The 109,356-nt window shown below is 73.3% G+C and carries 113 protein-coding genes and 1 pseudogene (1 of these 114 cut by a window edge); 48 read left to right on the top strand and 66 right to left on the bottom strand.

What is annotated here, in order from left to right:
* The 5 genes from ACIA6C_RS18190 to ACIA6C_RS18170 form a co-directional block, all read right to left on the bottom strand.
* On the bottom strand, positions 1-1,511 hold the 5' portion of the coding sequence (locus ACIA6C_RS18190; RefSeq protein ID WP_399276957.1) for an Orn/Lys/Arg decarboxylase N-terminal domain-containing protein. 826 nt of this gene lie to the left of the window's left edge; the window shows 1,511 of its 2,337 coding nt (coding positions 1-1,511); it begins with the start codon at positions 1,509-1,511; the stop codon falls past the left edge of the window.
* A gap of 160 nt (positions 1,512-1,671) precedes the next feature.
* Positions 1,672-3,222 carry a glycine betaine/L-proline transporter ProP gene (gene proP, locus ACIA6C_RS18185; protein WP_399276955.1) on the bottom strand — a complete coding sequence of 517 codons (1,551 nt, stop codon included), beginning with the start codon at positions 3,220-3,222 and terminating at the stop codon, positions 1,672-1,674.
* Positions 3,223-3,429: 207 nt separating this feature from the next.
* The gene (locus ACIA6C_RS18180; RefSeq protein ID WP_399276953.1) at positions 3,430-3,876 is read right to left on the bottom strand and encodes a peptidase inhibitor family I36 protein; all 447 of its coding nucleotides are present in this window, start codon (positions 3,874-3,876) and stop codon (positions 3,430-3,432) included.
* A 129-nt stretch (positions 3,877-4,005) separates the two neighbouring features.
* Positions 4,006-5,028 (bottom strand): ArsR/SmtB family transcription factor, encoded by a 1,023-nt coding sequence (locus ACIA6C_RS18175; RefSeq protein WP_399276951.1) that lies wholly within the window; start codon positions 5,026-5,028, stop codon positions 4,006-4,008.
* Between the two features lie 168 nt (positions 5,029-5,196).
* Positions 5,197-6,429 (bottom strand): serine hydrolase domain-containing protein, encoded by a 1,233-nt coding sequence (locus ACIA6C_RS18170; protein WP_399276949.1) that lies wholly within the window; start codon positions 6,427-6,429, stop codon positions 5,197-5,199.
* Positions 6,430-6,575: 146 nt separating this feature from the next.
* Here ACIA6C_RS18170 and ACIA6C_RS18165 point away from each other — a divergent pair, with 146 nt between their 5' ends.
* On the top strand, positions 6,576-6,767 hold the full coding sequence (locus ACIA6C_RS18165; RefSeq protein WP_361126655.1) for an antitoxin: 192 nt from the start codon (positions 6,576-6,578) through the stop codon (positions 6,765-6,767).
* A gap of 89 nt (positions 6,768-6,856) precedes the next feature.
* A complete protein-coding gene (locus ACIA6C_RS18160; RefSeq protein ID WP_399276947.1) occupies positions 6,857-8,056 on the top strand; it encodes a glycosyltransferase 87 family protein in 1,200 nt (399 codons plus the stop codon).
* A 22-nt stretch (positions 8,057-8,078) separates the two neighbouring features.
* On the opposite strand, the gene ACIA6C_RS18155 is transcribed toward ACIA6C_RS18160, so the two are convergent.
* Entirely contained in the window at positions 8,079-8,402 is a 324-nt protein-coding gene (locus ACIA6C_RS18155; protein WP_361126649.1) for a nuclear transport factor 2 family protein, read from the bottom strand.
* A 115-nt stretch (positions 8,403-8,517) separates the two neighbouring features.
* Between ACIA6C_RS18155 and ACIA6C_RS18150 the strand changes: the two genes are divergently transcribed.
* Entirely contained in the window at positions 8,518-9,498 is a 981-nt protein-coding gene (locus tag ACIA6C_RS18150) for a TAXI family TRAP transporter solute-binding subunit (RefSeq protein ID WP_399276945.1), read from the top strand.
* On the opposite strand, the gene ACIA6C_RS18145 is transcribed toward ACIA6C_RS18150, so the two are convergent.
* The 3 genes from ACIA6C_RS18145 to ACIA6C_RS18135 all read right to left on the bottom strand — a co-directional run bounded on the left by ACIA6C_RS18145 (position 9,477) and on the right by ACIA6C_RS18135 (position 13,045).
* Entirely contained in the window at positions 9,477-10,892 is a 1,416-nt protein-coding gene (locus ACIA6C_RS18145; protein ID WP_399276943.1) for an ATP-binding protein, read from the bottom strand. The two genes, ACIA6C_RS18150 and ACIA6C_RS18145, sit on opposite strands and share 22 nt — an antisense overlap.
* The gene (locus tag ACIA6C_RS18140) at positions 10,889-11,602 is read right to left on the bottom strand and encodes a response regulator transcription factor (protein WP_399276941.1); all 714 of its coding nucleotides are present in this window, start codon (positions 11,600-11,602) and stop codon (positions 10,889-10,891) included. The genes ACIA6C_RS18145 and ACIA6C_RS18140 overlap by 4 nt, the downstream gene beginning before the upstream one ends.
* 72 nt (positions 11,603-11,674) lie before the next feature.
* On the bottom strand, positions 11,675-13,045 hold the full coding sequence (locus ACIA6C_RS18135; RefSeq protein ID WP_399276939.1) for an MFS transporter: 1,371 nt from the start codon (positions 13,043-13,045) through the stop codon (positions 11,675-11,677).
* A gap of 223 nt (positions 13,046-13,268) precedes the next feature.
* Here ACIA6C_RS18135 and ACIA6C_RS18130 point away from each other — a divergent pair, with 223 nt between their 5' ends.
* Complete coding sequence (locus tag ACIA6C_RS18130) at positions 13,269-13,493, top strand: hypothetical protein (RefSeq protein WP_361126634.1); 225 nt, start codon at positions 13,269-13,271, stop codon at positions 13,491-13,493.
* 4 nt (positions 13,494-13,497) lie between these two features.
* Here ACIA6C_RS18130 and ACIA6C_RS18125 read toward each other — a convergent pair whose 3' ends face one another.
* Positions 13,498-14,739, bottom strand: coding sequence for an MFS transporter (locus tag ACIA6C_RS18125; RefSeq protein ID WP_399276937.1), 1,242 nt, complete (start codon positions 14,737-14,739; stop codon positions 13,498-13,500).
* A gap of 23 nt (positions 14,740-14,762) precedes the next feature.
* Positions 14,763-15,278, bottom strand: coding sequence for a GNAT family N-acetyltransferase (locus ACIA6C_RS18120; protein WP_399276935.1), 516 nt, complete (start codon positions 15,276-15,278; stop codon positions 14,763-14,765).
* Positions 15,279-15,441: 163 nt separating this feature from the next.
* Here ACIA6C_RS18120 and ACIA6C_RS18115 point away from each other — a divergent pair, with 163 nt between their 5' ends.
* The 3 genes from ACIA6C_RS18115 to ACIA6C_RS18105 all read left to right on the top strand — a co-directional run bounded on the left by ACIA6C_RS18115 (position 15,442) and on the right by ACIA6C_RS18105 (position 17,248).
* Entirely contained in the window at positions 15,442-15,852 is a 411-nt protein-coding gene (locus ACIA6C_RS18115) for a rodlin (protein ID WP_399276933.1), read from the top strand.
* Positions 15,853-16,058: 206 nt separating this feature from the next.
* A complete protein-coding gene (locus ACIA6C_RS18110) occupies positions 16,059-16,664 on the top strand; it encodes a GNAT family N-acetyltransferase (RefSeq protein ID WP_399276931.1) in 606 nt (201 codons plus the stop codon).
* 17 nt (positions 16,665-16,681) lie between these two features.
* Complete coding sequence (locus tag ACIA6C_RS18105) at positions 16,682-17,248, top strand: DUF6817 domain-containing protein (RefSeq protein ID WP_399276929.1); 567 nt, start codon at positions 16,682-16,684, stop codon at positions 17,246-17,248.
* A 12-nt stretch (positions 17,249-17,260) separates the two neighbouring features.
* Here ACIA6C_RS18105 and ACIA6C_RS18100 read toward each other — a convergent pair whose 3' ends face one another.
* Positions 17,261-17,752, bottom strand: a complete 492-nt coding sequence (locus ACIA6C_RS18100) for a flavin reductase family protein (RefSeq protein ID WP_399276927.1) — start codon at positions 17,750-17,752, stop codon at positions 17,261-17,263.
* 383 nt (positions 17,753-18,135) lie between these two features.
* On the opposite strand from ACIA6C_RS18100, the gene ACIA6C_RS18095 reads away from it, so the two are divergent.
* Complete coding sequence (locus ACIA6C_RS18095) at positions 18,136-18,339, top strand: hypothetical protein (protein ID WP_399276925.1); 204 nt, start codon at positions 18,136-18,138, stop codon at positions 18,337-18,339.
* 106 nt (positions 18,340-18,445) lie between these two features.
* Here the strand turns inward: ACIA6C_RS18095 and ACIA6C_RS18090 are convergent, their stop codons facing one another.
* Both ACIA6C_RS18090 and ACIA6C_RS18085 read right to left on the bottom strand, forming a co-directional pair.
* The gene (locus ACIA6C_RS18090) at positions 18,446-19,195 is read right to left on the bottom strand and encodes a ZIP family metal transporter (RefSeq protein WP_399276923.1); all 750 of its coding nucleotides are present in this window, start codon (positions 19,193-19,195) and stop codon (positions 18,446-18,448) included.
* 86 nt (positions 19,196-19,281) lie between these two features.
* Positions 19,282-19,965 carry a DUF4230 domain-containing protein gene (locus tag ACIA6C_RS18085; protein WP_399276921.1) on the bottom strand — a complete coding sequence of 228 codons (684 nt, stop codon included), beginning with the start codon at positions 19,963-19,965 and terminating at the stop codon, positions 19,282-19,284.
* Between the two features lie 176 nt (positions 19,966-20,141).
* Between ACIA6C_RS18085 and ACIA6C_RS18080 the strand changes: the two genes are divergently transcribed.
* Positions 20,142-21,299: an aromatic acid exporter family protein gene (locus ACIA6C_RS18080; RefSeq protein WP_399276919.1), complete on the top strand. Its 1,158-nt coding sequence runs from the start codon at positions 20,142-20,144 to the stop codon at positions 21,297-21,299.
* Between the two features lie 53 nt (positions 21,300-21,352).
* A complete protein-coding gene (locus ACIA6C_RS18075) occupies positions 21,353-22,561 on the top strand; it encodes an MFS transporter (protein ID WP_399276917.1) in 1,209 nt (402 codons plus the stop codon).
* Between the two features lie 4 nt (positions 22,562-22,565).
* On the opposite strand, the gene ACIA6C_RS18070 is transcribed toward ACIA6C_RS18075, so the two are convergent.
* Positions 22,566-23,294: a CatB-related O-acetyltransferase gene (locus ACIA6C_RS18070; protein WP_399276915.1), complete on the bottom strand. Its 729-nt coding sequence runs from the start codon at positions 23,292-23,294 to the stop codon at positions 22,566-22,568.
* Between ACIA6C_RS18070 and ACIA6C_RS18065 the strand changes: the two genes are divergently transcribed.
* Both ACIA6C_RS18065 and ACIA6C_RS18060 read left to right on the top strand, forming a co-directional pair.
* Positions 23,293-23,643, top strand: coding sequence for a PRC-barrel domain-containing protein (locus ACIA6C_RS18065; RefSeq protein ID WP_399276913.1), 351 nt, complete (start codon positions 23,293-23,295; stop codon positions 23,641-23,643). The genes ACIA6C_RS18070 and ACIA6C_RS18065 overlap by 2 nt on opposite strands.
* A gap of 81 nt (positions 23,644-23,724) precedes the next feature.
* Complete coding sequence (locus ACIA6C_RS18060; RefSeq protein ID WP_399276911.1) at positions 23,725-25,947, top strand: FUSC family protein; 2,223 nt, start codon at positions 23,725-23,727, stop codon at positions 25,945-25,947.
* Here ACIA6C_RS18060 and ACIA6C_RS18055 read toward each other — a convergent pair.
* Together ACIA6C_RS18055 and ACIA6C_RS18050 are read right to left on the bottom strand one after the other, a co-directional pair.
* On the bottom strand, positions 25,883-27,247 hold the full coding sequence (locus tag ACIA6C_RS18055; RefSeq protein ID WP_399276909.1) for an RNA polymerase sigma factor: 1,365 nt from the start codon (positions 27,245-27,247) through the stop codon (positions 25,883-25,885). The genes ACIA6C_RS18060 and ACIA6C_RS18055 overlap by 65 nt on opposite strands.
* Positions 27,244-27,645, bottom strand: coding sequence for a YciI family protein (locus tag ACIA6C_RS18050; protein ID WP_399276907.1), 402 nt, complete (start codon positions 27,643-27,645; stop codon positions 27,244-27,246). The genes ACIA6C_RS18055 and ACIA6C_RS18050 overlap by 4 nt, the downstream gene beginning before the upstream one ends.
* A gap of 245 nt (positions 27,646-27,890) precedes the next feature.
* Here ACIA6C_RS18050 and ACIA6C_RS18045 point away from each other — a divergent pair, with 245 nt between their 5' ends.
* Positions 27,891-29,498, top strand: coding sequence for a PHB depolymerase family esterase (locus ACIA6C_RS18045; RefSeq protein ID WP_399276905.1), 1,608 nt, complete (start codon positions 27,891-27,893; stop codon positions 29,496-29,498).
* A 95-nt stretch (positions 29,499-29,593) separates the two neighbouring features.
* Entirely contained in the window at positions 29,594-29,833 is a 240-nt protein-coding gene (locus ACIA6C_RS18040; protein ID WP_361126583.1) for a hypothetical protein, read from the top strand.
* Positions 29,834-29,984: 151 nt separating this feature from the next.
* Here ACIA6C_RS18040 and ACIA6C_RS18035 read toward each other — a convergent pair whose 3' ends face one another.
* On the bottom strand, positions 29,985-30,968 hold the full coding sequence (locus tag ACIA6C_RS18035) for an aldo/keto reductase (RefSeq protein ID WP_399276903.1): 984 nt from the start codon (positions 30,966-30,968) through the stop codon (positions 29,985-29,987).
* A gap of 119 nt (positions 30,969-31,087) precedes the next feature.
* Between ACIA6C_RS18035 and ACIA6C_RS18030 the strand changes: the two genes are divergently transcribed.
* The 6 genes and pseudogenes from ACIA6C_RS18030 to ACIA6C_RS18005 all read left to right on the top strand — a co-directional run bounded on the left by ACIA6C_RS18030 (position 31,088) and on the right by ACIA6C_RS18005 (position 36,812).
* Positions 31,088-31,678: a TetR family transcriptional regulator gene (locus tag ACIA6C_RS18030; RefSeq protein WP_399276901.1), complete on the top strand. Its 591-nt coding sequence runs from the start codon at positions 31,088-31,090 to the stop codon at positions 31,676-31,678.
* Between the two features lie 23 nt (positions 31,679-31,701).
* Positions 31,702-32,328, top strand: coding sequence for a nucleoside/nucleotide kinase family protein (locus ACIA6C_RS18025; RefSeq protein WP_399276899.1), 627 nt, complete (start codon positions 31,702-31,704; stop codon positions 32,326-32,328).
* 184 nt (positions 32,329-32,512) lie between these two features.
* Positions 32,513-33,554 (top strand): annotated as a pseudogene (locus ACIA6C_RS18020) (type III polyketide synthase); the annotation flags it as partial.
* Positions 33,533-34,906: a cytochrome P450 gene (locus tag ACIA6C_RS18015; protein ID WP_399277303.1), complete on the top strand. Its 1,374-nt coding sequence runs from the start codon at positions 33,533-33,535 to the stop codon at positions 34,904-34,906. The pseudogene ACIA6C_RS18020 and the gene ACIA6C_RS18015, both read left to right, overlap by 22 nt.
* A gap of 35 nt (positions 34,907-34,941) precedes the next feature.
* Complete coding sequence (locus ACIA6C_RS18010; protein ID WP_399276897.1) at positions 34,942-35,508, top strand: cupin domain-containing protein; 567 nt, start codon at positions 34,942-34,944, stop codon at positions 35,506-35,508.
* Positions 35,505-36,812 carry a cytochrome P450 gene (locus tag ACIA6C_RS18005; protein ID WP_399276895.1) on the top strand — a complete coding sequence of 436 codons (1,308 nt, stop codon included), beginning with the start codon at positions 35,505-35,507 and terminating at the stop codon, positions 36,810-36,812. Before ACIA6C_RS18010 ends, ACIA6C_RS18005 begins: the two co-directional genes overlap by 4 nt.
* 57 nt (positions 36,813-36,869) lie before the next feature.
* On the opposite strand, the gene ACIA6C_RS18000 is transcribed toward ACIA6C_RS18005, so the two are convergent.
* The 3 genes from ACIA6C_RS18000 to ACIA6C_RS17990 are packed head-to-tail and all read right to left on the bottom strand — an operon-like array spanning position 36,870 to position 39,281.
* Positions 36,870-37,205 (bottom strand): STAS domain-containing protein, encoded by a 336-nt coding sequence (locus ACIA6C_RS18000; protein ID WP_361126565.1) that lies wholly within the window; start codon positions 37,203-37,205, stop codon positions 36,870-36,872.
* Between the two features lies 1 nt (position 37,206).
* The gene (locus tag ACIA6C_RS17995; RefSeq protein ID WP_399276893.1) at positions 37,207-38,478 is read right to left on the bottom strand and encodes a PP2C family protein-serine/threonine phosphatase; all 1,272 of its coding nucleotides are present in this window, start codon (positions 38,476-38,478) and stop codon (positions 37,207-37,209) included.
* Entirely contained in the window at positions 38,478-39,281 is an 804-nt protein-coding gene (locus ACIA6C_RS17990) for an alpha/beta fold hydrolase (RefSeq protein ID WP_399276891.1), read from the bottom strand. Before ACIA6C_RS17990 ends, ACIA6C_RS17995 begins: the two co-directional genes overlap by 1 nt.
* 206 nt (positions 39,282-39,487) lie before the next feature.
* Here ACIA6C_RS17990 and lanKC point away from each other — a divergent pair, with 206 nt between their 5' ends.
* The 4 genes from lanKC (at position 39,488) to ACIA6C_RS17970 (ending at position 46,583) form a co-directional block, all read left to right on the top strand.
* On the top strand, positions 39,488-42,139 hold the full coding sequence (gene lanKC, locus ACIA6C_RS17985; RefSeq protein ID WP_399276889.1) for a class III lanthionine synthetase LanKC: 2,652 nt from the start codon (positions 39,488-39,490) through the stop codon (positions 42,137-42,139).
* Positions 42,136-42,276, top strand: a complete 141-nt coding sequence (locus tag ACIA6C_RS17980) for a SapB/AmfS family lanthipeptide (RefSeq protein ID WP_361126553.1) — start codon at positions 42,136-42,138, stop codon at positions 42,274-42,276. The genes lanKC and ACIA6C_RS17980 overlap by 4 nt, the downstream gene beginning before the upstream one ends.
* Before the next feature lie 126 nt (positions 42,277-42,402).
* Complete coding sequence (locus ACIA6C_RS17975; RefSeq protein WP_399276886.1) at positions 42,403-44,808, top strand: ATP-binding cassette domain-containing protein; 2,406 nt, start codon at positions 42,403-42,405, stop codon at positions 44,806-44,808.
* On the top strand, positions 44,805-46,583 hold the full coding sequence (locus ACIA6C_RS17970; protein WP_399276884.1) for an ATP-binding cassette domain-containing protein: 1,779 nt from the start codon (positions 44,805-44,807) through the stop codon (positions 46,581-46,583). The genes ACIA6C_RS17975 and ACIA6C_RS17970 overlap by 4 nt, the downstream gene beginning before the upstream one ends.
* A 22-nt stretch (positions 46,584-46,605) precedes the next feature.
* On the opposite strand, the gene ACIA6C_RS17965 is transcribed toward ACIA6C_RS17970, so the two are convergent.
* The 3 genes from ACIA6C_RS17965 to ACIA6C_RS17955 all read right to left on the bottom strand — a co-directional run bounded on the left by ACIA6C_RS17965 (position 46,606) and on the right by ACIA6C_RS17955 (position 48,525).
* Positions 46,606-47,214, bottom strand: a complete 609-nt coding sequence (locus ACIA6C_RS17965) for a response regulator transcription factor (protein WP_399276882.1) — start codon at positions 47,212-47,214, stop codon at positions 46,606-46,608.
* 320 nt (positions 47,215-47,534) lie between these two features.
* Positions 47,535-47,885: a PRC-barrel domain-containing protein gene (locus tag ACIA6C_RS17960; protein ID WP_399276880.1), complete on the bottom strand. Its 351-nt coding sequence runs from the start codon at positions 47,883-47,885 to the stop codon at positions 47,535-47,537.
* 190 nt (positions 47,886-48,075) lie between these two features.
* Positions 48,076-48,525 (bottom strand): SRPBCC family protein, encoded by a 450-nt coding sequence (locus ACIA6C_RS17955; protein WP_361126538.1) that lies wholly within the window; start codon positions 48,523-48,525, stop codon positions 48,076-48,078.
* A 239-nt stretch (positions 48,526-48,764) separates the two neighbouring features.
* Here ACIA6C_RS17955 and ACIA6C_RS17950 point away from each other — a divergent pair, with 239 nt between their 5' ends.
* Positions 48,765-48,926 (top strand): hydrophobic protein, encoded by a 162-nt coding sequence (locus ACIA6C_RS17950; protein WP_361126535.1) that lies wholly within the window; start codon positions 48,765-48,767, stop codon positions 48,924-48,926.
* Positions 48,927-49,174: 248 nt separating this feature from the next.
* Positions 49,175-49,804 (top strand): hypothetical protein, encoded by a 630-nt coding sequence (locus ACIA6C_RS17945; RefSeq protein WP_399276878.1) that lies wholly within the window; start codon positions 49,175-49,177, stop codon positions 49,802-49,804.
* A 29-nt stretch (positions 49,805-49,833) separates the two neighbouring features.
* Here ACIA6C_RS17945 and glgX read toward each other — a convergent pair whose 3' ends face one another.
* The gene (glgX, locus tag ACIA6C_RS17940; protein ID WP_399276876.1) at positions 49,834-51,966 is read right to left on the bottom strand and encodes a glycogen debranching protein GlgX; all 2,133 of its coding nucleotides are present in this window, start codon (positions 51,964-51,966) and stop codon (positions 49,834-49,836) included.
* 77 nt (positions 51,967-52,043) lie between these two features.
* Between glgX and ACIA6C_RS17935 the strand changes: the two genes are divergently transcribed.
* The 6 genes from ACIA6C_RS17935 to ACIA6C_RS17910 all read left to right on the top strand — a co-directional run bounded on the left by ACIA6C_RS17935 (position 52,044) and on the right by ACIA6C_RS17910 (position 58,812).
* Positions 52,044-53,804 (top strand): diacylglycerol kinase family protein, encoded by a 1,761-nt coding sequence (locus ACIA6C_RS17935; protein WP_399276874.1) that lies wholly within the window; start codon positions 52,044-52,046, stop codon positions 53,802-53,804.
* A gap of 42 nt (positions 53,805-53,846) precedes the next feature.
* The gene (locus tag ACIA6C_RS17930; RefSeq protein WP_361126523.1) at positions 53,847-54,827 is read left to right on the top strand and encodes a YihY/virulence factor BrkB family protein; all 981 of its coding nucleotides are present in this window, start codon (positions 53,847-53,849) and stop codon (positions 54,825-54,827) included.
* Positions 54,828-54,920: 93 nt separating this feature from the next.
* Entirely contained in the window at positions 54,921-55,718 is a 798-nt protein-coding gene (locus ACIA6C_RS17925; RefSeq protein WP_399276871.1) for a phosphatase PAP2 family protein, read from the top strand.
* A 387-nt stretch (positions 55,719-56,105) separates the two neighbouring features.
* Positions 56,106-57,236, top strand: a complete 1,131-nt coding sequence (locus tag ACIA6C_RS17920; RefSeq protein ID WP_399276869.1) for a globin domain-containing protein — start codon at positions 56,106-56,108, stop codon at positions 57,234-57,236.
* Positions 57,237-57,271: 35 nt separating this feature from the next.
* A complete protein-coding gene (locus ACIA6C_RS17915) occupies positions 57,272-57,889 on the top strand; it encodes a pyridoxamine 5'-phosphate oxidase family protein (RefSeq protein ID WP_399276867.1) in 618 nt (205 codons plus the stop codon).
* Positions 57,890-57,939: 50 nt separating this feature from the next.
* Positions 57,940-58,812, top strand: coding sequence for a YihY/virulence factor BrkB family protein (locus ACIA6C_RS17910; protein ID WP_399276865.1), 873 nt, complete (start codon positions 57,940-57,942; stop codon positions 58,810-58,812).
* A gap of 29 nt (positions 58,813-58,841) precedes the next feature.
* Here the strand turns inward: ACIA6C_RS17910 and ACIA6C_RS17905 are convergent, their stop codons facing one another.
* The 4 genes from ACIA6C_RS17905 to ACIA6C_RS17890 form a co-directional block, all read right to left on the bottom strand.
* The gene (locus ACIA6C_RS17905) at positions 58,842-59,789 is read right to left on the bottom strand and encodes an alpha/beta fold hydrolase (protein WP_399276863.1); all 948 of its coding nucleotides are present in this window, start codon (positions 59,787-59,789) and stop codon (positions 58,842-58,844) included.
* Between the two features lie 32 nt (positions 59,790-59,821).
* Complete coding sequence (locus ACIA6C_RS17900; protein ID WP_399276861.1) at positions 59,822-61,456, bottom strand: FAD-dependent monooxygenase; 1,635 nt, start codon at positions 61,454-61,456, stop codon at positions 59,822-59,824.
* Between the two features lie 102 nt (positions 61,457-61,558).
* Positions 61,559-62,140, bottom strand: coding sequence for a putative glycolipid-binding domain-containing protein (locus ACIA6C_RS17895; protein WP_399276859.1), 582 nt, complete (start codon positions 62,138-62,140; stop codon positions 61,559-61,561).
* A gap of 25 nt (positions 62,141-62,165) precedes the next feature.
* Complete coding sequence (locus ACIA6C_RS17890; RefSeq protein WP_399276858.1) at positions 62,166-63,488, bottom strand: hybrid sensor histidine kinase/response regulator transcription factor; 1,323 nt, start codon at positions 63,486-63,488, stop codon at positions 62,166-62,168.
* 143 nt (positions 63,489-63,631) lie between these two features.
* On the opposite strand from ACIA6C_RS17890, the gene ACIA6C_RS17885 reads away from it, so the two are divergent.
* From ACIA6C_RS17885 to ACIA6C_RS17855, 7 genes are all read left to right on the top strand, one after another.
* Positions 63,632-64,546, top strand: coding sequence for an NADP-dependent oxidoreductase (locus ACIA6C_RS17885; RefSeq protein WP_399276856.1), 915 nt, complete (start codon positions 63,632-63,634; stop codon positions 64,544-64,546).
* Between the two features lie 89 nt (positions 64,547-64,635).
* The gene (locus ACIA6C_RS17880) at positions 64,636-65,349 is read left to right on the top strand and encodes a response regulator transcription factor (RefSeq protein ID WP_399276854.1); all 714 of its coding nucleotides are present in this window, start codon (positions 64,636-64,638) and stop codon (positions 65,347-65,349) included.
* The gene (locus ACIA6C_RS17875) at positions 65,346-66,791 is read left to right on the top strand and encodes a sensor histidine kinase (RefSeq protein ID WP_399276852.1); all 1,446 of its coding nucleotides are present in this window, start codon (positions 65,346-65,348) and stop codon (positions 66,789-66,791) included. Before ACIA6C_RS17880 ends, ACIA6C_RS17875 begins: the two co-directional genes overlap by 4 nt.
* Before the next feature lie 247 nt (positions 66,792-67,038).
* Positions 67,039-67,446, top strand: coding sequence for a hypothetical protein (locus tag ACIA6C_RS17870; protein WP_399276850.1), 408 nt, complete (start codon positions 67,039-67,041; stop codon positions 67,444-67,446).
* Positions 67,443-67,649: a hypothetical protein gene (locus ACIA6C_RS17865; protein ID WP_399276848.1), complete on the top strand. Its 207-nt coding sequence runs from the start codon at positions 67,443-67,445 to the stop codon at positions 67,647-67,649. Before ACIA6C_RS17870 ends, ACIA6C_RS17865 begins: the two co-directional genes overlap by 4 nt.
* A gap of 105 nt (positions 67,650-67,754) precedes the next feature.
* Positions 67,755-68,303: a DoxX family membrane protein gene (locus tag ACIA6C_RS17860; RefSeq protein ID WP_361126484.1), complete on the top strand. Its 549-nt coding sequence runs from the start codon at positions 67,755-67,757 to the stop codon at positions 68,301-68,303.
* A gap of 116 nt (positions 68,304-68,419) precedes the next feature.
* Positions 68,420-69,451, top strand: coding sequence for an AI-2E family transporter (locus ACIA6C_RS17855; RefSeq protein WP_399276846.1), 1,032 nt, complete (start codon positions 68,420-68,422; stop codon positions 69,449-69,451).
* A 2-nt stretch (positions 69,452-69,453) separates the two neighbouring features.
* Here the strand turns inward: ACIA6C_RS17855 and ACIA6C_RS17850 are convergent, their stop codons facing one another.
* The 6 genes from ACIA6C_RS17850 to ACIA6C_RS17825 form a co-directional block, all read right to left on the bottom strand.
* On the bottom strand, positions 69,454-69,756 hold the full coding sequence (locus tag ACIA6C_RS17850; protein ID WP_399276844.1) for an SHOCT domain-containing protein: 303 nt from the start codon (positions 69,754-69,756) through the stop codon (positions 69,454-69,456).
* A 113-nt stretch (positions 69,757-69,869) separates the two neighbouring features.
* Positions 69,870-70,544, bottom strand: a complete 675-nt coding sequence (locus tag ACIA6C_RS17845) for a response regulator (protein WP_399276842.1) — start codon at positions 70,542-70,544, stop codon at positions 69,870-69,872.
* Complete coding sequence (locus ACIA6C_RS17840) at positions 70,541-71,755, bottom strand: sensor histidine kinase (RefSeq protein ID WP_399276840.1); 1,215 nt, start codon at positions 71,753-71,755, stop codon at positions 70,541-70,543. Before ACIA6C_RS17840 ends, ACIA6C_RS17845 begins: the two co-directional genes overlap by 4 nt.
* Positions 71,756-71,850: 95 nt before the next feature.
* Positions 71,851-73,065 (bottom strand): serine hydrolase domain-containing protein, encoded by a 1,215-nt coding sequence (locus ACIA6C_RS17835; protein ID WP_399276838.1) that lies wholly within the window; start codon positions 73,063-73,065, stop codon positions 71,851-71,853.
* Between the two features lie 69 nt (positions 73,066-73,134).
* Positions 73,135-74,529, bottom strand: a complete 1,395-nt coding sequence (locus ACIA6C_RS17830; RefSeq protein ID WP_399276836.1) for a uracil-xanthine permease family protein — start codon at positions 74,527-74,529, stop codon at positions 73,135-73,137.
* The gene (locus ACIA6C_RS17825) at positions 74,502-75,629 is read right to left on the bottom strand and encodes an aryl-sulfate sulfotransferase (RefSeq protein ID WP_399276834.1); all 1,128 of its coding nucleotides are present in this window, start codon (positions 75,627-75,629) and stop codon (positions 74,502-74,504) included. Before ACIA6C_RS17825 ends, ACIA6C_RS17830 begins: the two co-directional genes overlap by 28 nt.
* Positions 75,630-75,775: 146 nt before the next feature.
* Between ACIA6C_RS17825 and ACIA6C_RS17820 the strand changes: the two genes are divergently transcribed.
* Positions 75,776-76,351, top strand: coding sequence for a helix-turn-helix domain-containing protein (locus tag ACIA6C_RS17820; protein WP_399276832.1), 576 nt, complete (start codon positions 75,776-75,778; stop codon positions 76,349-76,351).
* 324 nt (positions 76,352-76,675) lie between these two features.
* Positions 76,676-78,097 carry a nucleobase:cation symporter-2 family protein gene (locus tag ACIA6C_RS17815; protein WP_399276830.1) on the top strand — a complete coding sequence of 474 codons (1,422 nt, stop codon included), beginning with the start codon at positions 76,676-76,678 and terminating at the stop codon, positions 78,095-78,097.
* Between the two features lie 123 nt (positions 78,098-78,220).
* Here ACIA6C_RS17815 and ACIA6C_RS17810 read toward each other — a convergent pair whose 3' ends face one another.
* The 9 genes from ACIA6C_RS17810 to ACIA6C_RS17770 form a co-directional block, all read right to left on the bottom strand.
* Entirely contained in the window at positions 78,221-78,829 is a 609-nt protein-coding gene (locus tag ACIA6C_RS17810; RefSeq protein ID WP_399276828.1) for a GNAT family N-acetyltransferase, read from the bottom strand.
* Positions 78,830-79,032: 203 nt separating this feature from the next.
* Positions 79,033-79,755 carry a helix-turn-helix domain-containing protein gene (locus ACIA6C_RS17805; protein WP_399276826.1) on the bottom strand — a complete coding sequence of 241 codons (723 nt, stop codon included), beginning with the start codon at positions 79,753-79,755 and terminating at the stop codon, positions 79,033-79,035.
* Positions 79,756-79,913: 158 nt separating this feature from the next.
* On the bottom strand, positions 79,914-80,177 hold the full coding sequence (locus ACIA6C_RS17800) for a hypothetical protein (RefSeq protein WP_361126451.1): 264 nt from the start codon (positions 80,175-80,177) through the stop codon (positions 79,914-79,916).
* Positions 80,178-80,295: 118 nt separating this feature from the next.
* Positions 80,296-81,075: a hypothetical protein gene (locus ACIA6C_RS17795; protein ID WP_399276824.1), complete on the bottom strand. Its 780-nt coding sequence runs from the start codon at positions 81,073-81,075 to the stop codon at positions 80,296-80,298.
* Positions 81,075-82,349: a VWA domain-containing protein gene (locus ACIA6C_RS17790; RefSeq protein ID WP_399276822.1), complete on the bottom strand. Its 1,275-nt coding sequence runs from the start codon at positions 82,347-82,349 to the stop codon at positions 81,075-81,077. The genes ACIA6C_RS17795 and ACIA6C_RS17790 overlap by 1 nt, the downstream gene beginning before the upstream one ends.
* A gap of 54 nt (positions 82,350-82,403) precedes the next feature.
* A complete protein-coding gene (locus ACIA6C_RS17785) occupies positions 82,404-82,796 on the bottom strand; it encodes a GntR family transcriptional regulator (RefSeq protein ID WP_399276820.1) in 393 nt (130 codons plus the stop codon).
* A gap of 39 nt (positions 82,797-82,835) precedes the next feature.
* A complete protein-coding gene (locus tag ACIA6C_RS17780) occupies positions 82,836-83,837 on the bottom strand; it encodes an ABC transporter permease (RefSeq protein ID WP_399276818.1) in 1,002 nt (333 codons plus the stop codon).
* Positions 83,834-84,772: an ABC transporter ATP-binding protein gene (locus ACIA6C_RS17775; protein WP_399276816.1), complete on the bottom strand. Its 939-nt coding sequence runs from the start codon at positions 84,770-84,772 to the stop codon at positions 83,834-83,836. The genes ACIA6C_RS17780 and ACIA6C_RS17775 overlap by 4 nt, the downstream gene beginning before the upstream one ends.
* Positions 84,773-84,930: 158 nt before the next feature.
* Positions 84,931-85,170 (bottom strand): chaplin, encoded by a 240-nt coding sequence (locus tag ACIA6C_RS17770; protein WP_399276814.1) that lies wholly within the window; start codon positions 85,168-85,170, stop codon positions 84,931-84,933.
* Positions 85,171-85,439: 269 nt separating this feature from the next.
* On the opposite strand from ACIA6C_RS17770, the gene ACIA6C_RS17765 reads away from it, so the two are divergent.
* Positions 85,440-86,213 (top strand): 3-hydroxybutyrate dehydrogenase, encoded by a 774-nt coding sequence (locus ACIA6C_RS17765; RefSeq protein WP_399276812.1) that lies wholly within the window; start codon positions 85,440-85,442, stop codon positions 86,211-86,213.
* 139 nt (positions 86,214-86,352) lie between these two features.
* Here ACIA6C_RS17765 and hypE read toward each other — a convergent pair whose 3' ends face one another.
* The 15 genes from hypE to ACIA6C_RS17690 form a co-directional block, all read right to left on the bottom strand.
* Entirely contained in the window at positions 86,353-87,468 is a 1,116-nt protein-coding gene (hypE, locus tag ACIA6C_RS17760) for a hydrogenase expression/formation protein HypE (RefSeq protein WP_399276810.1), read from the bottom strand.
* Positions 87,461-88,630 carry a hydrogenase formation protein HypD gene (gene hypD, locus ACIA6C_RS17755; RefSeq protein ID WP_399276808.1) on the bottom strand — a complete coding sequence of 390 codons (1,170 nt, stop codon included), beginning with the start codon at positions 88,628-88,630 and terminating at the stop codon, positions 87,461-87,463. Before hypD ends, hypE begins: the two co-directional genes overlap by 8 nt.
* Positions 88,627-89,007, bottom strand: coding sequence for a HypC/HybG/HupF family hydrogenase formation chaperone (locus tag ACIA6C_RS17750; protein WP_399276806.1), 381 nt, complete (start codon positions 89,005-89,007; stop codon positions 88,627-88,629). The genes hypD and ACIA6C_RS17750 overlap by 4 nt, the downstream gene beginning before the upstream one ends.
* On the bottom strand, positions 88,976-91,363 hold the full coding sequence (gene hypF, locus ACIA6C_RS17745; protein ID WP_399276804.1) for a carbamoyltransferase HypF: 2,388 nt from the start codon (positions 91,361-91,363) through the stop codon (positions 88,976-88,978). Before hypF ends, ACIA6C_RS17750 begins: the two co-directional genes overlap by 32 nt.
* On the bottom strand, positions 91,363-92,178 hold the full coding sequence (hypB, locus tag ACIA6C_RS17740) for a hydrogenase nickel incorporation protein HypB (protein WP_399276802.1): 816 nt from the start codon (positions 92,176-92,178) through the stop codon (positions 91,363-91,365). The genes hypF and hypB overlap by 1 nt, the downstream gene beginning before the upstream one ends.
* 3 nt (positions 92,179-92,181) lie before the next feature.
* Positions 92,182-92,595 carry a hydrogenase maturation nickel metallochaperone HypA gene (locus ACIA6C_RS17735; protein WP_399276801.1) on the bottom strand — a complete coding sequence of 138 codons (414 nt, stop codon included), beginning with the start codon at positions 92,593-92,595 and terminating at the stop codon, positions 92,182-92,184.
* A gap of 164 nt (positions 92,596-92,759) precedes the next feature.
* Positions 92,760-92,864 (bottom strand): DUF6893 family small protein, encoded by a 105-nt coding sequence (locus ACIA6C_RS17730; RefSeq protein ID WP_399276798.1) that lies wholly within the window; start codon positions 92,862-92,864, stop codon positions 92,760-92,762.
* Positions 92,861-93,379, bottom strand: coding sequence for a hydrogenase maturation protease (locus ACIA6C_RS17725; protein WP_399276796.1), 519 nt, complete (start codon positions 93,377-93,379; stop codon positions 92,861-92,863). Before ACIA6C_RS17725 ends, ACIA6C_RS17730 begins: the two co-directional genes overlap by 4 nt.
* Positions 93,376-94,818, bottom strand: a complete 1,443-nt coding sequence (locus tag ACIA6C_RS17720; protein WP_399276794.1) for a hypothetical protein — start codon at positions 94,816-94,818, stop codon at positions 93,376-93,378. Before ACIA6C_RS17720 ends, ACIA6C_RS17725 begins: the two co-directional genes overlap by 4 nt.
* On the bottom strand, positions 94,815-95,534 hold the full coding sequence (locus ACIA6C_RS17715) for a DUF6084 family protein (RefSeq protein ID WP_399276792.1): 720 nt from the start codon (positions 95,532-95,534) through the stop codon (positions 94,815-94,817). The genes ACIA6C_RS17720 and ACIA6C_RS17715 overlap by 4 nt, the downstream gene beginning before the upstream one ends.
* Positions 95,531-96,199 carry a DUF5947 family protein gene (locus ACIA6C_RS17710; protein WP_361126403.1) on the bottom strand — a complete coding sequence of 223 codons (669 nt, stop codon included), beginning with the start codon at positions 96,197-96,199 and terminating at the stop codon, positions 95,531-95,533. The genes ACIA6C_RS17715 and ACIA6C_RS17710 overlap by 4 nt, the downstream gene beginning before the upstream one ends.
* On the bottom strand, positions 96,196-96,717 hold the full coding sequence (locus ACIA6C_RS17705; RefSeq protein WP_399276789.1) for a hypothetical protein: 522 nt from the start codon (positions 96,715-96,717) through the stop codon (positions 96,196-96,198). Before ACIA6C_RS17705 ends, ACIA6C_RS17710 begins: the two co-directional genes overlap by 4 nt.
* Positions 96,714-98,492 (bottom strand): nickel-dependent hydrogenase large subunit, encoded by a 1,779-nt coding sequence (locus ACIA6C_RS17700; RefSeq protein ID WP_399276787.1) that lies wholly within the window; start codon positions 98,490-98,492, stop codon positions 96,714-96,716. Before ACIA6C_RS17700 ends, ACIA6C_RS17705 begins: the two co-directional genes overlap by 4 nt.
* A gap of 74 nt (positions 98,493-98,566) precedes the next feature.
* Entirely contained in the window at positions 98,567-99,622 is a 1,056-nt protein-coding gene (locus ACIA6C_RS17695; RefSeq protein ID WP_329200857.1) for a hydrogenase expression protein HypE, read from the bottom strand.
* Positions 99,623-99,691: 69 nt separating this feature from the next.
* Positions 99,692-101,461, bottom strand: coding sequence for an enoyl-CoA hydratase-related protein (locus ACIA6C_RS17690; protein ID WP_399276785.1), 1,770 nt, complete (start codon positions 101,459-101,461; stop codon positions 99,692-99,694).
* A gap of 294 nt (positions 101,462-101,755) precedes the next feature.
* Between ACIA6C_RS17690 and ACIA6C_RS17685 the strand changes: the two genes are divergently transcribed.
* The 3 genes from ACIA6C_RS17685 to ACIA6C_RS17675 all read left to right on the top strand — a co-directional run bounded on the left by ACIA6C_RS17685 (position 101,756) and on the right by ACIA6C_RS17675 (position 103,679).
* Complete coding sequence (locus ACIA6C_RS17685) at positions 101,756-102,703, top strand: NmrA/HSCARG family protein (RefSeq protein WP_399276783.1); 948 nt, start codon at positions 101,756-101,758, stop codon at positions 102,701-102,703.
* A 176-nt stretch (positions 102,704-102,879) separates the two neighbouring features.
* On the top strand, positions 102,880-103,083 hold the full coding sequence (locus ACIA6C_RS17680; protein WP_136215879.1) for a cold-shock protein: 204 nt from the start codon (positions 102,880-102,882) through the stop codon (positions 103,081-103,083).
* A gap of 281 nt (positions 103,084-103,364) precedes the next feature.
* Positions 103,365-103,679 (top strand): hypothetical protein, encoded by a 315-nt coding sequence (locus ACIA6C_RS17675; RefSeq protein WP_361126385.1) that lies wholly within the window; start codon positions 103,365-103,367, stop codon positions 103,677-103,679.
* Positions 103,680-104,159: 480 nt separating this feature from the next.
* On the opposite strand, the gene ACIA6C_RS17670 is transcribed toward ACIA6C_RS17675, so the two are convergent.
* Positions 104,160-104,453, bottom strand: a complete 294-nt coding sequence (locus ACIA6C_RS17670) for a hypothetical protein (RefSeq protein ID WP_399276780.1) — start codon at positions 104,451-104,453, stop codon at positions 104,160-104,162.
* Between the two features lie 170 nt (positions 104,454-104,623).
* Between ACIA6C_RS17670 and ACIA6C_RS17665 the strand changes: the two genes are divergently transcribed.
* Both ACIA6C_RS17665 and ACIA6C_RS17660 read left to right on the top strand, forming a co-directional pair.
* Positions 104,624-104,833 (top strand): hypothetical protein, encoded by a 210-nt coding sequence (locus tag ACIA6C_RS17665; protein ID WP_399276778.1) that lies wholly within the window; start codon positions 104,624-104,626, stop codon positions 104,831-104,833.
* A 145-nt stretch (positions 104,834-104,978) separates the two neighbouring features.
* Positions 104,979-105,671, top strand: a complete 693-nt coding sequence (locus ACIA6C_RS17660; RefSeq protein ID WP_399276776.1) for a UdgX family uracil-DNA binding protein — start codon at positions 104,979-104,981, stop codon at positions 105,669-105,671.
* Here the strand turns inward: ACIA6C_RS17660 and ACIA6C_RS17655 are convergent.
* Genes ACIA6C_RS17655 through ACIA6C_RS17640 form a run of 4 tightly spaced genes read right to left on the bottom strand, consistent with a single transcriptional unit; the run spans position 105,668 to position 107,936 of the window.
* Entirely contained in the window at positions 105,668-106,018 is a 351-nt protein-coding gene (locus ACIA6C_RS17655; RefSeq protein ID WP_399276774.1) for an STAS domain-containing protein, read from the bottom strand. The two genes, ACIA6C_RS17660 and ACIA6C_RS17655, sit on opposite strands and share 4 nt — an antisense overlap.
* 36 nt (positions 106,019-106,054) lie before the next feature.
* Complete coding sequence (locus ACIA6C_RS17650) at positions 106,055-106,453, bottom strand: hypothetical protein (RefSeq protein WP_399276772.1); 399 nt, start codon at positions 106,451-106,453, stop codon at positions 106,055-106,057.
* A 42-nt stretch (positions 106,454-106,495) separates the two neighbouring features.
* The gene (locus ACIA6C_RS17645; protein ID WP_399276770.1) at positions 106,496-107,416 is read right to left on the bottom strand and encodes a Rieske 2Fe-2S domain-containing protein; all 921 of its coding nucleotides are present in this window, start codon (positions 107,414-107,416) and stop codon (positions 106,496-106,498) included.
* A gap of 28 nt (positions 107,417-107,444) precedes the next feature.
* The gene (locus tag ACIA6C_RS17640; protein WP_399276768.1) at positions 107,445-107,936 is read right to left on the bottom strand and encodes a DUF5709 domain-containing protein; all 492 of its coding nucleotides are present in this window, start codon (positions 107,934-107,936) and stop codon (positions 107,445-107,447) included.
* A 149-nt stretch (positions 107,937-108,085) separates the two neighbouring features.
* On the opposite strand from ACIA6C_RS17640, the gene ACIA6C_RS17635 reads away from it, so the two are divergent.
* On the top strand, positions 108,086-108,298 hold the full coding sequence (locus ACIA6C_RS17635; RefSeq protein ID WP_399276766.1) for a hypothetical protein: 213 nt from the start codon (positions 108,086-108,088) through the stop codon (positions 108,296-108,298).
* A gap of 32 nt (positions 108,299-108,330) precedes the next feature.
* Here the strand turns inward: ACIA6C_RS17635 and ACIA6C_RS17630 are convergent, their stop codons facing one another.
* Both ACIA6C_RS17630 and ACIA6C_RS17625 read right to left on the bottom strand, forming a co-directional pair.
* Positions 108,331-108,705, bottom strand: a complete 375-nt coding sequence (locus ACIA6C_RS17630; RefSeq protein WP_399276764.1) for a hypothetical protein — start codon at positions 108,703-108,705, stop codon at positions 108,331-108,333.
* Positions 108,706-108,796: 91 nt separating this feature from the next.
* Positions 108,797-109,171 (bottom strand): hypothetical protein, encoded by a 375-nt coding sequence (locus tag ACIA6C_RS17625; protein WP_399276762.1) that lies wholly within the window; start codon positions 109,169-109,171, stop codon positions 108,797-108,799.
* Positions 109,172-109,356: the final 185 nt, after the last annotated feature.

Below are 109,356 nucleotides of genomic sequence, written 5' to 3'. Positions count from 1 at the left end.
CCGTCCGGGTCGGTGACGGTGTCGGGCTGCCAGACCCCGAAGAACCACGGGAGCCGGTCGCCCGCCTCCGCGATGCGGCGACCGGTGCGCACGACGGCCTGGCGGAACCTGATCGCTTCGGTGACCGCCTCGTCGACCAGCCACTCGCCCTGCGGGCCGTCCATCATCGCCGCGGCCACGTCGAGCGAGGCGATCGCCGGGTACAGCGCCGAGGTGGTGCCGTGCATCATGAACGCCTCGTTGAACCGGTGGTGCTCGACGGGCGCCCTGGGTGAGGACTTCACGTGCACCATCGCGGCCTGGGACAGGGCGGCCAGCAGTTTGTGCGTGGACTGGGTGGAGAAGACGGTGGGCCGCTCCGCTCCTTCGAAGGTGTCCGGGCCGACCGCCATGCCGTAGCGGCCGGCGTACAGGGGGTGGAACCGGGCGTAGGCGAACCACGCCTCGTCGAAGTGCAGGCGGGGTGTACTGGGCGCCAGGGCGCGGGCGGTCTGCACCGTGTCGTAACACAGGCCGTCGTAGGTGGAGTTGGTGATCACCGCGTACTGGGCCTCGGGTGAGACGGCGCCCGCCGTCAGGGGATGGGCGGCGATCCGGTCGGCCACCGCGGCGGGCGCCGTCTCGCGGGCGGGAAGCGGTCCGGCGAGCCCGTAGCCGTTGCGGGTGGGGACGAGGTAGACCGGGCGGGCGCCGGAGATCACCAGACCGTGCAGGACCGACTTGTGGCAGTTGCGGTCCACCAGGGCGATCTCGTCGGAGGTCACGCAGTAGTGGCCGACCATGCGGTCCGCGGTGGAGTCGCCGTGCAGTACGAAGTAGGTGCGATCGGCGCCGAAGATGCGGGCGGCGTTGCGTTCGGCGTCCCCGATGGGACCGCTGTGCTCGAAGAGGGAACCGAGTTCCTCGACGGAGATCGACAGGTCGGTGCGGAAGAGGCGCTCGCCGTAGTAGTCGAAGAACGCGCGCCCGACGGGCGATTTCAAGAACGCCACCCCGCCCGAATGGGCCGGGGTGTGCCAGGAGTATTCGTGGGCGTCGTCGAAACGCCGGAGCGCTTTGAAGAACGGCGGAAGGACGGAATCGCCGTAGGCGCGCGCCGCGTTGGAGACGCGGCCGGCGATGAAGGACGGAGTGTCCTCCAGGGGCCAGATGTAGCCGACCGCGGTCTCCGCCACCCACAGGGGCAGCCGGTCCAGGCCGTGGTCGGACTCCTCGGTCATCACGACGAAGACGGGCAGGTCCTTGAACCGGCGGGAGATCTGCCGCAGGACCGCCGCGCCCCCGCCGTCGGCGTCGTCGCCGGACTCGGACGGCAGGTCCCAGGCCACGACAGCGGCCGTCAGGCCCGCCTCGGTGCGCAGGGCCGCGCGTGCCGCCCCGGTGGTACGGGCCCACCGCACCTCCAGTCCGCGGTTCTCCAGTTCCTTTCCGATCCGGCGTAGTTGGTCGCCTCCGACCCCACCGCCCATGGGGTCCTCGCGCAAGGCCAGCAGGACACTACCGTTCGCCATGACACTCTCCATGAGCGCGTTGCCGATCCGCTTGACCTGCCCAAGTCTCAGGCGGAACCGCCCTGCGCAGCGTGGGAAGCGGGCAGCACTCACCCGTACGGGTAGCCCCTGTCACCGGGCCTGGTGCGGGGGTTCCGCGGCGCCGGCGCCGCGCTCGGCTTCAACGGTCGCGGTCGTGGGGTTCGCGGTGGGCCCACGGGTGGCGGAGCCGGATCCAGACGTCCCTGGCATGACGGCCGGCCGCCGAGCGGCTGCCGGCCACCAGGCGGTCCGCCTCGTGCGGTGTTTCGACCATGGGGCCCGAGCCGCGCAGCGGTTTGCCCGCGGTCTCGTGCAGGAAGAGGGTCGAGACGAAGCCGACGGCGCCGGCGACCATGAGGTAGTACGCAGGGACCATGTCGTCGCCGGTCGCCTCCACCAGCGCCGAGGCCACCAGCGGCGTGGTCCCGCCGAACAGCGAGACGGAGATGTTGAAGGCGAGGGACAGCGCTCCGTAGCGCAGTCGGGTGGGGAACAGCGCGGGCAGCGTGGACGCGGCCGTTCCGGCGAAACAGACCAGCAGCAGGCCGAGCACGGCGCAGCCGATGGCGGGCAGCAGGATCCCGCCCTGGCGGATCAGCAGGAAGGCCGGTACGGAGAGCGCGACCAGGGCGACGCTGCCGGCGAGGAACACCGGCCTGCGGCCCCAGCGGTCCGAGGTGTGGCCCACGGTGGTGATGGTCAGGACCACCAGCAGCATGGTCGCGAGGACGAGCACCTGCGCGGTGGTGTCGCTCTGGCCGAGGGTCACGGTCATGTAGGTCGGCAGGTACGAGGTCACCATGTAGTTCGTGACGTTGTACAGCAGGACCAGCCCCATGCAGATGAGGACGGCCTGCCAGTGCCGGGTGAAGATCTCCTTGAGGCGTCCCTTGCCGGACTCTCGGGCGGCCTCGACGGGGTCCACGTCCTCTTCGTCTTCGTCTTCGGAGCGCCGGGAGGCCTGCGACCCCTCCGAGGCCGCGTAGGCGGCCTCCTTCTTGAAGGCGGGGGTCTCCTCCAGTTTCATGCGCATGTAGAGCCCGATCAGGCCGAGGGGGCCCGCCAGGTAGAAGGGGATGCGCCAGCCCCAGTCCTCCAGGCCGCCGGTGCCAAGGACGAGGGTCAGTACGGTGACCAGGCCGGAGCCCAGGGCGTAGCCGACGAAGGTGCCGAAGTCGAGCCAGCTGCCCAGGAAGCCGCGGCGGCGGTCGGGGGCGTACTCGGCGATGTAGGTGGTGGCGCCCGCGTACTCGCCGCCGGTGGAGAAGCCCTGGACCAGACGGCAGACGAGGAGCAGGACCGGGGCGGCGACGCCGATGGAGTCGTACGAGGGCAGGAAGCCCACGGCGAAGGTGCTGGCCGCCATCATGATCATGGTGGCGGCCAGCACCTTCTGCCGTCCCACGCGGTCGCCGAGCGGACCGAAGACCAGGCCGCCCAGGGGGCGGACCAGGAACGCCGCGGCGAAGGTGGCGAAAGCGGAGACGACCTGCACGCCGGGAGAGCTGGCGGGGAAGAAGACCTTGCCCATCGTTCCCGCGAGGTAGGCGTACACGCCGAAGTCGAACCACTCCATCGTGTTGCCCAGGGCCGCGGCCGTCACCGCCCGCCGCACTTGCGGGCGGTCGGAGACGGTCACGTCCTCGCTGCTGATCATCGACTTCCGGCGCCGCAGAAGGATACGGAGCATCCGGTCGGTGGCCGGGTGGCCGCCGCGCGCCGGCCTGTGTCCCCGCCCGCCGCCGGAGCTCCGCCACGGTCCTGCCATGTCGTCGGCCTCCTGGTCGGTTGCCGCTACCTCGCCGGCTTCCGATTCTGTCGCCTCGGCCCGGGCGGGGCGTGTCGGCGCGTCCAGGAGGGTGAACGGCCGCGCGCGGCGGCGAGTGCGGGACAGCCCTCAGGAGCCCTTGTAGGAGCCGATCGGGGTGGCGGTCCCGCAGGACGAGCCGCCCAGCTTCTGTACGGCCGAGATCCGGTCGTGCAGAGCGAACCAGTCGCCGAGGTTCGACACCGAATAGCCCGGCCGGACGCAGTACTTGGCGCCCCCGTAGTAGGCGTCGACGTAGACGTACCAGGACACGCTGTTGCGGTTCCACAGGGAGTCGAACCGGTCGTTGTCGCCGCCCAGGGCGGGCGCGGAGGCCGTGTAGGCGGTGAAGATGCCGCCGTAGTTCGCGTCGGACCAGGCGCACAGGCGGTTGTCGGCGCACTGGCCGGAACTCGCCGACGCGGGCGCCTGGGCGGTGACCGAGGCGATCACCGCGGCGCCCAGGAGCAGCGCGGCGCGCCTGCCCGTGCGGCGCGGGCGGGTTTTCGTGGCCGGTGAACTCGATGAGGCTGTCATATGCGTGCTCCCACGGGTTGTGGTGGTGACGGGCCCGGCGTCGGGCGGTGCCGGTACACATCCTGCTGACGACCGGGCCGCGACGGCCACGCTCTTAAGCCACCGCTTAAAGGGGGCTTCGTCTCCCGCTCAGAGGGGGGCTTCGTCCCCCGCGCCCCGTGGCGCCCCGCCGAGCAGCTCGTGCCCGAGGGCGGTCGCCACGTGCAGCACACGGCCGCCCCGACGGCTCGTAATGATGAGGCCCGCGCCGCGCAGGGCCTTGGCGTGCTGGCTCGCCGCGGCCGGGGTGACGCCGAGCCGCACGGCGAGCTCGGTGGTGCCGCAGCCGTCCGCGATCGCGCGCAGCGCGGCGGCCCTGGTGCGCCCGAGCAGGGTGCCCAGGGCCTCGTCGGTGGCGGTGCCGTCGCCGCTGTGCCACAGGCCGGAGCCGGTCGCCGGGTCGGTCACCGCCGGTACGGTCAGCCGGGGCACCGATTCGTCGTCGTAGGGGTCGTAGAGGAGGCTGAGCTCGCGCCAGGAGAACACCGTCGGGGCGATGAGGAGCCCGCGGCCGCCCAGGTGGACCTCGACCGGGCGGGGGTGGCGGACTTCCAGCACGGGCGGGCACCAGCGCACCAGCGGCGGGCACAGCGAGGCCAGCAGGCCTTCGACGCCGCGATCGAGGAAGGTACGGGCGTACTGGGCGCGTACGGCGTCGAGGCGGGAGCGGGCGGCAACCCGGTACGGCCCTACGGTCACGCGGTGGCAGGCCGCGAGGGCCGCCGCCAGTTGCCGGCGCGCTTCGGCGTCCCCGTCGGCGAGGGCCCGTGCCCAGGAGGCGTGGAGGGGGTCGAAGGCGACCGGCTCCAGCTCCCGTCGTACCCGGGCGCGCGGAGCGCGCAGCAGGGCGTCGACGGCCTGGTCCACCTCCGACGAGTCCCCCGCCAGGGCCAGCAGGTCGAGGCCGGGGCCCCGGAGGGGCAGGAGCACGGTGAGCGGCCTGGCGGCCTGCGGCAATCGGCCGGCCACCCTCGCGCGCCACTGCCGGAAGGGCGCCGCGAGGGAGCGCCTGTTCAGCATCTCCAGGCTGTAGTACGTCTCCGCGGCGGCCCCGATCGTGGTGGCCACCCGGGTGCGGGCCAGATCGTCCGCGGTGAAATGAATACGCAGCACCACTGGCCCCGCTGACCCCGCAGTCGTACGGCGGAGCGGCACTGTCGCGGTGCCGCACGCCGCAGGCCGCTCAGGTGGCGGCGCGACGATTGTCCTGTGCTCCCCTCCGGCGCTTCAACGGCCTTTCCGGACATTCCGCTCTCCGGACTTTCGGGCCGCTCGGGGCGGTCAGCCGCCCTTGGGCGCGGAGGGCTTGTGGCCGGGGTAGACGTGCTGGGGGGTCACGATGCGGGTGACCGCCTCGCCGAAGAGCGTGCTCGGCTCCTGGCCGCCCTGCAGGACGTCGGTGTTGAGGACGATGACCATCGTCGCCCGCGCCTGGGGCAGGTAGACGGACAGGACCTCGTAGCCCGGCAGCGAGCCGTTGTGGCCGATCCAGCCCTGGATGTCGAAGATGCCCAGCCCGTAGGAGTCACCGGGCACGCCGATCGGCTGGGTCTTGAGTCGCTGGGCCTGCGTCGCGGGCGTCAGCAGTGCGCCGGTGGCCAGGGTGTGGGCCCAGCTGCGCAGGTCCTGGAGGTCGGAGATCATCGCTCCGGCGGCCCAGGCCCAGGAGGGGTTCCAGTCGGTGGAGTTCTCGATCCTGCCGGAGGCCGTCTGGTCGGTGTAGCCCTGCGCGTGTGGCTGCGGGAACTCCGCGCCGGTGGGGAAGAGCGTGTGGTGCAGCCCCGCCGGACCGACGACGTCCCGCATGATGACGTCGCGCAGCGGCCGGCCGGTGACCTTCTCGATCACCAGTCCGAGGAGTACCAGGTTGGTGTTGGAGTAGTCGAACTGCGCGTCCGGCGGGAACTGCACCCCGTGCTTGAAGCTGTAGCCGAGCAACTGCTCTGGTGTGAAGGGCTTGTCCGGGTCGGTGGTGAACGCCTTGTCGAAGTCGGCGTCCTCGCTGTAGTTGAACAGCCCGCTGCGCATGCCCGCCAGTTCGCGCAGCGTGATGCGGTTGCCGTTCGGAACGCCCGTGACGTACGTGCCGATCGGGTCGTCCAGACCGACCTTGTGCTGGTCGACCAGTTCGAGGAGGGCGGTGACCGTGAACGTCTTGGTCTCGCTGCCGATGCGTACGCGCAGGCCGCTGGTCATCGGCGCGCCGGTGGCCTTGTCCGCCACACCGAAGGACTTCACGTAGCTTCCCTTGCCGGGCGCCCACAACCCCACGGTCACACCGGGCACGTGTGCCTGGCGCAGCACCTGGCGTATGGCGGCGTCGAGCTTCGCGGCGACGGCCGGGGTCAGCTGTGCGAAGTCCCCGTCCGTGGAGGGGGAAGGGGCGGCGGGGGCGGACCGCGCCGCGTCGGTCGCCCCGTGCGCGGCACCCGCCGCGGCGGCCGGAGCGATGAGCAGACCTGCTGCGGCAGCGGCCACGCAGGCCCGGCGCAACCGAATGCGGTACGGCTTCACGGCCTGGCCTCCCGTCGTACGAGGACCCGAGCACGCCCAGGGTAGGCCCGCCCCCGCCCCACCGCGCGGCGGGCGGTCCCGGATGCGGATCGCGGGGCGCGGGATCATCCTGGGAGCGCTGGACCACGAAGCGAAGGAGATCGGCCATGTCCATGATGGACAAGCTCAAGCAGATGCTCAAGGGACACGAGAAGCAGGCCGGCCAGGGCATCGACAAGGCCGGGGACTACGTGGACGGGAAGACCGAGGGCAAGTACCGCACGCAGACCGACATGGCGCAGGAGCAGCTCAAGCGGCGCCTGGGGCCGGACGAGCCGCCTCCGCCGCCCGCGCGGTAGGCGCGGGCCCGCGGTAGCCGAGCGGCCGCCCGCGCCGGTGTGGTTCACGGTGCGGGTGTGCCGGCGGCGGACGCGGGATGATGGCCGGCATGACGAGTTGGCTGACGCGCCACGCCACGCTGATCGTGGCGTGCTCAGCGGTCGCGCACCTGACGGTCGCCTTCTTCGCGGCCGACATGTTCGATCTCAGGGTCTACCGTGAGGGAGCGCCCGGCGTACTGACCGGCCACCTCTACGACTTCCGGCTGGCCCGCCCCGATCCGGGGGGCCTGCCGCTGCCCTTCACCTACCCGCCCTTCGCGGCCCTGGTGTTCCTGCCCCTGGCCCACGTGCCGTGGTGGCTGGCCCAGGTGCTGTGGCAGGTGCTGTCGCTCGCCGCCACGACGTACCTCGTCCGCGGCTCGTTCGCGCTGCTGCGTCCGGACCGGACGGTCGAGCCGGCCCGTGTCTTCCTGTGGTCGGCGGCCGTGCTGTGGCTGGAGCCCGTATCGCACGGGCTCGCGCTCGGCCAGGTCAGCCTGCCGCTCGCCGCGCTGTCCTTGGCCGCCGCGCTCCGGCCGGGCCCGATCGCGGCCGGTACGGGTATCGGTCTCGCCGCCGGCATCAAACTGACGCCGGCGGGCGGCGTCCTGTACCTGCTGGCGGCGGGACGGCGTCGGGCCGCCGGGTGGGCGGTCGGCGCTTTCGCGGCGACGGTCGTCCTGGCCGCTCTCGTGGCCCCGGCGGAATCCTGGCGGTACTGGTGGCACCTGCTCGGGGACAGCGGGCGCATCGGACCGCTCGCTTCGGTGGAGAACCAGTCGCTGCGCGGCTGCCTGGCCCGCTTCCTCGGGTATGACGGCGGTGTCGGGGGCGTGTGGTGGCCGGCGGTGGTGCTCCTCGCGGCCACCGCGACGGCCTGCGCGCTCCGCGCCGCGGTGCTGCGGGGGGACCGGCTGGCCATACTGCTGGCCGCGCAGTTCTTCGTCCTGCTGGCGAGCCCGGTCTCCTGGAGCCACCACTGGGTGTGGGTGGTTCCGGCGCTGGTCTGGCTGCGGCACGGCCCCCTCCGCCGACGGCGCCTCAGCAGGGCGGCCGCCGCGGCATGGGGGATGACGGCCGGGACCTGGGTGGTCCCGGCCCTGCACGCGGTGGCCCCGGCGGGCAGCGCCGTGCCCTGGCCCGCCGCGGTCGGCGCCTGCGCGTACCCGCTGGCGGCCGCCCTCACCCTGGCGGCCGTCGCCTCTTCGCCCCGGGCCGAACCGGCTCCGGTCCGGGTGGTGGCCGGTGTCGCCTCCGGAAGCCGCTGACCGCGCGCCGTTCCGAGCGCCGTCAGGCCTGTCCGGTCTCGAACCGGGCCACCTTGCCGCCCTCCACGGTGAAGCGCCATGCCGTGCGCATGCTGCCCCAGGTGTCGTTGCGGAACTCCGCCACCAGGCCGAGGCCGTCGTGGGTCTGGGTCTCCACGTCCATGTGGCCTCCGGAGGCGAAGATCTCCCGCTCCGTCCAATCGGCGAGTTCGCGGTCGCTGCCGTCGTCGGACATGGTGGCGCCCGGCACCAGGGTCTCGGCGAACGCCTGCCGGTCCCCGGCGTTCAGCGCGGTGACGAAGGCCCGCACCGCCGGTTCGGTCAACTGGTCGGGATGGAGGGACATGGCTCGCTCCGTGGCTGTCGGGGGTGGACTCCGCATCCGATACTGGACCCCGCGGCGCCGTGTTTCGAGGTCCTCGGCGCGTGTCGGCGTTCCGCGCACTGGCTAGGCTCTTGACGTGAGCAGCGCGAAATTGACCCGTCGACGGGCGTTGGGAGCCGGGCTCGGCGCCCTCGCCTCAGCCATGGCGGGCGCCTGCACGGCGTGCTCGCGCAACTCCGGTCCGGCGCGGCGGCTGCTGCTCGCGACGGGGCCGGAGGGAGGTCCGTACAACGCGTTCGGCACGGCCCTCGCGCAGGCCGTCGGGGCGAGCGGCAGCCGCCTGCGGATCGTTCCCGTGAGCACCTCGGCGAGCGTGGACAACCTGCACGAGCTCGACGCCGGCTCCGTCGATCTGGCGCTGGCCATGGCGGACGTGGCCGAGGACGCGGCGCTGGGGCGCGAGCCGTTCGCCCGCCCCGCCGCGGTGACGGCGCTGGCGCGGGTCTACGTGAACTACACCCACCTGCTCGCCCCGTCGGACGGGCCGGTGCGTTCGGTGGGGGACCTGGCGGGGCGTCCGGTCGCGGCGGGCGCCGCGGGTTCGGGCGTACAGGTGGTGGCGGGGCGCGTCCTGCGCGAAGCGGGGCTGGCCGACGGCCCCTCCCCCGCACGCGTGCGGCAGCTGGGTCTCGCCGAGTCGGCGCGGGCACTGCGCGAGGGCGCGGTCGACGCGCTGTTCTGGTCCGGAGGCGTCCCCACCCCGGCGCTGACGGCGCTGTCGCGCGGACTCGGCCTGCGGTTCGTACCGCTGGACGGGTACGTGGGGCCGCTCCGGGAGCGCTACGGCCCGGTGTACACGGCCGTGACCATCCCGGCCGGGGCGTACGGTCTCGCGGAGCCCGTGGGTACCCTCGGGGTCGCCAACTACCTCCTGGCCCGCACCGACGTACCGCAGGCGGCGGTGCGCGAGCTGCTGACGGTGGTGTTCGCCCAGTGGGGCGACCTGCTGCGGGAGGTGACGGCGGGAGCCCGGCTCGAACCCCGGTTCGCCATCTCGACCGGCCGCGTACCGCTGCACGGGGGTGCGGTCGCCTACTACCGGTCCGTGTACGGCTGAGCGGGTCGGGGCAGGGGCTGCGCGGGCGGGAGCCGCAGCTCGAAGGCCAGGCCGCGTGGTGTGTTGGCGGTGACGTCGAGGCGGCCGCCGCTGATGCGGGCGATCTCGTCGGCGATGGCCAGCCCCAGCCCGGTGCCGGGGACGTTCTGGTGCTCGGACGCGCGGCCGAAGCGCCTCAGCAGCACGCCGAGTTGGTCGGGCGGGACTCCTGGACCGTCGTCCGTGACCCGGACCACGATCTGCCCGTCCGCCGGGTCCCGCGCGGCGCGCACGGCCACGCCGCCGTCGGGGGGAACGAACTTGACGGCGTTGTCGAGGAGGGCGTCCAGGATGCGGCCCGTGGCGTCGGGCAGGGCCGTGGCCCGCAGGCCCTCGGGCATGCCGGACGCGGTCAGCTGTAGTCCGGCGGCGTGGAACACGGGGGTCCAGGCCGTCACCCGTTCCCGTACGGCCCGTGACACGTCCTGCTCGCCCAGCTCGGCGGTGCCCGACTCCACCCGCGCCATCGCCAGCAGGCCGTCGAGCAGCTCCTCCAGCCGTTCCGCCTCGTCCAGTGCGCGGGCGTGCTCGGCGCGGCCCGGGCCGGGGGCGATGTGCGGCTCGACGTTCTCCAGTTGGAGCACCAGGGTGGCGAGCGGATTGCGCAGCTGGTGGGAGGCGTCGGCGACGAAGTCGCGCTGGCGGCCGATGGCGTCGGCCATGGCCTGCGCCATGGTGTTGAAGTGCTGTCGCAGGCGGCGCAGTTCGGGCGGCCCGGTGTAGGAGACGGCCCGCGCCTGGAGGCGTCCGGCGGTCAGCCCTTCCACCGCCCGGTCCAGGTCGAGGACGGGGCGCATCAGCCAGCGTGCGGTTCCCGCCGCGACGAGGGCGGCCGCCGCGAAGGCGGCGAGCGCCCCGGCGGCGATCAGCGACCAGCGGACCGTCACGTCCCGGCGGGCCGCGGCCGTGGGTACGGACAGCAGGACCGCCCCGCTGACCCGCTCGTCGCGGCCCACCGGCTCGGCGACGACGACCTTTGCCGGGCCCCACGGGCGAAGGGTGGGCAGCCGGTCGGTGGAGCGGCCGGTGAGGGCCCGGCGGCGGGCGTCCGCCGTCTCGGTGGAGGCCGGGGAGTCGGGTCCCGACCGTGCGAGCGTCCCTCCCGCCGTGTCCACGACGACCACCCCGGCGCCGTACAGCTGGGCGTAGCGGCTGATCTCGGCGGACAGTTCCGCCCGGTCGGCGCCGGTGCGCATCCGGTCGGCGAGGTCGGCGAACCGCACCGCTTCCGAACGCCGTTGCAGGAGCAGGTGCTCGGTCCGTCCCCGCGCGTAGGCGTCGGCGAGGGGCACGCAGAGCAACAGCGCGGCGGCGCCCATGAGCACCATCAGCACGGCCAGGAGCCGACGCCTCATGGCTCGCCGTCCCCTTCGTCCTCCGCGGCGGGGGAACCGAGTTGGTATCCGAAGCCGCGGACGGTGCGCACGAGTGCGGAGCGGCCCGTCTTGGCGCGGATCCCGGCGACGTGGACGTCCAGTGACCGTGAGGCGCCGAGGAAGGCGTCCCCCCAGATCCGGTCGAGGATCTCCTCGCGGGAGTGCACTTCGTCCGGGCGGGCGGCCAGGAAGGCGAGTACGTCGAACTCCCTTCGGGTCAGCCTGACGTGTCGGCCGGCCACCGTGACCGTGCGGCCCGCGAGGTCGACCTCGACGTCGCCGGTGCGCACCGGCCGGCCGCCGGCGCCGGCCGGGGCCGCCGAACGGCCCGAGGGGGAACCCGTCCTGCGGCGCACGGTGTCGATGCGGGCGATCAGCTCGGCCATCCGGAACGGCTTGACGACGTAGTCGTCGGCGCCGGCCCGCAGCCCCTGCACGACGTCCCGTTCCTCGCAGCGCGCGGTCACGACGATCAGCGGCGCGTCGCAGACGGTACGCAGCCGCCGCAGCAGCTCCAGGCCGTCCAGGTCGGGCAGGTGGAGGTCGAGGAGGACGAAGTCGGCTTCGTGTACGTACCGCAGTGCGTCCAGGGCGCGGGCCGCCCGGCGGACCGTGTGCCCGCGCTGGGCGAGTGCGGTGCCGAGGGCCTGGGCCATGCGGTCGTCGTCCTCGACGAGAAGGGCGTGCACCGGCAGTCCTCCTCGTCGTGCGCGGACCGGGGGGGCGGGCCCCCGCCCGACCGGTCGGCCCGGTGCAGCAGCTTACGTGAACTGCCGCACCGGGCCGTCGGTCTCTGCCTCCGCCTCCGCCTCGGCGCGGCTGAGCGCGGCGTTGCGGGTGTCGGGCATCAGGACGTAGGTGACGAGGGAGACGAGCGCGCAGCCGGAGACGTACCAGAAGAACATCTTCTCGTGGCCGCTGTCCTTGAACCACAGCGCCACGTACTCGGCCGTGCCGCCGAAGAGCGCGTTGGCGATCGCGTAGGGCAGCGCCACGCCCAGGGCGCGCACCCGGGTCGGGAACAGCTCCGCCTTCACGGCCGCGTTGATGGAGGTGTAGCCGGTGACGATGACCAGCGCCAGCAGGGACAGACCCAGCGCGGACCAGTAGGAGGACGCGGACCCGAGGGCGGTCATGATCGGGTACGTGCCGACGGTGCAGCCCACGGCGAACGTGATCAGCAGCGGGCGGCGGCCGATCCGGTCGGACAGCATCCCGGCGAAGGGCTGGAGCACGGCGAAGAGCGCCAGGGCGGTGAAACTGACCAGGGTGGCGGTCGTCTTCTCCATGCCGGCGCTGCCGACCAGGTACTTGGTCAGGTAGGTGGTGTACGTGTAGTAGGCCACGGTTCCGCCGAGCGTGAGGGCCATGACCAGACCGGCCTGCCGCTTGTACTGCCACAGCGCCTTGAGCGTGCCGCGTGCGCTGTCGTCGTGATCCTCGGCGCCCGCCGACTCTTCCCGGAAGGCGTCGGTCTCCTGGAGCCGCCTTCGCAGCCAGAAGACGACCACCGCGAACAGGGCCCCGAAGACGAACGGGACGCGCCAGCCCCAGTCGTGGAGCTGGGCGGTGGTGAGCGTGTGCTGGAGGGTGATGAGGATGCCCAGGCCCAGCAGCTGGCCGCAGGTCATCGACACGTACTGGAAGGAGGAGCCGAGGCCCCGCCGGTCGCGCGCGGAGGCCTCGGTGAGGTACGTGGCGCTGGCCGCGTACTCCCCGCCGATGCTCATCCCCTGCAGCAGGCGGGCGAGGAGCAGGACGAGGGCGCCCGCGTAGCCGGCCTGTCCGTACGTCGGGGCGACGGCGATGAGGAGGGCCGCCCCGGACATCATGGCGACGGTGAGGGTGAGGGCGCTCTTGCGACCGTGCCGGTCGGCGGCCCGGCCGAGGATCCAGCCGCCGACGGGGCGCATCAGGAAGCCGACCGCGAAGATGCCGGCCGTGTTCATCAGCTGGGTGGTCGGGTTGTCGCCGGGGAAGAACGAGTCGGCGAAGTAGATGGCGAAACTGGCGTAGACGAACCAGTCGTACCACTCCACGAGGTTGCCGAGGGACCCGCCGACGAGGGCGAGGCGGCGCTGCTTGCGGGCGTCCCCGGGTGGCGCCGGGGGCAGGACGGCGGACGAAGACATGGCGGCTCCAGACGGAAGTCCCCGAGGGGAGGGGGCGAAGGAGAACGACCCCCGACAGTGGGGAAGTGACCAGAGCATGCGTCGGCCCGCGCACCGGGACAAGCGACGGCGCGCAGATCTAACGTCCCGCTAAGAAAGCCGTGGGGCCGGCGATCCGCCCGGCGGCCGGGGCAGCGGGCGGGGCCGGGGCCGGGGCCGGCAACGCCGTACGTACACTCGCCTGATGACAGACATGCGGTGCACTTTCTGCGGTGCCGGCGACCTGGAACCGGGGTTCGCCGAGGACGCCGGGCAGTCCGCTCCCGGGTACACCCGGTGGATAGCGGGGCCACTGGAACGGGGGCTGTTCGGCGGGGCGAAGCTGATGGGCCGACCCCGCCGCCAGATCGACGCCTGGCGTTGCCGCACGTGCGGCCATCTGGAGCTGTTCGCGACGAACCCCTGCTGAGCCGTCACACCGCGACGGCCTCGGGAACCTCTGCGGCGACCCGCCGCCTCATCGACCGTACGCTCGGGGCGAGGAGGAGGACGAGGGTGGCCAGTGTCATCACGGCGGCGCTGACGAGGAGGACGGACGTCGGCCCCAGGGAGGCCGCCGTGGCGCCCACGGCGAGGTAGCCGAGCGGCACCGCCATGAGTTCGCCGGTCGAGCTGAGCGAACTCACCCGGCCCAGCACCTCGGAGGGCAACTGCTCCTGCATCGCGGTGTGCCAGCAGACGACGGCGACGTCGAGGGCGGCGCCGGCCAGCACCGCGCTGGACGCCAGGACGAGGAGCGGGGCGTCGGCGGCGAGGGCGAGCAGCGGCAGGGCCAGCGGCAGGTTCGCGCAGACGCACACGACCATGATCCGGGACGGCTTCCACTTGAGGGATATGAACCCCCCGCCGAACAGGCCGACGGCGAAGGCTCCCTGAACGGTCCCCCACGTGGCCGCGCCCAGATCCCGGTCGTGGGTCACCACGGGCCCCAGGAGCTGGTAGCCGCCGAGCCACAGGGCGACGACGACGGTTCCGGAGAGGACGTACGACCAGAGCCAGAACCGGCCGGAGAATTCGGCCCATCCTTCCCTGAAATCCCGTAGTACCGAGTATTTCCGCTTTTCCGGCGTCGAAATGGCGAGGCGGCTCACCAGGGCCGCCGCCATGGCGAAGCTGGCGGCGTCCCAGGCCAAGGTCCATTCCGGCCCCACCAGGGCGACCAGCAGGCCACCGAGGGCCGGCGCGGCGATTTTCACCGCATTGACCGGAAGCCGCATGAGGGCGTTCGCTTCCTGGATCTGATCCGCTTCGACGAGGTCGGGGAGGAGGCTGTTCATCGCGGGCTGCGTGAGCGCCGACGCACCGCCGGCGAGGGCGGCGAAGGCGGCGACCCGCGTCACATCGGCCGTTCCCGAGGCCACGAGCAGGGCGATTACGCCCTGGGTGAGGGCCGGTACGAGGTTTCCGAGCACGATGACGCGCCGCTTCGACAGCCGGTCGGCGATCACGCCTCCCACGAGCAGCATGACCAGTTGCGGGACGGTACTGCCGGCCAGGACGATCGCGAGCGAATTCGGCCGGCCGTCGAATCCGAGCACCGCGAAGGCCAGGGCGACGGGCGCCATTGCCGAGCCGCTCATCGAGATGATCCGTGCCAGGACGAATAAACGGAACGGCTTGTGCCGCAGTACGGAGAGGGAAGATCGGGAAGCCACCCGGCGCACAGTACTACCGCGGCTCAGGGCAGCGGACGCCGGTAGCGGAGCTCGGTGAGGCTGACGTCGCCGTAGTCGTCTTCCTGGGCCGCGCCGTCGGCCCGGTAGCCGGCGCGTGCGTAGAAACGCCTGGCCTGCCGGTTGCCGGCGAGGACCCACAGGGCCAGGGCCTCGAACCGCCGCGCCTTCATGCGCGCGTGGACCGTGCCGAGCAGGGCGCGGCCGACCCCGCTGCCGATGCGGTCGGGCCGGACGTAGAGGGCGTAGACCTCCCCGGTCCGGGCCTCGGCGGACCCTCGGTACGGACCGCAGCTGATCCAGCCCACGAGCGCGCCGTCCGCGTCGAGGGCGACGAGTTCCGTCGACTTCCGCAGCGGATCGGTGAGCCACGCCCGGCGCCGTCGCGCGTCGTCCTCGACCGTCATCGCGTCCAGGTACGCCTGGGGGACGATCCCGGCGTACGCGGACTGCCAGCCCCTCACCCGGACCGCCGAGACGGCGTCGACGTCGGCTTCGCACATCTCCCGAACCTCAACCATCACGTCACCCTAGGCACATGCGGACATCGGCCCAACCCCTTTTGCGGGGCAGGTGCACGCGCGATCGGGTGACATGCCGCCACATCGGTGGCCACTGTCGCGTTAGGCAGGGCGACTTCCCCGTCAGGGGGCCTTTTCCGCTCAAACTAAGGAATGCGCGAGAATGCTGAAGAACATGATGATCACCGCAGCAGCCACCGCCGCCGCGATCGGCGCGGGCGCTGCCGTCGCCGCGCCGGCCATGGCCATCGGCAACGACAACGGGGTCAACACCGTCAACGGCAACGGCGCCGCGCAGATCTACGGCAACCAGAAGACCGAGGGCGCCATGAGCCCGCAGCTGAGCCTGGTCCAGGGCACGCTGAACAAGCCCTGCGTCGGCCTGCCGGTCAAGGTCAACGCCCAGTCCCTGGTGGCCCTGGTCAACGTCGGTGTCCAGGACATCAACGTCCTGTCCAACCCGCAGAACCAGCAGTGCACCGAGAACTCCACCCAGGCCAAGGGCGACGAGTCGCTGTCGCACATCCTGGACAACATCCCGGTCCTCTCCGGCAACCTGTCCGCCAACAGCTGACCTGCCGCTCCACCGGGAGCGGGCCGGCCGTGGGCGTCCCGCACGAACACCACGACCGGCCCGGCCGGCCGACTGCTCGGCGTGACCCATGGTCGGCACGCATGAAGAACGGCCCCGGTCTCCGCGAGGAGGCCGGGGCTTCGCCCTGACCGCACGGCGCGAACGCCGGGGTGGTGGCCGCCGCCGCGCTTCGGCATGATGCTCTGATGATCGCTTCGACGGCCCCCGTGGTCCCACCCGGCAGGATGAGCGGCGGGGGGCAGCCGTCCTTCCGCCTCGCGAGTGGCTTCGTGTTGCGTCCGTGGCAGCCCGATGACGCCGACGTACTGGTGGCCTCCTGCCGCGATCCCGCGGTCCGGCAGTGGAACCGGCCCGTGGACCTCACGTTGGACGCAGCGATCGAGAAGATCGCCCGCTGGCAGCAGGTCTGGCAGGCCGAGGAAGCCGCGATCTGGGCGGTATGCCGCTGCGCGCAGGCGCGGCCCGTGGGGCTGATCGGGCTGGCCGATGTGGACCTGCGGGGTGGTGACGCCGAGTTCCTGTACTGGCTGCTGCCGGACGGGCGGGGGCACGGGGTCATGGTCGACGCGACGGTCCGGATCAGCCGGTGGGCCGTGGACGAACTGGGCCTGCACCGCCTGCGGATCACGCATTCCGTTGCCAACCCCGCGTCCTGCAGGGTCGCGACGAGGGCGGGATTCCCGCTGGAGGGAGTGATGCGCAGCGCCCTGCTGCACGCCGACGGGTGGCACGACGAGCACCTCCACGCACGCGTCCAGGGCGACCCCTGGCCGTCCGACGACCCCGCATAGCCTGAGGTGTGGTTCAGATGCCGCCGCTTCCCGCAGACCCCGTATCCGCCGCCCTCCGGCTCCTGGACGACCTCGGGGCCTCGGCCACCCCGCATCCCGGCGGCACCCTCGGCGCGCACCTGCAACGGGTTCAGCAGCAGCTGGAGCACTGGGCGGCCCGGCCGGCACTGCAACTCGCCGGACTGTGCCATGCGTTCTACGGCACGGACGGGTTCGCCACCGCTCCCCTGCCCCTCGCGGAGCGCTCCCGGCTCAGGGAACTGATCGGCGCCGAAGCCGAGGCCATCGTGTACCTCTACGCGAGCTGTGACCGCGGCGCCACCTACCCGGCCCTCGCCGACGCCGACGCGGTGTTCCGGGACCGGTTCACCGGCCGCACCTTCGTCCCCACGCTCCGCTCCCGCGAGGACTTCGCCGAGCTCTCGGCCGCCAACGAGCTGGACATCGCCCGCGTCGACGCGGGCTTCCGCGAGAGGTCGGGAGCACACCTGCTGGCGTTCTTCGCCCGGCTCCGGCCGCTGCTCAGCCCTCAGGCATGGCAGGACTGCGCGGCCGTACTCGGTCCGCCGCGGGCCCACCGCTGAGAGGGGCCCGCGTCAGGCCGGGTGGCCCGGCTCGAAGTCCTTCACGTCGCTGAACCGCAGCAGCGCGGGCGTCCCCTGGACCGGCGGGGACTGCTCGGCCGGGGCCAGGAGGAAACCGACGTGGTCACCGCCCGGCACGCGCTCCTCGATCCGTCCGACGAACCACGCGCAGGCTTCCGTGAGCACCGGGCTGCCGGCTGCGCTCCTGCGCCAGTCGACCCGCTCGAACTTGTCCACGTGGTCGCCGGTCTCGCTGCCGAACCACCTGGCCAGTTCGCGCTGCTCGCGCCGCAGCACGTGCACGGTGAGGTGGGTGGCCCGGCGGGCGACGCCGAAGGTGTGGTTGGCCGTGGACAGCCACACCATGTAGCGCGCGGGGTGGATCGAGCACTGCGAGGCGAAGCCGACGAGACAGCCAGCCTGCTCGTCGTCCGCCGCGGCCGTGACCACGTACATGGGACCGTCGATCACATCGGTGAACGGGTCCAGGTCCAGCTCCGCCATTCGCAGCTCCTCGTGTCGTCCCGCGCCGGCCCGCCCGGCATGCGGCGGCTACCCAGCGCGCGGGCGTCCAACCGCCGGGCGGTCCGCCAACCGCCTCGCGCTCCCTCCAACAGGTGGAGCGACTCGCGCGTCGGTGACATTGGGCCGAACGGCGGCATGTCGCGCCTTTCGCCGCCGTGGACGCGGCGTCCGGTGCGGCCACGGGCACCGGCGGCTCGGGACTGCGGGTGCCGGGTGCGCCAAGGGCAGTTCCCGCTCGCGCAACCGGATCGGCGTCCGCCCCCGCAGGCCGCTCGTCCATCCGACGCAGGGCGTGTTTCCGGGGACGCGGCAGGGGTGATTTCTGATGAGCACACCAACCCCTCGCTACCCAAGGAGTAGCCATGCGCATTCGCGCCGCAGTCACCACCCTCACCCTTGCCGCCACCATGGTCCTCGGAGGCGCCGCCACGGCACTCGCCCACGGCGACGACGACCACAACAGCGGCTCGGCGCATCACGGCGCCTGCAACCTGGCGGGCGGCGTCCACAACGGCAACCCGGGCTTCGCGGGCGGCTGCGAGTGGGCGGGCATCGACTGGCGCTGACGGTCGGAGCTCTCGCGTGGCCCGGAGTCCGCTCCGGGCCACGCCCTCGTTCCGACCGGCGCGACACCGCTGCCGGTTCGCGCCGGGGCGGGTCATCGGTCGCGCGTCAGGCGTGGGAGACGACGAAGGCGACCAGGAACCCGAGCACCGTGGTGAGCCCGGTGAGGAGGTGCGCCTCCTCGAACGCCTCCGGGATCATGGTGTCCGCGATCATGGCGAGGATGGCCCCGGCGGCCACCGCGGTGATCGCCGCCATGACGCCGGGGGAAGCACCGCCGAGGAGGCTGTACCCGGCCAGTGCCGCGAGGGCGGAGACCACCGCGATGACCGCCCACAGCGTGAAGACGTACGTGCGGCTGCGCCCCGCCTGCTTCATCCCGGCCGCGCTGGCCATGCCTTCGGGGACGTTGCTGATGAAGACGGCCGCGACCGTGGCGATCCCCACGCTGCCCCCGCCGAGCAGACTGGTGCCGATGACCACCGACTCCGGGATGCCGTCGAGCAGTGCGCCCAGGGCGATGGCGTTGCCCGAGCCGGGCTGTTCCTCCTCCGACGGCTGGCGCCCGCCCGACCGCTTGCGGTGCCGGGCTCCCCGCCGGGCGAGCAGTACGTTCGCCAGGGAGTACACGGCCGCCCCGGCCACGGCCCCGCAGGCCGTGGGCACGACGCCGCCCTGCTCGTACGCCTCGGCCATCAGGTCGAAGGACACCGCGGAGATCAGTACGCCGCTGCCGAAGGCCATGATCAGCGCGATCCACTGGGCCGGAACCCGGAACAGCGTTCCCACCGCCGCGCCCACCAGCAGTGCGGCACCGGCGAACAGTCCCCACCCTCCTGCGACCAGCGCTCCCACCATGACCCGTCCTTTCGCCCCTGCGTCTCACCGCGCCCCTGCCCCGGCGCGCCCGGTCCCACTCCGCAGGGCAGCGACCGAGATCGCGGTCACCCGTAGCTGACGCTCACCTTGCGGTAGCCGAGCGAGCGCAGCAGGCCCTCCAGCATCGCCGTGGTGTTCTGTTCCGCGCGCGCGGCGAGACCGCTGTCGCGCGCCGCCTCGCTGATGTGCTGGACGGCAAGGCGCTGTACGGCCTGTTCGCCGGCCGGATTGTCGGAGAAGAAGTCACCGAGGCGGTCCAGCAGGCCGCGCTGCTTCGACACGGCGTAGGAGCGATCGGGGTCGAGGGAGGCAGGGCCGAGGGTCGCGTGCGGGAGCCGGATCGAGGCCTCGGTCCGGTCGTCGTTCACGGTGACGCTCTTCTCGCCCAAGCCGCCCAGTTCGACGTATCCGCTGACCGCACCCGCGCCGACGTACAGCGTGCGCGTCCCGCGGATGGCGTCCGGCAGGAAGGCCGCGTCCTTCTCCAGGTCGACCACCACCTGGAAGTTGCCGACCGCGCCCTCGTACCGGTGCATGTCCTGGATCGACTTGAGCAGCGCGGGCCCGGAGCGGTCCCGGGTGTCCTCGCCGAAGAGTCCGCCGAGGCCGGGGAGCAGGCCGAAACGGCCCACGACCACGAACAACGCCAGGAGCAGCGCCAGTCCCCCTGCCACCACTGCCCACCACGGCGTCCTGCCCCGGCGCCGCGGGATGACCGGCTGCTCGGGGGTACGCGAAGAGGTCTCCATGCCTTGCATCTACCCCGTGGGGCCGCGTCCACCTCCGCCGGGTGCGACCGGGCGCCCTCAAGTCGGCATTGCCACAGGGCCCTTGACCGACCACCGGTGCGCCTTCGCATGCGGCGCGGCGTCGCGGGCACAAGCGTGCGGTCCCGCCCCGGGGACGCTGTGGAGGTGAGGCCCGTATGGCCGTGACCCGTGGTCCGGCACGACGGATGTACGCGGCGGCGCAGGAAGCCGTCGCGTACGTCCGCAGGAGCTTCGAGTCGCCGGGTACCGAACGTGACGACCTGATCCGGCAGGCGAAGACGGTGGTGGCGGCGATGGTCGCCTGGGCCCTGGCACACCGCCTCCTGCCGCCGACGGTGACGACGTTCGCGCCGTTCACCGCGATCCTCGCCCTCCAGGCCACGCTCTACCGCTCGGTGCGCGAATGCGTGCGCTACCTCGGGGCGATGGTGCTCGGCGCGGCCCTGGCCGCCGGGCTCGCCGCCGGACTGGGCATCCACGCCTGGTCCTTCGGGCTGCTCGCCCTCCTCGCGCTCGTGACCGGGCGCGTACGGCACCTCGGCTCCCAGGGGCTCCAGGTGGCGGTCGTCGGCTTCTTCGCCTTCACTTCCGGTCACGGGCGCATCGACTACATCGGCCACCTCGCCGGCTCGGTCTCCCTCGGCGCGCTCTGCGGACTGTCGGCGCACCTCCTGCTCGCGCCGGCCCGGCACGTGCGCCACCGCCAGCAGGCGGTGGCCGACCTGTACGAGCGGCTGCGGGAGGTCGTCACCGAGCTGGCTGCGGCCGCCGGGACGGACGACGGACCGACCGGGGAGCAGGTCGGGCGGTGGTGGCACGCCTGCGACCGGGTGGCCGCGGACGCGCCGCACGTCCAGGCGTCCGTCGACGCGGAGGCCGAGAACAGCCGCCTCAATCCCCGCCGCCCCGACGGCAGGGACGCGGACGTCCTGCCGCGCGCCCAGGAGGCAGGTCAGGCGGCCGGCCGGAGCGCCGCGCACCTGCGCTCGCTGCTGCGGAGCCTCGCCTACTCCGTGGACAGCGGCCACTACTCGCGTGTGCCGCGCCGCTTCCTGTCGGGGTACGGCGCCCTCCTGAACACGGTCGCCGCGGCGATGGAGGAGGTCGGCCGGCCCGCCCGGACCGACCGGCGGGAACTCGACGCCCTCGTCGAGGAGGGGCTGACCCTCCACGAGGACCTGGAGTACGAGGTGCAGCAGGACACCGCGGTCCCCGCCCCGGTACGGACGCTGTGCGGCGCGCTCCTCACCGACGCGGGCCGCCTGCTCCACGAACTGCGCGGTGCGCTCCCCGAACCCGCCGGTACCCCGTGAGAGGGCATCGCCTTCGAGAGGCGGCGCCCGCCCCCGCGCCTAGGGTGTTGTCCATGACACGGACCAGTGCCCCCTCCCGTACACGCCGCCCGCGCCGGCTCGGTTACGCGGGCGCCGGGGCGGTGTTCGCCATCGGCATGGCCGGCACGACGCTACCCACCCCGCTGTACGGGCTGTACCGGCAGGAACTGGGTTTCTCGGACCTGACGGTGACGCTGGTGTTCGCCGCCTATGCGGTCGGCGTGATCTTCACCCTCCTGGTGGCCGGGGGCTACTCCGACGTCGCGGGGCGCCGCCCCGTCCTGTTCTACGCGCTCGGGCTGGGGGCCCTGAGCGCGCTGTGCTTCCTGCTGGAGGGCGGCCTGCCGCTGCTGTTCGCCGGGCGGGTGCTGTCGGGGTTCTCGGCCGGGCTCCTCAGCGGGGTGGGTACGGTCGCGGTGCTGGAGCTGGCTCCGCCGGGGCACAAGGAGCGCGCCGGTCTCGTCGCGACCGCCGCCAACATGGGCGGCCTGGGCTGCGGTCCGCTCATCGCGGGGGTGCTGGCCCAGTACGCCCCCGCGCCGCTCGTCCTGCCCTTCGTCACCCATCTGGCCCTGTTGGCGGTGGCGTGTGCCGTGGTGCTCGCGCTGCCCGAGACGGTGGACGACGCCCGCCGGTGGGCGCCGCTGCGGCCGCAGGGCCTGTCCGTCCCGGCGTCCGTCCGCGGCGTGTTCGTGCCGTGCGCGCTGGCCGCCTTCGCCGGGTTCGCGCTGCTGGGGCTGTTCACCTCGCTGGCGCCGAGCTTCCTGGCCGAGACGCTGGGCGTGCGCAACCACGCGGTGGTGGGGCTCGTGGTCTTCTCGGTGTTCCTCGGTTCGACGCTGGGCCAGTGGCTGGTGGGCCACATCGCGGTGGCGCGGGCGCTGCCGCTGGGCTGTCTGGTCCTGGTGGCCGGTCTGCTGCTGGTCGCCGCCTCGCTCTGGGCCGAGTCGCCGGCTCTGCTGGTGGCCGGGGCGCTGGTCGGCGGCCTCGGGCAGGGCGTGGCCTTCCGGGCGGGGCTCACCGCGGTGGGCGACACGGCGCCGCCCGCGCACCGGGGCGCCACGATCTCCTCGTTCTTCGTGGTGGCCTACACGGGGATCTCGCTGCCCGTGGTGGGCGTCGGCGCCCTGACGCTGTGGCTGGGCCTGGTCGGCGCCGGGCTGACGTTCAGCGCCTGCGCGATCCTGGTGACCGCCGCCACGGGCCTGTACCTGCTGCGCCACCGGCCCCCGGCGTCCTGAACCGTCACGGGCCGGCTCCGGGCGGCTCCGTCGCCCAGGAAGCGGCCGCCGCCTCCAGCTCTTCGATGCTGCCGGACATGATCGTGCGGATGTGTTCGGTGATCCGCTGGAGCGGCCAGTCCCACCAGGCCAGCTCCAGGAGGCGGTCGACGTCGGCGTCGCCGTAGCGGCGGCGGACGAGTCGGGCGGGGTTGCCGCCGACGATGCCGTAGGCGGGGACGTCGTGCACGACGACGGAGGCGGAGGCGATGACCGCTCCGTGGCCGATGCGCACACCGGGCATCACGGTGGCCCCGTGGCCGAACCAGACGTCGCTGCCCACCACGGTGTCGCCCCGTCCCGGCAGGCCGGTGATGAGGTCGAAGTGCTCCGCCCACGAGCCGCCCATGATCGGGGAGGGGAACGTCGAGGGACCTTCCATACGGTGGTTGGCGCCGTTCATGATGAACCGCACGCCCGTGCCCAGCGCGCAGAACTTCGCGATGACCAGCTTCTCCGGCCCGTAGTGGCAGAGCACGTTGCGCGTCTCGAAGGCGGTCGGGTCGTCGGGGTCGTCGTCGTAGGAGAACTCACCGACCTCGATCAGCGGCGAGCGTCTGCTGGTCTGGAGGATCTCAGACAGGTGTGAGGGTGCGCCGCTCGGGGCAGGCGGGCGGTCGCGGCAGGGGCGCCCCGCCCCGGAGCCGTGCAGGGGGCGACGGCCGCCCGGTACCGGAAGAGAGGAAATGCCCATGGGCATCAACGTGTGGGGTTACCGCGAGGGGTCGGGCCGGGTGGGCGCCCTGGATCTGACGGGATACAAGGTGGCGGCGGCGGACGGCGGGATCGGGAAGGTCAGCAAGCACTCCGACGAGGTCGGCTCGTCGTACATCGTCGTGGACACCGGGCCGTGGATCTTCGGCCGGGAGGTGCTGCTGCCCGCGGGTACGGTCACCCGCGTCGACGCGCAGGACAAGACGATCCACGTCGACCGGACGAAGGACGAGATCGAGTCGGCCCCCGAGTTCATCGGTGACCAGCACGTCGAGGACCCCGCCTACTACAGCCGCATCGGCGGCTACTACGGCAACCTCCTGGGCTGACCCCGCAGGACGCGCCCGCTGGCGTCCCCGCCCGGCAATGGCACCCTGAAACGGGGGCCGCGAACGGCGGGCGGAGACCAGATGGGCATCCCTACGGATCCGGGCACCGGAACGGGTACGGCGGGCGCCGGCGCGGAGCGCCGGGCCTCCCGGGCGCTGACGCTGTTGCGCACCGGGACCGGCCCCGCGCCGGCGGCGGCCCGGCGGGCCGTGCGCGTCACCCTCGCCGCGTGCGTCGGCTTCTACACCTTCCTCCACGTCCTGGACCGCCCGGTCCCGGCCACGTACGCCCTGTTCGCCGCCATCTCGCTGGCCGTCCTGTCCCGGATCCCGGGCACGGGCCGCCAGCGGGCGGCGCAGCTCGTACGGGTGCTGCCCCTGGCCTGCGTACTGGTCACGCTCGGCACCCTGCTCGCCGTACGGACCTGGGCCGCGGTCGCCGGCATGCTCGTCATCGGCTTCTGCCTGGCCTTCTCGGCGGCCGCCGGACCGCGTCAGGCCGGGGCCGCGCCCGGACTCCAGTTGCTGCTCATCCTGCCGTGCTTCCCCCCGTACTCCCCCGGTGACCTCGGCGAGCGCCTCGTCGGCGCCGTGGTCGGGATCGTTCTGCTGATCCTCGCCGAGGCCTGGGTCCTGCCCGATCCTCCCGTGCCCTCCTACCGCGACCGGGCGGCGGAGGCGGCCGAGGTCGCGGCCCGGTGCGCCGCAGCGCTCGCGGCGCCGCCCTACGCGCTGCCCCCCGCGGCCGCGCAGGAGGCGGTGACCGCGGGCGAGGCTCTGCGGCCCTCCAAGTCCCCGGAAGCGGAGCGGCCCGCCGGTCCCGGGATCCGGGAGCGGGCCCTGGCCCACACCGGTCTGGCCGCGCGCACCCTCCTCGCCCGGCTGCACGCCCTGCCCGCCGTGCCGGAAGGCGTGCGGCCGCTGCCGGAGAGCCTGGTCCTGCTGCGGGCGGTGGAGGAGGCGGCGCGGGAGACCTCCGCGCTGCTGGCCGACGTACCGCCCGCCGGCCGGTCCCGCCCCCGGGATCAGGACGCGGAGGCCGTACGGGCCCTGCGGCGGGCACGCGCCGAGGTGGCGGCCGCCCTTCCCCCGCGGCCCGCCGACCGGCGCCGGCAGGCGAGCGTGCTGGAGGTGGCCGACGCCGCCCTGGTGCTGGCCGACGCGGCGGACATCTCCGTCCGCGGCCGCCGCGCCGCCATCGGGGAGCCGGGCTCCGGTCGTTTCTGGTACGCCCGGCTGCGCGCGCCGCGGCTGTGGTGGCACCGGCTGGCGGCCCACGCGGGCCCGAGGTCCGTGCACTTCCAGAACGCCGTACGGATCGCCGTGGCGCTGGCGGTGGCCCGGACGATCGCGGGGCTGGACACCCTGCCGCACGGCTTCTGGGCCATGCTGGCGGTGCTGAGCCTGACCCGCACCACTGCCGTGCAGACCCGCCACACCGTGCGCAGCGCGCTGATCGGCACCTGCGTGGGCGCGTTGGCGGCCGGCGGCATCCTGACGCTGGCGGGCACGGCGAGCACCGTGTACGCCTTCGTCCTGCCGCCGCTGATGCTCGTCGCCTTCGCCACCGGCCCGTTGCACGGTGTCGGGTGGGGGCAGGCGATGTTCACGAACGTGGTCGCGATGGCGTTCGCGCAGTTGGCGCCGTCCAACTGGCGGCTGGCGGAGTACCGGTTCCTGGACGTACTGATCGGGAGCGTCATCGGGCTGGCCTGCGGTCTGCTGGCGTGGCCGCGCGGCGCCCATGACGAGCTGGGCAGGGCCGTGGCCCGGCTGCTGCGGGCCGCGGCCGCCGAGGTCGCGGCCACCACCCGGGGCGGCGGGGGTCCCGGGCCCGCCGGGGCCGAGGACGCCGGGGAGCCGGAGGAGGCCGAGGTCCGGCGGGCGCTGGTGCTCGCCGAGTCCGCGTACGCGCAGTACCAGGGCGAGGCCCAGCGTCCGGCGGGCCCGGGCGCCGACTGGCAGAGCGCCCTGATGGCCGGGCACCACGTCCTGTGGGGCTCCCGGCGGGTCCGTGCGGCGGGCGGAGGGCCGCCGGCGCCGGGCGCGGAGCGGCGGGTCGGGGAGTACGGGGCGTGGGTGGCGGAGGGGTTCCGGACCGCCGCCGATCGCTACGACGTGCCCGGGAGCGCGACCGGTCCTCCAGGGCGCTCCCCCGCGGGCGCCGGGCCGCAGGCCTCGGACTCCTCGCTCGACGCCCCGCCGCGCTACTACACGGCGGTGGCCTGGCTCGACTTCCTCACCGCGGATCTGGTGCGGATGGCCGCGTCCCATCCGGCCCAGCGTCAACCGGTGACGCCGTGAGGCCACCGCCGGGCGGCCGGGGTGCGTCGGCGGGCGGAGCGGTCTGGTCGGCGCCGTCCTCGGTGGCCGCGAGGCGGGCCGCCCGGAGGTTGAGGTAGTCGCGTTCCGGGAGGCTCGCCGTGCGCCGGGCGGCGGCCCGGTAGTCGGCGACGGCTGCCTCGCGGTCGCCGGCCAGCTCGTGGAGGTGGCCGCGTACCGCGTACAGGCGGTGGTGGTCCGTCAGCGCGGGGGTGGCGGCGAGCAGGGCGAGCCCCGCGCGCGGACCGTCGACCATCGCGGTGGCGACGGCCCGGTTCAAGGTGATCAGCGGGTTGTCGGACAGCCGCTCCAGGACCCCGTACAGGGCGAGGATCTGCGGCCAGTCGGTCTCCTGAGCGCTGGGGGCTTCGTCGTGGACGGCCGCGATGGCCGCCTGCACCTGGTAGGGGCCGACCGGGCCGCGCGGCAGGGCCGCGGTGATCAGCGCGACGCCCTCGGTGATCGCGGCGGCGTCCCAGCGGCCGCGGTCCTGTTCGGCGAGCGGGACGAGTTCACCGCCGGGCCCGGTACGGGCCGGCCCGCGGGCATCGGTGAGGAGCATCAGCGCGAGCAGCCCGGTGACCTCGCCGTCGTCGGGGAGCAGCGCGTGCACGGCCCTGGCGAGGCGGACGGCCTCCCGGGCGAGCGGGGCGCGCTGCAGGTCGGGGCCGGAGCTGCTCGTGTAGCCCTCGTTGAACATCAGGTACAGCACGTGCAGCACCGCGTCCAGCCGGGTCGGCCACTCGTCGGCGCCGGGCATCCGCAACGGCACCCCGGAGGACTTGATCCGCTGCTTGGCCCGGCTGATCCGCTGGCCCATGGTCGCCTCCGGCACCATGAAGGCGCGGGCGATCTCCCCCGTCGTGAGCCCGCCCACCGAGCGCAGGGTGAGCGCGATCGCCGAGGCGGGCGAGAGTGCCGGGTGACAGCGCAGGAACAGCAGGGTGAGGGTGTCGTCGTGGGCGGTGGCGTCCGGCGCGTCGGCGGGCGGGGCGGACCGCCGGTCGGCGGGGGTCCGGGCGGCCACCAGGTCCTCGCGCCGACGGCGCGCCTCCTCGCCGCGCACGTACTCGGTCATCCGGCGGACGGCGACCTGAATCAGCCAGCCCCGCGGGTTGCGGGGGAGCCCCTCCACGGGCCATTGCCGGGAGGCGTCCAGCAGTGCCTCCTGCACGGCGTCCTCGGCGGTCGCGAAGTCTCCGTAGCGACGGGTGAGCACGCCGACGACCTGCGGCGCGAGTTCGCGCAGCAGGTCCTCGACGGTACGTTTCGCCCCGGTCACAGCTCGGTCGGCGGCGCCGACATCACCTGGCGCACCTCGATCGGCATGTTCAGCGGCCGCCCGCCCGGTCCGGGCGCGGCGGAGACCTGCGCGGCGATCTCGACCGCCCGCTCCTCGCCGTCACAGTCCACGATCCACCAGCCGGCCAGGAACTCCTTGGTCTCCGGGAACGGTCCCTCGGTGATCACGGGCGCCCCGCCCTGGTGCGACCGTACGATCCGCGCGGTCTCGGGCATCGCCAACCCCTGGGCGTCGACGAGCTCACCCGCCTCGGCCAGCTCCAGGTTGGTGTCCTTCATGAAGCGGATGTGGGCTTGGAGCTCCTCGGGAGTCCACTGGTCGATACCGGGGAAGTCGGCGGTCTTCTCGCTGAACTGCATGAGCAGCATGTACTTCATGGTCCCGTGCCTCTTTCGTCCTGTACGCCGGCCCCGCCGCGTCGGAGGGCCGCTCTCACGGGGAGGTAGAAGCAGGTTCCGGGATTTCGACATCCCCGACGCACGTTTTCGGAAGAAGTCTGGCGGGTGCGTGCCGCCGCCTCCATCTCCGGGCCGTCTTTTGTGGCTGCCGCGCACATGTCCGCTGCTGCGGCACGCCCCTAACCTCCGGGAAAACCATGCGGTCGAGCCACCCTGGAGGGTCCATGCGACTTCCGCTCAACGCCCGGTTCCGCAAGGCCGTGGCCGTCCTGCTCCTCGCCTGCGCCGCTCAGGTGCCGGCGCTCACCGCCCCCGCGCAGGCGGCGTCGCCCGTCCCCGTGCCCGGCGGGCTGTCCCGGTACGACGTGGGGGCGGTGTACAGCGCGGGCGTCTCCTCGGGCGGCTACATGGCCACCCAGCTGCATGTCGCGTACTCCGGTACGTTCAGCGGCTCCGCGGTGTTCGCCTCCGGTCCGTACGGCTGCGCGCAAGGTGATCTCGGCAGGGCGCTGGGCGCCTGCATGGACACCACGCAGGACCTCCGGCTCGACGCGCTGGAGCGGACCACCCGTGACTGGTCGGCCCGTGGTCTGACCGACCCCGTGTCCCAGCTGGCGGGCGATCCCGTCTACGTGTTCAGCGGCTCCGGGGACACGACGGTCAAGCGGCCGGTGGCGGACGCCCTGGCCGACTTCTACGGCCGTTTCGGCGCCCGGGTCCGCTACGACAGGAGCACGGCGGCCGGTCACGCGTGGATCAGTCCGCTCGGCCCGAACCCGTGCACCGTCACGCAGGCCCCGTGGGTCAACAACTGCGGGTTCGACGCCGAACACGACCTGTTGGGCCATCTGCTGGGTTCCGTGTCCGCGCCGGACGACGCGCCCCGCGGCTCCCTGGTCCGGTTCGACCAGAACCCGTACGCCCCGGGCGGATCGGCCCGGCAGGTCTCGATGGACGAGAAGGGTTTCCTGTACGTGCCGACGAGCTGTGCGGGCGGCGCGCAATGCCGGCTGGTGGTCGCCCTGCACGGCTGCAAGCAGGGCTACTCGTACCAGGGCTTCGGAAGCCGGTTCATGGACACGGCCTACCTGAACGAGTACGCGGACACCAACGACCTGCTCGTGCTGTACCCGCAGGCCATTGCCACCACGACCCTCGACAACCCCAACGGCTGCTGGAACTGGTGGGGTTACCTGGGGGACGCGGCGTACGCCCGGCACGGCGGCGGCCAGATCGAGACGATCATGGCGATGGTCAGGGCGCTCGGCGGCGCCGCGCCGACCACTCCGCCCGGGCAGAACAGCGTGGTGCTCCCGAGCACCGACGCGCAGGACGGTTACGTGAAAGCGGCCGCCGACGGTTCGGGAGCGGCGGTCGGCACCCTGGAGGGGGCGTACGGACTGGCTGTGGGACGCGGCGGCGACGGAAGGTTCAACCGCGCCGTGCTGTCCTTCGACACCTCGCGGATCCCGGCCGGGAAGGAGCTCGTGCGCGCCTACCTGACGGTGGCGCGCGTCGGTGGCGCCGGGGACCCCTGGTCCAGTCCGCCGGGGAACGTGATGGCCGTCGACGTCCGGCGGGGTTGCTTCGGCGGCTGCGCGGTGGAGGCCGGGGACTGGGCGGCGGAGGCGACAGCGCCGGAAGCGGCCCGGATCGCCTCCTCCGCCGCGGGCGACGCGGTGTCCACGGACCTTTCGGCGGCCGGGCTGCCGGCGATCGACCGGTCGGGGACGACGCAGGTCAGGCTGCGGTTCCGCCAGGACCAGACGTCGCCCGCCTACGTCTTCCTCGCCCCCGCCGCCGGGGCGACCCTCACCGTCGAATACCGCTGAGCGCCGGGGGTACGCGGGTGCCAGGGTGGCACGTGTGGCCCCTGGGGTGAACATGGAGCCAGCTGGGCAGGGTGCCGAGAGCGAGGAGGCTGACGATGACCGAATCCGCGGCCGGCGGGTCGTATTCGAACGTGGTCGTGTCACCCGTCATGGCGGGAAGCCCGCCCTTCCGGATCGTGCAGGTCTGCGGGGAGGTGGCCGGCCGGGCGCACGACGTGATCGACGTGATCCACCTGCTCCGGGCCGTCGGCATCCCCCACCCCGATCTCGACGACCCGTCGGTGGTCCGCTGGGAGGGCGGGGACAAGTTCACCTGGGGCCTGCGCGCGAAGTGAGGACGGCCCGCGGCGGCCGCGCGCAGCCTCACCCGGTCGGCCCACTGGTGGCGCACGGGTTGCGGGAGGGGCCGCGGCGCGGGCTGCCGCAGGGGCGCTCACCGTGGCACGCGCCCGCAGGGTCGGCCCCGCCTGCCCGCCCGCCGTACGGTCAGCCGTTCAGGGCCGCCATCAGCTCCGGGGCGTAGCGGTCGCCCGACACGGCCCCGTGCGGGGCGACGGCGTCGAGGGCGGCCAGGTCGGCGTCGGTGATCGTCACGGCGGTGGCCGCGACGTTCTCTTCGAGGTAGCGGCGCCGCTTGGTGCCGGGGATCGGCACCGCGCCCTGGTGCAGCGTCCAGGCCAGGGCGAGCTGCGAGGGGGTGATGCCCTTCTCCGCCGCCAAGCGGCGCACCTGGGCGACGAGGGCCAGGTTGCGGTCGAAGTTCTCGCCCTGGAAGCGGGGGTCGGTGCGGCGGAAGTCGTCCGCCGCGAAGTCGTCCGGGCTGGTGATGGCGCCGGAGAGGAAGCCCCGGCCCAGCGGGGAGTAGGCGACGAGACCGATGCCGAGGTCGCGCAGGGTCTCCAGGACGCCGTCGTGCTCGATGCCGCGCTCGAAGAGGCTGTACTCGGTCTGCACGGCGGCCAGCGGGTGGACGGCGTGGGCGCGGGCGATGGTGGCGGGCGCGACCTCGCACAGGCCGATGTGGCGCACCTTGCCCGCGGCCACCAGCTCCGCCATCGCGCCTACGCTCTCCTCCACCGGCACGGCCGGGTCGACGCGGTGCAGGTAGTACAGGTCGATGTGGTCGGTCCCGAGGTGGCGCAGCGAGCGGTCGGCGGCGCGGCGGATGTACTCCGGGGTGCCGTTGTGGCCGCGGAACCCGCCCTGGTCCGTGAACTCGACGCCGGTCTTGGTGGCGACTGCGGCCGCGTCCCGGCGGCCGGTGAGCGCCTTGCCGAGGAGCTGTTCGTTGATGAAGGGGCCGTATCCCTCCGCGGTGTCCAGCAGGGTGACGCCCAGCTCCAGGGCCCGGTCGATGGTGGCGAGGGACTCGGTGTCGTCGGTGGCTCCGTAGTGGGCGCTCATGCCCATGAGTCCGAGGCCCTCGGCGCCGACGGTGAGGCCCTGACCGCCCAGTGTGCGCATCTCCATGGTGTTTCTCTCCTGCTCCGGCTGCTTCCGCCGAGTAAGTAACTAACTGGATAGTTTGAGCATGCAGTACACCTGGCAGGGGTGTCAATAACTGGATAGTTACTTGCTAGGCTGCCGCCATGGCACGGGACTCCAGCGCAACCAGGGCACGGCTCCTCGACGCGGCCTTCGCCGAGTTCGCGGCGTACGGGATCGCCGGCGCGCGCGTCGACCGGATCGCGGAGGCGGCGCAAGCGAACAAGCGGCTCATCTACGTCTACTTCGGCAACAAGGAGGAGCTCTTCGACGCCGTCCTGCAGCGCGCGCTGGAGACCGGCTCCGAGACGGTGCCCTTCGACGCGGAGGACCTTCCCGGGTACGCGGGCGCCGTCTTCGACCACCTGGTGGAGCGGCCCTCCCTGATGCGGCTCGTGGCGTGGAAGCAGCTGGAGCGCCCCGGGGTCACCGAGGCCGAGGCCGAGTCCTACCGGGGCAAGGTCGCGGCGGTCGAGCGGGCGCAGCGGGCCGGGCGGATCGACCCCGCGCCGGACCCCGCCGATCTGCTGACCCTGGTGATGGGGCTGTCGCAGTCGTGGTTCGGCGCGGTGGGCGGCCCGGCAGCAGGCGAGTCGGAGGCCGGCTGGTCACCGGAGCGGCTGGCCCGGCACCGCGCGGCGGTCGTGGAGTCCGTACGCCGCGTCACGGCACCGGCGCCCGCAGCGCCGTCCTGAGCGGCCGCGGGGAGGCGGACAACATGGACACGACAGAGCTGGAAAACCGGGCCCGGCGCCTCGCGGCGGCGGGCGGGCAGTCGGACGGCGTGCGGCGGATCCTCGGCATCGCAGGGGCGCCGGGCGCGGGGAAGTCCACGCTCGCCGCGCGGCTGGCCCGCGCGCTGGGTCCGGCGGTGGCGGTGGTGGTGCCGATGGACGGCTTCCACCTCGCCCAGGCCGAGCTGGAGCGGCTGGGCCGGGCCGACCGCAAGGGCGCGCCCGACACCTTCGACGCGGCGGGCTACGTGGCCCTGCTGCGGCGGCTGCGCGAGCAGGCTGCCGAAGCCGTGTACGCGCCGGCCTTCGACCGCACCCTGGAGGAGCCGGTCGCCGGGAGCATCAGGGTGGGGCCCGACGTACCGCTGGTGATCACCGAGGGGAACTACCTGCTGCACGGCGCGGGGGTGTGGGCCGAGGTCGGGCCACTGCTGGACGAGGCGTGGTTCCTGGCCCCCGACGACACGGCACGGGTGCGGCGGCTGGTCGACCGCCACGTGCGGCACGGCAAGGACGAGGCGTACGCCCGGCGTTGGGTCGCCCGCTCCGACGAGGCGAACGCCCGCCTGATCGCGCCGGGGCGCAGCCGGGCGGACCTCGTCATCGACTGATCGGACGGACATTCGGGAACACCGCTGATCCCGCGATGACACTTTTGTGTACTGCTGAACGCTCCCGGACCGGTTGGCGGTCACGGCCTGCAAGGATTTGCGAAGGCTGTCCAGCCGCCCGCCCGGAGCGCGTCACCGCGTCCTCGGCGCGTCTCTCCTCGCCACCCCCCTGGGATGCTTGTCCATGGCCGTCCTGTGCCGCCCCGCCGTCGCCGTGCCCGAGTACGTGATCACCGCTGAGCAGACGCTCGACCTCGTCCGCAGCGTCCACCACAGCCATCCCCAACTGGGGCTCGCCCTGCGCCTGATCGAGAACACCGGGGTGGGCAAACGGCATCTCGTGCAGCCCCTGGAAGACACGCTGCGCCATCCTGGGTTCGAGGCACGGAACAAGCTCTACGAGACCGAGGCCAAAGCCCGGGTTCCCCAGGTGGTGCGGCAGGCGCTGGGAAGCGCCGGGTTGTCGGCACACGACATCGATCTGATCGTGTACGTGTCGTGCACGGGCTTCATGATGCCGTCCCTCACGGCGTGGCTGATCAACACCATGGGCTTCCGGCCGGATACCCGCCAGGTACCGATCGCCCAGCTCGGCTGCGCCGCCGGAGGCGCGGCCGTCAACCGCGCGCACGACTTCTGCCGGGCCTATCCGGGTGCGAACGTGCTGATCGTGGCGTGCGAGTTCTGTTCGCTGAGCTACCAGCCCGCCGACCTGGGCGTGGGCACCCTGCTGTCCAACGGCCTCTTCGGCGACGCCGTCGCCGCCGCCGTCGTGAGGGGCGAGGGCGGCACCGGCATCCTGCTGGAGCGCAACGCCTCCCACCTGGTGCCCGGCACGGAGGACTGGATCGCGTACGCGGTGCGCGACACCGGATTCCACTTCCTCCTCGACAAGCGTGTCCCGGGGACGATGGAAGCTCTGGCACCCGTCCTGGGCGGCATGGCCGGCCGGCACGGCTGGGACGTGTCCCGGCTCGGCTTCTACATCGTGCACGCGGGCGGCCCGCGCATCCTCGACGACCTCTCCAAGTTCCTGAACGTCGAGCCGGAGGCCTTCCGTTTCAGCCGGGCCACGCTCACCGAGTACGGAAACGTCGCCAGCGTCGTCGTACTGGACGCCCTGGGCCGCCTGTTCGACGAAGGCGGCGCGCAGGAGGGTGCCCCGGGCCTGATCGCGGGCTTCGGACCGGGCATCACCGCCGAGATGGCGCTCGGCCACTGGACGTCGGTGGAGGAAGCGGTGCCGGTGGGGGCGGCCGTGGGTGGTTCCCGCGCTGCCGGGGGGCGGGCCGCTCCCACGGTCCCGCGGGCCCGCCCGGGCGCCACCACTGCCCTGCAGCCTGCGCCCGCCAAAGCGCCCGCGCCGGCCGCGGACCGGGCGCGCGACGAGCGGAGCGTGCACTTCTGGGCCCCGCCGGACCTCCCGGGGCTCACCTTCGACCCGCTGCTCGCGCGCCTGCTGCACGAGGAGCCGGTGGCCCGGGTGACGTTGCCCCACGGCCGGGGGGACGCCTGGCTGGTGACCCGGTACGACGACGTACGGTTCGTCTCCGTCGACCCCCGGTTCGGCCGCCGGGCCGTCATGGGCCGCGACATCACCCGCCTGGCACCGCACTTCATCCCGATGGACGGGGCGGTCGGGGTCTGCGATCCGCCGGACCACACGCGGATGCGGCGGGTGGTCGCCCGCGCCTTCACCTCCCGTTCGCTGAGCCGGCTCCGCGCGTACGCGCAGCAGGTGATGGACGGCCTGCTGGACCGGATGGAGGAGCACGGCGGACCGCTCGATCTGGTGGCCCACCTGAACCGGCCCTTCCCGCTGGCCATGGTGGGGGCGCTGCTGGGGGTGCCCGAGGAGGACCGCCCCCGGATGGCGCGGTGGACCGACACGATCCTGTCCGCGGCACGGGGCCGGGAGGCCAGCGAACGGGCCAAGGCCGAGATGGCCGACTACTTCCGCCGCCCGCCGGTCCGCGAGGGGAGCGGTGCCGGGGAAGACCTCCGGGGCGCCCTGGCGGACGCCGTCGGCGAAGGCGTGCTGAGCCCGGACGAGGCCGTCGGGCTCGCCGTCCTGGTCCAGATCGGCGGCGCGCACGCCGTGCGCAACAACAGCGCCAACATGGTGTACGCGCTGCTCACGCATCCCGCGCACCTGGCCCGGCTGCGCGCCGAGCCGGAGCTCGTCCCGCAGGCCGTGGAGGAACTCCTGCGCTACATCCCGCACCGCAACGCGGTGGGGCTGGCGCGCATCGCCCTGGAGGACGTGGAGGTGGGCGGGGTCCTGATCCGCGCGGGCGAGCCGGTCTACGTCTCGTACCTCACCGCCAACCGCGACCCGGACGTCTTCGCCGATCCCGACCGGCTCGACTTCGACCGGGTGCACAACCCGCACGTCTCCTTCGGCCACGGCCCCCACTTCTGTCCGGCCTCGACGCTCGCGCGGATGGAGTCCGAGATCATGCTCCGCTCGCTGTGGGGCCGCTTCCCCGGGCTGCGGCTCGCCGTTGCGGAGCACGAACTCGCCTGGGAACGGGGGGCGTTGATCCGCGGCCCCGAGAAACTGCCGGTGACGTGGTGACCAGGCGACCGCACCGATACCAGCAGGAGACGAGCGTGTACGAACTCGACACCGCGCGCGCCGAGGGCCTCATCGTGCCTCCCGGCGGCGGCCGGACCATCAAGACGGCCGCGCAGGAGGTGACGTTCAAGGTGACCGGCGCGCATTCGTCGGTCGCCTCCACCTTCGAGGTGGTGGTGCCGCCCGGCTTCGACGTCGGCGCCCACGCCCACAGCCGCAGCGAGGAGCTGTTCTACCTCATCGAGGGCGAACTCGACGTGATGGCCTTCGAGCCGAAGGTCCGCACCCGCGACGACTGGCGGGAGTGGGAGTCCGGCACCGGCAGGCGTTACGTACGGGCGACGGCGGGCACGATGATCCTGGTACCGCCCGGGTGCCCGCACGCCTTCGCCAATCCGACCGGCCGCCCTGCCAGGATGCTGCTCCAGGCGGCTCCTCCCCCGGACCACGAGCGCTACTTCGAGGAACTGCTCGACCTGCTGAACAGTGGCGGCGAGATCGACCGGGCGGCGGTCGAGGAACTCCGGATCCGCTACGACATCGAACAGCTCACGCCCTTGCGCCACGTCCCGCCGACCGGGCCGCTGGAGGCCGCACCGTGACGGAAGCCGCCCGCCCCGCCCCCGCGCCCCCGGCCCCCGCACACCCCACGGCCGCGGACACCGCCGTGCCGCTGCCGGAGGCGAGGACCGGCGACCGCCCCCGCCCCGGCGCCCCCGCCACCGTGCACCACTGGCCGGTGGATCACCTCGACGCCCTCGACTTCGACCCGCTGCTGCACCGGCTGGTGCGCGAAGAGCCCGTGGCACTGGTCAGGATGCGGTTCGGCGAGGGCCACGCCTGGCTGGTGACCCGCTACGAGTACGTCAAGGAGGTGACCTCGGACCCCCGGTTCAGCCGCGCGCTCACCGTCGACCGGCCGGTGACCGGCATGACGCCCCACAACATCGCCCCCGCCCGGGGCATCGGCCGCACCGACGCCCCCGACCACACCCGGCTGCGCCGGCTCGTGGCGCAGGCCTTCAACCGCAAGCGGGCGGCCGCCCTGCGGGCGGAGACCGAGGCGGTCACCGAACGGCTCGTCGACGACATGATGGACCACGCGTGCCCGGCGGACCTCGCCGGGCACGTGAGCGGGCCACTGCCCGAACGGGTCATCGGCAAGCTGCTCGGCGTCCCGCGCGGGGACCTCGGCCGGCTCCAGCAGTGGCGTGCCGTCATCCTGTCCACGGACGCGTCCCCGGCGCGGAGCAGCACCGTCAAGGCCGACATCGCGGCCTACTTCCGGCAGCTGGCCGACCACCGCCTCAGGGAGCCGGGCGACGACCTGTTCAGTGAACTGAGCGCCGCCCAGGCCGCCGGCGCGCTGAGCCGCCCCGAGCTCGTCTCCCTCACCGTCATGATCGTCCTCAATGCGCTCGACCAGGTCCGCAACCAGTGCACGAACATGGTCTACGCCCTGCTCACGCACCCGGAGCAGCTGGCGGCGCTGCGCGGGGATCCCGGGCTGCTGTCCTCGGCGGTCGAGGAACTGCTCCGGTTCGTCCCGCAGCGCAACGGGGTCGGCATGCCCCGGATCGCCACCGAGGACGTCACCGTCGGCGGAGTGACCATCCGGGCCGGGGACGCCGTGTACGTGTCCTACCTGGCCGCCGACCGGGACCCGGCGGTCTTCACGGCTCCCGACCGGCTCGACCTGGCCCGGGACGAGGCACCGAACCTCGCCTTCGGGCACGGTCCGCACTACTGCCTCGGCGCGGCGCTGACCAGGATGCAGTGCCACGCGGTGCTGTCGACGCTGCTGCGCAAGGCACCGGGGCTCCGGCTCGCGGTACCCCCGGAACAGGTGCGCTGGCGTCGGGGCACGGTCAACCGGGGCCCGCAGGCGCTGCCCGTCGCCTGGTGAGCCGGCGCCCGGCGTCCGCGGGAGCCCGGGGCCCCCGCGGGCCCGGGCGCCCCGGCGTCAGGGGGTCTTCGGCGGGGCCGGCTCGTGGCGGGCGAAGATCTTGTCGAGGCCGACGATGCCGAGGACGCGGGTGATGTTGTCGGGTACGGCGGCGAGCGCCATGGCGGCTTTCGCCGCGGACGCCTTGTTGTGGGCGGTGATCATGGCGCTGATGCCGCTGGAGTCGCAGAATTCCAGACCGCCCAGGTCCAGGACGAGGAGGTCGCCGGGGGCGAGGGCGAGCCCGTCGACCGCCTGGCGCAGTCGCGGCGCGGTGTCGAAGTCCAGGTCGCCGGTGACTCGCAGCACGGGACCGGTGTCGGCGTCTCGGACGGTGATCGTCAACGGGCTCATGTCAGGTTGTCGCTCCGGGAGGTGTCGGGGATGCGGGGAGGCCGAGGGCGAGCAGGGCGGTGTCGTCGTCCAGCCCTTCGCCGAAGCTGTCCAGCAGCCCCCTCAGGGCGCTGATCAGCTCGTGCGGGCCGACGGCGGGATGCGCGGCGGCGAAGTCGCGCAGCGCCTCCTCCCCGTACAGCTCGCGGCTCTCACCGATACGGGCCTCGGTCAGGCCGTCGGTGTACAGGAGGAGCATGTCACCCGGCTCCAGGACGGTCCTGGCGGGGGTGAACGACGCTTCGGGCAGGACCCCGATGAGCAGCCCGCCGGGGGTGGACAGGTACTCCGCCCTCCCGTCCGCGCGCACGAGGAGCGCCGGCGGGTGCCCGCCGGACGCCAGCTCGACGGTGACGGTGTCGCCCACGGGTTCGAGTACCCCGAAAATCGCGGTGCAGTAGCGGGGATCGCCGCCGGTGTACCGCTCGTGGAGGACGGCGTTGAGCGTGGTGAGCGCGGCGACGGGATCCGGGTCGTGCAGGGCGGCGGCGCGCAGGGTGTACCGGGTCAGGGAGGTCACGGCCGCGGCCTGGGGCCCCTTGCCGCAGACGTCTCCGAGGAAGAACGCCCAGCGGGTGCCGTCGATCCGGAACAGGTCGTAGAAGTCGCCGCCGAGCCGCTCCAGGGAGGCGGTGTGGTAGTGGGAGGCGGCCTCCATGCCGGGGACGTCCGGCAGAGTGGTCGGCAGCAGGCTCTGCTGGAGGACCGACAGCGCCTCCTGGAGCCGCTTGCGGTCCGCTTCCGCCTGGGCGCGGGCTTCCTCCGCGGCCTTCTGCCGGCGCAGCAGCTCCTTCTCGTAGGAGCGCCGCTCGCTCGCGTCGAAGACGGTCGTTCGGATGAGCAGGGGCTGGCCGTCACCGCCGGTCTTCACGGTGGAGGTGACCAGGACCGGCAGCCGGGCCCCGCCGGCCGCCTTTATCTCGAAGGCGATGCCGCTGACCTGGCCGTTCATGCGCAGCAGTGGCGCGAAGTGGGTCTCGTGGTAGAGCTTCCCGCCGACCGTCAGCATGTCGGCGAAGCGCATGCGGCCCACGACCTCCTCGCGCGAGCGGCCCAGCCAGGTCAGCAACGTGTCGTTGATCTTGGCGATGGTTCCGTCGAGGAGGGTGGAGAGGTAGCCGCAGGGCGCCGACTCGTACAGGTCGTCGGCGCTGTCCTCCAGCAGTGAGGTGAACAACGCGTCGGTCGCAGCCCTGTCGCCCGGCTGCTCGGCGCTGTGCCCCGTACAGGACATCACCGCAACGCCCGGACGAAGGCCAGGATCTCGGTGGCCGTGGCCTCCGGAGCGCTCAGCTGGGGGCAGTGGCCGGTGGCGTCGAGGGTGACCAGGCTGCTGCCGGGGATGGCGGAGTGCACGTAGGCACCCACCTCGCGGGGTGCGATCACGTCCTGGGTGCAGTCCAGGACGAGGGTGGGGACGGTGACCTTTGCCAGGTCCTCGCGGCTGTCGGTGAGGAACGTGGTGCGGGCGAAGACGCGGGCGATGTCCGGGTCGGTGGCGCAGAAGCTCTCGGTGAGTTCCTCACCGAGTTCGGGGCGGTCGGGGTTACCCATGATGACCGGTGCCATCGCCCCGGACCAGCCCAGGTAGTTCGATTCCAGGGAGTCGAGCAGTTCGTCGATGTCGTCGGCGCTGAACCCGCCCCGGTAGCCCTCGCCGTCGATGTAGCAGGGGGAGGGGCCGATCATGACGAGGGAGGAGAACCGGGAGGGGGCGGCCGCGGCGGCGAGCACGCCGATCATGGCGCTGACCGAGTGGCCGACGAACGCGACGTCCTGCAGGTCGAGCTCGTCGCAGATCTCCACGACGTCGCGGGCGTAGCCCTCCAGCGACGCGTAGCGTTCCTCGTTCCATGCGGTCAGGTCGGAGCGGCCCGAGCCCACGTAGTCGAACCGCACGACGCGGTATTCCTCCACCAGCGCCGGCACGACCAGCCGCCACATGTTCTGGTCGCAGCCGAAGCCGTGCGCCAGCATGATCACGGGGGCGCCCTCGCGTCCGCTCACCGTTACGTTGTTTCTGCGGAGGATGTCCATCTGTACATCCTCCCATCCTGCGGGACGGCCTCGTGCGGCGCCTCCCCTCCCGGGCGCCGAGCGCCTCCCCGGCCGGTCTCCGAAATTCCTCCCCGGGCCGGCCACCCGTGCGTTCTGCACACCCCATCGGTGACAGCCGTGACTGTCGCCGTGCCCGGTCCGGCTGGCACGGTTGATCTCGCCACCAACCGACCGAGGGAGTACGGGTGAACAAGGGGTACGCCGCCTTCTGCGACGCAGACCGCTGGTTCTACGACGCGCCGTACCGGCGGGCCGAGGAGAGCTATCCGGCCGCGCTCGCCCCCGTACCGGCGGGGTGGCGCGCCCACGGCAACGGCAGCTGGTACGCCCTGCGGCCGCTCGGCCTCGAACTGCCCTCCCAGGGCTGGAAGATCCACGTATCGGCCACCCTCGACAACGCCGAGTCCGTCCTGGCGCGTGTGTACGACTACTGCGTGGACGGGGGCATCGCGTTCAAGTTCGTGCCGAGCCGGTACCTGCTGCACCTGCGCAACGCCAAGTACGCCGACCGCGCCGCCAGCGGCAAGTTCCTCACGGTCTACCCGGCCGACACCGAGCAGTGCCGCCGCATCTGCGAGGACCTGGACGGCCTGCTGGCCGGCGAGCCCGGCCCGTATATCCTCAGCGATCTGCGCTGGGGCGCGGGCCCCGTCCACCTGCGTTACGGAAGCTTCACCCTGCGGCACTGCTACGACGAGCACGGCGAGGTCGTCCCGGCGATCGAGGCACCCGACGGGCGCCTCGTGCCCGATCCGCGCGGGCCGGTGTTCCAGCCCCCGGAGTGGGTCGAGCTGCCGCCCTTCCTGAAACCGCACCTCGAAGCGCGGTCCGCCGTCAGCCTCGCCGGCCTGCCCTACACGGTGGAGCGGGCCCTGCACTTCTCCAACGGCGGGGGCGTCTACGCCGGCCGCGACACCCGCACCGGTGAGGCGGTCGTCCTCAAGGAAGGGCGGCCCTACGCGGGGCTCGCCGCGGACGGGGCGGACGCCGTGGCACGGCTGCACCGGGAGCGGGCGGCGCTGGAGCGGCTGGCCGGTCTGGACTGCGTACCCGCGGTCCGCGACGCGTTCACGGTCGGCGACCACCACTTCCTGGTGCTCCAATACCTGGAGGGCAAGCCGCTCAACACCTACTTCGCCCGCAAGCACCCGCTGATCGACGCGGACCCGGCGCCGGACGCGCTCGCCTCCTACACCGCCTGGGCCCTCAAGATCCACGAGCGGGTCACCGAGGCCGTGGCGGCCGTGCACGCCCGCGGGGTGGTCTTCAACGACCTGCACCTGTTCAACATCATGGTCCGCGAGGACCCGGCGGGCGAGCCGTCCGTCGCATTGCTGGACTTCGAAGCCGCCGCACACGTCGACGAGGGGCTGCGGCAGACGGTGGCCAACCCCGCCTTCGTCGCCCCGCCCGACCGCCGAGGCTTCGCCGTGGACCGCTACGCCCTCGCGTGCCTGCGCCTGGCCCTGTTCCTGCCGCTGACGAGCCTGCTCGTCCTCGACCGGGCGAAGGCCGTGCACCTGGCCGCCGTCGCCGCCGAACGCTTCCCCGTACCAGGGCGATTCCTGGACGAGGCCGTCGCGGAGATCCTCGCGGGGCCGGACGGGGAACCCGCCGGGGCGGGGACCGGCCCGGTGCCCGCGCCCGACGGCCCGTACCTCCCGGTGGCGCCCGGGGACGGGGCCGCGGCCCGGCGCTCCATGGCGGCGGCCCTGCGCGCCTCGGCCACGCCGGACCGGGAGGATCGTTTCTTCCCTGGTGACATAGCCCAGTTCACCATCGAAGGCGGTGGCACCGGCTTCGGCTACGGCGCCGCCGGGGTGCTGTACGCGCTGGCCGAGACCGGCGCCGAACCCTGGCCCGAAGCCGAGGAATGGCTGCTGGCCCGGGCCGGGTCCCCGGGCTCGGGGACTCCGCTCGGCTTCTACGACGGCCTCGCCGGCACCGCCTGGACCCTGGAGCGGTTGGGACACCGCAAGCAGGCCCTCGCCCTGGCCGGGGAACTGCTGCGCCAGCCATGGCAGGAGACCGGACCCGACCTGCACAGCGGGCTCGCGGGCATCGGACTGGCCCTGGACGCGCTGGGCACGGCCACCGGCGACGGCGAGTTCCACGCGGCCGCCGTGCGCTGCGCCGAACTCGCGGCGCGCTCGGCCCCCCGGCTGACCCGCGCGGGACTGCTGTACGGCAACTCCGGGCCCGCGCTGCTCTTCCTGCGCCTGTTCGAGCGCACCCGCGACGAGGAATACCTCGTACGCGCCGGGCAGGCCCTGCACCGCGATCTCGACCGGTGCGTGACCAGCGCGTTCGGCACCCTGCAAGTCGACGAGGGCTGGCGCACGATGCCCTACCTCGGCGCCGGCAGCGTGGGCATCGGCATGGTGCTGGACGACTGGTCTGAGCACGCCGAGGACCCGCGTTTCGAGCAGGCCCGGCGCGAGATCGTACGGGCCGCCCGGTCGAACTTCTACGCGCAGCCGGGCCTGTTCCGGGGCGCGGCCGGCATGGTCGTGCACCTGGCGCGGACCAGCACGCCCGACCCCGATGACACGCGCAGTGCCGACCTCGGCCGCCAGATCGCGGACCTGGCCCGGCACGCCGTCCCCTACCAAGGCCATCTGGCCTTCCCCGGCGAACAGTTGATGCGTCTGTCCATGGATCTCTCCACGGGCACGGCCGGCATCCTGCTCGCCCTCGGCAGCGCGACGCCCGGCGGGCGCGCCCAGCTGCCGTTCCTCCCACCGCTGCGGCACGCCGCGGCGGTCCCAGAGCCGGCCGCGCACCACCGCGAGGCCGTGACCCCATCGCACCAACTCATCGAGAGGAACATGACATGACCCTTCTTGACCTGCAGTCGATGGAGACCGTGAAGGAAGAGACCACCGAGGCGGCCCTGCACGGCGGCGGCGGTGGCAGCCAGGCGAGCCTGCTGCTCTGCGGCGACAGCAGCCTGAGCCTCACGACCTGTCACTGATCAGGTAGCTTCCGGGCCCGGGCGGTTCACCGCCCGGGCCCGGAGCCATTTCCTCGAGCCCTGGGAGCCTCGACCATGACCGCGCCCCCGTCCCCGAGCCCCTCCCCCGCTCGTCCAGGCGAGGCTGTGTCCGGACGCGGCGGCGACCGGGCCCTGGTGGCAGCCGCCCGGCACAGCGGTGTGCGCACCGCCGCCGTGGGCGCGTGCTCCGTCGCCGCCGCCGTCGCCGCCCTCGCCGAACCCGCCGTGCTCGGCCGTGCGCTCGACCTCCTGCTGCGCCGCGACCCGGCCGGGCCCTCCTGGACCCTGGGGTGTGCGGCCGTCATCGCGGCCGAGGTGCTCCTGGACGCCGTCACCGCCCGGATGGCCGGGCAGGTGGGCGGCCGCAGCACTGCCTGGCTGCGCCGCAAGGGCCTGGCCGCGCTGCTGCGCGCGGTCCCGCACCACGCGGGCCGCCACTCCCCCGGTGACCTCACGGGCCGCCTGACCGCGCACGCCACGGAGGCGGGGACGGGGCCGGCCGCCGCCGCGGCGGGTGTCGCCTCCCTGCTGCCCCCGCTCGGCGGACTCGTGGCCCTGTTCCTCATCGACACGTGGACCGCCCTCGCCTTCCTCGCCGGACTCCCGCTGCTCTTCTGGCTGTTGCGGTCCTTCGCGCGCGACTCCGGTGCCAGCACGGCCCGTTACCAGGAGGCCCAGCTGGCCATGGCGGGCCGTCTGGTGGAGGCCCTCGCCGGAGCCCGGACCATCGCCGCCGCCGGCACCGTCGAGCGCGAGCGCACCCGGATCCTGCGCGGGCTGCCCGAACTCGGGGCGCAGGGTCGGCGGATGTGGCGTGTCTACGGCGGCACGAGCGCCCGGACCTCCGCCTTGATGCCGCTGCTGCTGTACGTGGTCCTCGGGGTGGGAGGCCTGCGGCTGGTGGCGGGGGCGCTGGGTGTCGGGGAACTCCTCGCCGCCGTGCGCTACGCCGGGCTCGCCGCCGGCATCGGCGCGGTGACCGGCCGGATCGCCGCCGTCGTACGCGCCAGGTCCGCCGCGCGGCGGACCACGGCCGTCTTCGATCTCCCGGAACTCGGCTATGGCGCAAAGGAGTTGCCGCCACGGGGGGCCGGGAGGCTGGAACTCGACGGCGTCCGGGTGGTGCGCGACGGGAGGACCGTCCTCGACGGCATCGACCTCGTGGTGCCGGGCGGCGCCACCCTCGCCGTGGTGGGCCGCTCCGGAGCGGGCAAGTCGCTGCTCGCGGCGGTGGCCGGCCGTCTCACCGATCCGGACTCCGGCCGCGTCCGACTCGACGGGGTGCCGCTGGACGAGCTCTCCGCGGCGGCGCTGCGCCGGGAGGTGGGCCACGCCTTCGACCGGCCCGCGCTGCTCGGGCGGAGCGTCGCCGACGCCATCGCCTTCGGGGCGAGTCCGCGGCCCACGCGGGAGGAGGTGCGGGCGGCGGCGCGGGCCGCGGGGGCGGAGCCGTTCGTGCTGCGGCTGCCGCAGGGGTACGACACCGTCCTCGCGGAGGCCCCGCTGTCCGGCGGGGAGCTCCAACGCCTGGGCCTGGCCCGGGCGTTCGTACGGGCAGGCCGGCTGCTGGTGCTGGACGACGCCACGTCCAGCCTCGACACGCTGACCGCCCGCGAGGTGGAAAGGGCGCTCGCGCGGTGCGTGCCGGGCGGGACGCGGATCGTGGTGGCGCACCGGGTCTCCTCGGCCGCCCGGGCGGACCTGGTGGTGTGGCTGGAGGAGGGCCGCATCCGCGCCACCGGAAGCCACGCCGAACTGTGGCGGGACCCGGCCTACCGGGCGGTGTTCGCCGTGGAGGCGGAACGGGGCCGCGAGGAGGAACCGAACCCCGCGCCGCGGCCCGCACCGTCTTCGGATTCCGAACCGGTCCCGGCCTCCGCGCCGCTCGCGGGCTCCGCACCGGACCCGCATTCCGGGGCGGCTCCGGGTTCGGGGGCGGTTCCGGTCTCCGGGCCCGCCGAGGGTTCCGCCCCCGTTCCGGACTCCAGGCCGGTCGTGGGCGCCGCGCCGGTCGTGGACTCCGCGCCGGACTCACATTCCGGGCCGGGCCCGGGTGCCAGGCCGGTTCCGGGCTCGGCGCCGACCCCGAACTCCGGGCCCGTTCCGGGCTCCAGGCCGGTCGTGGGCGCCGCGCCTGTCGTGGACTCCGCGCCGGACCCGCACTCCGAGGCGGCTCCGGGTTCTAGGCCCGTTCCGGGCTCCAGGCCGGTCGTGGGCTCCCCGCCCGACCCGCATTCCGGGCCGGTCCCGGGTGCCAGGCCGGTTCCGGGTTCCGGGACGGTTCGAGGCTCCGCGCCGGACTCAGGTTCCAGGCCGGTCCTGGGCTCCAGGCCGGTCCCGGGTTCCGCGCCGGACCCGCATTCCGGCGCGGCTCCCGGTTCTAGGCCCGTTCCGGGCTCCAGGCCGGTCGTGGGCTCCCCGCCCGACCCGCATTCCGGGCCGGTCCCGGGTTCCGGGGCGGTCGTGGGGGCGGTGGGGCGGCCGGGCGCCGGCGGCGGGGGCGGGTCGTGAGCCGGGGCGGGGGGCGGGCGCTGGTGGCGGGTGACGCGCGGCGCTTCCTCCGGTCCCGGGTCCGGGCGCTGACCGTCCTCGGTCTCTGGTCGCTGCTGGAGTCCGCTCACACCTTCCTCGGGGGCTACGGCGTCGCCCGCGCGCTCGACGACGGCTTCCTCGCCGGACGGGCCGCCACCGGCGCGGCCTGGCTGGCGGCGGCCGGCCTCGGGGCGCTGCTCGGCGGCTTCGCCCTGCGCGGGGTGTTCGCCGGGCTCGCCGACCTGGTGGAACCGCTGCGTGACGGGCTCGTGCGCCGGGCCGTGCGCCAGGCGCTGGCCGCGGCGGTCGCCGATCCCGCCCGGGCCGCCGACGCCCGGGCGGTGTCCCGGCTGACCCAGCAGACCGAGATGGCCCGGGACTCCTTCGCCGGTCTGGTCCTGACGGCCCGCTCGTTCGTCTTCACCGCCGTCGGCGCGCTCGTCGGGATGGCCGCACTCGCCCCCGTACTGCTGCTGGTGGTGCTGCCGCCGCTGCTGCTGGGACTGGCCGCCTTCCTGGCCACGCTGCGCCCGATGGCGGCCGTCCAGCGGGAGGCGCTGGACACGGAGGAGGCCCTGGCCTCGCGGGTGGGAGAGGCCGCGGGGGCGTTGCGCGACATCACGGCCTGCGGCGGCGGCGCGGCCGTGGCCGCCGAGTTGGAACCGCTGATCGCGGCGCAGGAGCGGCTGGCCGGCCGGCTGGCCGGCTGGGGCGCACTGCGTACCCTCGCCCTCGGCCTGGCCGGACGGGCACCCGTCGTCTCGTTGCTGGCCGCCACGCCCTGGCTGCTCGGGCGCGGGATCACGGCGGGCACGCTCGCCGGTGCGGTGACGTATCTGGTGCAGTCCCTGCTGCCCGCGCTCGACACCCTGATGGCCGCCCTCGGTTCGGCGGGGACGCGGCTGCTGGTCGTACTGGAGCGCTTCACCGCGGCCCCGGCGCCGAAGCTCCCGACGCCCGAGCCCCGTACGCCGGAGTCCCGGTCGGCGACCGCCGGTCCGGCCGGGAGCGAGGAGGGCGTCGTCGCCGCCGAGTTGAGGGGGGTCACCTTCGCGTACGGGCCCCACGCCCGTCCCGTGCTCCAAGGTCTCGACCTGCGCGTGCGGCCCGGCGAACACCTCGCGGTGGTGGGGCCGAGCGGTATCGGGAAGTCCACGCTCACCGCGCTGCTCGCCGGGCTACTGACCCCCGACCGGGGCGCGGTCCTGGTCGCGGGGGCCCCCGCCCGCCCGGCCGGGGGCGGCGGGCCGGACCCGCGGCGGACGCTGCTGCCGCAGCAAGCGTACGTGTTCACCGCCGGCCTGCGCGACAACCTGAGCCACCTGTGCCGGGGGCCGGTGTCCGACGACCGGCTGGACGCGGCCGTCGCCGCACTGCGGCTACAGGCCCTCGTCTCCCGGCTGGGGGGCTACGACGCGGTCCTCGACCCGCTCCGGCTCTCCCAGGGCGAGCGGCAGCTGCTGGCGCTCGGCGCGGCCTACCTCTCCCCCGCTCCGCTGCTCCTGCTCGACGAAGCCACCTGCCATCTGGATCCGGAGGCCGAGGAACACGCCGAGCGTGCCCTGGCGGCGCGTCCCGGCACGCTCGTCGTGGTGGCCCACCGGATCTCGTCGGCCGCGCGCGCCGACCGGGTCCTCGTACTGGACGGGACCCGGGCGGTGTGCGGCACGCACGAGGAGCTTCCGGAGCGGTCAGCCCTCTACCGGGACCTCGTGGGCGTGTGGGACGGGGAGGAACCGGTCGCGCCCGCCTGAGTCCGCCTGCCCGGGGTGTCTCTTACACCCAGCCCGCGCTGCGGGAGATGCGTATCGCGTCGATGCGGTTGCGCGCGCCGGTCTTGCGGGTCACGGCCGCCATGTAGTTGCGGACCGTCCCGCTGGCCAGGTGCAGGGCGCGGGCTATCTCGGCGACCGAGTCGCCTTGCGCGGCGCGGGCCAGGACGCTGAGTTCGCGCGGGCTCAGGGGGACGGGATCGGCCTGCATGAAGGCGGAGGCGAGCGCGGCGTCGATGAACCGCTCACCGGCGGCCACCTTGCGGACGGCGCGGACGAGCCGGCCGGGTGAGCCGTCCTTGTCGACGTAACCGAGGGCCTTGGCCTGGAAGGCGCGGCCGAGCGTGCCGGGCGTCTTGGCCGTCGCCAGGACGAGCAGCGGGGTGGGCCGGGTCAACAGACCTCCAGGACACGTCCCTTCGCCCGTGAGGACGGCCGTCGCCCCCGGACAGTCGACGTCGACGACGGCCACGTCTGGTCGTAAGGACTCGGCGCGGCGCGCCGCCGTCCGCCAGCCCGCGGCCGTGACGTCGAAGTCGCCTTCGGATCTCAGCAGAGCCGCGAGGGCGGAACCCACGAGGCTGACACTGTGCAGTACGAGGACCTTCGTCATGGTGACTCTCCGAACTCGGTTCTGAGCGGGCGGTCAAGGCTTCATCAGCACCAAGCGGTTGCCCAGGTACCGGCCGCCGGAACGTGACCATCGGGGGCACGCGGGGGCGCATGGCCGTAATGGGTCTGCGTCCCTGCGGCGCAAGGTCGGCATGTCGTACTTGTCGCCTCAGTCCGCCGCCTCGGGCGGTTGTCCGTCACCGTGATGTGTCCGGATCCCGCTCCCACGCCGGAACGGCCCCGGGCGCGCGGGTGTTCGAAACGCGGGCGGGCGGCACCGGATCAACCGGTGCCGCCCGTCTGCCGGATCGGGAGGGGTGTTCAGCCGAGGAAGCCGCTGTAGTAGCCGCCCACCTGGCCGCGGTAGTCATCGTCGTGGAGGTGCTTGTCCCGTTCGAACTCGGGAGCGTCCTTGATCTGTTCCTTCGTCCCGTCGACGTAGATCTTCTGCTCCTGCGGGTCGATGCGCGTGATGGTGCCGGCCGGGAGCAGGACCTCCCTGCCGAAGATCCACGGCCCGGTGTCGACCACGATGTAGGAGGAGCCGACCTCGTCCGAGTGCTTGTCGACCTTACCGATGCTGCCGTCGACGGCCTCCACCTTGTAACCCGTCAGGTCGGCGCCCGGCGCCCGGCCGGACGTCTCGCGGTAGCCCCATACGTTCCCAGACATGCGAACATCTCCTTGATCGGTTCGTCGGTCCCCTCCGCCCCGCCGTCCTGTCAGGAGGACGGGAGGAGCGGGGACCTCGTAACGGCCCGCCTGCCCCGGCGGACGGTTCCCACACGCGGGCGGCTCCCGCCGCCCGTCCGCTCCGTACGGCTCGCACCCGTATGGAGCAGAGGCCGCTCGGGCCCGCTGCTCAGACCCGGCCGCGCCAGGATCCGGTCTCCTGCCCGCGCGTCTCGATGTACTCCTTGAAGCGCTTGAGGTCACCGGTGATCTGCCGCTTGACGAAGCCGAGCTTGTCGCCGACGTTCTCCGTGAACCCGTCCGGGTCGTAGTCGAGCTGGAGCATGACCTTGGTCCGGCTGTCGTCCAGGCGGTGGAAGGTGACCACACCCGCCTGCCGGACCTCGCCGCCCAGCGTCGTCCACGCGACCCGCTCGTCGGGGATCTGCTCGGTGATCTCCGCCTCGAACTCCCGCTGCGCGCCGCCCACCTTGGTCACCCAGTGGGTCATGGTGTCGGTGCGCTGGTCGATCCGCTCGACCCCCTCCATGAAGTGGGGGAACGTCTCGAACTGCGTCCACTGGTTGTAGGCGGTACGGACGGGGACCTCGACCTCGATGGACTCTTCGACCTTCGACATGGTTTCGCCCTCCTGTTCACGGCCGCCGGCGGGTCCTGCCCGCCGGACGGAACCGGGGAGTCCGTCTCCCGGTCCCGCCCGTGCCCCGGTTCGCCCGTTCCAAAAACGTTGTGCGGCGGCCGGTTCGGAGCACCCCGGGCGAGCGGACCCCTGTTCCCCCGAACGCGCACAAGAAACTTCCAAAAGAAACGAATGCGGCGCACCCGGCAGGGCAGAGGACTGCCTGGAGGTTGATAACTATGGTTCCCCTGCTACTCGTTCTCCTGCTGGCCCTGATCCTTTTCGGTGCCGGCTTCGCCGTCAAGATCCTTTGGTGGATCGCGATCGCCGTCCTGGTGATCTGGCTGCTCGGATTCGTTGCCCGTCCGAAGGGCGGCAGCGGCCGATGGTACCGCTGGTAGTTCGCTGACCAGCGCGCCGACCGCAGTGGGCCCGTACCGGTTCTTTTCCGGTACGGGCCCACTACGGTGTTCCGTCATTCCCGCTGCGGAATTGGAGAAGTAATATGCTCCGCTTTCCAGGGCAGCGAGCAGCCCGTACAGGAGGAAAGGCGGTCACCTTCGTGTCGCGTAAAAGAACCGACGCCCCCACCCTTCACCCGCGGCACGAGCGGCGCGGCGAAGCCAGGATTCCCGCGGTCCTCGTCACATTGGCGGCGATCTTTCTCTACCTCGCGCTTCCCCAGCGGCTGCTGATCGCTCCGCGCTACGTGCTCCCGGCCCTGGAGGTACTGCTCCTCCTGCCGCTGATCGCGATCAACCCGCGCCGGCTGACCCGCCAGACGAAGGCGTTCCGGTTCATGTCGGTGACGCTGGTCCTGATCATCGTGGCGAGCAACCTGACCGCCCTCGGCATCCTGGTCCACGAGCTGCTCTACGCCGGGGTCGACGACGGCCGTTCGCTGCTCGTGGCGGCGCTCCAGGTGTGGCTGACCAACGTCATCGCCTTCGGCCTCGCCTACTGGGAGCTCGACCGCGGCGGTCCGGTCAGCCGTACCCAGACCCCTCGTGAAGAGCTCCAGCTGGCGGACTTCCGCTTCTCGCAGGACGAGAACGACGACGCGGTCCAGGAAGTCGCGGACGGCGCGAGCAAGGTCTCCGACTGGGTCCCCACCCTGGTCGACTACCTGTACGTTTCCGTGACCAATTCGACCGCTTTCAGTCCGACGGACACGATGCCGCTGTCCGCCCGCGCCAAACTCCTCATGGCCGTACAGAGCGTGGCGGCCCTGCTGACCTCGCTGCTGGTCATCGCGAGGGCGGTGAGCATCCTGCGCTGAACCGCCACCCCCGGATCCCCGAGCGGCGTTCACGGCTTCGGGCGGCCGTCGTCCTCCCGGTCACTGCGGAGCACGACCGTGCTGTGCGACTCCAGCCGGAGGAAGCCGCCCGGTTTCAGTTCCCGCTCGTCCGGGACGTCCGTCGTCGCGGTGTCGAAGAGCAGCGTCCAACGGGGGGCGAATCGGCTGCCGGGGAGGCGGAAGTCCACGGCGGCGCCGGAGCTGTTGAACAGCAGCAGGAAGGAGTCGTCGGTGACCCGGTTGCCGTAGCGGTCGGGTTCGGTGATGGCTTCGCCGTTGAGGAACATGGTGAGGGTGCCGGCGTTCGGCAGCGTCCAGTCCTCTTCCTCCATCGGCGAGGCGTCCGGACGCAGCCATTCGACGTCGGCCGGGAGACCCGTGTGTCCGGCGGCGCGTCCGGAGAAGAAGCGCCTGCGGCGCAGGACGGGGTGCTTGCGGCGGAGCCGGATCAGGCGGGAGGTGACGTCGAGCAGCCGTTCGCCGCGCTCGTCCAGCTCCCAGTCGATCCAGGCTGTGGGGTTGTCCTGGCAGTACGCGTTGTTGTTGCCTCCCTGGGTGCGGCCGAGTTCGTCCCCGTGGCTGATCATCGGGATGCCCTGGGAGAGGATCAGCGTGGTCATCAGGTTGCGCTGCTGGCGCTCGCGCAGGGCCAGCACCGCGGGGTCGTCCGTCTCGCCTTCCGCGCCGCAGTTCCAGGAGCGGTTGTCGTCCTCGCCGTCCCTGCCTTCCTCGCCGTTCGCGTCGTTGTGCTTGCGGTCGTACGAGACGAGGTCGCGGAGGGTGAACCCGTCGTGGGCGGTGACGAAGTTGACGCTGGCCAGGGGGCGGCGCCGGTCGTGTTCGTAGAGGTCCGCGGAGCCGGTGATGCGGGAGGCGAATTCGCCGAGCGTGCCTTCGCGGCCGCGCCAGTAGTCGCGGACGGCGTCCCGGTAGCGTCCGTTCCACTCCGACCACAGGGGAGGGAAGTTGCCGACCTGGTAGCCGCCTTCGCCCAGGTCCCACGGTTCGGCGATGAGCTTGACGCGGCTGATGACGGGGTCCTGCTGGATGACGTCGAAGAAGGCGGAGAGCCGGTCCACCTCGTGGAACTGGCGGGCGAGCGTGGCGGCGAGGTCGAAGCGGAAGCCGTCGACGTGCATCTCCTGCACCCAGTAGCGCAGCGAGTCCATGATGAGCTGGAGCACGTTGGGGTGGCGCATCAGCAGGCTGTTGCCGGTGCCGGTCGTGTCGTAGTACTGGGAGCGGTCCTCGTCGGACAGCCGGTAGTACGCGCTGTTGTCGATGCCCTTGAAGGCCAGCACGGGTCCCTTGTCGTTGCCCTCCGCCGTGTGGTTGTAGACGACGTCGAGGATGACTTCGATGCCCGCCGCGTGGAGCGCCTTCACCATCTGCTTGAACTCGGTGACCTGCGCTCCGCGGCCGCCGCTCGCGGCGTATGCGTTGTGGGGGGCGAAGAAGCCGATCGTGTTGTAGCCCCAGTAGTTGGACAGGCCCTTTTCGGCCAGGTGGCCGTCCTGGACGAACTGGTGCACCGGCATCAGTTCCAGGGCGGTCACCCCGAGGCCGGTCAGGTGGCCGATGATGGCGGGGTGGGCGATGCCCGCGTAGGTGCCCCGCAGTTCTTCGGGCAGGGCCGGGTGGGTGCGGGTGAGGCCGCGTACGTGGCCTTCGTAGATGACGCTGGCGCCGTAGGCGTGGCCGGGGGGTGTGTCGTCACCCCAGTCGAAGCCGCGGTCGGTGACCACCGACAGCATGGTGTGGCCCGCGCTGTCCAGGGTGTTCGGTTCCGCGCCGTCCGCGAAGCGGTGGCCGTACAGGGACTCGTGGTGGTCGAGCTGCCCCTCGATGGCGGTGGCGTACGGGTCCAGCAGGAGCTTGGCCGGATTGCAGCGGTGTCCGGCGGCCGGGTCGAACGGCCCGCGGACCCGGTAGCCGTACCGCTGACCGGGGCCCACGTCGGGCAGGTAGATGTGCCACGCGGACCGGTCGATCTCCGTCATCGGGACGCGGGTCTCACGCCCGTCATCGTCCAGCAGGACCAGGTCCACACCCTCCGCGACCTCGGAGAAGAGCGCGAAGTTGGTTCCGGAGCCGTCGTACGTCGCTCCCAGGGGATACGGTTTACCCGTCCATGTACGCATGTGGTCACGCTACTGTCGCGGACGGCTGATCACCGCCGGACGCGCATGAGCGGGCCGTCTCGGGTAACACGGCGTCAATGAGACCTGAACGCGGCGCAGCCGTGAGCGCCGGACGCGTGCCCGTACTGCTGTTGCTACCGGTACAGGCGGCCCTGATGGTGGGTGTGGGGCTGCTGGTCACCGGGCCGCTCGCCGAGCTGTGGCCGTTGGCTGCGGAGGACGGCGTCAACCGCGCCCTGGCCGCGCACCGCGGCGGCCCCGCGACGCCCCTTTCCGAGTGGTTGTCCCTGCTGGCCGGCACGCAGAGTGTGATCACCCTGACCCTCCTCGCCGTCGTCACCCTGCTGGCCGTGTCGCGGGGACGGCGGCTGCGGGAAGCGGTCTTCCTCGCCGTGGCCGTCGCCGCGCAGTCGGCGGTGTTCCTGCTGGTGACCATGATCGTGGAACGGCCCCGCCCGGGCGTGCCGCACCTGGACCCGGCGCCGCCCACCTCCAGTTTTCCCTCCGGGCACGTCGGGGCGTCCGTGGCGCTGTTCGGGGGCTTGGCCGTCCTGGTGGCCGTCCGTCTGCGCGGCGCGCGGCGATGGGTGCGGTACGCGGTGATCACCGCGCTGGTGCTGGTCCCGGTGGCCGTGGCGTTCTCCCGGGTGTACCGGGGCATGCACCACCCCTCCGACGTGGTGGCCGGTCTGCTCAACGGGGCGTGCACCCTGCTGGTCGTGGCCCACGCGCTGCTGCTTCCGGGGCGGCCCCGGGCGGCGGGCTCGGCCCACGCGGAGTCGCTCCCCTCGGCCCGCGCCACCGATGAGGACGGGGTGGCCGACGCCGCCCGGGGGCGGCGGGTCGTGGTCGTGCGTCACCCGCACGGCTGCGGCGAGGAACTGGCCGGGCGGGTGCGGGGCGTCCTGCGCCGCCACGGTTACGCCGATCAGGTGTGGACCCCGACCTCCGCCGAGGATCCCGCCGGCGCCCTCGCCCGCCTGGTCGCCGAGGCGGACACCGGGCTCGTCGTGGTCTGCGGCGGGGACGGCACCGTACGGGCCTGCGCCGACGTGGTGTCCGGCACCGGTATCGCCCTCGCGGTCGTTCCCTGCGGCACCGGCAACCTGCTCGCGCGCAACCTGCGGCTCCCCTCCGATCCGGCCGCCGCCCTGGAGGCGGCCCTGTCCGGGGAGACGGCCCGGATCGACGTGGGCCGGGTGCGGGGGGACGGGCTGGAGCCGGTCCTGTTCACCGTCATGGCGGGAGCGGGCTTCGACGCCGCGATGGTGGGGGACGCCTCGGAGCGCGTCAAGGAGCGCCTCGGCTGGGCCGCGTACGTCCTCTCGGCGGTCCGCCACCTCGGCGACCCCCGCATGCGCCTGTCCGTGCGGCTGGACGGGGGCGCGGTGCTCGAGCGCCGGGCCCGGATGGTCGTGATCGGCAACGTCGGCACGCTGCAGGGCGGGCTGCCGCTGCTGCCCGACGCCCGGCCCGACAGCGGGCGCCTGGAGGTGGTGCTGCTGGACCCCAGGGGCGCGCGCGGCTGGCTCGCGGCGGCGGGGCACATCGGCTCGCGCATGCTGCCGGGCCGGGCGACCCGGGCTTCCGGCGGAGCCCGCGGTGCGCGCGGCGCGGTGGCCGGCGGGGCGCTGGAGTACTTCAGCGCCGTACGCGTCGACATCCGCTTCGCGAAGCCCCAGCCGCGCGAGCTCGACGGTGACGTCGTCGGCTCCGGGACCCGGCTGACGGCCGAGGTGGAGCCGGGTGCGCTGCGGATCTTTCTGCCGCCCCGGCCACTGACCACCGAGGTCGCCGCGGCCCCGGCCGAACAGGCTCCGTCCACCGTCGGCGGCTGAGTTCCGGCCGCGCACCGCACCAGTCAGACAGGGGGTACGCACATGGGCACCGCGACGCGGGTACCGCAACGCAGCGAGGTGGTGGCGGTGGAGGCCGAGCTGGAGGTGGAGGGCGAGGAGCTGTCCGCCGAGGAGGCCTGGTCCGCGCTGCGCCGGTACGGGGGCTGGAGCCTGGTGCGGGACTCCTTCATCCGGTTCCGGTACGCCGACGGGTTCAGCCATTCCAGGGCGCTGGCGCTCCAGACGGTCCTGTCGATCGTCCCGCTCGCCATCGCCGTCGTCGGCCTGTCCGGCGTGCTGCACACCGAGGACATCGGCCGGATCGCCGAGCTGACCATCCGTAGGCTGGCGAGCGGCCCCAGTCAGGACGTGGTGGACGACGCCCTCGCGCAGAGCCACCACCGGGCCGGGGACGGCAGCCAGGTCGCCCTCTGGCTCGGTCTGCTCTTCTCGGTGGTGAACGTGACCACGAGCCTGTGCCAGGTCGAGCGCGGCGCCAACCGCATCTACGGAACGGAACGCGACCGGCCGTTCCTGTCCAAGTACACGCGCGGGCTGGTGATGTCCCTGCTGGCCGGGCTGCCGCTGGGGCTCAGCTTCGCGGTCACCGTGCTCGGGGCGGAGCTGAGCCGCGCCGTGGCGGAGGTCTACCACCTCGGCCCGGACGTGATCCGCGTGTGGGACGTGCTGCGCTGGCCGCTGGGGATCCTGCTGGCCATCCTCGCCACCAGCGCCATCTTCCGTCTCTCGCCCCGGCGCACCCAGCCCGGCTACACCTGGCTGGCGTTCGGCGCCGCGGTCTACCTGGTGCTGTGGCTGCTCGCCACCTGGGGCCTGAGCCTGTACGTCGGGGCCAGCGGCTCATTCGCCACCGTGTACGGGCCCCTCAGCGCGTTCGTGTCGCTGCTGCTGTGGTCCTACCTCACCTCGATGGCCCTCTTCCTGGGCCTGGCGTTCGCCGCCCAACTGGAGGCCGTACGGGCCGGGGTGAGGGAACCGGTCACCGAGGACCCCGGAGTCTGACGCGGCCCGGTGTCGGACGGCTCCGGAGGGGGCACGAGACACCGACGGGCTCCGGCCGGGCACGACGCAACTGTGAAAGGAACCACGAGGAACATGGCACGACGCTCCATCCGGCTGAGGCGACACGTCACCCGGCTCCTGTCCGGCCGTTCGGGGCCCGACGCGCGGTTCGGCGTGCGGCTGGTGACGACGGTGGCCGCCACCGCGCTGGTGTCGGTGCCCTTCGCGGTCGCCCTGGTGCTGGTGGAGTCCCGGTGGGGGCCCTTGCACCGGCTCGACCAGGGAGCGGCCGAGCGGCTCCATCGTGCCGCTGTGGACCATCCCGCCTGGGTGCGGGTGCTCGAATTCCTCACGCAGGTGGTGTGGGGGCCGCTCACCATGCGCCTCCTGGTGGCGGCGCTGGTGGTGTGGCTGCTGCTGCGCGGGGCGGTGCGCCTGGCGCTGTGGGCGGCGGTCACCGCGACGGCCGGCGGCCTGCTGGGGATGCTGGTGAAGAACGTGGTGGAGCGGACCCGGCCGCACCTGCCCGATCCCGTCGCGCACGCGCCCGGGTTCTCCTTCCCCTCCGGTCACGCCCTGGCGGCCACCACGTCCTGCGCGGTCCTGCTGCTGGCCCTGCTGCCGCTGGTGCCCCGGGCCTGGCGTCCGCTTCCGTGGGCCCTCGCGGCGGTCTCGGTGATCGGCGTAGGGTACACCCGGGTGGCCCTCGGCGTGCACTGGGTCAGCGATGTGGTGGGGGGCTGGCTGCTCGGGCTGGCCGTGGTCACGGCGACCACCTTGGCGTTCGAGGCCTGGCGGGCGGATGTCGGGCGGCCCAGGACCACACCCGTACAGGGCCTGGAGCCCGAGATCACGGCCGAGCACCCCGAACCTCCCGCGGGCGCCTGCTGAGCACGACGACTCCCGTGCCCCGCCCCGCCGTAATCCGTTCCGCCCATACCCCATGACCGACCCGGCCAATGCGACAAGATCTGAGGGCGAGTTCTAGCGGATACGACCCTTCCCCAAATCGACAACTTGTTTGAGGATCATGGGCGGTCCGGAAGCATTTCATCCGCTTCTATGTCCAGGCGCCCCTACACGATGAGGATCCATGCTCTCCCGACACGACATTCCCACCTCCGCCGCGATATGGAGATCCGTCCGGACAACGAGCGGGGGAGCGCTGGTCCTTTGAGGTTCCGGATCGGCCGTCCCAGCAATCCGCCCGCCCACCGGCCCACGGAAGAACCGGCATCCCCTTCCGTCAGCGCCCCGCCCCCGGCCTCCGAAGCACCCTTGTCGGAGTACGAGATACACCTGATCAAGTCTTCGGCATCGGTGGTCGCCCCCGTGGCCGAGGAGATGACGGTCTACTTCTACGCCATCCTGTTCGCCCGCTACCCGCAAGTGCGTCCGATGTTCCCGCCGGGGATGGACACCCAGCGCGGTCGCCTCCTGCGCGCGCTCCTGCACATCGTGGACGTGGTCGACGACCCGGCGAACCTGGTCCGCTTCTGCGGGCACCTCGGCCGCGACCACCGCAAGTTCGGCACCCTCGCCGCGCACTTCCCGGCGGTCGGCGAGTGCCTCCTGGCCTCCCTCGCACGCTATGCCGGTCCGGCCTGGACGCAGGACATCGCCGACGCGTGGACGAAGGCGTACGGCGTGGTCTCCGACGTCATGATCAGCGCGGCCGAGGAGGACGCGGCGGTGCGGCCCGCCGTCTGGCCCGCCACGGTGGTGCACCACCTCCCCCGCGGACACGGCATCGCCGAGATCACCGTGCGCCCGCACCAGCCCTACGCGTACCAGGCCGGGCAGTACGTGAGCATGGAGACGCCGTGGTGGCCGAAGCTGTGGCGCTACTACTCCCCCGCCAACGCACCTCGAGCCGACGGCACCCTCACCTTCCACGTCCGCGCGGTGCCCGGCGGCTCGGTCAGCGAAGCGCTGGTGCACCGGGCGGCGGTGGGCGACGTACTGCGGCTGGGCCCCCCGCTGGGCGACATGGTCCTGGACGCGGCCGTGCACAAGGACCTGCTCTGCGTGGCCGGCGGTACGGGGCTGGCCCCGATCCGCGCCATCATCGAGGAGGTCGCCCGCCGCGGGGGACGCCACCAGGTGGACCTGTTCCTCGGCGCCCGCACCGGCAACGAACTGTACGGGGTGGACGACATGCTGCGGATGGTCCAGCGGCACCACTGGCTGACCCTGCGCGGCGCGGTCTCCCACGAGAACGGTCCGGGTCTGCGGGGATCACTGCCGCAGGTGCTGGCCGAGTACGGGCCGTGGTACCAGCACGACGCGTTCCTCAGCGGACCGGCGGCAATGGTCGCATCCGCCAGCGAAACGCTGACCCGCCACGGTACGTTGCCCGACCGTATCCATCACGACCCGTTCGAGACGCCCGTCCTGTCCGCCCGCTGAACCGGATCCCCGTCCCCACTCCCAGGAGCAGTCCAGTGATCTTCCCCCCACCGTCGTCCGGTTCGGCCGGTGAGCACCGGTTGCAGCAGCAGCTGGGTACGGCCGAGCGCGCCGCCCGCTTCTACGACCAGCAGGTACGCCCCCACCTGACGGACGAGATGCGGGAGTTCATCGGCTTCCAGAGCATGGTGTTCCTGGCGACCGCCGACTCCCACGGAGAGTGCGACGCCAGCTTCCGCGCCGGGCCGCCGGGATTCGTCCACGTCATCGACTACCGGACGCTCGCCTACCCGGAGTTCCGCGGGAACGGGGTGCTCGCCAGCGCCGGCAACATGACCGAGAACCCCCACCTGGGCATGCTCTTCGTGGACTTCACCCACCACCACGTGGGACTGCACGTCAACGGCGTCGCCCGGCTCTACGACGACGCGGACCTGCGCCGCGTCCATCCCCAACTGCCCACCGACGTCGCGCCGGGGCGGGGACCCCAGCTGTGGGTCCACGTCACGGTCCAGGAGGCGTACATCCACTGCTCGAAGTACATACCGCACCTCGAACCCGCTCCCCGCCCCGTGAGCCACGACCCGGCCCGGCCCAAGGACGCGGACTACTTCACCAAGCGCCGTACCGCGGTGTGGTCGGGACTTTCCTGACACGGCGCGCACGGGCGCATGCGCACGGGCGTGAGGGGCACGAGCGCGCTGTGACATCGACTCTGAGCAGCGAAGGGCGCCGCGGGCGCGCCCCCGCCACGGCGGTCGCGGCGCGCGCCCGCGGCGCGTTGCGCGGTACGGCCGTACGGCTCTGGCACGACAACGTGGCGGACTCGGCGGCGGCGCTGACCTATTACGGCCTGCTCGCGCTGCTGCCCGCGCTGGTGGTCGCCGTCTCCCTGGTGGGGCTGCTCGGGGACCCGACGCGCAAGCGGCTCGTCGCCGAACTCACCTCCTACGCGCCTCCCCAGTCCGCGCAGGTGCTCCAGGACGCGCTGAACGGCCTCTCGGCGGCGCACACCTCGGTGTGGACGCTGGCGATGGGCGGGGTGGTCAGCGCGCTGTGGTCGGCTTGCAGTTACCTCGCCGTGTTCCGCCGGGCCCTGCACACGATGCACCGGGTCCCCGACACCCGGCCGCCGCTCCGCGCGGCGCACATGCTGCTCATCACCTCCGGCCTGCTGCTGCTCCTCCTCATGGTGGGCGCCGTGGGTCTGGTGGCCTCCGGTCCGCTGGCCCGCCGGCTCGCCGCGGCCGCCGGGGTGGGCGTGGGGAGCCTGACCGTTCTGCGCTGGCCGGTCCTGCTCGCCGTCGTCACGCTGCTGATCCTGATCCTCTTCCGTACCGGGCCGGCCGGCACCCGCGGTACCCGGCGGGGGCTGCCGGGCGGCGTCCTGGCCGCGGCCCTGTGGCTCGGCGCGTCGCTGGTCTTCACCCTCTACACGCAGCTGAACACCTACGGCCGCCTGTACGGCTCGCTGGCCGGCGTCATCGTCTTCGTGGTGTGGCTGTGGTTCGCCAACCTCGCGCTCCTGGCGGGGGCCCAGTTCAACAGGGAGCTGGCCCGCACCCGCGCGGACTGACAGCCGGGGCGGGGGCGGAGCGGACCCCGTCAGCGGCCGGCGGCGCGTTCCACGACCAGGCGGACGGCGGCGGTCGTGAGGTCCGGGTCGTGGAGCTGGACGTAGTGGTCGCTGCCCGTGGCCAGCAGGTGCGGGGTCTGCGGGGCCAGTGCCACCAGCGACTGCTGGGCCTCGGGCCAGGCCGCTTCCAGCCGGGCCAGGAGTTCCCGGCCCATCGAGGCGGGCGCCGCGAAGGGCTCCGTCTTGCTGAGGACGGCGAGCGGGACGTGCGGCAGCGGGCCCGCCCGTTCGACGGCCGTCACCGCCCCGTCGATGTCGACCTGTTCGAACGCCGGATCGTCGTCGAAGCGGGTGCCGGGATGGCGCAACCCGTCCACGTACGCGGGCCAGACGGCCCCGAGGCCCCGTTTCAGCGCCGGGGCGAGCGCGTCCAGGAGGACGAGGCCGCGGGTGCGGTCCGGGTGCTGCTTCGCGTACAGCAGGGTGATCAGGCCCCCGTAGGAATGCCCGACCAGTACGTACGGTCCCGGCACCTTGCCCGCGGTCAGGACGCGGTCGAGGTCCCGCACCACGGCGGACAGCTCCCGGGTGCCGGTCACCGGGCTGCTGCGGGTGGTGAGGGCCGGCGGATCGGTGTAGCGCAGGGTGCCGGGCCGGTCGTACAGACACACCCGGGTGAACGTCGCCACGCCCGGGAAGACGGCCGGCGCCTTGGGCACGGGCGGCGCGGTGTCGGTGAGGGTCCAGCTGTCGGACGACTCGTGCAGGCCGGCCACCAGGACGACGGTCGGCGCGCCGCTGCCGCGGCAGTGCAGGTACACCGTGCGCCCGCCGCCGATAGCCACGTGCTGCACGGTGTCACCGCCGTCGGCGGAAGGCGCGGGGGCCGGTGGCCGGGCGGGGGCGGGCGCCCCCGCGCAGAGCGTCAGCGCGGCGGCGACCGCGACCAGCACGGCGGCGCGGGGACGTCGGCGCATGTCCGGGGGCCTCCTTCCGGCCGGTCCGGCGGCTACGGGGCGAAGATGCGCGAGAGGTACGAGCCGAGGCCCGCGCCGGCCGGGGGACTCAGCCGGGCGCCCAGGTAGCCGTCGGGGCGCACGACGAAGGCCACCGGCCCCTCCCCCGCCCCGTACATCCGGGCGAACTCGCCCCGCGCGTCCCGGTACACGGGGACCGGGGCCGCCGTGCCGGCGTCGGTGGTGGCGAGCACCGCGCAGATGTTCGCCTGTCCCGGGGCCAACTCCTCGATCACTTCATGGAGTTGTTCGATGTGGGGTACCTCGGGCCCGGGCCCGTAGAGCAGCAGGGTGTGTTCACGGCCGCGCAGTACGTCGAACAGCCGCAGCGGGTACGCGGTGACCTCCGCGACGAGCCCGCCGCAGTCGGGCGCGCGTTCGCCGGGCTGCGGGCCCGGGCCGGCGTCCGGCTCCGGCGGCTGTACGAGGGGGCTGTCCGGGTAGCCGACGAGGAGTTGCGCCTCGCGCCGCATCAGGGTCATCGGGTCCTCCGGGTCGGCGTCCATGCCCGCGGTGGCGTGCCGTACGGTGCGTCCGACCACCTCCTCGCCGACCGGGCGGCGTTCGGTGCCGTAGCTCGCGAGCAGGTCCGGGTCGGCGGTCCCCTCGACGGCCAGGGCGAGCTTCCAGGCCAGGTTCCAGGCGTCCTGGATGCCGGTGTTCATGCCCTGGGCGCCGGTCGGCGGGTGGATGTGCGCGGCGTCCCCCGCGACGAAGACCCGCCCCTGTCCGTACCGGCCCGCCAGCCGGTGACTGATCCGGAACACGGAGGACCAGCGCAGCGCGGACGCGGTCGTGGGCTGCGGCGACAGCCGGTCGAGCACCTTCTGCACGTGGGTCAGGTCGGGCGCCCGGCCGCCCTCCAGGCCGTGCGCCACCCCGTCGCCGCCGGCCGGCGCCCCGGCGGAGAGTTCGGGCGGCACCAGCATCGACATGCGGTACCGGTGTACGCCGGGCAGCGGGATGCACACCAGCAGGTCGTCGAGGGCGCCTTCGGCGTCGCGGTGTTCGCTGCGGACGCCGTACCCGTGGGGCACGTCCCAGTCGACCTCCACGTCGGCCAGCATGTACTCGTCGGGCAGTGCGCCGCCTTCGAAGGCCAGCCCGAGGCCCTTGCGCACGCTGCTGTGCGCGCCGTCGCAGCCGACGAGGAAGCGGGTCCGTACCTCCTCATCGCCGTGCGGGGTGCGCAGCACGCAGGTCACGCCGGTGGCGTCCTGGGCGAAGGAGACCAGCTCGGTCTCGCGCTCGATCGCGGTCCCGAACCGGTTCAGGTACTCCTCCAGGATGCGCTCGGTCTCGTACTGCGGCAGGGCGGCGAAGCCGTACGGCACCTCGGGGGGCAGTGCCAGATCGATGCGGCCCTTCTCGGTGCCGTTGAGGTACATGAACTGCCCGCGCATCGGGACGGCGGCTTCGAGGGCGTCCCGGACGAGGCCGATCCGGTCCCAGAGCTCCAGGGTGCGGGGCTGGATGCCGACGGCCTTCGCATAGGGGAGCCGGGCCGGGAGCCGGTCGACGATGCGGCAGGAGATCCCCCGTCTGCGCAGTTCGCCCGCGGCCGTCAGACCGACCGGTCCGGCGCCCGCCACCAGGACGTCCGCGTGTGCCGCATCGTGGTGCGCCATGGCGTTCTCCCCATGTGTGGTCCCCCGCGCGAAGGATGCACTTCCATGGTGGCCCGGCGGTGCGCGAGCGGCCATCGCACGGCCGGCCCGCGCCCGGTGGGGTCAGGGCACGGCGGTGGCGAGCCGCGGGTAGTCGACGACCAGGCCGTCGGCGTCGAAGGTGACGTCACTGCGGAAGTCACCGGACTCGTAGCGGATCCGGGACCCGGACGGGCCCCGCTCCAGCGGGGTGTACGTCTGACGGTCCGCGCTCACCATGAGGTCCGGCACGGAGACCCAGGCCATCAGGAAGGTCCGCGCGGCGGCGCCGGGCCGGCGGTGGAGGCCGTGCCGGAGCACCGGCATGGTGTTGGTGAGCGGGCACAGGCCCAGGTCGCAGTCGAGGGCTCCGTCGAGGTCGGGCCGCGGTGTCCCGTTCTGCGTCCACCGTCCCTCGTCGTCGCGGAGCAGCTCCAGGCGGGCCGTCGTGTCCTGCGTCTCGACCGTGACGGACAGGCGCCGGGTCACGTACTCCGGTCCGGTCTCCATCTCGTACGCCAGCCAGTAGGGCGCCGGATCCAGGGCCACCGCCCGGCCGCGGGCGCGCAACCGCCCTGTGGCGAGCTCCGCCCACGCCGTGGTGTACCCCCGCGAGGGCAGGACTTCCCAGGTTCGCACCAGTGCGTGCGTGTCGGGCGGCGCCATGGCGGCAGTCTAGGGCCGGGGCCGGCTACGCGGCCGCGTGGAAGAAGGCCGCCGCCTCGCCGCGGGAGGCGACACCGAGCTTCGTCAGGATCTTGGCGACGTGGAACTTGACCGTCGATTCGCTGATGTGCAGTTCCTGCGCGATGGCGCGGTTGCGGTGTCCTTGTGCCAGCCGCATGAGGACTTCGAGTTCCCGTGCGCCCAGGGCGGCCAGCGGGTCGATGGCGGTGGCCGCGGGCGCGTCCGGGGTGGTCAGGGGGATGACCGCGGACACGGTGGTGCCCCAGCCGGGGACGGGGTCGATGTCGAGGCGTCCGCCGAGGACCTCCAGCCGGTCCGCGATGCGGGTGGGGCCGAGGCCGCAGTAGCTCATGCCGCCCGGCCCGTCGTCCCGTACGGTCACCCGTAGTTCCTGGCCGGTGATCTGCCAGCCCACGTGGACGCGGGTGACGGGGTCCTGTTCCAGGACGGCGAGCAGCAGCTCCCGGGCGATGGCCCGCGCCGTGTGGGCCACGTCGGCGGCCACGCTGCGGGTGGAGTCGGGTGCGCCCAGCTCCAGCCGTACGGGGCTGTGGCGCAGCAGCGGGCGCAGTGAGTCCGCGAGCCGGGCGAAGGCCTCGTCGGCCCGTTCCTCGGCCATGGCCTGGTCGCGTTCCGCCTCGGCGCGCAGTTCGGCCAGTCCGGACACGGCCAGTTCGGTGGCGGTCGAGCGGGCCGCCGAGTCGTGGAGGTTGCGACTGCGCAGGACCCCGAGCAGGGCGGTCAGCGTGGCGCTGTGACGGGCGCTCAGTTCGGCGATGACCCGGGCGCGGGTGTCCGCCGCGGCGCGGGAACGGGCGAGGGCGCCGGGGGCGGCCTCCGCGGCCAGCCGGTCGAAGTGGCTGACCACCAGGGTCCACAGCGCCTGGACCACGGCCAGTGCCGCGTCCTCGGCGGGAGCCGCGTCCTCGTCGCGTACGAGGACCAGGAGCGCGCCCCGCCGGGTCGCGTCGGTCATGACCGCGATGACCGGCCGGTCGGCCCCGGCGATGGCCGCCCTGCCCTGCCAGGGCTGTCCGGCGGTGCCCGCCCGGAACAGCGGCTCCATGTCCGCGGTGCTGATCCGGGTCGCGTACACCTCGTCGCCGAAGGACTTGAACGGTGAGTGGGCGCAGTGCGTGGACAGTTCGGCGGCGGCCCGGTGCGGCACGAGTCCGGAGAGGACCGCCGAGAGCCGGGGCAGGATCTCCCCCAACGGCTGCCGGATGACGTCGTACCCGGCGGCCAGCGCGGCGAGTGTCGCCTCCCCCGCGGCGAGCGGGGGCGTGGTCGGGGTGGTGAGGGGCGCGGCGGTCGCGATCAGCTCCATGGGGTCAGCCTAGCCAGCGCGGCCCTGACCCCCACTGGACTTTCGGCCAGGTACCACTGGTCCGAAGACGGGCCGGATTCCCCGCCGTCCGGCCAGAGGCTTGAGCCATCGACGAACAAGATCCACAGCGGGGAGACACTGACATGGAAGCGATCGTCTACAACGAGTTCGGCGGGCCGGAAGTCCTGCGTCACGAGCGGATCGGGAAGCCGGAGCCGCGCGCCGGGGAGGTCCGGGTGAAGGTGGTGGCTGCCGGCGTCAACCCGCTGGACTACAAGCGGCGTTACGGCTGGGTCGAGGAGTTCTACCCGAGCGTGTTCCCGATGGTCCCCGGGCTGGAGTTCGCCGGTGTCGTCGACGCGGTCGGCGAGGGCGCCACCCATGTCGCCGTCGGGGACGAGGTCCTGGGCTGGACCCGGACGGGCGCGTACGCCGAGTACGCCATCGCCGACGACATCGTCCGCAAGCCGGCCGGGCTGTCCTTCGAGCGCGCCGCTTCGCTGCCGGTGGCCGGCGAGACCGCGCAGCGGGTCCTGGACCTGCTGCGGGTGAAGGCGGGCGAGACACTGCTGGTGCACGGGGCGGCCGGGGTGGTCGGCTCGGTGGCGGTGCAGCTGGCGGTGGCCGCGGGGATCACCGTCATCGGCACGGCTTCCCTGCCCAACCACGACTACCTGCGCGCCCTGGGTGCCGTGGCGGTCGAATACGGTGACGGCCTCGCCGGGCGGGTGCTCGCGGTGGCGCAGCAGGGCGTGGACGCGGTGTTCGACGCGGCGGGCCAGGGTGTGCTGCCGCTGTCGATCGAGCTGGCCGGCGGCTCCGCCGAGCGGGTCGTCACCATCGCCGATCCGACCGCCGCCGACCACGGGGTCCTGTTCAGCGGCGGCGGTACGGACCCGGCGGCGATCCGCGCCGGTCTGGCCGAGCACGCCCGCCTGGCCGCCGAGGGCCGCTTGCAGGTGCGTCTCGGGGAGGTGTTCGCCCTGGCGGACGCCGCGAAGGCGCAGCAGCTGAGCGAGTCGGGGCACGCCCGCGGCAAACTGCTGATCCGGCCCTGAGTCCTCGGCCCGGCTCCGTCGCGCGGGGGCCCGGGTGCCGGGGCGGGCCCGGGGCGTGAGAGGGTCGGGCCCGACAGGAGGAGGGCAGGGTGACCGGTACGGCGTCCCAAGGGCTGGTCCTGGTGGCGGACGACGACGCCGCCATCCGTCGCTCGCTGGAGCGCGGGCTGCGGCTGAGCGGCTTCACGGTGCTCCTCGCCGAGGACGGTCCGGGCGCACTGCGGCTGCTCGCCGACCGGAACCCGGACGTCGTCGTCCTGGACGTGTCGATGCCGGGCCTGACCGGTACCGAGGTCTGCCGTGATCTGCGGCAGCGGGGCGACGAGACTCCGGTCCTGATGCTGTCGGCGCTCGACGAGCTGGCCGACCGGGTCGCCGGACTCCAGGCCGGGGCCGACGACTACCTGGTGAAACCGTTCGCCCTGGAGGAACTGGTGCTGCGGCTGCACGCCCTGCTGCGGCGCCGGCCGGCCCAGGCCCCCTCGGACGTACTGCGGGCCGGTTCCCTGGTGGTGGACGAGGCCACCCGCCAGGTGCGCAACGGCGACGCCGAAGTTCACCTGACCAGGCGGGAGTTCGAGCTGTTGGTGCAGTTCGTACGCAACGCCGGGATCGTCCTCACCCGGGACCGGCTGCTGGACCGGGTGTGGGGGTACGACTTCGAGGTGCGCACCGACGCCGTCGACACGTTCGTCAGCTACCTGCGGCGCAAGCTGGAGGAGGGCGGCCGGCCCCGGATGATCCACACGGTGCGTGGTGTGGGCTTCGTCCTGCGGGTGCCGGACGACCGGAGCCGGCCGTGAAGCTCGCCACCCGCATCGCGCTCTCGGTCACCGTCGTGGTGCCCCTGCTGGTGCTCGCGGCGGGGCTGCTGGTGCTCGGGCTGGTCACCCGCGACCTGCACCAGCAGCAGGACTCCCGGCTGCGGGACCGGGCCTCCGCGGTCCTGCCCGACGTCAGGGCGCTGCTCGCCGCCGACCTCAAAGGCCGTCCGAAGGTGGAGCAGAACCAGCACCGCAAGGTTCTCGGTGATGCGCTCGACGCCGGGATCACGGTGCGGAGCGCGGACGGGAACCTCGTCCTGGAGGGCGGTCCCCATCCCGCCGATCCGACCCGGCTGCCCGACCGGACCCCGGACGGGCCCGTCACGGTCCGGTCCAAGGGGCACGCCTGGCGGGTGCTGGCCGTCCCGGTGGGCGGGGCGGCGCCGGGCACGCTGTGGCTGACGGTCCCCGCCTCCGCGACGGACCCGCAGCTCGTCGCCGTGCGCGGCCGGGTCCTGCTGGTCGCGCTGGTGTCGGCTCCTGCGTCGGGCCTGATCGCGTACGGACTGGCCGGGCGCGCCACCGCCTCCGTACGGCGGTTGAGCCGCCGGGCCGCCGCGCTCGACCCTCGGGCGGGCGCCGCGGCCTTCGCGACGGCGCCGGTGAACATCGCCGAGGTGGACGAGCTGTCCGCCGCCATCGGCCAGTTGCTGGCCCGCTACGACGAGCAGGCGCTGCGGACGGCGCAGGCGCTGGAGACCGCGCGTTCCTTCTCGTCCGCCGCCTCGCACGAGCTGCGCACACCGCTGATGAGCATGCGGACGGACCTGGACGTGCTCGCGGCCCACCCCGATCTCTCCCCCGGTGAACGGGCCGAGGTGGTGCGGGACCTCCAGAGCGATCACGCCCGGCTGCTGGAGCTGCTGACGGCGCTGGCGATGCTGGCCCGGGGCGACCTGGTGGAGGCGTCCGCGTTCGGCCCGCTGGACCTTGCGGAGCTGGTGGACGCGGCGGTGGGCGACGCCGGCCGGCGCCGGCCCGAGGCCCGGCTGACCGCGGAGCTCCCCGCCGAGCTGCCGGTCCGGGGCTGGGACGCCGGGTTGCGGATCCTGCTCGACAACCTGCTGGGCAACGCCGTGACCCACGGGCACCGGCCGGGCGAGGCGCCCGTGGTCGCGGTGCGGCTTCGGGCCGAGGGCGGGTACGCGGTGCTGACCGTGGACGATTCGGGGCCCGGCGTCCCGCCCGGTGAGCGAGAGGCCGTCTTCCGGCGCTTCCACCACCGCCCGGGCAGCCCCGGCTCCGGGCTCGGACTGACGCTGGTCGCCCAGCAGGTGGCGCTGCACGGGGGTACGGTCACCATCGGCACGGCGCCGGGCACGGCGGGCGCCCGCTTCGAGGTGCGGCTGCCGTTGCCGGCCCCGGACGCTCCCGCCGCGCCGCTTCCGTCCCGCCGCGACTGGATCTCGCGCGGCGACTGAGCCCGGGACCGGGGACGCCCGGACCGGACCGGGACCGCCGGGCCGCAACCACCCGACCGGAACCACGGGCCGGGACACCCGACCGGAGCCGCCGACCGGGACCGCCGGGCCGCAACCACCCGACCGGAACCGCCGGCCGCAACCACCCGACCGGGACCCACAAGAAAACCACAAAGACGCCCCCTACCGTCCTGCTCGGCCGACCCGCCCAAGGAGAGCCGGCCAGTCACACGAAGGGGACACCACCATGCCGCACCACCGCAGGACCGCCGCCGCGATCGGCGCCGTCGCACTGACCGGCGCCCTGTTCGCCGCCGCCCCCGCGCAGGCCGACGCCGGCGCCCCGGGCGCGAGCGCCTCGCCGAAGTCCGCGCCGAAGGGCGACGGCGCCAAGGCGATCTGCAAGCGTCTGCCGAAGACCGAGGACCGCGTCAACGCCGCCGTGACCCGGCTGAACGGGGACGCCACCGTCTCCGGATCGATCGCCCGGCTGGAGCAGCGCGTCAACAACGCCAAGTCCGAGGGTCACACGGAGATCTACACCTACCTCAACGACCGTCTGACGGCCCGCAAGAACCTGCTGCCCACGCTGCAGAAGCGGCAGGCGGACCTCAAGGCGGTCAGCACCTGGTGCTCCGCCCAGAAGTCCAAGTGACCGGGCGCGCCGCCGCGGGCCTCGCCGCGCTCGCCGCCGGGGCGGCCCTGCTGCTCACCGGCTGCGGACCGGCCGCCGGCGCCCAGCACAAGGCCCCCCAGTCGGTGTCGGACGACGCCAAGGTCAAGGACATGCAGGACAAACTGGACGCCGCCGACGACGCGGCCGCCCAGGCGGACGCGGACGCCACCCAGAACAACTGAGCGCGTGGGCCATTCGGCTGCTGCGGCGCGCGCGGGCGGCGGGCCCGGGTGAGGCTTGTGATCAGGTCTTCTTCCGGTCTCACGCCTAGGGAAAGGTCCGATCCCATGCCGTTCAGCCCTCGCAAGGACCTGGGACTGCTGGCCCTGCGCCTCGGTACGGGCGGCGTGCTCATGGCACACGGCGCCCAGAAGCTCTTCGGCTGGTTCGGCGGCGGAGGCCTCACGGGCACCGCCAAGGCCATGGAGCACATGGGGTTCGCCCCGGCGCGTCCCAGTGCCGTCGCCGCCGGGCTCGGAGAGGCCGGCGGCGGTGCGCTGCTCGCGCTGGGACTGGCCACCCCGGCGGCGGGCGCCGCCGCGGCCGGCGCGATGGCCGGGGCCGTCTCCGTCCACGCGCCCGCCGGGTTCTTCGCCCAGGGCGGCGGTTTCGAGTATCCGGCCTTCCTCGGCTTCGTCGCGGCCGCGCTCGGTCTCGCGGGGCCGGGGCAGTTCTCCCTCGACCACTTCACGCGTCACCGGCTGGACCGGCCGGCCGTGCTGCTGCTGGCCTTCACCGTCAGCGCGGCCGCGGCGACCGTCGTCGTCACCCGTCGCAACGCGGCCGTGGCCGCCACGGCCGCCGCGGCCGACGAGGGCCCGGACGACGGCGCGTGATGCCCAGGCGACCCACAGCGCGCCCGGCGCGCCGGGACACGGACGAGACCCGCGCCCGAATCCGTACGGCCGCCCGCAGGGCACGCGGCCGACACCCCGTCCCGGGCCCGTCCGCGGTGGCCCCGCTGCTCGTCACGCTGGCGGGGTACGCCTGGCGGATCCTGGTCCTGGCCGCCTTCGCCTACGCCATCTTCGTCGTCCTGGGGCGGTTCCACGAGGTCGCGGTGGCGGTGTTCCTCGGCCTGGTGGTGACGGCGATGCTCCGGCCGCTCGCCGATCTCCTGGCGCGGTGGGTGCCGCGCCCGCTGGCCGTCGCCTTCGCCCTGATCGGCAGCATCGTCCTGGTCCTCGGCATCCTGGCGTTCGTCGGGGAGACCGTCGCCAGTGAATGGGACTCGCTGGTGACCGAGTTCAGGGACGGGCTGGCCCGGATCCAGCCGTGGCTGGAGCGCCCGCCGCTGCGGCTGAACGCCGACGCCCTGAGCGATGCGCAGGCCCGGATCGGCGAGTACCTCTCCAGCCACCGCTCGGACATCGTGAACACCGCCGTCACCGGGGCGGGCCGGCTCGTTGAGGTCCTGACCGTCGCGGCGCTGGCCCTTTTCTGCTCGGTGTTCTTCATCCACTCCGGCGACCGGCACTGGCAGTGGTTCTGCGGCCAGCTCCCGGCCGGCGCGCGCCACCGGGTCGCCGTGGTCGGCCGTGCCGCCTGGAGCACCTTCACCGGCTACACCCGGGGCATCGTGCTGGTGGCCGGGACCAACGCCATCCTCGTCGGCGTCGCCCTGCTGGTGCTGCGCGTGCCGCTCGCCGTGCCGCTCGCCCTGCTGGAGTTCGTCGCGGCGTTCATCCCGCTCATCGGCTCACCCGTGGCCCTGGCCGTCGCCGCCATCATCGCGCTGGCCACCCGGGGGCCGCTGATCGCGGGGCTGGTGATCGTCCTGATCGTGGTGATCGGGCAGATCGAGGGCCATCTGCTGCACCCCCTCGTCATGAGCTGGGCCGTGCGGCTGCACCCGGTGATCGTGGCGCTGTCGGTGATCGCGGGCGCCATCGCCGCCGGTGTGGTGGGGGCGGTGGTCGCGGTTCCGCTGGTCTCGGTCCTGTGGTCGGCCGGCCAGGCGCTGCGCTCCACCGCCCCGACCTGACCTCAGCGGCGGCGGCCCCTGGCCTCCTCGGCCGCGGGACCGAACTGTTCGTCCAGTACCGACAGCCGCCGCCAGTACTCGTCCTCGTCGATCTCCCCGGAGGCGAAACGCCGTCCGAGGACGGCGATCGGCCCTGCCTCACCCGGGGATCCGTGGCCGCCGGAGAAGGGGCGGCCCGCGGCCCACGGCCGGCCCCGCCACGCCGTGCGGCGCAGGACCGTGACGACCGTGACGACGACCGCCGCCCAGATCAGCGGGAAGAAGAGGATCCACGGGCCGGGCCCGTCGAATGCCAGTGTGTTCATCTCGTTCAGCTCCTCGGAAGTGGTCCGTCCGTCGCTTCCGAGACTGCCCGGGCCGGTGGCCCGCGTCGTCGTACGGGTGGCGGCCGTACGGGTACCCCCGGCGGAGTAGGCGCTCAGCTCAGCCAGCCGGGCCGCACCAGACCGGATTCGTAGGCGAGCACGACCAGCTGCGCCCGGTCGCGGGCGCCGAGTTTGACCATGGTCCGGCTGACGTGGGTCTTGGCGGTGAGCGGGCTGACCACCAGCCGGCGGGCGATCTCCTCGTTGGACAGGCCCAGGCCCACCAGCGTCATCACCTCCCGCTCCCGCTCGGTCAGCCGGTCCAGTCCCGCGGCGCCCTGGGCCGCCGCGGGCGCCTTGGAGCGCGCCGCGAACTCGGCGATCAGACGGCGCGTCACCCCGGGCGAGAGCAGCGCGTCACCGGCGACGACCGCCCGCACGGCCCGCAGGAGTTCCTCCGGCTCGGTGTCCTTGACGAGGAAGCCGGACGCGCCGGAGCGGATCGCCTCGAAGACGTACTCGTCCAGGTCGAAGGTGGTCAGCATGACCACCTTCACCGAGGTCAGGGCCGGGTCGGCGGTGATCGTGCGGGTGGCGGCCAGGCCGTCGAGCACGGGCATCCGGATGTCCATCAGGGCGATGTCGGGGGTGAGAGCGCGCACCAGGCGCACCGCCTCGGCCCCGTCGGCCGCCTCGCCCGTGACCTCGATGTCGGGCTGGGCGTCGAGCAGCGCCCGGAAGCCGGCCCGGACCAGTTGCTGGTCGTCGGCGAGCAGGACGCGGATCATCCGGCCTCCCTCGGTACGGGGTCTGCCGGGGCGGCGGTCAGCGGGAGCCGGGCCAGGACCCGGAACCCGCCGTCGGGGCGCGGCCCGGCTTCCAGGGTGCCGCCCTGGGCGGCGGCCCGCTCGCGCATGCCGATCAGTCCGGTGCCGCTGCCGCCCGCCTCGTCGCCGGTGGCGGGGCCGTCGTCGGCCACGTCGAGTTCCAGCCGGCCCGGCCCGCGGCTGATGCGGACCCGTGCGGTGCGGGAGGCGGAGTGGCGGACCACGTTGGTCAGGGCCTCCTGGACGATGCGGAAGGCGGCGAGGTCGGTGGCCGGGGGCAGGACCCCCGGTTCCCCTTCGACGGTGACGGTGAGTCCGGCCGAGGCCGCCTGGGCGACGAGCTCGGGGAGCCGGCCGAGGCCGGGGGCGGGGGCGCGGGGCGCCTCGCCCGGGGCGCGCAGGGTGTCCAGGACCTGCCGGACCTCGCCCAGTGCCTCCTTGCTCGCAGCCTTGATGGTGGTCAGGGCGGTACGGGCCTGCTCGCGGTCGGAGTCGAGCAGGGCGAGGCCCACGCCCGCCTGGACGTGGATGACGGAGAGGCTGTGGGCCAGGACGTCGTGCAGTTCGCGGGCGATGCGCAGCCGCTCCTCCCCGGCCCGGCGGCGTTCGGCGGCCGCCCGCTCGGCGCGGTCGCGGGCCCACTGCTCGCGGCGCAGGCGGATCAGCTCGCAGGCGGCGAGCACGGCCGCCACCCAGGCGGTGACGCCGGCCTCGGTACCCCAGCCGGCGGGTCCGTCGCCCGGCGGCGGGAGCCACCGGTAGAGCCAGTGCCCGATGAGCAGGTGCCCCGTCCACAGCAGGGCGGCGGCGGTCCAGACCGCGTACCGGTGGCCGGCGAGGACGGCGGCGAGGCAGGCCAGCGCCACGCTGATGAACACCGGGCCGTAGGGGTACCCGCCCGCCAGGTAGGCGACGGTGACGGCGCAGACGCCCCACAGGGCGGGCACCGGGTGGCGGTGGCGCAGGACCAGCAGGGCGGGACCGGTCAGCAGCAGGACCCGGCCGGTGACGCCGAGCGGCTCGCTGCCGGGCTGGAGGCGTGCGGCCCATCCGCTGCCGGCCACGGCGATCACGGCCACCAGCAGCGAGGACCGCCACGGCAGGCCGCCGGATCCGGTCCGCTCCGCCCGGTCCGCCCACCGTGCCGCGCCGCGCCGCCGCCACTTGGCCATGCGGCCACGCTAGACGGGCGGGCCCCTCCCCGTCGTCCGCCGGACGGGGCGACCGGGCGTACTCCCGGGGGAGTACGCCCGGGCCGGCGGCGGGTTCAGTGGGTGGTCAGCGGATGGTCGGGGGCGAGGACCTGGGCGATGCGGGCGGCGATGGTCTGGCCGGGGTTCTGTTCGGTGGCCTTGGGGCCCTGCGTGGTGGTGACGGCGATGGACAGCTTCCGCGCCGGCAAGTAGGCCTGCACGGCCGCGTAACCGCTGAACGACGGGTTCTGGAGGATCCAGTCGTGGACGACGAGGACGCCGAAGCCGAAGTGCTGTGCGGCGGTGTTCTTGAGGCAGACGTCGGCGGGGCAGGTGCCGGTCTTGCCGCCGAGGCCGACCGTGCCGGGGTCGAGCAGCGTCCTGAGGCCCTGCGGGGAGAGGAGTTCACCGCTGCCGATGGCGCGGGCCGAGCGGGCCAGGTCGCAGATGTCGCTGGTGAGCACCGCGCCGGCCGCGGTCGTCCAGGAGGGGTTCCAGTAGGTGGATTCCTCGTAGACACCGCGTTCGGAGGTGAAGGCGTGCAGCGCGGGGGCCGGGATCTCGGGGGTGAACGCGTTGTGCGTCCCCTTCAGTGCGAGCGGGGTCGTGATGCGTTCGGCCAGCAGCCGGTCCAGGGGAGTGCCGGTGATCTTCTCCAGTGCGACGCCGAGTATCTGGAAGTTGGCGTGAGAGTAGCTCCAGCTGGTGCCCGGCTTGTACCAGAGCGGCGGGGCCGTGGCGATGTCGACGACGTCGGAGAAGGACCAGTGGCGGAAGGGGGCCGCTTCGAGTTCGGCGAGGAACTTCTTGTCGGTGACGTAGTCGTGGAGTCCGGAGGTGGAGCTGCCGAGCATGCGCAGGGTGATCTCGGAGGCGTGGGGCAGCGTGGGCAGCCAGCGCGAGACCGGGTCGTCCAGGCTCACCTTGCCTTCGTCCACGAGCTGGAGCAGGACGGTGGCCATGTACTCGATGGCGACGGAACCGGAGCGGAAGTGCATGGCGGGGTCGGCGGGGACGCCCGTCATGGACTCCCCCACGGCGCCCGTGACGACGTCCCGGTCTCCCGAGTCCACCTTGAAGACCACCGAGTTCAGGTGCAGGTCCTGGGACGCCTGCCGGACGACGTCCCTGACCCGGGCCGCCTGACCGCCGTCGGTCTTCGGAGAGGAGACACAGGCCTGCGGGCCGCCCGGGGCAGCCGTGGCGGCCGCGGCGGAGGGGATGCCGGTGGGCAGGATCGCGGCGACGATTCCGGCAACGCTGAGCAACGCCGTTCGGGTACGCCTCACGCTCCTCAGTATCGGCGGAAGGCCTCCGGTGCGCTCCTTCACGCCGCAGGGGCCCGGCGTCCCCGGCCGTTACGGGGCGGCCCGCCGCACCGGGGCGGACCGGCTCAGCAGCGCGTGGAGCAGTACCGCGGCGAGGGTGCCCGCCACGACCCCGCTGCCGAGGACCGTCCGGGCCCAGCCGGGGAACCCCTGGTAGAGGTCGGGGGCGACCACCGGGAGCAGACCGGCCGTCAGGGCCAGTGCCGCGACGGTCGGGTACGAACTCCCTCCCGGGGCCTGGTCGGCGGCGGTCGGCAGCGCCCGTCCCAGCATGGTGACGCCCATGACCGCGATGATCCCGTAGATCACGAGGGCGGATCCCCCGACGACCGCCGCCGGGATCGCCGCGAGCAGCCGCGACAGCGGGGCGATCAGACCCACGATGACCAGCAGCACGCCGGCACCCGCCGTGACGAACCGGCTGCGCACACCCGTCAAACGGCCGATTCCGATGTTCTCCGCGCTGGTGACCAGCAAGGACGTACCGAACAGGGCGCCGAACACGGAGATCAGCGCATCTGCCCTGGCGACGCGCGGCACGTCGCGGCCGGGGTCGCTGTCCCGGCCCACCGTCTCGCTGTTGAGGACGGTCTGACCGGTGACTTCGGCGAGGGTGGTGAGGCCGAACACGAGCAGCGGCAGTGCGGCGAGCACGTCGAAGTGCGGCGCTCCGTACGGGAGCAGGTGCGGCAGTGCCGGCGCGCCGAGGCTCCCGTCGCCTGCCGGGGTGAAGTCACCCAGCCCGGTGGTGAACGCGATCAGGGCGCCCGCGCCCATGCCGAGCAGTACCGCCGTCTGCCGCCAGACCCCGCGCAGGACCAGGAGCAGCAGCACGGTGCTGCCGATGGTGGCGGCGGCCAGGACCACCGCCGGGGGAGCGGCGTACCCGGGCGTGCCGCGCGTGCCGGTGATCAGCTGGGCGGCGACCCGGATCATCGCGATGCCGATCAGCAGCACCGTGGTGCCCATGACCAGCGGGGGGAAGAGCCGCACGATCCTCGCGTAGAACGGGAGCACGGCGAAGAGCAGGGCCGCGGCGAGGAGCACGGACCCGGTGGCGGTCGCCGGGCCGTGGTCCTTGGCGATCTGGAGGAAGAGGGCGGTCGCCGCCCCGCCGGGCAGCATGACGAACGGCAGGCGGGCCCCGATCCGCCACAGCCCGAGGGACTGGAGCAGCGCGCCCGCCCCGCACAGCAACAGGGTGGCGCTGAGCAGGGACGCGGTGCGGGCGGCGTCGAGTCCGAGGGCCTGGCCCGTCAGGAAGGTGGTGGAGACGGGCGCTGCGATCATCGCCAGGACGTGCTGCGCGGACAGCGGTACCAGCCGGCGCAGCGGCACCCGCTCGTCGACCGGTCGCACCGGCTGCGGCGAGCGGGGAGCGAGGGCGGGCGGGGCGCTCACGACGTGCTCCGCGCGTTCAGCCACGGCAGTTCCCCGGCGGAGTAACGGTAGGCGCGGAACACGGCGTTGGGCTCGGAGGGGAAGAGCCCGCGCACCTCGGACTCACGGTAGCCGCCGAAGTAGGGGACCACGTACTCCCAGCACAGGTAGCCCTCGGGGGTCACCTCGAAGAGCCTGCCGGAGGGTGAGTCCGTGACGAGCGTGTTGCCGCCGGCGAGGCGCTGCGCGCTGCCCATGAAGGGCGCGAAGAACGACTCGCGGGCCGGGTCGTGGTACTCCCAGACGACCTTGCCCGACGGCCGCTCGATCTCGATGACGCGTGAGTACGGCACGTCCGAGTGGGGCCGGAAGACGCCGTTGTCGAAGACGAGCACGTTGCCGTCCGCGAGTTCGGTCGGCGCGTGCTGCTGGGAGACGACGCCGGGCTCGGTGCGCCAGACGACCTCGCCGGTCTCCCGGCTGATGACGACGACGGCGGAGACGCTGCGCAGGCTGGCCAGGATGGTGCCGTCGGCGAGCGGTACCACGCTGTTGATGAGGGGCCAGTGCTCGCGCGAGTAGGCGGGGTGGAGCGCGTACTCCTCGCGGTCCAGGTGTTCGGCGGCGCTCCACGCCCAGGTCACGGTCCCGTCCGCGTCGACCTCGCGGATGGTGTCGGCCCACACGGTGGCGTCCGTCTCGGAGCCGGGTACGCCGCCCCGCACACCGGCGGCGTCGGCGCCGCGCAGCGGTTCGAGCGCGGTGTACAGGAGGCGGCCGTCGCCGAGGTGGTGCGCGTCGTGGTGCTGGAGCGGGTCGCGGTACTCGCGCAGGACCGTGCCGTCGGGCGCGGCTTCGAGCATGACGCCGCCCCGGTACTTGTGCCACATGGGGAAGAGGGCCGGTTCGCCGGGGAGTACGCCGCTGTAGGCGAGGTTCCCGTTGGCGAGGATGCGGGCGTGGCGGCCGGGGCGGTAGGGGAACTTCCACTGGTGGACGACCGTGCCGTGCGGGTCGATGAGGTACACCTCGCCGTCGCCGGTGAGGGGGGCGAAAAGGGTGTAGCCGCCTTCGCTGACGTCGGGGTCGAACGCGATCAGGCCGGTGCCCCGGCGGCGGCGGGCGTTCTGGTCGACTGCGGACATTCCGGTCCTCCTGTGAAACTTTCTTTGATGACAGCAACTGGGTTAGAAGGTAACGGCGGAGTGTTGCGGCACTGTGACGGCCGTGCGAAGCCCCTCGCGGGCTGCGAGAAGATGATCCGCAGAGCGGACCTGAACCGAGGAGTCACGTGAGAGACGAAGCGCCAGAGGCGACCGCACCACGGATCGGCGCGGGCATCCGCCGCCGGCGCAGGAGCCTCGACCTCACCCTGGCGGAGGTGGCCGCCTCGACCGGCCTCTCCTCCCCGTTCCTCAGCCAGGTCGAGAACGACCGGGCCCGCCCCAGCATGCGCTCGCTCCAGCTGATCGCGGACGCCCTGGAGACGACCGCCGTCCAGCTGATGGCCGCCGCCGAAACCCCGCGCCGCGTGAACGTCGTGCGCGCCGACGCCGATCCCGGTCTGGATCCGGCGGCCCGGGTCCGTCCGCTGGTGCGCGGCCACCACCAGATGCACGCCCTGGAGTTCACCGGGGACCACGACGCGGACCGGGCGTTCGAGCACCGCAACGACGAGCTGATGTACGTCGCCGACGGCTCGGTGGAAGTCGAGGCGGACGGCCGCACGCACCGCCTGGGCCGCGGCGACACGCTCTACCTCTCGGGCGGGGTGCGCCACCGCTGGCGCGCCCTGGAACAGGGCACGCGCGTACTGCTCGTCGCCGTGGCCGACCACATCGAGGCCGCCCCGGACCCCCGCGCCTGACCTCGCCGGACTCCCCCGGAGCGGCACCCGCCGCCACGGCCCCCGTACCCGGTCTCCGGTTACTCGCGAGGAAAGCCCGGATGTGGCTATGGTGAGCGCCCTCGGTCCAAGACTCCTTCGGATCGCAAGGAGAAGCGCGCCTTTGCGCGCCGATCGAAGGGCAACCTGCCAATCCAGGGCCCATGTTCCAGTGCGGAGCGACGTGGTGTCGGCAACACCGCCCGGCGTCGGCTCGGTACGAGCCGACCTGCCCTCGCCCCGTCATCCCCGGTGCTGGAGGGCGGCGGTCTTCTCATTCACCTACCTCGCGAAGGCAAGGCAGAGATGGCACGAGTCACCCGACAGTCCACCCGGCACCAGCAGACGCATCCCGTAGACGAATTGCTGCCGATCCCCCAACTCGCCCTGTACGGCTTCCAGCACGTCCTCGCCTTCTACGCGGCGGCCGTCATCGTTCCCGTCCTCCTCGGCAGCGCCCTCGGGCTCACCCGCCCCGAACTCGTCCACCTCATCAACGCGGACCTGCTGACCTGCGGGATCGCCTCGATCATCCAAGCGCTCGGCGTGTGGAAGATAGGCGCCCGGCTGCCATTGGTCCAGGGTGTCACCTTCACCGCCGTCTCCCCCATGATCGCCATCGGCCTCGGTGCGGGCGGCGGCACCGCCGGACTGCTCGTCGTGTACGGCGCGGTGATCACCGCGGGCATCGCGACCTTCCTGTTCGCGCCCGTCTTCAGCAAGCTGGTCCCGTACTTCCCGCCGGTCGTCATCGGTACGATCCTCACCATCATCGGGATCACCCTCATCCCGGTGGCCCTCCAGGACGCGGCGGGCGGTGCGCGCCTGATCGGCACCCCCGCGTACGGCGAGCCGAAGAACCTCGCGTACGCCCTGGGCACCCTGCTCTTCATCCTGGCCGTGGCCCGGGTGGGCAAGCCGTTCCTGAGCAGCGTCGCCGTACTGCTCGGCCTGGTCGGCGGCACCACCTTCGCCTGGGTGCTGGGGGACGCCGACTTCTCGGCGGTGGGCGACACCGACTGGTTCGGGGTCACCACCCCGTTCCACTACGGCATGCCGCGCTTCGAACCGCTGCCGATGATCGCCATGCTCGTCGTCATGCTGATCACGATGGTGGAGACCACCGGCGACGTGTACGCCATCGGCGAGATCACCCGCAAGCGGGTCGACACGGACACGGTCGCCAGGGCGCTGCGGGCCGACGGCGTCGCGACGCTGCTCGGCGGGATCCTCAACTCGTTCCCGTACGTGGCCTTCGCCGAGAACATCGGCCTGGTGCGCATGTCCAAGGTGATGAGCCGGTACGTGGTCGTCGCGGCCGGGGTGTTCATGGTCCTGCTGGGGCTGCTGCCCAAGGCGGGCAGCCTGGTCGCCTCGATTCCGAACCCGGTGCTCGGCGGGGCCGCGCTGTCCATGTTCGGCATGGTGGCGGCGGTCGGCATCCAGATCCTGGGGAAGGTCGACCTGCGCGAGGAGCGCAACGCCCTGATCCTGGCGGTCAGTCTGGGCGCGGCGCTGCTGCCGACCACCGTGGCGCCGTTCTTCGAGCGCATGCCGGACGACGTCCGGGCCGTACTGGACAGCGGCATCACGCTGGGCGCGCTGACGGCGATCTCCCTGAACCTGCTCTTCAACGTCTTCACCAGCCGCTCCACGATGGAGATCGACTGGGACGACATGGAGGACGACGTCCCGCTCCAGCCGCGTTACGCGCAGGGCGCCGGCTAGGTCCTGTCGCCCCGGTCCGCGTCGGGTCCCGATGAGACGCCGGCGAGGGTCGTCTCCCGGCCGTCGGCCGCCCACCTGATCAGCCGCTCGTGGCCGGCCCGGTGGGCGCGCCGCGGCAGCGGCTCAGGCGGCGGCCGGGCGGTGCGGCTCGCGCCACATGCCCCACAGCACCGGGCCGCCGCCCGGTAGCCGCACCTCCTTGCGCACGGCGAAGCCGAAGTGCTCGTAGAAGGGCAGGTTCTCCGGCTTGGAGGACTCCAGGTAGGCCGGCATGCCCGCCGCGTCGGCCTTGGTCAGGCCCGAGCGCAGCAGGGCCGCGCCGTGGCCCCGGCCCTGGGCGGCCGGGTCGGCGCCGATCAGCGCCAGATACCAGTGCGGCTCCTCGGGGGTGTGCCGGGCGGCCTCGCCGACGGCGTCCCCGAACAGCGGGGCGCGGTCGCCGAGGATGCCCATCAGCTGCCGGATGGTCTCCGCGTCGGGCACGGCTTTGGCCTGCGCCTCCGGCGGTACCCAGAACGCGGCGGAGGCCTCGGTGCGCTCGCAGACGCCGTGGAGGGCGTACTGGCGGGTGAAGAGGGTGCCGAAGTAACGGGTGAGCGTCGCCTCGCGCGAGGCGGCGTCAGGGAAGAACCAGCGCATCATCGGATCGTCGTCGAAGGCGCGGGCCAGGGTGCCGCTGATGAGCGGTGCGTCGTCGAGCGATGCCGTTTTCGGGGTATTTGCTATCGACATACGGGTCATTCTGCATGCCGGGTTCCGGGGGTGAGAGGGCGGGGGCGCGGTCGGCGGGCCGCGCGAAGCGCGCCGCGGACGAGGGGAGTTGGCAGGCGACTCCGAGGCGTGTGCCTCTTTGAGGGGTGATCAGGCCGGTCACGCTACCCGCTGGCCGGGCCGGGGGCCCGCGGGTCCGTCCCGGTCATCGGGAGTTCCGCGGCTCAGCGGCCGCCGAGCGGGTACGGCGACTCCTCGCCCGCCTCGCCGAGCAACTCCCAGAAGTGGTCGACGAGCCGGCGCAGGTACGCGGACCGCTCGGCGGCGATCTCCTTGAGCCGGACGTCGTCGTTGAGGGCCACGAGGTGGCCCATGTACCGCTCGGCGAAGTCCGCGAACTCGGCGTGCATCGTGCGCAGGGCGTCCCCCACGCTCGTCGTGTCGACCACGACGATTTCGGCCACCGGCCCCACGCAGGCCTTCCACCGGCCCTCGATGGCCGTGCGCAGGAGGCCGACCAGTTCGTCGTCGCGGCCCGTGAGTCCGGTCAGCGCCCGCAGTGACAGGCCCAGCGCTTCCACCAGCGCCCGGGTCTGCCAGGTGTCCCCGTGCCAGGTACCTCCGGCTTCCGCCGCGCGGTACTCGTGCGCGTCCATGCCTATGCGGTAGGCCAGCCGTTCGACCGTCAGCTGGCGGGCGAGGCGGAACTCGGCGAGGGTGCGCGGCGTGACGCCCATCAGCGTCGTGGTGTCGCACCACAGGGCGTTGGCGAGCGCGAAGAGCTGCTGGTCGGTCGGCGCGTAGGAGCCGACCTCCCAGGCGGCGACCAGTTCGGGGTGGACGGGGGTGCCGCAGGCCGCCATCGACTGCGCCACCTGCGCGGGCGTCAGGCCCACGCGTTCGCGTGCGGAGCGGGCCTCGGCGGGGGAGAACGGAGTGCTGTACACGTACAAGACACCTCGCAACGCCTCGAAGCGCGGAGCGTCCGAGGGGAGAAACGGATGGGTGGATGAACATCCAGGAGCGGGCACACTAACATGCGTTTCCGTCGGTGTATCCGCCAAAGCCCCTTGGAAATGAAGGTGTGATCGGTGCTCCGGTCGATTCAGGCGCCGATGGTCTCCCGTACGCCGCCCAGCGCCTCTTCGAGGGTCGGTGCGATCAGCTCGTGGCCGGTGAACCCGTCGTCCGTACCGGGGTCGACGGTCCATCCCCACCCGGCGGAGTCGTCGCCGTCGATGGTGGCGGTGTGCTCGCCGCTGGTCACCGTGATGGCCAGGTTCCCGGCCGGGAGGGTGGTCACATCGGCGTGCGCCTCCTCGCCCAGGATCCGGCGGACGGCGTCACGGGCGGTCTCTGCGGTGGTCATGTGCGGGCCCTCCTCACGGCCGGCGGGTACCGGTACACCTCCAGTACACCCCGCGCCGACCGGCGCCGCGTGCGCGCGCAGGGGCGGCCACGGCGTGGTGCCGTGGCCGCCCTGCGCCTCAGCCGCGGGGCGAGGGCCGGCCCGAGCCGCGGGTCAGGCGGTACCCGGCGATGCCGGCGAGGCCGCCGAGCAGTCCCCCGGCCGCGGTCCAGATCCACCGGTCGGACCACCGGCCGCCGGACCAGCCGTCCTCCGGCTCCGTGCCGGACGCGGTCTGCCGCGCCGCGGTGATGCCGGGGACCAGCGGAGCGGCCAGGGCGCCGTCCACGGCGTAGGCGCCGCCCAGGTCCTTCGCGTCCGCCCGCACCTGCGCCCGTACGGGCTGGCCGAGGTCCTCCTGGGCCAGGTCGGTGACCGTCAGGCGCAGGTAGTAGGTGCCGGGCAGCGGATCGTCGGACCACGTGTCGGCGCCGGTGCGGACCGGGCGCAGCGTGCAGGACAGTTCCAGCGTGGCGCTCTCCTTGGGCGCCGGCGCGGCCTGGACCCCGTACATGCAGGGCTGGCGGCGGCGCAGTCCGTCGTAGACGTCGATCCGCCAGGTGGAGGTGGCGTGCCGGGAGGCGGACGGCGGCAGCGCCACCTTGGCCCGCACCGTGCTGCGCTGCCCCGCGTCCAGCGGGAAGGACCAGTACAGGTAGTCACCGGTGGAGGCGTCGGCGGTCGCCTCCTGGCCGAGCTTGACCGGTGTGGCGGTACGGAACGCGGTGCCCGCCTCGGTCGGTCCCGCGGCGGAACCGCTGGGCTTGGGCGAGGGGCTGTCGGCCAGGGCGGTGCCCGCCGGAGCGAGCAGGGCGGCGCCGGTCAGCAGGGCGGCGGCCAGTAGGCGTGCGGCAGGCATCAGTTGGTCCTCCAGACCGAGATACGCCAGCGGGAGATCCAGCCCCAGACCAGACCGGCGACGAGGCCGGCGAGGACCAGCACGCCGAGCAGCCACCAGCCCCGGCCGAGACCGAAGGCGGCCGCGTCGGACGCGTGGTCCGGGCCGTCGACCAGGTCGATCGTGAGCTCCACCGGCATGCCCGGGGTGGTCTTCACCGACGCGGGCGCCGAGAAGGAGTTGCTCACCTGGAGGCAGACGGTCTCGGGCGCCGTCTCGGCGTTGCCGTCCGCGTCGTCGCGGACGGCCTTCGGGTAGCGCAGGCCCGTGGAGATCAGGTCGGTGCGTCCGTCGCCCGCCTCGGAGCCGCGGACGATCTCCCGCCCGTGCACGGTCGACGCACGCAGCATCACGCCGTAGTCGTTGTTGACGGCGCGGTCCGCGGCGAGGCTGACCGAGGCGCGCAGTTCCTGGCCGGGTTTGACGTCGACCTTGTACCAGCGGTGTTCGCCGAACGTCTCGCGGTCGCTGTAGAGGCCCGCGCCCAGCTTCGGCGCGCTCTGGCACTCCTTGGCACCCTGGGCCGCGACCGGGGTGACGACCGGAGCGGCCGCCCGGTCCACGAGTTGCCGTACGCGGCCGGAGAGTTCGTCCTTGTGCTGTACGGACGTGTAGGTGCCGCCGGTCGCCTCGGCGATGCAGACGAGCTGGTCGCGCGTCTTGGCGTCCGGGACGAGGCCGAGCGTGTCGATGGTCAGGTGGATGCCCTGGGCGGCGATGTCCCGGGCCACTTCGCACGGGTCGAGCGGGGCGCAGGTGTCCTCGCCGTCGGTGATGAGCACGATCCGCCGGGTGGCGTCACCGCCCTTGAGGTCGTCGGCTGCTCCGAGCAGGGCCGGCCCGATGGGCGTCCAGCCGGTGGGGGCGAGGGTGGCCACCGCCGTCTTCGCCTCGGTCCGGTTGAGGGGGCCGACGGGGTAGAGCGCCTTGGTGTCCTTGCAGCCGACGTTGCGGTCGTCGCCCGGGTAGGTGGCGCCCAGCGTCCTTATGCCGAGCCGCACTTCGTCGGGCACGGCGTCGAGCACCTCGTTGAACGCCTGCTTCGCCGCGGACATCCGGGACTGGCCGTCGATGTCGGTGGCCCGCATGGAACCGCTGACGTCCAGGACCAGTTCCACCTTGGGGGGTTCCTTGGATACGGGTTCACCGGCGGAGGCGGTCGCCGGGAGGAGCCCGACGGCCAGTGTGGCCAGCAGGCCACAGGCCCCGGCCGCCACCCATTTTCTTGTGATCATCGCCGGATCGTATTGAGGATGGTCCGCCAAACCAAAACGCCCGGGCGGCCAGTCCTACGGGGTGTTGGCCGGGAAGACCTCGGCGATGGCGTCATCGAACAGGGCGATCACGTCGGGCGCACCCAGACCCTCTTCGCGCGCTTCCCGCATCCAGGCGGTGAGGCCGCCGCGCAGCTGTGACGCGGGCTGCGCGCCGGTCGGCCGGGGGACGTGCGTGACGAAGGTGCCGGCGCCCTGGCGGACTTCGACGAGACCGGCGCGTTCCAGTTCGCGGTAGGCCTTGAGGGTGGTGTTGGGGTTGACCTTGGTGGCCGCGGCGACCTGTGCGGCGGTGGGTAGCTTGTCCCCCTCGGTCAACGCGCCCATACGCAGGGCCAGTTCCACCTGCCGGACGATCTGCAGGTAGGCGGGCAGCCCGCCGCGCCGTTCGATGTGGAATACGACCATGGTGCCCGCCTCCTTCGTTGCCGTGCGGTGGTCCGTAGCCTATGGCGTGAGCGGGGCGCGGCGCAGACGCCAGAGGAACAGGGCGATGAGGACGGCGCTCGCCGCCACCAGCACCGCGGCGGCCGTCCACTCCATGCCGCTCCGCTGGTCGTCGCCGAAGTAGGCCCAGACCGAGTTGACGATGCCGAGGCTCGCCCGGCATGCCTCGGGGGACGCGTCGTGGACGCAGGTGCCCCATCCGTAGAGCTTCCCGGAAGCGGTGCCCACCCACTGGTCGACCTGCACCACGTGGTCGAGTGCGGCCGGCAGATCGCTGCCGAGCGGGTAGGAGAACCGGCGGGGCGTCGCCAGATCGTCCTTGAACATGTCACCGGCGACCATGGTCGCCCACGAGGCGAGAAGGGTCAGGACGATCGCGCTCACCACCCGGCGGGTCAGCGCCCCGATGACGAGGCCGAGCGAGGTGGTGAAGAGGGCGGTCGCGACCAGGACCGGGGCGGACGCGTCGAAAACGGCGTCGTGCAACCAGTTGGTACCGGCGAAGGGGCCTACGGAATCGCGCCACCAGCCGAAGAGCAGGCTCAGCGGCAGGCTGGTGGCGGTGGCGAGGGTCAGGGCGAAGCCGACTTTCGCCAGGAGCCACCGGTTGCGGGGCACGGACTGGGTGGTGACCAGGCGCGCGGTGCCGTGCTCCAGGTCGGAGGCGATGAGCGAGGCCCCCAGGCACACCCCCAGCAGGGCGGGCAGGGAGGCCAGGGTGCTCGCCGCGGAGTTGAAGCGGTTGGTGACCTGGTTCGGAAGATCGCCGCCGAGGGCGTCGGCGGATGTGGCGGGCCAGCCGGCGCCGTGCAGCGTGTCAAGCATCGCGCCGCGCTGGTAGAGGATCCAGGCGGCGCCGACGACGCTCACGGCGAGGCAGGAGAGGAGGGCGATCCGGTGCTGGCGCACCATCAGCCAGAGCAGTCCGCGGGGCCCGCGGCGCCGGACGTCCCGGCTGCCCAGGCCGTCCCGGGCGGCCTCGGTGTGGGTGGGCGTGGTCATGCCGCGTGGTCCTCTCGATGTGCGGGCGCCGCCGTCGGGGCGATCAGTGCGGGGGCCCCGGGTGAGCGCAGGTAGCCGAGGAGCACGTCCTCCATACCGGGTTCGGTGCGCTGCCATTCCTCGTCCAGCGGCCCTTGGCGCAGCACGAGGGCGGTGAACTGCCTCCCCGCGGTACGGGTTTCGATGACCGTGTGGGAGGCGAGGGCGTCGGGCAGCACCCCCTCGGCGGTGGTCACGCCGGTGACGAGCGTGTGCATGGGCACGAGTTCGTCGGTTTCACCGGCCATGCGGACGCGTCCGGCGTCGAGGACGAGCAGGAAGTCGCACATCTGCTCCAGCTCGCCGAGGAGGTGCGAGGACATCAGAACGGTCGTGCCGTGTTCGGCAGCCTCGGACATCAGCAGCGCGCCCATCTCGTCCCGGGCGACGGGGTCCAGGTCGGCCATCGGCTCGTCGAGCAGGAGCAGTTCGGGGCGTTTGCCGAAGGCGAGCGCGAAGGCGACGCGCGTGCGCTGGCCTCCCGACAGCTCGCCGACGCGGGCGTCGGGGCGGACCTTCCCCGCCCGCACGATCCGTTCGGCGACCGCCCGGTCCCAGCCGGGGTTGAGTTCCTCCCCCATGCGCAGCGTCTGCGCGACCGTGAATCGTTTGAACAGCGGCTTGTCCTGGGCCAGGTAGGCCCAGCGGGGCATCGCGGCGGTCTCGCCGGCCGGAGCCCCGAAGATCCGCAGTTCACCGGCCGAAGGCTGGGTGAGGCGGGTCGCCAGGCTCAGCAGCGTGCTCTTGCCCGCCCCGTTGGGGCCGACGAGGGCGCAGATGCGACCGGCGGGGATCCGGAACGAGCAGTCACGCAGCGCCCACCCCCGGCGGTACTTCTTTCCCAGCCCGTGCGCTTCGAGCGCCCACCGGGTGCCGGCGGGACCGGGAACGGTCATCTCCCCCACACCTCGTCCCCCTCCATGATTCCATTAAATGATTAATGGAATCATGGAGGGGGAGGACGGGCCTGTCAAACGGCCGCCGCGCAGCGGGCCCCTCACCCCGCCGCCGGAGCGGCGGGGTGAGGGGCCCGTGGGTCAGGGCGTGCCGAGGGTCAGTCGTTGACGCAGACGGCGCCGCCCGCCGGGTTCAGCGCACCGATGACGTTGATCGAGTTGCCGCAGATGTTGATCGGGACGTGGATCGGGATCTGGACCACGTTGCCGGAGAGCACTCCCGGCGAACCGACGGCGATGCCCTCCGCATTGGCGTCGGCCGAGGCCGCCGAGGCTCCGCCCACCACCAGTGCACCGGCGGCAAGGGCCATGGCGACACTCTTCAGAACACGCGACACGAGGTGTCTCCTTCAGATGCATCCAGCGACCCGCGAGGTGCGCGTCGCACGGTCCGGTTCAGGTCCGCACTCCTTCATTCGTCTGCTGCCGGGTCCCGGCTTTACTCCTGGAGCCGCTTTCCCGCGAAGGGATGAGCCCGACCGGCGCAGCCTCGGACACGCGTCCGGATCCTCCCGCCACGGATGGCGGTGTGCGCCACAGCGGTCCGGGCGGCTGTGTGGACGTGCCCCATGGGCGCCGCCCGGCGCCGCGCCTAGTGTGTGCAGCCATGACGAGCACACATCCCGCCCCCTCCGCCGCCGGTCTGCGCGGGCGGGTGGCCCTGGTGACCGGCGGCGGCAGCGGTATCGGGCGGGCCTGCGCCCTCGCCATGGCCGCGGCCGGCGCGACCGTACACGTGGTGGACATCGCCGAGGAGGCCGCGAAGACCGTGGCGGCGTCGATCGGCGGCCGCGCGCACGCCGTGGACCTCACGGACGCCGCGGCGATCGCCACCCTGCCGCGCGCCGTGGACGTCCTGGTCAACAGTGCGGGACTCCAGCACGTCGCCCCGATCACCGAGTTCGCCCCGGAGCGCTTCGCCCTCATCCAGCAGGTCATGGTGACGGCGCCGTTCCTGCTGCTGCGTCACGTACTGCCGCACATGTACGCGGGCGGCTGGGGCCGGGTGGTCAACATCTCCAGCGTGCACGGGCTGCGCGCCAGCGCCTACAAATCGGCCTACGTGGCCGCGAAGCACGCCCTGGAAGGGCTCAGCAAGGTCGCCGCGCTGGAGGGCGCCGCGTACGGCGTCACCAGCAACTGCGTGAGTCCGGGCTACGTCCGCACCCCCCTGGTGGAAGGACAGATCCAGGACCAGGCACGGGCCCACGGGGTCAGCGCCGAGGACGTCCTGAGCGAGGTTCTGCTCGCCCGGTCCCCCGTCAAGCGGCTCATCGAACCGGAAGAGGTGGCCTCGGCGGCACTCATGCTCTGCGGGCCGCACTCGGGCTCCATCACGGGGACTTCCCTGGTCATCGACGGCGGCTGGACGGCCCGCTGACGACCCGTCCGAGCCCCGGGTGCGACGGCGACCGGCGGCGGACGACACCGTCACCGTCCCCCTCGGGGCCCGTGTGCTCCTGACCGGCCCGGCGGGCGGCCCCCCGTTCACCGGGGGCCGCCCGTGCGGCCGGTGGGGATCAGCAGATGCGCGGGAGCTGTTCGCCGATCGGCAGGTCCACCACGCGGGTGCCGCCCAGGCCCGTCCGGGCGACGACGAGGCCCGGGTGGCTGTCGACCACCTCGCCGATCACCGCCGCGCGGCGGCCCAGGGGATGCGCGCGCATCGCCTCCAGCACGGCGTCGGCGTGCTCGCGGGGCACGAAAGCGACGAGCTTGCCCTCGTTGGCCACGTACAGGGGGTCGAGGCCGAGGATCGCGCAGGCGTTGGCGACCGCGTCCGGGACGGGGACGGCGCCCTCCCTGATGACCACGCCCGTGCCCGAGGCGGCGGCGATCTCGTTCAGGGCGGCCGCCATACCGCCGCGGGTGGGGTCCCGCAGGACGTGGAGGTCCGGGGTGACCGCGAGCATGGCCTCCACCAGGCCGCCGAGCGGAGCGCAGTCGCTCTCGACGTCCACGCCGAACTCCAGGCCTTCGCGCACGCTCATGATGGCCACGCCGTGCAGTCCGATCTCGCCGCTGACGATCACCACGTCGCCCGGGACCACCCGCTGCGGACGCAGGTCGACGCCGTCCGGGATCAGCCCGATCCCGGAGGTGTTGACGTAGATGCCGTCGCCGTGGCCCGCCTCGACCACCTTCGTGTCGCCGGTCGCCACCTCCACCCCGGCCGCGCGCGCCGCGTCGCCGAGGGCCCGGGCCACCCCGGCCACCACCGACATCTCGACGCCCTCTTCGAGGATGAAGCCGCAGGACAGGTAGGCGGCGCGGGCTCCGCTCATCGCCAGGTCGTTGACGGTGCCGTTGACGGCGAGGTCGCCGATGCTGCCGCCGGGGAAGAACAGCGGGCGCACGACGTAGGAGTCGGTGGAGAAGGCGAGTCTGACCCCGCCGAGCGAGAGCGCGGCGGAGTCGCCGAGCTGGGCCAGCGCCTCGCCCCCGAAGGCGGGCGCGAAGAGGTGCTGGACGAGTTCGGCGGAGAGCGCCCCGCCGCCGCCGTGCCCCATCACCACACGGGGGCGGTCGCGCAGTGGGGCCGGGCAGGTCCAGCCGGTGACGTCCAGTGCGGTGGCCGACTGCGCGGGCAGAGCACTTTCGGGCCGAGCGCTTTCGGGCAGTGTCGTGTCAGGCAACGGGGCTCGCCTCCAGCGGTGCGGTGCTCTCGTGCGGGGCCGCCGGCGCGGGGGGCGCCGTACGGGCCGGGGTGAGTTCGAGGCGCCGGTAGAGGTAGTACGCGGCGCAGGCGCCCTCGCTGGAGACCATGGTGGCCCCGAGCGGGGTGCGCGGCGTACAGGTGGTGCCGAAGGCCTCGCACTCGTGCGGTTTGATGAGGCCCTGGAGAACCTCGCCGCTGCGGCACTCGGCCGGCTCCCGGGTGGTGATGCCGGTGACCGCGAAGCGGTGCTCGGCGTCGAACTCCCGGTAGCGCTCGGACAGCCGCCAGCCGCTGTCGGGGATGACGCCGATGCCGCGCCAGGCCCGGTCGGTGACCTCGAAGACGTCCTCCAGCATGGCGAGCGCGGCGGGGTTGCCCTCCGGGCGCACGGCGCGCGCGTAGGCGTTGTCCACGGTGTGCTCGCCGCGTTCCAGCTGCCGGACGGCGCGTCGTACGCCTTCCAGGATGTCGAGCGGTTCGAAGCCCGTGACCACGATCGGCACCCGGTGCCGGGCGGCCAGTTCGGGGTACTCCCCCATGCCCATCACGCTGCACACGTGCCCGGCCGCGAGGAAGCCCTGGACCCGGCAGCTCGGCGAGCGCATGATCGCCTCGATCGCCGGGGGCACCCGGACGTGGGAGACCAGCAGGCTGAAGTTGGGGATGCCGAGCCGCTTCGCCTGGTACACGGTCATCGCGTTCGGCGGCGCGGTGGTCTCGAAGCCGATGCCGAAGAAGACGACCTCGCGCCCCGGGTTCTGCCGCGCGACCTTCAAGGCGTCGAGCGGGGAGTAGACGACCCGTACGTCACCGCCCTCGCTGCGGACCTGGAACAGGTCACGGCCCGTCCCGGGGACGCGGAGCATGTCGCCGAAGGAGCAGAAGATCACATCGGGGCGGGAGGCGATCTCCAGCGCCTTGTCGATGACCTCCAGGGGCGTCACGCACACCGGACAGCCCGGGCCGTGGATCAACTCGACCTGGTCGGGCAGGAGTTGGTCGATGCCGTGCCGGATGATGGTGTGGGTCTGGCCGCCGCAGACCTCCATCAGCGCCCATGGCCGGGTGACCGTGGCATGGATGTCGTCCAGGAGCCTGCGGGCGAGGTCGGGGTCCTGGAACTCTTCGATGTACTTCACTGCCGCGCCTCCTGCGCTACGTGCCCTGCGGCCGGGCCCTCGGGCCGGCCCCCGTCCCCGGCCCCTTCATCGGCCGGGGCGGCTTCCTCGAAGGGCCAGGGGGCTCCGCCCGCCTGCGCCGCCTGCTCCCAGGGGTCGCCGAACTCCTCCTGGAGCATTCCGAGCTCGCTGAACAGCTCCAGCGTCTGGCGGGCGGATTCCTCGTCCAGGCGCTGGAGGGCGAAGCCGACGTGGACGATGGCGTACTCGCCCACCTGGAGGTCCGGCAGGTACTCCAGGCACACCTCCTTGACCACGCCCCCGAAGTCGACGGTGGCCATGCGGGTGCCGTTCTCCTCCGCGATCTCAAGCACTCTGCCGGGTACCGCCAGGCACATGGGCTTCTCCTCGCTGTGGGTGTTCCGTGGTGGTGTGGCGGGCCGCGGCCACCATGAGCTGGCCGAGCGCGAGCCCCCCGTCGCCCGGCGGGACCAGGCGGTGGCGCAGTACGGTGAAGCCCTTCTCGCGCAGCCTTGCGGTGCAGGCCGAGGCCAGCAGGGTGTTGCCGAAGACCCCTCCGGTGAGGGCGACGGTGTCCAGGCCGTGGCGATCGCGCGCCGCCGCGCAGACCGTGGTGACGAGGGAGGCGACCGAGGTGTGGAAGCGGGCGGCGATCAGCGGCGGTTCGGTGCCCGCCCGCAGGTCGGCGACGGCGGCCCGCAGGACGGAGGCCGGATCGGCGACGAGCGGGGCGTCCCCGGCGGGCTGCCCCGGCCTCAGGGTGAACGCGTATCCGGGTTCCGCCCCGGAGGCGGTCAGCGCCGCGGCCTCCAGCTCGATCGCGGCCTGGGCCTCGTAGCCCGTGCGGTGGCAGATGCCCGCCAGCGAGGACACGGCGTCGAAGAGCCGGCCCATGCTCGAGGTGGGGGCACAGTTCAGGTCGCGGCTCAACTGGACCCGCAGCAGCCGCATCTCGTCCGCCGGGCAGGCTTCGACGCACGGCAGGTCGCGGGTCCAGTCGATGCCCGCGGCGCGCAGGTGGGAGAGTGCCATGCGGTACGGGCGCCGTACGGCGGTGTCACCGCCGGGCAGCGGTACGTAGGACAGGTGCGCGAAGCGCGTGTAGCCGGCGTAGTCGGCGAGGAGGAACTCGCCGCCCCACACGGCGCCGTCGTCGCCGTAGCCGGTGCCGTCGAACGCCACACCGATGACTTGCCGGTCTCCGGTCAGGCCGTGTTCGGCCATCGCGGAGGCGACGTGTGCGTGGTGGTGCTGGACGCGGAGCAGCGGCCGGGACCCCGCGTTGCGGGCCGCCCATCGTCCGGAGCGGTAGCCGGGGTGCCGGTCGGCGGCGAGCAGGTCGGGGGTAACCCCGGTGATGGACCCGAGTTGTCCGGCCGCGCGCTCGAAGGCGTACTGCGTGGCGAGGTCGTCCATGTCCCCGATGTGGGCGGACGGCCAGGCCCGGCGCCCTTCACCGAGGCAGAAGGTGTTCTTGAGGTCTCCGCCGACGGCCAGCGTCGCCGGTACCGGCACGGGGAGGGTGAGGGGCAGCGGCGCGTAGCCGCGCGAGCGCCGCAGGACGAGCGGTTCGCCGTCGCAGAACCGGACCACCGAGTCGTCGCAGGGCACGTGGATGGGGCGGTCGTGCGTGAGCCAGGCGTCGGCCAGCGCGCCGAGCCGCTCCAGGGCCTCGGCGTCGTCGGTGACGATGGGCTCGCCCGACAGGTTGCCGCTGGTCATGACGAGCAGGCGGGGCCCGGGAGGGTCGCCGGGCAGGCCGAGCAGCAGGTGGTGCAGGGGCGTGTACGGGAGCATCACGCCGAGGTCGGGGCTGCCCGGGGCGACGCCTTCGGCGACAGCAGGGCCGCCGGCGGACGCGGGCCGGCGGCGCAGCAGCACGACGGGGCGCTGGGGCCCGGTGAGCAGGGCGCGCTCCTCGGGGCCGGCCGCGACGAGGTCGCCGAGGTCGCCGAGGTCGCGGACCATGAGGGCGAACGGCTTGTTGCCGCGGCCCTTGCGCAGGCGCAGGGTGGCGACGGCCGCTTCGTCGGAGGCGTCGCAGGCGAGGTGGTAGCCGCCGAGGCCCTTGACGGCGAGGACCGCGCCGTCGGCCAGGAGCCGGCGGGCCGCGGTGACCGGGTCCGTGTCCGGCACCTCGCGCGGCGGTGTCCCGGCCAGCAGCCGCAGTTGCGGTCCGCAGGCGGGGCAGGCCACGGGCTGGGCGTGGAAGCGGCGGTCGGCGGGGTCGGCGTACTCGCGGGCGCAGTCCGGGCACATCGGGAAGGGCGCCATGGTGGTGTGGGCCCGGTCGTACGGCAGTCCGGTGACGATGGTGAAGCGGGGGCCGCAGTGGGTGCAGGTGATGAAGGGGTGGCGGTGGCGCCGGTCGGCGGGGTCGCCCAGCTCGGCGAGGCAGTCGGCGCAGGTGGCGACGTCCGGGGAGACGAGCGTACGGGCGGGTCCTCCGCTCCTTGAGGCGATGATGGTGAAACCCGCGCCGCCCGCCAGGGGCACCTCGCAGTGGTCGACGGCGTCGATGAGCGCGAGGGGCGGGGCGTCGCTCGCGAGCCGGTCGCAGAACTCGGTGACCGCCGCCCGGGCGCCTTCGACCTCCGCGACCACGCCGTCGGGGGTGTTGGTGACGTGCCCGGCCAGGCCGAGCGCGGTGGCGCGGCCGTAGACGTACGGGCGGAAGCCGACGCCCTGGACCACGCCCCGCACCGTGACCCGGCGGCGTTCGACGGCCTCCATCAGCGGGTCCGCACCACGGGAGGGTGCGCGTGGCCGTGGCCGGCGTCGTGGTGGTGGCCGTGCCCGGGGTCGTCGTGGTGGTGGTCGTGCCCGGCGTCGTGACCGTGGCCGTGGTGGTGCCCGTGGTCCTGGGCGGCCATCACGGGTGTGTGCGCCGGATCGCCGTCGGCGACGGCGAGCGCCCGCCCCAGCAGGGTGCCGAGGCCCTCACCCGTGCGGGCGGAGGTGAGCACCACCTCCACACCGGGGTTGACCTGCTGGACGTTGGCCCGGAAGGCGGCCTCGTCGAACCCGACGGCCCCGGCGATGTCGGTCTTGGTGATCACCACGAGTTGGGCGAGCCCGAAGGCGGTGGGGTACTTGAGCGGCTTGTCCTCGCCCTCGGTGACGGAGGCCAGGACGACCCTCAGGGACTCCCCGAGGTCGTAGGAGGCCGGGCACACCAGGTTGCCGACGTTCTCCACGAAGAGCAGCCGGGTGTCCTGCGGCAGCCACCCGTCCAGGTGCCGGCCCAGCATCGCGGCCTCCAGGTGGCACAGCCCGTCGGTGAGGACCTGCTTCACGGGGACGCCGGAACGGCCCAGGCGCCGTGCGTCGTTCTCGGTGGCGAGGTCGGCGGTGAGGGCGGCGACGCTCACGCCGCGCTCGCGGGCGAGGCCCAGCTCGCGCTCCAGCAGGGCCGTCTTCCCGCTGCCGGGGCTGGAGAGCAGGTTGACGACGGTCGTGCCGCGCGCGGTGAGTCCGACGCGCAGGGTCTGCGCGGCCGCCCCGTTCTTGGCCAGTACCGCTTGTTGCAGGTCGACCACTCGGCACATGGTTCAGCGCTCCTCGGGGATCGGTTGGCGGGTGTGCGCGGGGGCGGGGACCGCGGCGCCTTGCGGTTCGTCGTCCCAGGTGACGTCGAGGATCCGCAGCTCGCGTCCCGAGACCAGTTCGGTTCCGGTGGCGCTGCCGCAGGCGGGGCAGCACAGGTCGGGGGGCATGCCGACGGCCCACTCCCCCGTACAGGAGGTGCAGCGGGCGCGGGCCGCGACCGCTTCGGCGGTGAGGGCGGCGCCTTCCAGCGCCGTCCCGGCGCAGGCCAGTTCGAAGCAGAAGGCGAGGGCGTCGGGGACCACTCCGGCCAGTTCTCCCACCTGGAGCCGGACGGCGCTCACCGTGTGCGCGCCGGCGGCCGCGGCCGCTTCCTCCACCTGGTTCACCACGGCCATGGCGATCGACATCTCGTGCATCGGGCTCCGTTCTGCCGGGCCCCATTAGAGCGGCACGGCGGCTGCGGAGCGGTCGGGCACGCCGTCGCCCGCCCGCCCCGTACGCCATTCGGGCGCCGGGGCGGGCGGGCGACGCGTCACGTGCCGCGGACGCGCGTGGCCCGCGTGCCGCGGATGCGCGCCTCTCACATGCTGCGGATGCGCAGGTAGCGTTTGAGGTCGGGGGCGATCTGCACGGCCACCGCCAGCAGGGCGGCGAGGCTCACGCCGCAGAGGACGGCCTTCTTCATCGCATTGTCTCCTCGGTTCGGGCCGGCTCCGCGGCCGGATCGTGTTGCACGAGTTCCAGGAGCATCCGGACGGCCTCCGGCACCGCCGCGGCCACCGGATCGCTCAGGCCGATGCCCTCCTCGACGGTCTCCGGTTCGCAGCCGACGACGAGCGTGCGGCGGGGCGGGGTGCCGCCCGTGCCGGCGCACAGGGTGTCCAGCAGGGCCAGCACCGCGTCCGGGGACATGTGGTGTCCGTCCAGGACGGCGCCGCCCGTGATCCCGCCCGGTCCTTCGACCTCGATCAGGTAGAGCGTGCCGGGTACGCCGCCGCGCGCGGTGGCGTCGACCAGGACGAGGGTGTCGTAGCCGTCGAGGACCTGGTAGGCGAGGTGGACGCCGCGGACGCCGAAGTCCACCGCTTCCACGTGCCCGGGCAGCGGGTGCGCGGCCAGTGCGCGCACCGTCTCGACGCCGAACCCGTCGTCGCCGAGGAACACGTTGCCGATCCCGGCGATCAGCGTCCCGCCCCTCACCGCTCCTCCAGGGGTGCGGCGGCGTCCAGGGGTTCGACTTCGTCGGGCTGGAAGTACAGGAACCGGCCCTGCTCGCGCCGGATGTCGGCGCCGGGGTCCCCTTCGACGGTGACGGCGAGGTGCACGCCGCCGTCGACGTCGTGCAGGAGGGCTTCCACCTGGGCGGCGCGGCCGCGGACGAACAGGTCCTGGGCGTCGGTACGCCGCAGACCCGGCCGCAGCAGGACGCGGCTGCCCACGCCCACCGGGACCCCGTCGACGAGGACGTGGTCGGGGGTCGGCCCGGCGGTGTCCCCGTGCGCCGGGTCCCACCACGGGGTGTCGGGCTTGAACACCGCCTGCCCGTCGAGGCCTCCCAGGCCGGTGGGGGTGTCCGGCGGCACACCGGGGTCGGTGATCTCCCGCAGGGCCCGCACCGCGCCGTGCAGGCGTTCGAGGACTTCCGGCGGCATGGATTCGGCGAGGTCGATCACGGCTGCGGCGCGGGGGTCCGTACCGCGCGCCTCCCGCTTCTCCTGCTCGGTCAACGCCGCGGTGCGCAGCGCGAGGATCTCGTCGATCTCGGTGGCGTCGTACATCGCGCCGATGCTCTCGGGGGCGATGCCGGGGTGGTCCTCCAGGATGATCGGGGAGGACAGGACCACGTCGGCGCGGCCGGGCTCCGTCGCGAGGACGGGCCAGGTGTGGCGGTTGACGCAGGTGGCGGTGGCGCCCTTGGCCCACTCGGGCGGGTCGGTCATCGACAGGAACCGGCCCGAGTCGAGCCCGAGCAGGAGGTGGGCGGCGACGAGGGAACGGGAGAGGGCCGCGTCGCGGCCGGTGCCCGCTTCCCCGGGCTGCCAGCCGCTGGTGTTCTCCACGACCGCGGTGAGCTTGAACGCCCGGTAGGCGCAGTCGAGTCCGCCCGCGCGCAGGCGCAGGACGCCGCTGATCGCCTCGGTCCGCCGCACCAGGCGGCCGACGGTCCGGCCGTCGGCGTCGAGGACGGGTTCGCTCTCCTCACCGGCGGGGCGGGTGAACGGCAGGCTCACACCGTCGCCCTCCAGCTCCGAAACGGCGACGGTGAGCTCGACGCGTTCCTCGGTGCCCTCGTCCCAGGGGACCAGGACGCGGTCGGCCAGGTGCAGTTCCCCGACGTCCGTGAACGTGCCGTCGGAGGACCTCCGTTGCACGGTGCGCCGCTGGGCGTGCAGGAACCGGAGTTCGACGGAGAGGGCGGCGTCCCCCTTGGGTTCCATCAGCAGCTCGGTCTGCTGGAGGCAGTGCTCGCCCTGCTCGGGCGCCCAGGCCGGGGGCACCAGTACGCCGAACTGCCAGCGCAGCCGGTTCTTGGCGGCCGAGGCCCGGTAGGGGTAGAGCACGTACCCCTCGAAGAGGACGGCGTCGGCCACTTGGCGGGCGGTCTCGAAACGTGCGTCGAGGGCGGCGGTGGTCGTCATGGCGCCGTCCTCTCGCCGGCTCGGGGCAGCAGTCCCGCGCGCAGCCGCTCGGGCGGGGAGGACGGGCGGGGACGGGAGGCCGAGGCGGCTGCCCCGGCCTCGGCGAGCAGGGCGCGTACGGTCGCCTCCCAGGAGGCGAGCGCGTGCCGGGAGCGGTAGGCGAGCAGTTCGTCCATGGCGTCGCGGGGCAGCCGCAGCCAGCCGCAGCCGGGGAAGTGCTGCTCGATCATCTCCTGCCACACCCGCACCGGCATCCGGTACGCCGCTTCGCGGTCCCAGGGGACGGGCTCGACGTGGAAGCCGCCGGCCCCGGTGAAGGCGGTGCCGGAGAACAGCATGAGCAGGGGTGCCTCGCCGTCGTCCAGGGCGGTGAAGTAGCGGGTCGCGGCGATGTCCATGTCGTAGGTGCAGGGCACGGCCATGTCCACCTCGGTGGAGCCGGTGAAGCTCGGCACCATCAGCGTCACCTGGGCGAACTGCACGGGCTGGAGGGTGCTGCCCCAGCGGGCGCGCTCGCCGAACAGGTCGGCCAGGCCCTCGGCCTCCGCCTGCCCGTAGCCCCGGCGGGCCGGTTCGATCCGGATCTGGCAGCGCAGGGCCAGCGCGTGCACCCGGGTGTTGCCGGAGGCGGTGACGGCCAGCCGGAAGACGAGCGTGGGACCGGCGGCGTACGGGTCCGCGCGCACGCCGGTGCAGGTGAAGCCGAACTCCGTCACGGCGCGGCCTCCCCCGCCGGGACCTTGGCACGGCGCTCGACGCCGTCGAAGAAGGAGTCGAGCGCGGCGCGGGCCTCGGCGCCGCCGTCGAAGCCCTGCCACAGCAGGCGCATGCGCCCCACCAGTTCGTAGCAGATGTCGATCGGGACGAGGTAGCAGTCCGTGCGCCCCTCGCGGCGGCGCAGCAGCAGCGCCTCCACGTCCGGTCGCAGCAGTGCGGCCAGGGCGCTGTCGCCGAGCGCCGCCTGCCAAGTAGCGGGGTCGAGTTCGCTCTCGGTGGCTCCGGCGGGGCTCGGGTAGAGCGCGACGAGCCGGTCCAGTGCCGCGTTGCGGAAGAAGAACGCGACGCCGACGGGGATCTGGAGCAGTTCCCAGGCCCCGTCGTCGAGTCGGTGGCCGGGGTCGTGGAGGTAGCGGTCGGGCACGGCGCGGTAGCGGCCGGTGGCGGCGCCCGGCCGGTCGAACAGCAGGGCGCAGGCGGTGCAGGCGCACACCAGCGCCCGCTTCTCGGTCTCGACCAGGTGGCGGTGGCCGTCCTCGGCCACGGCCGCCCCGCACAGTTCGCAGCTCTGCGGCCGGGGTTCCCGGGGCAGGGCGAACCGGCGCAGGCCCGACGGCCCCGCCGTCCGCGCGGACGGCGGGGCCCAGGCGCGGGGCGCGCTCACGGCACCCGGACCGGGGCCTGCGGGCGGGTGCCGATCTGGAGCAGCGGCTGCGGCGGCGCCCCGGCCGGCTCCAGTTCGACGGTGGTCACCTCGGGCGCGAAGGAGGCCAGCGCGGCCTCGGCGGCCTGCCGTACGGCGTCCCCGGTGCTGCCGCAGCCGCAGCCGCCGCCCGCGGTGGCCCGCAGGCGCACTGTGCCCGAAGCCTCCTCGAAGCCGAGGAGTTCCACCGGCTCGCCCAGGGTGTCCAGGGCCCGGGCGATCCTCGTACGCACGTCCTCGGGATGCAGGTCGTGCAGGGCCAGCAGGCTGGAGACGAGTTCGTCGTCCAGCAGCGGGGCGAGGGCGGCGGCGTCCAGCCGGGAGGTGATCCGGGCGAGCCCGCAGCCGTAGAAGTCCATCAGGACGCGCACCAGTTCCTCGGCGGCGGCGCAGACGTCCCGGTCGCCGGTGTCCGCCAGCCGGCCGAGGACCTCCTCGACGCGGCGGCCCGTCTGGAGGGAGTCGGCGGGGGCGCTCATCCGCCCAGTCCGCTCAGGCCGGTGGGCACGTGCATCTGCTTGACGGTCTGGCCGTTGCCGACGTACATGTGGACGCCGCAGGGCAGGCAGGGGTCGAAGCTGCGCACGGCGCGCATGATGTCGATGCCCTTGAAGTTCTCCGGGGTGTTCTCCTCGAAGATCGGCGTGTTCTGCACGGCGTCCTCGTAGGGTCCCGGTGTGCCGAAGGTGTCGCGGGTGCTGGCGTTCCAGGGGGTCGGCGGGTAGGGGTGGTAGTTGGCGATCTTGCCGTCGCGGATCACCATGTGGTGGGAGAGGACGCCCCGTACGGCCTCGGTGAAACCGACCCCGATGGACTCGTCGGGGACTTCGAACTTCTCCCAGGTCTGGGTGCGGCCGGCGCGGACCTCCTCCAGGCCCATCTCGGCGCAGTGCAGGGCGATGGCGGCGGCGTAGGCCTGGAAGTACGTGCGGGCGCGGTTGCGCTCCAGCGCGTTGCTCCACTTGGGGATCTTCCACTCGAAGGTGGTCTCCGGCTTGGTCATCGTCCGGGGCAGGTTGATGACCACGCTGTGGCCGGTGGCCTTGACGTAGCCGACGTCGACGAGCCCGGACAGGGCCGTGGACCACAGGCGGGCGATGGGGCCGCCGCCGGTGTCGAGGGCCAGGTGGTCCTTGCCGTCGAACCAGCGCGGTGACATCACCCAGCTGTACTTGCCGTCGAAGTCGCGCTTCTGGGGGGCGGGGATGGTGTGCTGGTTCCAGGGGTGGCGGGGGTCGACCGGGTTGCCGAGCGGGTCGCGGGTGACGAACTGCTCCTGGCCGGCCCAGTCGTCGTAGTACGAGCTGCCCAGCAGGATGCGGATGCCGAGGTTGATCTCGGTGAGGTCGTTGGTGACGAGTTTGCCGTCCACGATCACGCCGGGGGTGACGAACATCTTCCGGCCCCAGTCGGACATGTTGGCGTACGTGAAGTCGCAGTACTCGGGGTCGTTGAGGGCGCCCCAGCAGCCGAGCAGGACCCGGCGCCGGCCGACCTCCTCGTAGCCGGGCAGGGCCTCGTAGAAGAAGTCGAAGAGGTCGTCGTGGAGCGGGACGACGCGCTTCATGAACTCGACGTACCTCATGAGGCGGCTCATGTAGTCCGTGAAGAGCTGGACCGAGGCGATGGTGCCGACGCCGCCCGGGTAGAGGGTGGAGGGGTGTACGTGGCGGCCCTCCATCAGGCAGAACATCTCGCGCGTGTAGCGGCTGACCTGGAGGGCCTCGCGGTAGAACTCGCCCTCGATGGGGTTGAGGGAGCGCATGATGTCGGCGATGGTGCGGTAGCCGTGGTCGCCGGCGTGCGGGGCCTCGGTGCGCTCGGCCAGTTCCAGGACGCCGGGGTTGGTCTCGCGGACCATCTTCTCGCAGTAGTCGACCCCGACCAGGTTCTCCTGGAAGATGTTGTGGTCGAACATGTACTCCGCCGACTCACCGAGGTTGATGATCCACTCGGCGAGGTGGGGCGGCTTCACCCCGTAGGCCATGTTCTGCGTGTAGACGGAACAGGTGGCGTGGTTGTCGCCGCAGATCCCGCAGATGCGGCTGGTGATGAAGTGTGCGTCGCGGGGGTCCTTGCCACGCATGAAGACGCTGTAGCCGCGGAAGACCGACGAGGTGCTGTAGCACTCCGCCACGCGCTTCTGCTTGAAGTCGATCTTCGTGTGGATTCCGAGACTGCCCACGATCCGGGTGATCGGATCCCAGGCCATCTCCACCAAGCCGTCGCCGGACGCCTTCGTCTTCGGTGCCATCGTCTGTGCCGTGACCCTTCTTCGGAGCGGGCTCTGCGGGGGTTGCGCGGTACGGGGGGCGGTGGGGCCGCCGGTCACCAGGGCGGGCGGTAGCCGGTGGTCAGCGTCTCCCCGGTGTGCCGCCACTTCGGTTCGCGGTCCACGGTGTGCGCCGTCATCTGGCGGAGCTTGCGGACGACGGCGCCGTACGCGCCGCTGGCCTTGCTGGACACCTTGGCGCCGGGCGGCTCATCCATGAACGGCATGAACTTGTCCGGGAATCCGGGCATGGTGCAGGCGATGCAGATGCCGCCGACGTTGGGGCAGCCGCCGATGCCGTTCATCCAGCCGCGCTTGGGCACGTTGCACTTGACGACGGGGCCCCAGCAGCCCAGCTTGACCAGGCACTGCGGCGAGTCGTAGGTGTGCGCGAACTGGCCCTGCTCGTAGTAGCCGGCCCGGTCGCAGCCCTCGTGGACGGTGGCGCCGAACAGCCAGGTGGGGCGCAGTTTGTCGTCGAGCGGGATCATCGGAGCGGAGCCGGCCGCCTGGTAGAGCAGGTAGGTGAGCGTCTCGGAGAAGTTGTCCGGCTGGATGGGGCAGCCCGGTACGCACACGATCGGGATGCCGGCCTTGGACTTCCAGTCCCAGCCCAGGTAGTCCGGGACGCCCATGGCGCCGGTGGGGTTGCCCTCCATCGCGTGGATGCCGCCGTACGTGGCGCAGGTGCCGATGGCGACGACCGCGAGGGCCTTGGGCGCCAGCCGGTCGATCCACTCGCTGGTCGTGATGGGCTGGCCGGTCTCGGGGTTGTCACCGAAGCCGCACCAGTAGCCGTCGGCCTTGATCTTCTCGTTCGGGATGGACCCCTCGATCACGAGGACGAACGGGTCGATCTCACCGCGCTCGCCCTTGAAGAACCATTCGATGAACGTGTCGGCGCCGCCGACGGGACCGCATTCGAAGTCGATCAGGGGCCAGTGCACCGCGATCTTGGGCAGACCCGGCAGTACACCCATCACGATCTCTTCGATGCTCGGCTGCATCGCCGCCGTCAGGGACACCGAGTCGCCGTCGCAGCTCAGCCCCGCGTTGATCCAGAGGATGTGGATGGGGGGGTCCTCTACCGTGCTCGGCGTTTGTGCATCCATGAGGATGCCTCCTTGGGCAGGGAATCGGGGAGGTGGGCTGAGGGGGAGCCAGGGGCGGGCGCTCCGCTCTCACCCTTCTTCGTAACAGGGGCCGGCGGCCGGTGCGCTGTCTTGTACGGCCAGTGCGGTGACCGGGTCCGGAGTCCGGCGGTGGCCGGCCGGGACCGTACGGACCAGGTGCGGCGGGGTGGCGGCGACCGGCTCCTTGCGGACGAAGGCACGGCGCAGGGCGTGGTACGGGGCCCGCGGGTCGAAGAAGGTGGCCCGCATCCGGGTCAGCTCCGCCTCGCGGTAGGCGGCCAGCGGGGTGTCGGCCTCGTCCTGCTCCCGCCGCGCCTTCTTCGCGGCGATCCGGGACGGGGCGGTGGGGGACGCGGCCAGCAGCCCGGCCAGCCGGGCCGTTTCGCCGGCGAACTCCCCCGGTGCGCAGGGCACCGTACGGTCGACCAGGCCGAGTGCGGCCGCGGCGGCGGCGCTCAGCGGCAGTGCGTCGGTGGTGAGCCGCTCGGCGACGGCTTCCCCGACGCGGCGGGGCAGCGTGTAGGTCCAGTACTCGGAGCCGTAGAGGCCCATCAGCCGGTAGTGCGGGTTGAGGACGACGCCCGAGCGGCACCAGACCTCGTCGGCCGCCAGCGCGAGCATCGCGCCCCCGGCGGCGGCGTTGCCGCCGAGGGCCGCGACGACGAGGCGGTCCGTGGTGGTCAGGACGGCCTCGACGAGGTCGTCCATCGCGGTGATGTTCGCCCAGGATTCGGCGGCCGGGTCGGCGGCCGCCTCGATGACGCCGAGGTGGATGCCGTTGGAGAAGAAGTCGCGGCCGCCGCCGAGGACCAGGACGGAGGTGGGGCGCTCGCAAGCGGCCCGGTAGGCGTCCAGGAGGCGCCGGCACCGGTCGGTGCTCATCGCGCCGCCGGGGAAGGAGAACGACAGGAAACCGGCCCCTGCCTCCTCCCGGTAGGTGATGTCGGCCCAGGTACGGCGCGGGGGGCCGCCGTACGGCGGCGCGGGGTCCTCCGGCAGCGGGGGCAGCCGGTCGCCGAGCGCCAGGGTGGCGGGCAGCTTCACCGGGACGGGCTCCCCCGGCGCCCGGCAGGCGCGCAGCTCCGGGATCCACACGGCGCCGTCGGCGGTCGCCCGGCAGACCGCGCCCGCGCGGGTGGCCAGCAGCTCTCCGGGGCGCCCGCGCAGCCGGTCCTCCGGGTGGCCTCCGTGCAGGAACCAGACACCGCCGAGCAGTTCGTCCCGTACACCGGGCTGGGAGTCGGCGGCCCGCAGGACGCGCAGGACGCGGTCGGTGGGGTCCGCCGCCCAGTCGATGCGGCGCTCGTCCTGACGCATGTAGGGCCGGGTGCGGTGGGTGGTCTGCGGGGTGGGCACGTACGTCCCCGAGGCGACGCGTTCGACGGCGAGCAGGACGGCCCGCAGCGCCGCGTCGGCGATCTCGCCGCGGTAGACGTCGCTCTTGGCCAGCTCGGGAAGGGGGCATTCGGCGAAGGCCCAGACGTCGCCGGCGTCCATCTCGGCGTCGGCTTGCAGGACGGTGACGCCCCAGTGGGTGGCGCCCTCCTGGACGGCCCGGTCGAGCGAGGAGGGACCGCGGTCCCCGACCGGCCCCGGGTGGACGATCAGGCAGGTGTGGGTGGACCACACCTCGCGGGGGACGGCCGTCTTCAGCATCGGCGCGATGATCAGGTCGGGCCGGTGGCGGCGCGTGGCGTCGGTCAGCGAACCGCCGGGCAGCGCGAGTTCGACGGCCACTCGGTGACCGTGGTCCCGCAGCTCGGCGTGGACGCGCTGCGTCAGGCTGTTGAACGCACTCGCGACGAGCAGGATGCGCACTCGGTCTCCCAGCGGCCAGGCGCCTTCGCGCACGGTGGGCCGGGGGTTGTCCGGCCGCCTGCGATGTTCGGGGACCGCCGGGCGCGGCGGCGCGAGGCCGAGCGCTGGCGTCACTCGAAAGCGGGCAGGGGGCGCTGCCACTCGGCGGTGCGGCGGCGCCCGGGGCGCGGCCGCGCGATGGAGTGGAGTCCCGTGCGTCGGGCGCGCCCGTTCCCCGACCGGCCCGGGCGCGCGCATACAGTCCGTGACCATCCGTCCGATCGGACGCGGATCGTTACGAGAGGGAGGTCGGCGATGGCCGGTACACGCGTCATCACGGTGTTCGGCGCGACGGGCGCGCAAGGCGGCAGTCTGGTACGGGCGATCCTCGACGACCCGGGCAGCGGGTTCTCGGTGCGCGCGGTGACCCGCCGTCCGGAATCGGACCGTGCGCGGGAACTGGCGCGGCTCGGCGCGGAGGTGGTCCGGGCCGATCTGGACGACGAGGCGAGCCTCGGTCCCGTCCTGGAGGGCGCGTACGGGGCGTACCTGGTGACCGATTTCTGGGAGCACATGTCGGCGGAGCGGGAGAAGCGGCAGGCCGCCTCCCTCGCCCACGCGACCGGGCACGCGGGGGTGCAGCACGCCGTCTGGTCCACGCTGGAGGACACCCGCGAGTGCATCCCGCTCGACGACGACCGCATGCCCACGCTCCAGGGCACGTACAAGGTGCCGCACTTCGACGCCAAGGCGGAGGCCGACCGGTACTTCCCCGAGGCCGGCGCGCCGACCACCTTCCTGCGCACGACGTTCTACTGGGAGAACCTGCTCACGATGTCCGCCCCGCAGCGCGGCGAGGACGGCGTCTTGCGGCTGGTCTTCCCGATGGGCGGCAGCCGGCTGTCGGGCATCGCCGTCGCCGACATCGGCAAGACGGCGCTGGCCGTGTTCGAGCGGGGCACCGACCTCATCGGCGCCACGGTCAGCATCGCCGGCGAGCACCTGCCGGTCGCTGACATGGCGGCGGCGATGAGCGAGGTCATCGGTGAGCCCGTGCGGTACGCGCCGATGGACCCGGACGACTACCGCGCGCTCGGGTTCCCCGGGGCGGACGAGTCGGGGAACATGTTCCAGTACTACGCCGAGTGCGAGGACCGGTTCACCCATGCGAGGGATCTGGCGGCCATCCGGGCGCTCAACCCCGAGCTGCAGGACTTCGCCACCTGGCTCGCCGCGCACCGCGAGGCGCTGCGGTCCCTGTGAGGGCCGACGGCGCCGGGGAGCGGTCCGGGGAACCCGTCCGCCGGACGTAGGCCGGACGGGTGGGGTCGCGTGTGGCGTCGTTTTGTGTTCGGAACCGGTGCGCTCGCGTTGTACCTTCCCGTCGTTCGGGCGTTCCGCATGGTGCGGAAGGCCGACCGTCGAGGAGAGGGACCTGTGTGGCTACCGGAACGGTGAAGTGGTTCAGCGCGGAGAAGGGCTTCGGGTTCATCGCGCAGGACGGGGGCGGCCCCGATGTCTTCGCCCACTACTCAGCGATCAACGCTACCGGTTTTCGGGAACTGTGGGAGGGACAAGCGGTGACCTTCGACGTCACCCAGGGTCAGAAGGGGCCGCAGGCCGAGAACATCGTGCCGGCCTGATCCCCGTCCGCCCCCGGTCGCGCACCGGACCGGTCCCGTCACCGGCCGGAGGCCGGGGGCCGGTTCGCCCCAGGAGCGGACCCTCGGGTCTCGGGGTCCGGGGGCCCGCTCTGCGTCATCATGTGCCATCCGCTCATCCCCGGCCGGTACCGCCGGGCGACCGGCGGCGATTCTCACCCCTTCGGCCACTCCCCCCGAGCCCGCGCCCCGTCCGCCCTTCCCCGGGCCGCTGCCCGGCATGCCAGCGGGGCGCCGCGCCCCTTTCCCCCTACTCTCGCCGGATGACCGAGAACGAGATCAAGCTGAAAGCCATCGCGGTGCTCACCGGGGTGCGCGGCGACGTCGGTACGGACTACGTCTCCGCCCTGCTCAGCGAGGTGACGCCGGCGGAGTTCCTGGTACCCGCCGAAGCCGATCCGGCGGAGATCGGACTCGCCGTCCTGGACCAGCTGTCGGGGCCGTGGAGCGCCCTGGTCACCGGTTTCGTGCTGGCCTTCGAAGCGGTCGCGGACGCCTACGACGAGTCCGATCCGGAGATGTCCGCGCAGGAGATCCTCCAGGCGCTCGCCCTCGAACTCGCCGCTGGGGACGACTGAGACCGGTAACCGGTCGGCGTGCGGGAGCTGCCCTCCCGCGGGACGGGGCCTTCCGTGGGCGGGGCGTCTCGCCCCGGCTGGTGCGGGGCGTCGCGGCGCGGCCGGTGCGGGGCGTCGGGGGTGCGCTCGTGTCAGGGCGCGCGCTGCGGGTAACCGCCTGACGAGAGATCACCCGTCAGAGCCGGCACCCCGTGCCGGCCCGAGCCGAGAAGGGCGCCATGACCACCCCTCCGAACGATCCCGTACCTCCCAACCCGACCCCCGCGCCCGGTCCGGGCCCCGGACCGCAGCCCGGACCCCTGCCGGGGCCGGTCCCGGGGCCGGGCGGCCCCGACCCGGTGCCGCCGCAGCCCCAGCCGGACCCGCGGCCCGAGCCCGCGCCGGGTCCGGATCCGCTCCCGGCGCCCGGACCGCTGCCCGGCCCGGTCCCGGCTCCGGACCCGGTGACCTGAGGCCGCCGCCCGCACGGAGGCGGCCCCGTCATACCGCGTGCCCGGCCCACTCGGCCGGGACACCGGCGCCGCCTCCGTTGCGGAGCGCCTCGACCACCGCTTGGTGCAGGTCGCGGCTGTCCTGCTCCGAGTCGCATTCGACGGGGCTGCCCGCCAGGGTGAACCAGTCGGACGAACCGCTGTACTGGACGGCGACCTGGGCCGCCGCGCCCGTCCAGGTGGTGTGCAGCGTCAGGTTGCCGGAGATGACGCCCGCTTCCTCCGTGCGGACCCCGCCGGCCCCCGGGTAGATCCCCGTCGTCGTCCACGAAGCCCAGGCCATAGGCCACGCTCCTCCCGTGCCATGTCGTCGGCGGAGCCGACGTCCGTCAAACCTCCCCCGCCTCGTTTTCCTCCTCCTGGTCTACCCCCATTGGCCCCTTCACGCACGGGGCGCTCTCATGGAGATCAGGCCGTTCCCTCTGCCGCGTCGAGCATGAAAGAGGTACGCCCATGTACGAGATGCGCGCCGAGTCCAGCGCCGAGCGGGGCCACCTGCTGTGGCACGTGATAGCGAAGGACACCACCCTCAGCACGCTGTGCGGATCCCTCCTCAACCCCGGCCACGTGCCGCCCCCGGCGATCGAGCCCTCCGCCGACCACTACTGCGCCGCCTGCATGCAGGCGGTCCGCGCCCAGACCGGAGCCGTCGCCGAGCGGTAGCCGCCGACCCGCGGGACGGGTTTCAGGGCCGGGCCGTCGGGCAGAAGCCGCATGCCGCCCTGCGGTGACGAACGCAGGGCGGACCAAACGCCACCGGAGCGCGAGACCCCCGCCGGACGGGCGGCATGGCAGGGAGGTGGGACCCATGGCCGACGGTGCGCGCACCGACCCCGGCACCCTCCCTTCTGTCGGACGGCAGTACGACGCCAGTCCCTACCTGCCGGGCCGCGGCGGCCTCGGCGACCTGCGCCGGGCCGCCGCCGGCTGCCGGGGGTGCCCCTTGTTCGAGCACGCCACCCAGACGGTGTTCGGCGCCGGATCGGCGCACGCCCGGCTGCTGCTGGTCGGTGAGCAGCCCGGTGACCAGGAGGACCGCCAGGGCGAGCCGTTCGTCGGCCCGGCGGGACGGCTGCTGCACCGGGCGCTGGAGGAAGCGGGCCTCGGCGACGAGGACACGTACGTGACCAACGCCGTCAAGCACTTCAAGTTCACCACCGCCGCGCGGGGTAAGCGCCGTATCCACAAGGCCCCGAACCTGCGGGAGATGTCCGCGTGCAGGCCGTGGCTGACGGCGGAACTGCGCCTGGTGGAGCCCGAGGTGGTGGTCGTGCTCGGCGCCACCGCCGGCCGCGCCCTGCTGGGGAGTTCCTTCAAGGTGGGCGAGCAGCGCGGTGTGCTGCGGCCGATGCCCGCCCTGGGCGACGACCCCGGGGATCCGCTTCCGGGACAGCTGCTGGCGACCGTCCACCCCTCTTCGGTGCTGCGCTCCGACGACCGGGAGGCGGCGTTCCGGGGGCTGGTCGACGACCTTTCGGTGGCCGCCTCCGCCCTGGGCTAGGACGGCGGGGGGACGGACCGGGCGCGCGCCTCGGCGAGGGTCGGGGCGATCTCCAGCTTGGATTCCGCGGCGAAGAGCCGCAGCATCTGAGCGAACTGCTCCGGCACGGGGCCGGCCAGGACCAGGTGTTCCTCGCGGTCGCCGGCGAGCAGGGTGTTCAGCAGCGAGGAGTCGGCGAAGGTGACCCGGGCGATGTCCACCACCCGGCGCACGCCCTCCTGGGCCGCGTCGGCCAGCACCTGCGCCAGCGGCCCGACGCCGTCGACGTCGAACTCGCCGGACAGCACGACCACCCGGACCCCGTCCTCGTCGAGGAGGACCTGGATTCTCGGGTGGTCGTAGGTCATGACGCCGCCGGTCCGGCACTCCGTCGGCCTGCCCGTTCAGCCGCCACGGCGTCCGCCGGGCGGGTCCTGGGGGTCGACGCCCGTGTACGCGGAGGCGTCCTTGGTTCCGCTGGGGCGCCGGGAGGCCCCTTTCTCGCCCATGTCGTGGTGGCCCTTGTCGCCGGAGCCGGACCCCTTGCTCTTGTGTTCCCCGCGCCGTCCGCCCGTCTTGACGGGGGTGCCCTCGTCGGCCTTGGTCGGCGACGCCTTGGTCCCGGAGCGGCGGTCGGGGCCTTCACCCGCGTACTCGTCGGGGTGGAAGGAGCGCTCCGCGCTCGGGTTGTCCTGCTGACGGGTGGCGTCCACGTCGGGCGACCATCCGTGCTGCTCGGTCCCTTCGTGCCGACTGGGACCCTCACCGTGTGACGGGTGTCCCGACTTCCTGTTCTTGGCCATGCACTACACCTCCTGAGGGCTTGCGCGGCCGCGGCCCCGGTTTCAGGGGGACGACGGCCGTGGGGTGTGGAAGGGGCGCAGCCGTGCCTCGACGTGACCGTCGACGACGCGCGTCTCGAACGACGGCTGGGGGGCGGTGGCCGGGCCCTCGACGTTCCAGCCGTCGGCGAGCCTGAACACACTGCCGTGCCAGGGGCAGCGTACGCAGCCGTCGGTGATCTCGCCTTCGGACAGCGGCCCGCCCATGTGAGAGCAGCGGTCCGCGAGGACGCGTACGTCTCCGCCCGCGGCGCGGACGACGAGTACGTCCACCCCGTCCACGCTCGCCCGGACGGGCCGGTCGACGGCGAAGTCCGCGACGGGGCCGACGCGGTGCCAGCCCTCGCCCACCAGGTGGGTGACCGCTTCGGCGTGGTTGGCGCCCGCGGCTTGCCGGTAGGCCAGGTGGCCGCCCAGCGCGCCGCCCGCCGAGACGGCCGCGAGTCCGGCCGCGGACAGCGCCCTGCCCCGCCAGGTCCGGCCCCGGGCGCGGGCCAGGAAGGAGCCCGCGTAGAGGCAGAGACCGACGCTGTTGGTGAGGGCGTGGACGAGCCCCACCCGGGCCTGCTCGGGGGGCAGCTCCGCCCAGTCCGTCCAGCCCGCGAGCGCGGCGGGGACGGCGGTGACCACGCCCACCCCGATCAGGACGTGAGCCGCCCGGCGCTGGCCGGGCAGCAGGTCCAGGACGGCTGAGGAGAACCAGGCGCCGAGCGGCACCTGGACGAGCGGCGGGTGCGCGGGGTGGCCGATGGGGCGGCCGTGCAGGACGTCGCGGGCCGCTCCCAGCGGGAGGGCGCGTACGGCGCGGCGGAGTACCTCGATGGCCCCGTCGGCCACCGGTGTCTGCTCCAGCCGCTCCATGGCGGTCAGGACGGGTCCGGGGCCGTTGCCCGCGGCGCCGAGTGCGGTGTGTCGTAGGTCCATGGCGGGCGCCTACCCCGACTGGGGCGCGCTATGGCGTCCCGCCGCGGGAGGGTCCGGGCTCTTCCCGTCGGCGCGCGTCCCCGCCGTACTCGGGGGCGGTGTTGCGGCCCACCACGTGCATGGCGGCCTCTTCCGCGGACTCCGCCCCTCCGTCGGTGCCGACGTCGTGGGCCAGTACGTCGAAGGCCCGCTGGGGGTGGTTGTCCTCCACGGGGGCGAGCCGGCCGACGGTGTCGCCGGGCAGTGGCTCGGGATGCGGGCCGGTGTCCCGGCCGTTCTGCCCCACATCGGGGGTCTCCTGGGCGAGGCGCTGGTCCAGGCTCTCGCCCTGGCGCTGCTCGGCAGCGGTGGTGCCGTAGCGGGAGACGGCGCGGGGCCGGTCGGGGGTGTCGTACCCCTCGTCGAGGCGCTGGTCGGCGTCCGGCTCGTCGAGCGCGTTCTCCATGTCCGGCTGGTACTCGGCGCGCTGGTCACCGTTCTGCGGCTGGTACACCTCGTCGCCCTGCGTGTCGCTGGCCATGATCATCGCCTTCCCCGGGTCTGGTGTGACGGCCCTCGGCGGGCGCCTACCCCGTCCGGCGGGGCTCACACGGCCGGGGTCGCGCGGCCGCATGCCCGGCCCGGGGGGCGGGTAGCCGCCGGGAACCGGAACTACGGAGGGAGAGTGCCATGGACGACCAGGGCGGAGCGGGCGGCGTGCCCCTGCACCACGACGAGGGCGAGGCGAAGCGCCGCGGGCCCCACGTGGACCGGCCGGAGAAGGAGCAGGAGAGGGAACGCCCGGCTCGGAGCGGCGAGCCGCAGGACCGGCGATCGGAGCAGGCCGAACGGGACCGCGACCGCGGCCGGGAGGGCAGGGGCCCGGCCAAGGGTCCCGAGTAGGCAGACGGGCAGTAGGGCCCGGCGTGGGCGGTTCAGCGCTCGGAGAAGCTGAAATCGCCCATCGTCCAGGCGCTGACGTCCTTGATCGCGATCCGGTACATCCCGCCGGTCTCCGGGATGCCGACGGTGCCCTGCAGGATCCGGGCCACGTGGAAGTGGAGGTACGCGGGCGGGGCCACCTGCGGGGAAGGGGACATCGTCCCCGCGTCCGAGAAGATGTCCGCGAAGGCGCCGAGCTGGTCGGAGTCCTTGAGGACCTCGGCCACGCGCTGGCGCCACACGCTCTCCGGCGCGAGGCGCCCCGTGATCACGGCGCCGTGCACCACGACGGTGAGGGCCATCTGATTGGTCGGCTCCGACTCCACGGCGGCGGCGATGGCGACAAGGAGGTCGTCAGGCTTCGACATGGGTACGGAGTCTACAAGGTCCCGCCCCGGGGCCCCACCCCACGGCGCCGGAACCGGGCCGTCCCGCGCCGGTGTTGGCGGGGCGCGCCTGTCACGCCGAGCGCAACAGCAGCTCGACTTCCCGCTCCTGGTCCCCGGCGACGGTGCCCTTGGCCTCGACGGTGAAGGCCTCCGTCAGTGCGAACAGGACCCGGTCCACGGCGCGCGGGCCGCCCTGCACACCGACCCGGACCGTGCCGTCGAGCGCGACGGGCCCGGTGGGCGTCGCCGCTCTGCCGGCGTCGATGGTCGTGCTCCATACGGTGGGTTCCCCCGTGTGGTCCCGGGCCTGCGTCCCGATGCCCTCCGCCCCGTCGTCCGAGAAGGCCCGCTCCAGGAACCCGATGAGGGTGCGGGCACACTGCGGCGAGCAGTCGGTGGCCGTCACCAGCACCGCGTCGTCCGCGTGCCGTGCTTCGCTGTTCATCACGTCGCCTTTCCTCAGGTCCTTCGGGGTGCTTCGGGCCCTGGCGCGGGCGCTCACGCGCGGCGCGGGGGGCCGGGGGGGGGGCCGGGGCCCGGGGGGGGGGGGCGCCACCCGTTTGAGCGCCCCGGGGGCGTGGTGAGCGGCTGCGTGTTGATGGGCGGGCGGGCCCCGCTGGCCCGCCTAGT

Origin of the sequence: Streptomyces sp. NPDC051578 (genome assembly GCF_044454045.1) — a bacterium.
Lineage (GTDB): Bacteria > Actinomycetota > Actinomycetes > Streptomycetales > Streptomycetaceae > Streptomyces.
The sequence above is the reverse complement of the archived record's forward strand: the minus strand, read 5'-3'. Positions and strand labels throughout refer to the sequence as shown.

Coding starts and splice junctions, on each gene's coding strand:
- ACIA6C_RS17955 (WP_361126538.1), bottom strand. CDS start 48,525: ATGTCGAAGGTCGAAGAGTCCATCGAGGTCGAGGTCCCCGTCCGTACC.
- ACIA6C_RS17965 (WP_399276882.1), bottom strand. CDS start 47,214: ATGACGAAGGTCCTCGTACTGCACAGTGTCAGCCTCGTGGGTTCCGCC.
- ACIA6C_RS18025 (WP_399276899.1), top strand. CDS start 31,702: ATGGACACGACAGAGCTGGAAAACCGGGCCCGGCGCCTCGCGGCGGCG.
- ACIA6C_RS17870 (WP_399276850.1), top strand. CDS start 67,039: ATGCCGCACCACCGCAGGACCGCCGCCGCGATCGGCGCCGTCGCACTG.
- hypB (WP_399276802.1), bottom strand. CDS start 92,178: ATGTGCCGAGTGGTCGACCTGCAACAAGCGGTACTGGCCAAGAACGGG.
- ACIA6C_RS17810 (WP_399276828.1), bottom strand. CDS start 78,829: ATGTCGATAGCAAATACCCCGAAAACGGCATCGCTCGACGACGCACCG.
- ACIA6C_RS17720 (WP_399276794.1), bottom strand. CDS start 94,818: ATGACGACCACCGCCGCCCTCGACGCACGTTTCGAGACCGCCCGCCAA.
- ACIA6C_RS17625 (WP_399276762.1), bottom strand. CDS start 109,171: ATGAACAGCGAAGCACGGCACGCGGACGACGCGGTGCTGGTGACGGCC.
- ACIA6C_RS17645 (WP_399276770.1), bottom strand. CDS start 107,416: ATGGACCTACGACACACCGCACTCGGCGCCGCGGGCAACGGCCCCGGA.
- ACIA6C_RS17665 (WP_399276778.1), top strand. CDS start 104,624: ATGTACGAGATGCGCGCCGAGTCCAGCGCCGAGCGGGGCCACCTGCTG.
- hypF (WP_399276804.1), bottom strand. CDS start 91,363: ATGGAGGCCGTCGAACGCCGCCGGGTCACGGTGCGGGGCGTGGTCCAG.
- ACIA6C_RS17900 (WP_399276861.1), bottom strand. CDS start 61,456: ATGGCGCACCACGATGCGGCACACGCGGACGTCCTGGTGGCGGGCGCC.
- ACIA6C_RS17840 (WP_399276840.1), bottom strand. CDS start 71,755: ATGGCCAAGTGGCGGCGGCGCGGCGCGGCACGGTGGGCGGACCGGGCG.
- ACIA6C_RS17950 (WP_361126535.1), top strand. CDS start 48,765: ATGGTTCCCCTGCTACTCGTTCTCCTGCTGGCCCTGATCCTTTTCGGT.
- ACIA6C_RS18155 (WP_361126649.1), bottom strand. CDS start 8,402: ATGTCCCTCCATCCCGACCAGTTGACCGAACCGGCGGTGCGGGCCTTC.
- ACIA6C_RS18110 (WP_399276931.1), top strand. CDS start 16,059: ATGATCGCTTCGACGGCCCCCGTGGTCCCACCCGGCAGGATGAGCGGC.
- ACIA6C_RS17695 (WP_329200857.1), bottom strand. CDS start 99,622: ATGGATGCACAAACGCCGAGCACGGTAGAGGACCCCCCCATCCACATC.
- ACIA6C_RS17930 (WP_361126523.1), top strand. CDS start 53,847: ATGGGCACCGCGACGCGGGTACCGCAACGCAGCGAGGTGGTGGCGGTG.
- ACIA6C_RS17775 (WP_399276816.1), bottom strand. CDS start 84,772: ATGACCGTTCCCGGTCCCGCCGGCACCCGGTGGGCGCTCGAAGCGCAC.
- ACIA6C_RS17655 (WP_399276774.1), bottom strand. CDS start 106,018: ATGACCTACGACCACCCGAGAATCCAGGTCCTCCTCGACGAGGACGGG.
- ACIA6C_RS17860 (WP_361126484.1), top strand. CDS start 67,755: ATGCCGTTCAGCCCTCGCAAGGACCTGGGACTGCTGGCCCTGCGCCTC.
- ACIA6C_RS17635 (WP_399276766.1), top strand. CDS start 108,086: ATGGACGACCAGGGCGGAGCGGGCGGCGTGCCCCTGCACCACGACGAG.
- ACIA6C_RS17960 (WP_399276880.1), bottom strand. CDS start 47,885: ATGTCTGGGAACGTATGGGGCTACCGCGAGACGTCCGGCCGGGCGCCG.
- ACIA6C_RS18045 (WP_399276905.1), top strand. CDS start 27,891: ATGCGACTTCCGCTCAACGCCCGGTTCCGCAAGGCCGTGGCCGTCCTG.
- ACIA6C_RS18085 (WP_399276921.1), bottom strand. CDS start 19,965: ATGGAGACCTCTTCGCGTACCCCCGAGCAGCCGGTCATCCCGCGGCGC.
- ACIA6C_RS17675 (WP_361126385.1), top strand. CDS start 103,365: ATGACCGAGAACGAGATCAAGCTGAAAGCCATCGCGGTGCTCACCGGG.
- ACIA6C_RS17815 (WP_399276830.1), top strand. CDS start 76,676: ATGGCACGAGTCACCCGACAGTCCACCCGGCACCAGCAGACGCATCCC.
- ACIA6C_RS18030 (WP_399276901.1), top strand. CDS start 31,088: ATGGCACGGGACTCCAGCGCAACCAGGGCACGGCTCCTCGACGCGGCC.
- ACIA6C_RS18060 (WP_399276911.1), top strand. CDS start 23,725: ATGGGCATCCCTACGGATCCGGGCACCGGAACGGGTACGGCGGGCGCC.
- ACIA6C_RS18130 (WP_361126634.1), top strand. CDS start 13,269: ATGACAGACATGCGGTGCACTTTCTGCGGTGCCGGCGACCTGGAACCG.
- ACIA6C_RS17980 (WP_361126553.1), top strand. CDS start 42,136: ATGACCCTTCTTGACCTGCAGTCGATGGAGACCGTGAAGGAAGAGACC.
- ACIA6C_RS17935 (WP_399276874.1), top strand. CDS start 52,044: ATGAGACCTGAACGCGGCGCAGCCGTGAGCGCCGGACGCGTGCCCGTA.
- ACIA6C_RS17905 (WP_399276863.1), bottom strand. CDS start 59,789: ATGCGCCGACGTCCCCGCGCCGCCGTGCTGGTCGCGGTCGCCGCCGCG.
- ACIA6C_RS17800 (WP_361126451.1), bottom strand. CDS start 80,177: ATGACCACCGCAGAGACCGCCCGTGACGCCGTCCGCCGGATCCTGGGC.
- ACIA6C_RS18105 (WP_399276929.1), top strand. CDS start 16,682: ATGCCGCCGCTTCCCGCAGACCCCGTATCCGCCGCCCTCCGGCTCCTG.
- ACIA6C_RS18100 (WP_399276927.1), bottom strand. CDS start 17,752: ATGGCGGAGCTGGACCTGGACCCGTTCACCGATGTGATCGACGGTCCC.
- ACIA6C_RS17780 (WP_399276818.1), bottom strand. CDS start 83,837: ATGACCACGCCCACCCACACCGAGGCCGCCCGGGACGGCCTGGGCAGC.
- ACIA6C_RS18080 (WP_399276919.1), top strand. CDS start 20,142: ATGGCCGTGACCCGTGGTCCGGCACGACGGATGTACGCGGCGGCGCAG.
- ACIA6C_RS18040 (WP_361126583.1), top strand. CDS start 29,594: ATGACCGAATCCGCGGCCGGCGGGTCGTATTCGAACGTGGTCGTGTCA.
- ACIA6C_RS18050 (WP_399276907.1), bottom strand. CDS start 27,645: ATGAAGTACATGCTGCTCATGCAGTTCAGCGAGAAGACCGCCGACTTC.
- ACIA6C_RS17895 (WP_399276859.1), bottom strand. CDS start 62,140: ATGGCGCCGCCCGACACGCACGCACTGGTGCGAACCTGGGAAGTCCTG.
- glgX (WP_399276876.1), bottom strand. CDS start 51,966: ATGCGTACATGGACGGGTAAACCGTATCCCCTGGGAGCGACGTACGAC.
- ACIA6C_RS18095 (WP_399276925.1), top strand. CDS start 18,136: ATGCGCATTCGCGCCGCAGTCACCACCCTCACCCTTGCCGCCACCATG.
- ACIA6C_RS17765 (WP_399276812.1), top strand. CDS start 85,440: ATGACGAGCACACATCCCGCCCCCTCCGCCGCCGGTCTGCGCGGGCGG.
- ACIA6C_RS18160 (WP_399276947.1), top strand. CDS start 6,857: ATGACGAGTTGGCTGACGCGCCACGCCACGCTGATCGTGGCGTGCTCA.
- ACIA6C_RS18165 (WP_361126655.1), top strand. CDS start 6,576: ATGTCCATGATGGACAAGCTCAAGCAGATGCTCAAGGGACACGAGAAG.
- ACIA6C_RS18145 (WP_399276943.1), bottom strand. CDS start 10,892: ATGAGGCGTCGGCTCCTGGCCGTGCTGATGGTGCTCATGGGCGCCGCC.
- ACIA6C_RS17995 (WP_399276893.1), bottom strand. CDS start 38,478: ATGTCCTGTACGGGGCACAGCGCCGAGCAGCCGGGCGACAGGGCTGCG.
- ACIA6C_RS17790 (WP_399276822.1), bottom strand. CDS start 82,349: ATGATCACAAGAAAATGGGTGGCGGCCGGGGCCTGTGGCCTGCTGGCC.
- ACIA6C_RS17735 (WP_399276801.1), bottom strand. CDS start 92,595: ATGCACGAGATGTCGATCGCCATGGCCGTGGTGAACCAGGTGGAGGAA.
- ACIA6C_RS17730 (WP_399276798.1), bottom strand. CDS start 92,864: ATGAAGAAGGCCGTCCTCTGCGGCGTGAGCCTCGCCGCCCTGCTGGCG.
- ACIA6C_RS17670 (WP_399276780.1), bottom strand. CDS start 104,453: ATGGCCTGGGCTTCGTGGACGACGACGGGGATCTACCCGGGGGCCGGC.
- ACIA6C_RS18065 (WP_399276913.1), top strand. CDS start 23,293: ATGGGCATCAACGTGTGGGGTTACCGCGAGGGGTCGGGCCGGGTGGGC.
- ACIA6C_RS18015 (WP_399277303.1), top strand. CDS start 33,533: ATGGCGCTCGGCCACTGGACGTCGGTGGAGGAAGCGGTGCCGGTGGGG.
- ACIA6C_RS18180 (WP_399276953.1), bottom strand. CDS start 3,876: ATGACAGCCTCATCGAGTTCACCGGCCACGAAAACCCGCCCGCGCCGC.
- ACIA6C_RS17850 (WP_399276844.1), bottom strand. CDS start 69,756: ATGAACACACTGGCATTCGACGGGCCCGGCCCGTGGATCCTCTTCTTC.
- ACIA6C_RS17990 (WP_399276891.1), bottom strand. CDS start 39,281: ATGGACATCCTCCGCAGAAACAACGTAACGGTGAGCGGACGCGAGGGC.
- ACIA6C_RS18000 (WP_361126565.1), bottom strand. CDS start 37,205: ATGAGCCCGTTGACGATCACCGTCCGAGACGCCGACACCGGTCCCGTG.
- ACIA6C_RS17685 (WP_399276783.1), top strand. CDS start 101,756: ATGGCCGGTACACGCGTCATCACGGTGTTCGGCGCGACGGGCGCGCAA.
- ACIA6C_RS18070 (WP_399276915.1), bottom strand. CDS start 23,294: ATGGGCATTTCCTCTCTTCCGGTACCGGGCGGCCGTCGCCCCCTGCAC.
- ACIA6C_RS17650 (WP_399276772.1), bottom strand. CDS start 106,453: ATGGCCAAGAACAGGAAGTCGGGACACCCGTCACACGGTGAGGGTCCC.
- ACIA6C_RS17630 (WP_399276764.1), bottom strand. CDS start 108,705: ATGTCGAAGCCTGACGACCTCCTTGTCGCCATCGCCGCCGCCGTGGAG.
- ACIA6C_RS17640 (WP_399276768.1), bottom strand. CDS start 107,936: ATGGCCAGCGACACGCAGGGCGACGAGGTGTACCAGCCGCAGAACGGT.
- ACIA6C_RS18035 (WP_399276903.1), bottom strand. CDS start 30,968: ATGGAGATGCGCACACTGGGCGGTCAGGGCCTCACCGTCGGCGCCGAG.
- ACIA6C_RS17750 (WP_399276806.1), bottom strand. CDS start 89,007: ATGTGCCTGGCGGTACCCGGCAGAGTGCTTGAGATCGCGGAGGAGAAC.
- ACIA6C_RS18120 (WP_399276935.1), bottom strand. CDS start 15,278: ATGGTTGAGGTTCGGGAGATGTGCGAAGCCGACGTCGACGCCGTCTCG.
- ACIA6C_RS18115 (WP_399276933.1), top strand. CDS start 15,442: ATGCTGAAGAACATGATGATCACCGCAGCAGCCACCGCCGCCGCGATC.
- ACIA6C_RS17795 (WP_399276824.1), bottom strand. CDS start 81,075: ATGCCTGCCGCACGCCTACTGGCCGCCGCCCTGCTGACCGGCGCCGCC.
- ACIA6C_RS17890 (WP_399276858.1), bottom strand. CDS start 63,488: ATGGAGCTGATCGCGACCGCCGCGCCCCTCACCACCCCGACCACGCCC.
- ACIA6C_RS18090 (WP_399276923.1), bottom strand. CDS start 19,195: ATGGTGGGAGCGCTGGTCGCAGGAGGGTGGGGACTGTTCGCCGGTGCC.
- ACIA6C_RS18135 (WP_399276939.1), bottom strand. CDS start 13,045: ATGTCTTCGTCCGCCGTCCTGCCCCCGGCGCCACCCGGGGACGCCCGC.
- ACIA6C_RS17700 (WP_399276787.1), bottom strand. CDS start 98,492: ATGGCACCGAAGACGAAGGCGTCCGGCGACGGCTTGGTGGAGATGGCC.
- ACIA6C_RS17705 (WP_399276789.1), bottom strand. CDS start 96,717: ATGAGCGCCCCCGCCGACTCCCTCCAGACGGGCCGCCGCGTCGAGGAG.
- proP (WP_399276955.1), bottom strand. CDS start 3,222: ATGCTCCGTATCCTTCTGCGGCGCCGGAAGTCGATGATCAGCAGCGAG.
- ACIA6C_RS17925 (WP_399276871.1), top strand. CDS start 54,921: ATGGCACGACGCTCCATCCGGCTGAGGCGACACGTCACCCGGCTCCTG.
- ACIA6C_RS17885 (WP_399276856.1), top strand. CDS start 63,632: ATGGAAGCGATCGTCTACAACGAGTTCGGCGGGCCGGAAGTCCTGCGT.
- ACIA6C_RS17845 (WP_399276842.1), bottom strand. CDS start 70,544: ATGATCCGCGTCCTGCTCGCCGACGACCAGCAACTGGTCCGGGCCGGC.
- ACIA6C_RS18075 (WP_399276917.1), top strand. CDS start 21,353: ATGACACGGACCAGTGCCCCCTCCCGTACACGCCGCCCGCGCCGGCTC.
- ACIA6C_RS17660 (WP_399276776.1), top strand. CDS start 104,979: ATGGCCGACGGTGCGCGCACCGACCCCGGCACCCTCCCTTCTGTCGGA.
- ACIA6C_RS17785 (WP_399276820.1), bottom strand. CDS start 82,796: ATGGTCGTATTCCACATCGAACGGCGCGGCGGGCTGCCCGCCTACCTG.
- ACIA6C_RS17825 (WP_399276834.1), bottom strand. CDS start 75,629: ATGTCCGCAGTCGACCAGAACGCCCGCCGCCGCCGGGGCACCGGCCTG.